Annotated in this window: 104 protein-coding genes, 1 tRNA gene and 4 pseudogenes (1 of these 109 running past the window's edge); 53 read left to right on the top strand and 56 right to left on the bottom strand. The window is 60.7% G+C overall.

Going from position 1 to position 112849, the window contains the following annotated elements:
- Positions 1-8 precede the first annotated feature (8 nt).
- A complete protein-coding gene (locus tag HCF10_RS16970; RefSeq protein WP_167655940.1) occupies positions 9-245 on the bottom strand; it encodes a hypothetical protein in 237 nt (78 codons plus the stop codon).
- A 92-nt stretch (positions 246-337) separates the two neighbouring features.
- Here HCF10_RS16970 and HCF10_RS16965 point away from each other — a divergent pair, with 92 nt between their 5' ends.
- From HCF10_RS16965 to HCF10_RS16935, 7 genes are all read left to right on the top strand, one after another.
- Positions 338-919, top strand: a complete 582-nt coding sequence (locus HCF10_RS16965; protein ID WP_167656008.1) for a hypothetical protein — start codon at positions 338-340, stop codon at positions 917-919.
- A gap of 39 nt (positions 920-958) precedes the next feature.
- Positions 959-1639 (top strand): CsgG/HfaB family protein, encoded by a 681-nt coding sequence (locus tag HCF10_RS16960; protein ID WP_027608087.1) that lies wholly within the window; start codon positions 959-961, stop codon positions 1637-1639.
- 29 nt (positions 1640-1668) lie between these two features.
- Entirely contained in the window at positions 1669-2031 is a 363-nt protein-coding gene (locus tag HCF10_RS16955) for a DUF4810 domain-containing protein (protein ID WP_145335732.1), read from the top strand.
- Positions 2028-2678, top strand: coding sequence for a DUF799 domain-containing protein (locus tag HCF10_RS16950; RefSeq protein WP_027608085.1), 651 nt, complete (start codon positions 2028-2030; stop codon positions 2676-2678). Before HCF10_RS16955 ends, HCF10_RS16950 begins: the two co-directional genes overlap by 4 nt.
- A 217-nt stretch (positions 2679-2895) precedes the next feature.
- On the top strand, positions 2896-4518 hold the full coding sequence (locus HCF10_RS16945; RefSeq protein WP_167656007.1) for a vWA domain-containing protein: 1623 nt from the start codon (positions 2896-2898) through the stop codon (positions 4516-4518).
- Between the two features lie 153 nt (positions 4519-4671).
- Positions 4672-5244, top strand: coding sequence for an RNA polymerase sigma factor (locus HCF10_RS16940; RefSeq protein ID WP_131697030.1), 573 nt, complete (start codon positions 4672-4674; stop codon positions 5242-5244).
- Entirely contained in the window at positions 5241-5846 is a 606-nt protein-coding gene (locus tag HCF10_RS16935; RefSeq protein WP_145335739.1) for a hypothetical protein, read from the top strand. The genes HCF10_RS16940 and HCF10_RS16935 overlap by 4 nt, the downstream gene beginning before the upstream one ends.
- Positions 5847-5890: 44 nt before the next feature.
- On the opposite strand, the gene HCF10_RS16930 is transcribed toward HCF10_RS16935, so the two are convergent.
- Positions 5891-6526 carry a LysE family translocator gene (locus HCF10_RS16930; protein ID WP_167656006.1) on the bottom strand — a complete coding sequence of 212 codons (636 nt, stop codon included), beginning with the start codon at positions 6524-6526 and terminating at the stop codon, positions 5891-5893.
- 562 nt (positions 6527-7088) lie between these two features.
- On the opposite strand from HCF10_RS16930, the gene HCF10_RS16925 reads away from it, so the two are divergent.
- On the top strand, positions 7089-8153 hold the full coding sequence (locus tag HCF10_RS16925) for a 2,3-butanediol dehydrogenase (RefSeq protein WP_237683137.1): 1065 nt from the start codon (positions 7089-7091) through the stop codon (positions 8151-8153).
- A gap of 109 nt (positions 8154-8262) precedes the next feature.
- Here the strand turns inward: HCF10_RS16925 and yddG are convergent, their stop codons facing one another.
- A complete protein-coding gene (gene yddG, locus HCF10_RS16920; protein WP_167656005.1) occupies positions 8263-9168 on the bottom strand; it encodes an aromatic amino acid exporter YddG in 906 nt (301 codons plus the stop codon).
- A 103-nt stretch (positions 9169-9271) separates the two neighbouring features.
- On the bottom strand, positions 9272-10048 hold the full coding sequence (locus tag HCF10_RS16915) for a helix-turn-helix domain-containing protein (RefSeq protein ID WP_167656004.1): 777 nt from the start codon (positions 10046-10048) through the stop codon (positions 9272-9274).
- Between the two features lie 159 nt (positions 10049-10207).
- Between HCF10_RS16915 and HCF10_RS31455 the strand changes: the two genes are divergently transcribed.
- The 7 genes from HCF10_RS31455 to HCF10_RS16880 all read left to right on the top strand — a co-directional run bounded on the left by HCF10_RS31455 (position 10208) and on the right by HCF10_RS16880 (position 17345).
- Complete coding sequence (locus tag HCF10_RS31455) at positions 10208-12565, top strand: hypothetical protein (protein ID WP_237683131.1); 2358 nt, start codon at positions 10208-10210, stop codon at positions 12563-12565.
- A 308-nt stretch (positions 12566-12873) separates the two neighbouring features.
- Positions 12874-13539, top strand: a complete 666-nt coding sequence (locus HCF10_RS16905; protein ID WP_167656035.1) for a hypothetical protein — start codon at positions 12874-12876, stop codon at positions 13537-13539.
- A 150-nt stretch (positions 13540-13689) separates the two neighbouring features.
- A complete protein-coding gene (locus HCF10_RS16900) occupies positions 13690-14079 on the top strand; it encodes a hypothetical protein (protein ID WP_337782128.1) in 390 nt (129 codons plus the stop codon).
- Between the two features lie 308 nt (positions 14080-14387).
- Positions 14388-15062 carry a hypothetical protein gene (locus HCF10_RS16895; RefSeq protein WP_167656034.1) on the top strand — a complete coding sequence of 225 codons (675 nt, stop codon included), beginning with the start codon at positions 14388-14390 and terminating at the stop codon, positions 15060-15062.
- Between the two features lie 115 nt (positions 15063-15177).
- On the top strand, positions 15178-15489 hold the full coding sequence (locus HCF10_RS16890) for a hypothetical protein (RefSeq protein WP_167656002.1): 312 nt from the start codon (positions 15178-15180) through the stop codon (positions 15487-15489).
- Between the two features lies 1 nt (position 15490).
- Positions 15491-15943, top strand: coding sequence for a hypothetical protein (locus tag HCF10_RS16885; protein WP_167656001.1), 453 nt, complete (start codon positions 15491-15493; stop codon positions 15941-15943).
- An 853-nt stretch (positions 15944-16796) separates the two neighbouring features.
- On the top strand, positions 16797-17345 hold the full coding sequence (locus HCF10_RS16880; protein ID WP_337782127.1) for a hypothetical protein: 549 nt from the start codon (positions 16797-16799) through the stop codon (positions 17343-17345).
- Positions 17346-17361: 16 nt separating this feature from the next.
- Here HCF10_RS16880 and HCF10_RS16875 read toward each other — a convergent pair.
- A pseudogene (locus HCF10_RS16875) lies at positions 17362-17451 on the bottom strand (IS5/IS1182 family transposase); the annotation flags it as partial.
- Between the two features lie 908 nt (positions 17452-18359).
- Positions 18360-18436: transfer RNA gene (locus tag HCF10_RS16870), tRNA-Arg, on the bottom strand.
- A 370-nt stretch (positions 18437-18806) separates the two neighbouring features.
- Here HCF10_RS16870 and gabD point away from each other — a divergent pair.
- Both gabD and gabT read left to right on the top strand, forming a co-directional pair.
- Positions 18807-20249 (top strand): NADP-dependent succinate-semialdehyde dehydrogenase, encoded by a 1443-nt coding sequence (gene gabD, locus HCF10_RS16865; protein ID WP_027607874.1) that lies wholly within the window; start codon positions 18807-18809, stop codon positions 20247-20249.
- A gap of 181 nt (positions 20250-20430) precedes the next feature.
- Positions 20431-21708 (top strand): 4-aminobutyrate--2-oxoglutarate transaminase, encoded by a 1278-nt coding sequence (gabT, locus tag HCF10_RS16860; protein WP_131697013.1) that lies wholly within the window; start codon positions 20431-20433, stop codon positions 21706-21708.
- A 106-nt stretch (positions 21709-21814) separates the two neighbouring features.
- Here the strand turns inward: gabT and HCF10_RS16855 are convergent, their stop codons facing one another.
- Both HCF10_RS16855 and desA read right to left on the bottom strand, forming a co-directional pair.
- Positions 21815-22816, bottom strand: a complete 1002-nt coding sequence (locus HCF10_RS16855) for a sensor domain-containing diguanylate cyclase (protein WP_131697012.1) — start codon at positions 22814-22816, stop codon at positions 21815-21817.
- Positions 22817-23004: 188 nt separating this feature from the next.
- Positions 23005-24189, bottom strand: coding sequence for a delta-9 fatty acid desaturase DesA (gene desA / locus HCF10_RS16850; RefSeq protein ID WP_131697011.1), 1185 nt, complete (start codon positions 24187-24189; stop codon positions 23005-23007).
- Between the two features lie 166 nt (positions 24190-24355).
- Between desA and dibA the strand changes: the two genes are divergently transcribed.
- From dibA to HCF10_RS16835, 3 genes are all read left to right on the top strand, one after another.
- Positions 24356-26269 (top strand): phosphodiesterase DibA, encoded by a 1914-nt coding sequence (gene dibA, locus HCF10_RS16845; protein ID WP_167656000.1) that lies wholly within the window; start codon positions 24356-24358, stop codon positions 26267-26269.
- Between the two features lie 240 nt (positions 26270-26509).
- On the top strand, positions 26510-26692 hold the full coding sequence (gene oscA, locus HCF10_RS16840) for a sulfur starvation response protein OscA (RefSeq protein WP_003170956.1): 183 nt from the start codon (positions 26510-26512) through the stop codon (positions 26690-26692).
- 65 nt (positions 26693-26757) lie between these two features.
- On the top strand, positions 26758-27768 hold the full coding sequence (locus tag HCF10_RS16835) for a sulfate ABC transporter substrate-binding protein (RefSeq protein ID WP_131697009.1): 1011 nt from the start codon (positions 26758-26760) through the stop codon (positions 27766-27768).
- Positions 27769-27779: 11 nt separating this feature from the next.
- Here HCF10_RS16835 and HCF10_RS31795 read toward each other — a convergent pair.
- A pseudogene (locus HCF10_RS31795) lies at positions 27780-27866 on the bottom strand (outer membrane lipoprotein carrier protein LolA); the annotation flags it as partial.
- Between the two features lie 42 nt (positions 27867-27908).
- On the opposite strand from HCF10_RS31795, the gene cysT reads away from it, so the two are divergent.
- The 3 genes from cysT to HCF10_RS16820 are packed head-to-tail and all read left to right on the top strand — an operon-like array spanning position 27909 to position 30597.
- Positions 27909-28727 carry a sulfate ABC transporter permease subunit CysT gene (cysT, locus tag HCF10_RS16830; protein ID WP_064450147.1) on the top strand — a complete coding sequence of 273 codons (819 nt, stop codon included), beginning with the start codon at positions 27909-27911 and terminating at the stop codon, positions 28725-28727.
- Positions 28728-28740: 13 nt separating this feature from the next.
- The gene (gene cysW, locus HCF10_RS16825) at positions 28741-29613 is read left to right on the top strand and encodes a sulfate ABC transporter permease subunit CysW (RefSeq protein WP_131697008.1); all 873 of its coding nucleotides are present in this window, start codon (positions 28741-28743) and stop codon (positions 29611-29613) included.
- A 3-nt stretch (positions 29614-29616) separates the two neighbouring features.
- The gene (locus tag HCF10_RS16820) at positions 29617-30597 is read left to right on the top strand and encodes a sulfate/molybdate ABC transporter ATP-binding protein (RefSeq protein WP_131697007.1); all 981 of its coding nucleotides are present in this window, start codon (positions 29617-29619) and stop codon (positions 30595-30597) included.
- 126 nt (positions 30598-30723) lie between these two features.
- Here HCF10_RS16820 and HCF10_RS16815 read toward each other — a convergent pair whose 3' ends face one another.
- Complete coding sequence (locus HCF10_RS16815) at positions 30724-31251, bottom strand: Mpo1 family 2-hydroxy fatty acid dioxygenase (protein ID WP_167655999.1); 528 nt, start codon at positions 31249-31251, stop codon at positions 30724-30726.
- Positions 31252-31334: 83 nt separating this feature from the next.
- On the opposite strand from HCF10_RS16815, the gene HCF10_RS16810 reads away from it, so the two are divergent.
- Positions 31335-32021 (top strand): Crp/Fnr family transcriptional regulator, encoded by a 687-nt coding sequence (locus HCF10_RS16810; protein WP_167655998.1) that lies wholly within the window; start codon positions 31335-31337, stop codon positions 32019-32021.
- A 38-nt stretch (positions 32022-32059) separates the two neighbouring features.
- A complete protein-coding gene (locus tag HCF10_RS16805; RefSeq protein WP_131697004.1) occupies positions 32060-32425 on the top strand; it encodes a response regulator in 366 nt (121 codons plus the stop codon).
- 127 nt (positions 32426-32552) lie between these two features.
- Here HCF10_RS16805 and HCF10_RS16800 read toward each other — a convergent pair whose 3' ends face one another.
- A complete protein-coding gene (locus HCF10_RS16800; protein ID WP_167655997.1) occupies positions 32553-33557 on the bottom strand; it encodes an AraC family transcriptional regulator in 1005 nt (334 codons plus the stop codon).
- Between the two features lie 101 nt (positions 33558-33658).
- Here HCF10_RS16800 and HCF10_RS16795 point away from each other — a divergent pair, with 101 nt between their 5' ends.
- Positions 33659-34753: a fatty acid desaturase gene (locus HCF10_RS16795; protein ID WP_167655996.1), complete on the top strand. Its 1095-nt coding sequence runs from the start codon at positions 33659-33661 to the stop codon at positions 34751-34753.
- Here the strand turns inward: HCF10_RS16795 and HCF10_RS31450 are convergent.
- A pseudogene (locus HCF10_RS31450) lies at positions 34671-34889 on the bottom strand (LysR family transcriptional regulator); the annotation flags it as partial. The gene HCF10_RS16795 and the pseudogene HCF10_RS31450 sit on opposite strands and share 83 nt — an antisense overlap.
- A 138-nt stretch (positions 34890-35027) precedes the next feature.
- Positions 35028-36197, bottom strand: coding sequence for a CynX/NimT family MFS transporter (locus tag HCF10_RS16790; RefSeq protein ID WP_167655995.1), 1170 nt, complete (start codon positions 36195-36197; stop codon positions 35028-35030).
- A gap of 108 nt (positions 36198-36305) precedes the next feature.
- Here HCF10_RS16790 and HCF10_RS16785 point away from each other — a divergent pair, with 108 nt between their 5' ends.
- The 5 genes and pseudogenes from HCF10_RS16785 (at position 36306) to HCF10_RS16765 (ending at position 40102) form a co-directional block, all read left to right on the top strand.
- The gene (locus HCF10_RS16785) at positions 36306-37172 is read left to right on the top strand and encodes a LysR family transcriptional regulator (RefSeq protein ID WP_167655994.1); all 867 of its coding nucleotides are present in this window, start codon (positions 36306-36308) and stop codon (positions 37170-37172) included.
- Between the two features lie 131 nt (positions 37173-37303).
- Positions 37304-37406: pseudogene (locus HCF10_RS16780) on the top strand (ExbD/TolR family protein); the annotation flags it as partial.
- 212 nt (positions 37407-37618) lie between these two features.
- On the top strand, positions 37619-38200 hold the full coding sequence (locus HCF10_RS16775) for an alpha/beta hydrolase (protein ID WP_131696999.1): 582 nt from the start codon (positions 37619-37621) through the stop codon (positions 38198-38200).
- 49 nt (positions 38201-38249) lie between these two features.
- Complete coding sequence (locus tag HCF10_RS16770) at positions 38250-39170, top strand: sigma 54-interacting transcriptional regulator (RefSeq protein ID WP_167655993.1); 921 nt, start codon at positions 38250-38252, stop codon at positions 39168-39170.
- A gap of 149 nt (positions 39171-39319) precedes the next feature.
- Positions 39320-40102 carry a MetQ/NlpA family ABC transporter substrate-binding protein gene (locus tag HCF10_RS16765; RefSeq protein ID WP_145335766.1) on the top strand — a complete coding sequence of 261 codons (783 nt, stop codon included), beginning with the start codon at positions 39320-39322 and terminating at the stop codon, positions 40100-40102.
- A 446-nt stretch (positions 40103-40548) separates the two neighbouring features.
- On the opposite strand, the gene HCF10_RS16760 is transcribed toward HCF10_RS16765, so the two are convergent.
- Positions 40549-40905: a hypothetical protein gene (locus tag HCF10_RS16760; protein ID WP_131696996.1), complete on the bottom strand. Its 357-nt coding sequence runs from the start codon at positions 40903-40905 to the stop codon at positions 40549-40551.
- A 205-nt stretch (positions 40906-41110) separates the two neighbouring features.
- On the opposite strand from HCF10_RS16760, the gene HCF10_RS16755 reads away from it, so the two are divergent.
- The 3 genes from HCF10_RS16755 to HCF10_RS16745 are packed head-to-tail and all read left to right on the top strand — an operon-like array spanning position 41111 to position 46301.
- Positions 41111-42193, top strand: a complete 1083-nt coding sequence (locus HCF10_RS16755) for an efflux RND transporter periplasmic adaptor subunit (RefSeq protein WP_167655992.1) — start codon at positions 41111-41113, stop codon at positions 42191-42193.
- On the top strand, positions 42190-43260 hold the full coding sequence (locus HCF10_RS16750; RefSeq protein WP_167655991.1) for an efflux RND transporter periplasmic adaptor subunit: 1071 nt from the start codon (positions 42190-42192) through the stop codon (positions 43258-43260). Before HCF10_RS16755 ends, HCF10_RS16750 begins: the two co-directional genes overlap by 4 nt.
- A complete protein-coding gene (locus tag HCF10_RS16745; protein WP_167655990.1) occupies positions 43257-46301 on the top strand; it encodes an efflux RND transporter permease subunit in 3045 nt (1014 codons plus the stop codon). Before HCF10_RS16750 ends, HCF10_RS16745 begins: the two co-directional genes overlap by 4 nt.
- Before the next feature lie 109 nt (positions 46302-46410).
- Here HCF10_RS16745 and HCF10_RS16740 read toward each other — a convergent pair whose 3' ends face one another.
- The 12 genes from HCF10_RS16740 to HCF10_RS16685 form a co-directional block, all read right to left on the bottom strand.
- Positions 46411-47037, bottom strand: a complete 627-nt coding sequence (locus HCF10_RS16740; protein ID WP_167655989.1) for a class I SAM-dependent methyltransferase — start codon at positions 47035-47037, stop codon at positions 46411-46413.
- 89 nt (positions 47038-47126) lie between these two features.
- Positions 47127-47771: a methionine ABC transporter permease gene (locus HCF10_RS16735; RefSeq protein WP_016974994.1), complete on the bottom strand. Its 645-nt coding sequence runs from the start codon at positions 47769-47771 to the stop codon at positions 47127-47129.
- The gene (locus tag HCF10_RS16730) at positions 47761-48876 is read right to left on the bottom strand and encodes a methionine ABC transporter ATP-binding protein (protein WP_167655988.1); all 1116 of its coding nucleotides are present in this window, start codon (positions 48874-48876) and stop codon (positions 47761-47763) included. The genes HCF10_RS16735 and HCF10_RS16730 overlap by 11 nt, the downstream gene beginning before the upstream one ends.
- On the bottom strand, positions 48873-49688 hold the full coding sequence (locus HCF10_RS16725) for a MetQ/NlpA family ABC transporter substrate-binding protein (RefSeq protein WP_167655987.1): 816 nt from the start codon (positions 49686-49688) through the stop codon (positions 48873-48875). Before HCF10_RS16725 ends, HCF10_RS16730 begins: the two co-directional genes overlap by 4 nt.
- Before the next feature lie 145 nt (positions 49689-49833).
- Positions 49834-51186, bottom strand: a complete 1353-nt coding sequence (locus HCF10_RS16720) for an LLM class flavin-dependent oxidoreductase (RefSeq protein WP_167655986.1) — start codon at positions 51184-51186, stop codon at positions 49834-49836.
- Complete coding sequence (locus tag HCF10_RS16715; RefSeq protein ID WP_167655985.1) at positions 51186-52379, bottom strand: SfnB family sulfur acquisition oxidoreductase; 1194 nt, start codon at positions 52377-52379, stop codon at positions 51186-51188. The genes HCF10_RS16720 and HCF10_RS16715 overlap by 1 nt, the downstream gene beginning before the upstream one ends.
- A 24-nt stretch (positions 52380-52403) precedes the next feature.
- A complete protein-coding gene (locus HCF10_RS16710; protein ID WP_167655984.1) occupies positions 52404-53645 on the bottom strand; it encodes an SfnB family sulfur acquisition oxidoreductase in 1242 nt (413 codons plus the stop codon).
- 187 nt (positions 53646-53832) lie between these two features.
- Positions 53833-54597, bottom strand: a complete 765-nt coding sequence (locus HCF10_RS16705; RefSeq protein WP_167655983.1) for a hypothetical protein — start codon at positions 54595-54597, stop codon at positions 53833-53835.
- Positions 54598-54965: 368 nt separating this feature from the next.
- Positions 54966-55712, bottom strand: a complete 747-nt coding sequence (gene tcyN, locus HCF10_RS16700; RefSeq protein ID WP_053140245.1) for an L-cystine ABC transporter ATP-binding protein TcyN — start codon at positions 55710-55712, stop codon at positions 54966-54968.
- A gap of 3 nt (positions 55713-55715) precedes the next feature.
- The gene (gene tcyL / locus HCF10_RS16695; RefSeq protein WP_032884921.1) at positions 55716-56381 is read right to left on the bottom strand and encodes a cystine ABC transporter permease; all 666 of its coding nucleotides are present in this window, start codon (positions 56379-56381) and stop codon (positions 55716-55718) included.
- Positions 56381-57175 (bottom strand): cystine ABC transporter substrate-binding protein, encoded by a 795-nt coding sequence (tcyJ, locus tag HCF10_RS16690; protein WP_108573701.1) that lies wholly within the window; start codon positions 57173-57175, stop codon positions 56381-56383. Before tcyJ ends, tcyL begins: the two co-directional genes overlap by 1 nt.
- A gap of 278 nt (positions 57176-57453) precedes the next feature.
- Positions 57454-58449, bottom strand: coding sequence for a D-cysteine desulfhydrase (locus tag HCF10_RS16685; protein ID WP_167655982.1), 996 nt, complete (start codon positions 58447-58449; stop codon positions 57454-57456).
- Between the two features lie 166 nt (positions 58450-58615).
- Between HCF10_RS16685 and epsC the strand changes: the two genes are divergently transcribed.
- The 4 genes from epsC (at position 58616) to mgrA (ending at position 64541) form a co-directional block, all read left to right on the top strand.
- Positions 58616-59542 carry a serine O-acetyltransferase EpsC gene (gene epsC, locus HCF10_RS16680; protein WP_145335788.1) on the top strand — a complete coding sequence of 309 codons (927 nt, stop codon included), beginning with the start codon at positions 58616-58618 and terminating at the stop codon, positions 59540-59542.
- Positions 59543-59925: 383 nt separating this feature from the next.
- Complete coding sequence (gene betT / locus HCF10_RS16675) at positions 59926-61887, top strand: choline transporter BetT (protein WP_167656032.1); 1962 nt, start codon at positions 59926-59928, stop codon at positions 61885-61887.
- Between the two features lie 158 nt (positions 61888-62045).
- Positions 62046-63395, top strand: coding sequence for an OprD family outer membrane porin (locus tag HCF10_RS16670; RefSeq protein WP_167655981.1), 1350 nt, complete (start codon positions 62046-62048; stop codon positions 63393-63395).
- Positions 63396-63503: 108 nt separating this feature from the next.
- Positions 63504-64541: an L-glyceraldehyde 3-phosphate reductase gene (gene mgrA, locus HCF10_RS16665; RefSeq protein WP_167655980.1), complete on the top strand. Its 1038-nt coding sequence runs from the start codon at positions 63504-63506 to the stop codon at positions 64539-64541.
- Between the two features lie 65 nt (positions 64542-64606).
- On the opposite strand, the gene tauD is transcribed toward mgrA, so the two are convergent.
- The 7 genes from tauD to HCF10_RS16630 all read right to left on the bottom strand — a co-directional run bounded on the left by tauD (position 64607) and on the right by HCF10_RS16630 (position 72825).
- Positions 64607-65443: a taurine dioxygenase gene (tauD, locus tag HCF10_RS16660; RefSeq protein WP_145335792.1), complete on the bottom strand. Its 837-nt coding sequence runs from the start codon at positions 65441-65443 to the stop codon at positions 64607-64609.
- 11 nt (positions 65444-65454) lie between these two features.
- Positions 65455-66291, bottom strand: a complete 837-nt coding sequence (gene tauC / locus HCF10_RS16655) for a taurine ABC transporter permease TauC (RefSeq protein ID WP_167655979.1) — start codon at positions 66289-66291, stop codon at positions 65455-65457.
- Entirely contained in the window at positions 66288-67067 is a 780-nt protein-coding gene (gene tauB, locus HCF10_RS16650) for a taurine ABC transporter ATP-binding subunit (RefSeq protein WP_167655978.1), read from the bottom strand. The genes tauC and tauB overlap by 4 nt, the downstream gene beginning before the upstream one ends.
- 17 nt (positions 67068-67084) lie before the next feature.
- The gene (gene tauA, locus HCF10_RS16645) at positions 67085-68062 is read right to left on the bottom strand and encodes a taurine ABC transporter substrate-binding protein (RefSeq protein ID WP_145335798.1); all 978 of its coding nucleotides are present in this window, start codon (positions 68060-68062) and stop codon (positions 67085-67087) included.
- 245 nt (positions 68063-68307) lie between these two features.
- Positions 68308-69891, bottom strand: coding sequence for a glutamate--cysteine ligase (gene gshA, locus HCF10_RS16640; protein ID WP_131696978.1), 1584 nt, complete (start codon positions 69889-69891; stop codon positions 68308-68310).
- A gap of 214 nt (positions 69892-70105) precedes the next feature.
- Entirely contained in the window at positions 70106-70489 is a 384-nt protein-coding gene (locus tag HCF10_RS16635) for a PaaI family thioesterase (RefSeq protein WP_065925818.1), read from the bottom strand.
- The gene (locus HCF10_RS16630; RefSeq protein WP_145335804.1) at positions 70489-72825 is read right to left on the bottom strand and encodes a Tex family protein; all 2337 of its coding nucleotides are present in this window, start codon (positions 72823-72825) and stop codon (positions 70489-70491) included. The genes HCF10_RS16635 and HCF10_RS16630 overlap by 1 nt, the downstream gene beginning before the upstream one ends.
- Positions 72826-73181: 356 nt before the next feature.
- Between HCF10_RS16630 and ompR the strand changes: the two genes are divergently transcribed.
- Both ompR and HCF10_RS16620 read left to right on the top strand, forming a co-directional pair.
- Positions 73182-73922 (top strand): osmolarity response regulator transcription factor OmpR, encoded by a 741-nt coding sequence (ompR, locus tag HCF10_RS16625; protein WP_015373500.1) that lies wholly within the window; start codon positions 73182-73184, stop codon positions 73920-73922.
- Positions 73923-74038: 116 nt separating this feature from the next.
- Positions 74039-75352 carry an ATP-binding protein gene (locus tag HCF10_RS16620; RefSeq protein ID WP_115487864.1) on the top strand — a complete coding sequence of 438 codons (1314 nt, stop codon included), beginning with the start codon at positions 74039-74041 and terminating at the stop codon, positions 75350-75352.
- A gap of 95 nt (positions 75353-75447) precedes the next feature.
- Here the strand turns inward: HCF10_RS16620 and rimK are convergent, their stop codons facing one another.
- The 3 genes from rimK to rimA are packed head-to-tail and all read right to left on the bottom strand — an operon-like array spanning position 75448 to position 77626.
- On the bottom strand, positions 75448-76353 hold the full coding sequence (rimK, locus tag HCF10_RS16615) for a 30S ribosomal protein S6--L-glutamate ligase (protein WP_003171022.1): 906 nt from the start codon (positions 76351-76353) through the stop codon (positions 75448-75450).
- Complete coding sequence (gene rimB / locus HCF10_RS16610; protein ID WP_017526050.1) at positions 76350-76832, bottom strand: retropepsin-like aspartic endopeptidase RimB; 483 nt, start codon at positions 76830-76832, stop codon at positions 76350-76352. Before rimB ends, rimK begins: the two co-directional genes overlap by 4 nt.
- A gap of 14 nt (positions 76833-76846) precedes the next feature.
- Complete coding sequence (rimA, locus tag HCF10_RS16605) at positions 76847-77626, bottom strand: S6 modification regulatory phosphodiesterase RimA (protein ID WP_145335807.1); 780 nt, start codon at positions 77624-77626, stop codon at positions 76847-76849.
- Between the two features lie 116 nt (positions 77627-77742).
- Between rimA and HCF10_RS16600 the strand changes: the two genes are divergently transcribed.
- Positions 77743-78150 (top strand): RNA-binding S4 domain-containing protein, encoded by a 408-nt coding sequence (locus tag HCF10_RS16600; RefSeq protein ID WP_131696975.1) that lies wholly within the window; start codon positions 77743-77745, stop codon positions 78148-78150.
- A gap of 63 nt (positions 78151-78213) precedes the next feature.
- On the opposite strand, the gene HCF10_RS16595 is transcribed toward HCF10_RS16600, so the two are convergent.
- The gene (locus tag HCF10_RS16595) at positions 78214-79017 is read right to left on the bottom strand and encodes a phosphatase PAP2 family protein (RefSeq protein WP_131696974.1); all 804 of its coding nucleotides are present in this window, start codon (positions 79015-79017) and stop codon (positions 78214-78216) included.
- Positions 79018-79143: 126 nt separating this feature from the next.
- On the opposite strand from HCF10_RS16595, the gene hslO reads away from it, so the two are divergent.
- Together hslO and HCF10_RS16585 are read left to right on the top strand one after the other, a co-directional pair.
- Positions 79144-80046, top strand: a complete 903-nt coding sequence (gene hslO, locus HCF10_RS16590; protein WP_167655977.1) for an Hsp33 family molecular chaperone HslO — start codon at positions 79144-79146, stop codon at positions 80044-80046.
- A 179-nt stretch (positions 80047-80225) separates the two neighbouring features.
- A complete protein-coding gene (locus HCF10_RS16585; RefSeq protein WP_131696972.1) occupies positions 80226-81767 on the top strand; it encodes a phosphoenolpyruvate carboxykinase in 1542 nt (513 codons plus the stop codon).
- Positions 81768-81824: 57 nt separating this feature from the next.
- Here HCF10_RS16585 and HCF10_RS16580 read toward each other — a convergent pair whose 3' ends face one another.
- From HCF10_RS16580 to HCF10_RS16560, 5 genes are all read right to left on the bottom strand, one after another.
- Positions 81825-82676, bottom strand: a complete 852-nt coding sequence (locus tag HCF10_RS16580; protein ID WP_167656031.1) for a DMT family transporter — start codon at positions 82674-82676, stop codon at positions 81825-81827.
- A gap of 185 nt (positions 82677-82861) precedes the next feature.
- Positions 82862-83218, bottom strand: coding sequence for a DUF1493 family protein (locus HCF10_RS16575; protein ID WP_131696971.1), 357 nt, complete (start codon positions 83216-83218; stop codon positions 82862-82864).
- A 277-nt stretch (positions 83219-83495) separates the two neighbouring features.
- Positions 83496-83966: a hypothetical protein gene (locus tag HCF10_RS16570; RefSeq protein ID WP_167655976.1), complete on the bottom strand. Its 471-nt coding sequence runs from the start codon at positions 83964-83966 to the stop codon at positions 83496-83498.
- A gap of 332 nt (positions 83967-84298) precedes the next feature.
- Positions 84299-84898 carry a putative adenosine monophosphate-protein transferase Fic gene (locus HCF10_RS16565; RefSeq protein ID WP_131696968.1) on the bottom strand — a complete coding sequence of 200 codons (600 nt, stop codon included), beginning with the start codon at positions 84896-84898 and terminating at the stop codon, positions 84299-84301.
- Entirely contained in the window at positions 84898-85068 is a 171-nt protein-coding gene (locus HCF10_RS16560) for a YhfG family protein (protein ID WP_131696967.1), read from the bottom strand. The genes HCF10_RS16565 and HCF10_RS16560 overlap by 1 nt, the downstream gene beginning before the upstream one ends.
- 176 nt (positions 85069-85244) lie before the next feature.
- Between HCF10_RS16560 and HCF10_RS16555 the strand changes: the two genes are divergently transcribed.
- The 3 genes from HCF10_RS16555 to HCF10_RS16545 all read left to right on the top strand — a co-directional run bounded on the left by HCF10_RS16555 (position 85245) and on the right by HCF10_RS16545 (position 89039).
- A complete protein-coding gene (locus HCF10_RS16555; protein WP_167655975.1) occupies positions 85245-86420 on the top strand; it encodes a tetratricopeptide repeat protein in 1176 nt (391 codons plus the stop codon).
- Between the two features lie 226 nt (positions 86421-86646).
- Complete coding sequence (locus tag HCF10_RS16550) at positions 86647-88584, top strand: RecQ family ATP-dependent DNA helicase (protein ID WP_167655974.1); 1938 nt, start codon at positions 86647-86649, stop codon at positions 88582-88584.
- Positions 88585-88607: 23 nt separating this feature from the next.
- Positions 88608-89039: an acyl-CoA thioesterase gene (locus HCF10_RS16545; protein WP_167655973.1), complete on the top strand. Its 432-nt coding sequence runs from the start codon at positions 88608-88610 to the stop codon at positions 89037-89039.
- Positions 89040-89183: 144 nt separating this feature from the next.
- Here the strand turns inward: HCF10_RS16545 and HCF10_RS16540 are convergent, their stop codons facing one another.
- The 4 genes from HCF10_RS16540 to HCF10_RS16525 form a co-directional block, all read right to left on the bottom strand.
- Entirely contained in the window at positions 89184-89657 is a 474-nt protein-coding gene (locus tag HCF10_RS16540) for a glycine zipper domain-containing protein (protein ID WP_167655972.1), read from the bottom strand.
- Between the two features lie 205 nt (positions 89658-89862).
- On the bottom strand, positions 89863-92211 hold the full coding sequence (locus HCF10_RS16535; protein WP_131696963.1) for an FdhF/YdeP family oxidoreductase: 2349 nt from the start codon (positions 92209-92211) through the stop codon (positions 89863-89865).
- On the bottom strand, positions 92208-93047 hold the full coding sequence (gene fdhD / locus HCF10_RS16530; RefSeq protein WP_167655971.1) for a formate dehydrogenase accessory sulfurtransferase FdhD: 840 nt from the start codon (positions 93045-93047) through the stop codon (positions 92208-92210). Before fdhD ends, HCF10_RS16535 begins: the two co-directional genes overlap by 4 nt.
- Before the next feature lie 97 nt (positions 93048-93144).
- Complete coding sequence (locus tag HCF10_RS16525; RefSeq protein ID WP_048725293.1) at positions 93145-94032, bottom strand: LysR family transcriptional regulator; 888 nt, start codon at positions 94030-94032, stop codon at positions 93145-93147.
- 132 nt (positions 94033-94164) lie between these two features.
- On the opposite strand from HCF10_RS16525, the gene lysM reads away from it, so the two are divergent.
- Complete coding sequence (gene lysM / locus HCF10_RS16520; RefSeq protein WP_053140321.1) at positions 94165-94605, top strand: peptidoglycan-binding protein LysM; 441 nt, start codon at positions 94165-94167, stop codon at positions 94603-94605.
- Positions 94606-94714: 109 nt separating this feature from the next.
- On the opposite strand, the gene yrfG is transcribed toward lysM, so the two are convergent.
- A complete protein-coding gene (yrfG, locus tag HCF10_RS16515; protein WP_167655970.1) occupies positions 94715-95377 on the bottom strand; it encodes a GMP/IMP nucleotidase in 663 nt (220 codons plus the stop codon).
- Positions 95378-95464: 87 nt separating this feature from the next.
- Here yrfG and nudE point away from each other — a divergent pair, with 87 nt between their 5' ends.
- Positions 95465-96031, top strand: coding sequence for an ADP compounds hydrolase NudE (gene nudE / locus HCF10_RS16510; protein ID WP_131696960.1), 567 nt, complete (start codon positions 95465-95467; stop codon positions 96029-96031).
- Complete coding sequence (gene cysQ, locus HCF10_RS16505; protein WP_167655969.1) at positions 96028-96864, top strand: 3'(2'),5'-bisphosphate nucleotidase CysQ; 837 nt, start codon at positions 96028-96030, stop codon at positions 96862-96864. Before nudE ends, cysQ begins: the two co-directional genes overlap by 4 nt.
- Positions 96865-96929: 65 nt before the next feature.
- On the opposite strand, the gene HCF10_RS16500 is transcribed toward cysQ, so the two are convergent.
- Genes HCF10_RS16500 through rfbB form a run of 7 tightly spaced genes read right to left on the bottom strand, consistent with a single transcriptional unit; the run spans position 96930 to position 103992 of the window.
- Positions 96930-97385 (bottom strand): YiiD C-terminal domain-containing protein, encoded by a 456-nt coding sequence (locus HCF10_RS16500; RefSeq protein ID WP_167655968.1) that lies wholly within the window; start codon positions 97383-97385, stop codon positions 96930-96932.
- 26 nt (positions 97386-97411) lie between these two features.
- Positions 97412-98788, bottom strand: coding sequence for a sigma-54-dependent transcriptional regulator (locus HCF10_RS16495; protein ID WP_167655967.1), 1377 nt, complete (start codon positions 98786-98788; stop codon positions 97412-97414).
- Complete coding sequence (locus HCF10_RS16490) at positions 98785-100593, bottom strand: sensor histidine kinase (RefSeq protein ID WP_131696956.1); 1809 nt, start codon at positions 100591-100593, stop codon at positions 98785-98787. Before HCF10_RS16490 ends, HCF10_RS16495 begins: the two co-directional genes overlap by 4 nt.
- Positions 100594-100629: 36 nt before the next feature.
- The gene (rfbD, locus tag HCF10_RS16485; RefSeq protein WP_167655966.1) at positions 100630-101499 is read right to left on the bottom strand and encodes a dTDP-4-dehydrorhamnose reductase; all 870 of its coding nucleotides are present in this window, start codon (positions 101497-101499) and stop codon (positions 100630-100632) included.
- Positions 101496-102041, bottom strand: coding sequence for a dTDP-4-dehydrorhamnose 3,5-epimerase (gene rfbC, locus HCF10_RS16480; protein ID WP_167655965.1), 546 nt, complete (start codon positions 102039-102041; stop codon positions 101496-101498). Before rfbC ends, rfbD begins: the two co-directional genes overlap by 4 nt.
- A complete protein-coding gene (gene rfbA / locus HCF10_RS16475) occupies positions 102038-102913 on the bottom strand; it encodes a glucose-1-phosphate thymidylyltransferase RfbA (protein ID WP_131696953.1) in 876 nt (291 codons plus the stop codon). Before rfbA ends, rfbC begins: the two co-directional genes overlap by 4 nt.
- Positions 102910-103992 (bottom strand): dTDP-glucose 4,6-dehydratase, encoded by a 1083-nt coding sequence (gene rfbB, locus HCF10_RS16470; RefSeq protein ID WP_167655964.1) that lies wholly within the window; start codon positions 103990-103992, stop codon positions 102910-102912. The genes rfbA and rfbB overlap by 4 nt, the downstream gene beginning before the upstream one ends.
- 147 nt (positions 103993-104139) lie before the next feature.
- Here rfbB and HCF10_RS16465 point away from each other — a divergent pair, with 147 nt between their 5' ends.
- The 3 genes from HCF10_RS16465 to HCF10_RS16455 all read left to right on the top strand — a co-directional run bounded on the left by HCF10_RS16465 (position 104140) and on the right by HCF10_RS16455 (position 108718).
- Positions 104140-107040, top strand: a complete 2901-nt coding sequence (locus HCF10_RS16465; RefSeq protein WP_167655963.1) for an aminotransferase — start codon at positions 104140-104142, stop codon at positions 107038-107040.
- A 121-nt stretch (positions 107041-107161) separates the two neighbouring features.
- Complete coding sequence (aguA, locus tag HCF10_RS16460) at positions 107162-108268, top strand: agmatine deiminase (RefSeq protein WP_131696950.1); 1107 nt, start codon at positions 107162-107164, stop codon at positions 108266-108268.
- A 234-nt stretch (positions 108269-108502) separates the two neighbouring features.
- The gene (locus tag HCF10_RS16455) at positions 108503-108718 is read left to right on the top strand and encodes a hypothetical protein (protein ID WP_131696949.1); all 216 of its coding nucleotides are present in this window, start codon (positions 108503-108505) and stop codon (positions 108716-108718) included.
- 77 nt (positions 108719-108795) lie between these two features.
- On the opposite strand, the gene HCF10_RS16450 is transcribed toward HCF10_RS16455, so the two are convergent.
- Positions 108796-110868, bottom strand: coding sequence for a TonB-dependent receptor (locus tag HCF10_RS16450; protein WP_145335841.1), 2073 nt, complete (start codon positions 110866-110868; stop codon positions 108796-108798).
- Between the two features lie 409 nt (positions 110869-111277).
- Here HCF10_RS16450 and HCF10_RS16445 point away from each other — a divergent pair, with 409 nt between their 5' ends.
- Entirely contained in the window at positions 111278-112594 is a 1317-nt protein-coding gene (locus HCF10_RS16445; protein WP_167655962.1) for an OprD family porin, read from the top strand.
- A 73-nt stretch (positions 112595-112667) separates the two neighbouring features.
- Here the strand turns inward: HCF10_RS16445 and HCF10_RS16440 are convergent, their stop codons facing one another.
- Positions 112668-112849, bottom strand: the final stretch of a protein-coding gene (locus HCF10_RS16440) for a M48 family metallopeptidase (protein ID WP_167655961.1). The gene runs 1948 nt beyond the window's last position; only the last 182 of its 2130 coding nucleotides appear in the window; its start codon lies beyond the right edge, outside the window; the stop codon is at positions 112668-112670.

Raw genomic sequence — 112849 nt, 5'->3', positions numbered from 1 at the left:
GGGCGGGGTTACAGCAACTTGCGCTGCACCGCTTCATCCAGCGTACTGCGCGTCAGCGCCTCGACCACTTCCCGCGTGTCCGCCTGGAACGGGATGCCCACGATCAGTACCAGGTGCGTCAGCGTCAGCAGCGCGCAAGGCACGTACGCCGGGTGCAGCGCGCGATGGCCCTTGAGGGCGGTCATGTTGAATTTGAGCGTGACGTCCTGCTCGCCCATAGCTTGAGGGAATGTGCGCCACCGCACGGCAACCGACGAAACACCTTGAGAACCGCTCTCAACCCCGTAAAATGCCGCGATTGTTTAAAGCACGATACTTTTCAGGGACGAATCCAGACATGCGCATGTTTGCCGTATTCCTCGTCGCCTGCCTGATGGCGGGCTGCGCCTCCAAGCCGGAGTACTACATCTCGCCGGCACCGGTCACCATTCCCAAAAACGCCACGTACTGGCTCGACACGTTTGATGTTGAGGTGGTGGGCAAGAACGAGCGTTTCTTGCCGGATGACAAGGTTCGCCAGCAACTCGGTGTCGATCTGGTCGACCGCCTGCTCAGCGCCAAGCGTTATGCAACCAGTAAGGAAAAGGCCGATTACCTGCTGGATGTCAGCATCGTCTATACGCGCCATATCCCGGACTCCAAAGGCGGCCTCTCGACGTTGATCGTTGATGACAACACCATTCTGGCCGCTGTCGATTTCAGTTATCGGGTCAAGGTCAGGAAGGGGGCTGGCGAGGTCCTGCATTTTGCCAAGACGCGTAACAACCTCGTGCCTGCCGGTGTGATGGGTGAAGCGCAAAAATGGAAGACCATGGGCGGCATCATCACCAACTCCGGTAACTCGAGCGTCGAGCGTTTTTATACCGGCGTGTTGAGCCGCGACATCGTCGATGATCTGCGCGATATCCCGTCTCGCTAACGTTGCCCACTACCGATTTATCACCCCCAGGAGCACTACGTGAACACACTGTCCAAAATCCTGCTGTCGGGCCTCACCGCCGCAGCGCTGTTGACCGTGGCCGGTTGCGCCACGGAGAGCAACCGCGCCATGCCGGTGGAACAAGTCGCCAGCGCCAACGTCGCCTATTCCGGCGTGCGTGTGCCCATCGCCGTGGGCAAGTTCGACAACCGCTCCAGCTACATGCGCGGCATCTTCTCCGACGGCGTCGACCGCCTCGGTGGCCAGGCCAAGACCATCTTGATCACCCACCTGCAGCAGACCAACCGCTTCAGCGTGCTGGACCGCGACAACATGGGTGAAATCTCCCAGGAAGCCGCGATCAAAGGCACCGCGCAGAAGCTCAAGGGCGCGGACTACGTAGTGACCGGCGACGTGACCGAGTTCGGTCGCAAAGAGACCGGCGACCGCCAGTTGTTCGGCATCCTCGGCCGTGGCAAAACCCAGGTGGCCTACGCCAAAGTCGCACTGAACATCGTCAACATCAGCACCTCCGAAGTGGTGTATTCCACCCAGGGCGCCGGTGAATACGCGCTGTCCAACCGTGAAGTGGTCGGCTTCGGCGGCACCGCCAGCTACGACTCCACCCTCAATGGCAAGGTCTTGGACCTGGCCATGCGCGAAGCCATCAACCGCTTGGTCGACGGCATCAACGCCGGTGCCTGGAACCCACGCAACTGATCAGCAACCTCTCAAGGAGCAGTACACGGATGAGCAAGGCAGTGAAGTTGGCGCTGATGCTGACAGCAATCGCGGCGGTCGCCGGGTGCCAGACGGCGCCCCAGCCCCTGTATCAATGGGAAAGCTACCAGCCGCAGGTTTACGAGTACTTCAAGGGCGAGCCCAAGGAAGCGCAGGTCGAGGCGCTGGAGCGTGATCTGCAAAAGATCAACGCCAGCGGCCGCAAGGCGCCGCCGGGTTACCACGCGCACCTGGGCATGCTGTACCTGAGCATGGGCAAGGACGACCAGATGGTGCAGGAATTCCGCACCGAGAAGGCGCTGTTTCCCGAGTCTGCTTCGTACATGGACTTCCTGCTGAAAAACGCCAAGACCGGAGTGGCCACTAAATGAGCCTGTTAAAACTCACCGGCGCCTTGCTGGCCCTGGCTTTGCTCGGCGGTTGCGCAGCCCCCAAGACCATTGACTACACGGCGTACAAGCAGGCGCGGCCCAAGTCGATCCTGGTACTGCCGCCGATCAATGAGTCGCCGGAAGTGCAGGCCTCGTACAGCCTGGTCTCGCAAGTGACCTACCCGCTGGCCGAAGCCGGCTACTACGTGCTGCCGATTGCCCTGGTGGACGAAACCTTCCGCCAGAACGGCCTGACCACCGCCAACGATATCCAGGGCGTGCCACCGGCCAAGCTGCATGACATTTTCGGCGCGGACGCGGCGCTGTACATCACCGTTAGCGAGTACGGCACCAAGTACATGCTGATCTCCAGCGACACCGCGGTGACGGCCTCGGCCAAACTGGTGGACCTGCGCACCGGCACCACCCTGTGGACCGGTTCGGCGCGTGCCTCCAGCGAGGAAGGCAACAACAACAGCGGCGGCCTGGTGGGCATGCTGATCACCGCGGCGGTCAAGCAAGTGATCAACAGCTCCACCGATGCGGCGCACCCGATTGCCGGCATCACCAGTGCACGCCTGCTGTCGCCGGGCCAACGCGCGGGGATCCTGTACGGCCCGCGTAACCCGAAGTACGGCACGGATTGATATCCGGGTTCTGAGAACACCACGGTCCAAATGTGGGAGGGGGCTTGCCCCCGATAGCGGTAGATCAGTCAGTACATGTTTGACTGACCCACCGCCATCGGGGGCAAGCCCCCTCCCACAGTTGGACTGTGGTGTTATTTGAATCAGGGTTAACCCGAACACCCCGCACCTTGCGTCTGACCTTGTGAACGGATCATTCATTCACGAGGTTCAGCCCATGTCCCACCCTCTGTTTTTCCTGCGTCCTGCCGCCCAAGGCTTTGCCGTCACCATGGTGGTGGCGCTGGCCGGTTGCGGGCTGTCTTCGTCCCCCGAGTTGGCCAAACCGGCCGAGCCCGTCGCCGAGTTGCAACGCGCGTCACCCCAGGGTGCCTTGGTCAAACGCATGGCAATGCCCGCGCCAATGCGCATGCAGGAATCAGCGGCGATGGACTACCGCAGCGAACCCCGCGAGCAATACGCCAACCTGCCGGACAACCCGGTGCATCGCGTGGCCGAAACGCCGGTTTCCACCTTCAGTGTGGATGTCGACACGGGCAGCTACGCCAACGTCAGACGCTTCCTCAACCAAGGCAGCCTGCCGCCCGAGGGTGCTGTGCGACTGGAGGAAATGGTCAACTACTTCCCCTACCACTACGCCTTGCCCACCGACGGCTCACCGTTTGGCGTGACCACCGAAGTCGCCGCCACACCGTGGAACCCGCACACCCAACTGCTGCGCATCGGCATCAAGGCGTCCGACCGCGCCGTGGCGGACCTGGCGCCGGCCAACCTGGTGTTCCTGGTGGACGTGTCCGGCTCCATGGATCGCCGCGAAGGCTTGCCGTTGGTGCAAAGCACCCTGAAATTGCTGGTGGACCAGTTGCGTGATCAGGACCGGGTTGCGTTGGTGGTGTATGCCGGTGAGTCCCGCGTGGTGCTCAAGCCTACGTCGGGTCGCGACAAGGCCAAGATCCGCAATGCCATTGATCAACTCACCGCCGGCGGGTCCACGGCAGGCGCATCCGGCATCGAACTGGCCTACCAGATGGCCCGCGAAGGCTTTATCGACAAGGGCATCAACCGCATCCTGCTGGCCACCGACGGTGACTTCAATGTGGGCGTCAGCGACTTCGACAGCCTCAAGCAAATGGCCGCCCGGCAGCGTAAAAGCGGCGTGTCTCTGACCACCCTCGGCTTCGGTGTGGATAACTACAACGAACACCTGATGGAGCAACTGGCGGATGCCGGCGATGGCAATTACGCCTATATCGACAACCTGCGCGAAGCCCGCAAGGTGCTGGTGGATCAGCTCAGTTCAACCCTGGCGGTGGTCGCGCGGGATGTGAAGTTGCAGGTGGAATTCAATCCGGCACAGGTCAGCGAGTATCGACTGCTGGGCTATGAAAATCGCGCCCTCAAGCGTGAGGATTTCAACAACGACAAAGTCGATGCCGGCGAGATTGGCGCAGGGCATACCGTGACCGCGCTGTATGAAATTGTGCCGAAGGGCCAGAAGGGCTGGTTGGAACCATTGCGCTACACCCGCGTGCCCGCCGCTGAAGGCGGTGCCAATGAGCTGGCGATGTTACGTGTGCGCTACAAGCCTGCCACGGGCGGTGATAGCCGCTTGATCGAACGGCCCATCAGCAAGGAAGTCACCCAGGCCAGCGACGACCTGCGCTTCTCGGCGGCGGTGGCCGCCTTCGCCCAACAGCTCAAGGGCGATGGCCGCTACACTGGCAGCATGAGTTTGAAGGACACCGCCGCACTGGCCCGTTCGGCCCGGGGCGATGACCCCTTTGGTTTGCGCAACGAGTTCGTGCAACTGGTAGAGCTGACCCAAAGCCTCAAACCTTGATCTCGACCACGACACGGATCAAATGTGGGAGGGGGCTTGCCCCCGATGGCAGTGGGCCAGTCAATACATCTGTTACTGATACACCGCCATCGGGAGCAGGCCCCCTCCCACACATGAACAGCGTTAAATTTATAAAAGGAGTTCGCCCCCTACATGGCTGTTCCAGATGACCCACCCAGCGACGAATCGCTGCTGGCCCGTTACCGCGCCGGTGATGCCGCCGCGTTCGAAGCCTTGTACGCGCGGCATCGCCAAGGCCTCTACCGCTTCCTCGTGTCCCTGAGCAACAAGGCTGAACTGGCCGAGGAAATCTACCAGGAGACCTGGCTCAGCCTGATCCGCAGCAGCACCCAGCCGCAAGGCCGGGCGAGCTTTCGTACATGGCTGTTCCAGATTGCTCGCAACCGCCTGATCGACCATTGGCGCAAGCACGGCATCCACAACCCGCTGCACGACAGCTACGATGAGCAACTGCACGCCCAGGCCGACGACAGCGCCGGCCCTGAGCAACAACTGAGCCTGAGCCGCGACCAGGCGCGTCTCGACGCCGCCCTGCAAGACTTGCCCGAAGACCAGCGCGAAGTCTTCCTGCTGCGCCTGCACGGCGACCTCGAAGTGCCGCAAATCGCCGCCCTCACCGGCGCCCCGCTGGAAACCGTAAAAAGCCGCCTGCGTTACGCCCAGCAGAAACTGCGCCGCCTGCTGGCCGAGGAGATACTCGCATGACCGACTCCCGACACACTCCCGACTCCGACGACGTGCTGATCCAGCATTACCGTCAACACAGCACCGGCGAGCCGCCCGCGTCCCTCGATGCCTTCATCCTCAACGCCGCCCGCCGCGAAGCCCCGGCGCCGCCACCGAGCCTGTGGCAACGCTGGCTGCAAGCCTGCCAACGTCCGCGCTGGCAAATGGCATTCGCCACCGTGGCCGGCTTGGCGCTGATGATCGGCGTGGTCACGCGCTCGCCAGTGCCGCAACCCGAAATCTCCACCGCGACCTTCTCCGCTATGCACGAAGAAGCCGCCCGCCCGGCGCCGCAAGCGTTGTCCGCACCGGCGCCGATGGCGCGCATCGCCGCCGCGCCCAAGGCTGAAAGTGCGCCGGTTCAGGCTGAAATTGCAGGTGCGATGGCAGATGAATCCAGCGCCAGACTCAGCAAGCGCGCGCCGTCAGCGTTGCCGTCGCTGGAGCAAGAGCTACAGGCGATAGTGCGCTTGCGTGAAGCGGGTCAAAGCAAAGCCGCGGATGAAAAACTGCTGGCGTTACACGCGCGTTTCCCTGAAGAAGACCTGCCGGCGCGGCTGGAGGCGTTGCGCAAGCATTGACCACAAAAGACAGAACGGGCCACCGGTAACCTGTGGCCCCGCGTTCAACGCCGCGCATCAAAAGCCATGCGCACCGCCAGACCTGCCAGCACCGTCCCCATCAACCAGCGCTGCACCAACTGCCATACCGGCTTGGCCGCCAGAAACGTCGCGATGGAACCGGCCATGATGGCGATCACCGCATTGACGCTCACACTGATCATGATTTGGGTAAAGCCCAGCACGATGGATTGCGTCAGCACGCTGCCGTGGCCGGTGGGGGTGATGAATTGGGGCAGCAATGACAGGTACATCACCGCCACTTTCGGGTTCAACAGGTTGGTCACAAAACCCATCATGAACAGCTTGCGGGGACCGTCCCTGGGCAAGTCGCGCACATGAAACGCCGAGCGCCTGCCGGGCTTGACCGCTTGCCAGGCCAGGTACAACAGGTAGAGCGCACCGCCGAGCCTGAGCGCGTCATACGCATACGGCACCGCCATCAGCAACGCGGTAATACCCAGCGCCGCGCACAGCATATACACGACGAAACCCAGTGCCACGCCGCCCAGGGAAATCAACCCGGCCAGCGGCCCCTGGCAGATCGACCGCGAAATCAGGTAGATCATGTTCGGGCCGGGCGTCAGCACCATGCCAAGGGAAATCAGACCATACGCCAGCAGGCTCGACAGTTCGGGCATGGGTTAACTCCTGTAGGTTGAGCGCGTCGTTGCGCAGGTTGAATGCGCTTGATGGTAGGGCGGGAGAAAGGCGCGCGTTAGATACAGATCGGCTGACAAAACGTCATACAGGGGGCTTGCACTCATACCAACCTGTGGCGAGCGGGCTTGCCCCGCGTTGGGTTGCGCAGCAGCCCCAAGACCAGGCGCAGAGGAGTGCCTGATACACCGCATTCGTCTTCATCAGGGGCGCTTCGCACCCCAACGCGGGGCAAGCCCGCTCGCCACAGGTTACTGTTTACCCTTTCTACTTCTTAACTGACTGACATTAGGGCTTGCGCTGAGACGCAACGTCTCACGGTCTCGTCGCTACCGCACACGATCTGGCATGGCGCGTCTCGTTTGACCTCGATGCCGGCCATCCTTGAGGTTCCATTCGGCGGCTCTAAGAAAGGGGTATCCAGACGTTTTTGCGCAACTGGCACCGGCCTTGCTCTTGCCCCTTGCAACCCACCCGGTGCGCCAGTGCCAACCGTTTCAAGGAGACTTCGCTATGAGCCTTTCGAGCAACTCGCAACGCAGCATGCGTGCCGCTGTCTGGCACGGTCGCAACGACATCCGCGTCGAAGACGTGCCGCTGCCCGTCTCGCCGCCTGCCGGTTGGGTGCAGATCCGCGTGCAATGGTGCGGCATTTGCGGCTCCGATCTGCATGAGTACGTGGCCGGCCCGGTGTTCATTCCGGTCGACGCCCCGCACCCGCTGACCGGGATAAAGGGCCAGTGCATTCTCGGTCATGAGTTTTGTGGCGAGATCGTCGAACTCGGTGCCGGCGTGGAGGGTTTCAGCGTCGGCGAGCCGGTGGCGGCCGATGCCTGCCAGCATTGCGGCACGTGCTACTACTGCACCCACGGGCTCTACAACATTTGCGAGAACCTGGCCTTCACCGGCCTGATGAACAACGGCGCCTTCGCCGAACTGGTCAACGTGCCCGCCAACCTGCTGTACAAGCTACCGGCGAACTTCCCCGCTGAAGCCGGTGCACTGATCGAGCCTCTGGCCGTCGGCATGCACGCGGTGAAAAAAGCCGGAAGCCTGCTCGGGCAAAACGTCGTGGTGGTCGGTGCCGGCACCATCGGCCTGTGCACCATCATGTGCGCCAAGGCGGCGGGCGCGGCGCAGGTGATCGCGCTGGAAATGTCCGGCGCGCGCAAGGCCAAGGCCAGGGAAGTGGGGGCGACCCATGTGCTCGATCCCAACGAATGCGATGCCCTGGCCGAAGTACGCCGCCTCACCGGCGGGCTCGGCGCGGATGTCAGTTTCGAATGCATCGGCAACAAACACACGGCCAAACTCGCCATCGACCTGATCCGCAAGGCCGGCAAGTGCGTACTGGTGGGCATCTTCGAAGAGCCCAGTGAATTCAACTTCTTCGAGCTGGTGGCCACGGAAAAACAGGTGCTCGGCGCACTGGCCTATAACGGGGAATTCGCCGACGTGATCGCGTTTATCGCGGATGGGCGGCTGGACATCTCGCCACTGGTGACGGGGCGTATTCAGTTGGAGGAGATCGTGGGGCAGGGCTTTGAGGAGCTGGTTAAAAACAAGGAACACAATGTGAAGATCATTGTGTCGCCTGCCAGGGTCTGACGCGCACGCTCACCGCCGCAGTCTTTGCCCCACTCCTGACTCCCCAAGCAAGACAGAGGAGGGGAGTGGGGCCCGTGTGGGCGCGACTGAAAAACTCGGCCCGTCGAGATCACCGTGAGGTCGTGCGTGAGCGTGAAGTGGCGATGACCGCCCCCGTAATGATCAACACCGCGGGGATCATCAGGATCGGCTTGGCCTCGCTTTGCCCCACGGCAATCAGCAGCAGCGTGGAGAACAGCGGCGCCAGGTAAGACAGGGCGCCCAGCATCGATAGGTTTCCGTGCTTGGTCGCGTGGTCCCAGGCGAAAAAAGCCAGGCCTACCGGGCCCAGCCCCAGGGCAATGATCGCCGCCCACTGGCCCGGCTCAGGCCGCACCGTGGTTTCGAAAGCCAGGTGGCAGAGCCCTCCGGCCACTGCCACCAGCCCGCAGATTCCCCCGATGATGCTGCTCGGAACATGGCTGAACCGCCGGTTGAACACCGAATAAATCGCCCAGACCCAGGCACACGCAAAGGCTGCGGCGTAACCGATAACCGGCATCGACGCACCGTCACTCCGGGCCCGCAGTTGCATGATGAAGGCCGTCCCGGCAAGGCCGAGCAAGGCGCCCAACAGCTGGCGCTTGCGCAGCGACTCGCCGGTGGCAAAGCCCGACAGCAGCACGATCAGCAGCGGCCACAGGTAGGCAATCAGGCTGGCTTCAGCCGCAGGCGCGGCCTTCAGGGCAAAGAAATACAACGCGTGATAGACAAAGATGCCAGCAAAACCCGTGGCCCACACAGGCCAGGGCTGGCGCCAACTGCTGAACCCTGCTGCGCCACGCAGCCCCAGCACGCACAGGCTGGCCACGAACGCGACCGCGAAGCTCGACGCCAGCAACTGAAAGGCCGGGATCCCGGCGGTCAACGTGGTCAGAAGCGCCAGGCACGCCCACAAAAACACGGCGATCACCCCGATCAGCGTCGCACTGGCGGCGCCCTTGGCAAGGGTGATGGATGGGTTGGAAGTGCTCATGCAAGCCCCGTCTGCGGAAAATCCTCAAGCGCGAACAATAGAAAGGTCGAGAGACCGAGTATTGATCAGGCCCGCCAAAGAATTGTTCGGGACTGCTGTTTTTTCAGGGGGTGCGCCCTTGTTTACGCACCACGGCCGGCGTCAGATGGCGGGCTTTCTTCAGGGCATGGGTTAACGCACTCTGGTCGGCGTACCCGGCGCGATGCGCAATATCAATGATCGACAAAGACGTTTGGCGCAGCAGGTCAATGGCCAGATTCAGACGCAAGTTCGCGATATGCGAGAACGGCGTCGTGTTCAGGTGCTGCCCAAACAGCACATACAAACGCCGCTCACTCGTGCCCGCATAACGCGCAATATCATGCACCGTCAGGGCGCTGCCCAAGTGCTGCTCAATGTAGGCCAACGCGCGAGCAAGAATGAACTGGCCGGGATCACTCCGCGCAACCTCGGGCTGCAATAACGAACACAACAGCAACCGACTCCAGGACTCGGCCATCGCGAGCGAGCCGACCAACCGTGGCCCGTTGCTGCTGGCGTAATCGAGTAAATGCCGTATATCGGACCTGACCGCAAAAAAGCGCTTGTCGTTGAGTGGGTCAATTGACGCAACCGCGCCCTCCTGCGCTTCGCCACCGTCGGTCGAAACGTCCAGCACCAGGAAACGGTTATGGGGGTTGGCCAGAAACGTATGCCGGGCCCCAGCAGAAATCACCACCCCCTGACTCGCATCGACCTTGCCACCTCGTCCGTCGACCTCAATCTCCATCGACCCGGATTGGGGGAGCACGACTTGAGGAAAGTCATGCTGGTGAAGCTCAACCTGGCCGGAGTAAGAGCGCAATGACAGGGAGAGCAATTGGGGGGTGGTGGTGCTCATCCGTGAGTCTCCGGGGGTGAGGGGGATACGGATCGACTGATCGTCAGCGACATCAAGAACAAGAGCGAGATCAAAAGCCAGTCGGTCGGTCTCAGCGCGTCCTATACCGCCCTGGAAAATGGCGGCATCGAAACAGGGGTAGGCGGCAGTATTCCGTTGATGTTGCGCGAGTCGGAACAGAGCCGCACACGCAGCGCGGTCAGTGAAGGCACGATTATTGTGCGTAACCCGCTCGGTGCCAGCGACCTGGTCGGCCTCAATCGCGATACGGCCAATGCCAACGAGCAATTGGATCGCCCCGACGAAAAAGCCCTGCAGGAGCGCATGGACCTGATCCAGAGCTCGGCGAAACTGGGGCAAAGCATCGTCCAGACGGTCGTCACAGCGAAGCAGGCCGAGGCCGAGGCGCAAAGCGAAAGTGTCCGTAACAACCCTGACAGTACCCCGGAACAACAGGCTCGCGCGGCGCGTGCCGTCGAAGACGCCAACAGCTGGGCCATAGGCGGCAACAAGCGGCTCATGGCCGACATCGCCACCGGCCTGGTCGCGGCAGGGTTGGGTGGGGCAGGCGGCACCACCGGCGTCGGCATTCTCGCCAACACCACGGCAGCCCATACCTACAAAGCCATTGGCGACTACGCCGATCAGCGCGAATTCGAAGCCACTGACAGCTTGGTCAAAAAGGCCTGGGGCGAAGGCGGCGCGGCGCGAATCCTGCTGCATACCCTGGCAGGCGCTACGCAGGGGCTGTCCAGTGGCAATGCGCTTGCCGGCGCACAGGGTGCGGCAGCGTCGGCGACGTTTATGCCGATGGTGGACAAGGCGCTCAAAGACAGCGGCGTCAAGGAAAGCGAGCGCAACTCACTGGCTACCTTGATCTCGGCGGGGGTTGGTGCGGTCGCCGCCTCGGGAGGCAATGTGGGCGGGCAAGTGACGGCGGCGAACACCGGCAACGCCGTCGATGCTTACAACCGCCAGTTGCACCCGAAAGAAATCCCTCTGCTTATAAGCGAAGCGCCTGCGTTGGCGCTGGCGGCAGGTATCAGTGTGGAAGAAGCGCAGGCCCGTTTGGGAAGGGCGTTGGCGTACTACACCGACGCCGGGTGGCAGAGTCTGTTGGGCAGTAAAGGCCTGCCACCGGACGATCTCACCCTGACCCACCTTGGCCAGGCTTTGGCACCGCTGGGCAATATGTACGACCCAGGTCCGACGAGCGACGTGCCGACGCTTACACCAACCATTAAAAACTACACGCCTGAAGAAACCCTGCGGCTGGTGCAAAACTACCAGTTCACCCACGCGGCGGCGTTTGCCGACAAAACCATCAACCTCGACTACCTGACGCCCATCGCCAGGTTCGACTCGGATCAAACCGAGGCGCTGGACTTCTACAACCGAAACCTGAACTTTGCAGAAGGGGCAAACACAGGGCAGCCTTACGGCCCTGTGAGCTACACCAGCCCCGAGGGTACGTTTAAAGGTCAGCGCGAGGCGCTCGTGGGTACTGCAGAAGGTATCTTTACCCTCGGCAAGAACTTGCTGACCCATCCGGTGGACACCTCGGAACAGATCGCTTTTGGGCTGATCAACACGGCTTCCCACCCTGTCGACCTGGTCGGTGGGCTCTGGGCTGAAGGCCAAACAGCTTACGGGTTGGGCAAGCTGTACGAGTTGCAGGGTGACCCGGTCAACAGTGCCGCGGTGATCGAAAAGTACAAGACAGAGTGGGCGCTGGCCTTCTTGCCCATCAACCGCGCGGAAAAAGCGGCGAAATTGGGCGGTATGGTCAAGACGAGCGAAGAGCTGGGGGCGACCGAGCGGGTGCTGGATAAAGTCGACGGTGGCAGCCCGGGCCGACTGGTGGTAGATGAGCCGAACTTCAAACTCGAGGGTGGCTCGCAGTTTTTGGAAAGTCTTGTTATTCAGCCCAATACCACGGCTAAACTCTCCGGCGATGTTACGTTGACGTCAGGCACTGTTGGTGCAAAAGGGCCGGGGCAGGTTATCCCTGATGCAATCAGCCCACCCAAGTTCAGCCGGGTTGAAGACCTGTTTGGGCAGACATTTGAAAGTATCCCGCTGTCGCACCTTCCCAATTGGAAGACCGGTTCGCTTGCAAATGATGGGGTGTTGGGCGAGCAACTGTCCCTTCAAACCCTTAACGAAAAAACCGGCCTCAATTTCAAACCTCTGCAAAACAGTAGCAACCACGGCTGTGATGGCTGCGCGGTGGCGATCAATGGCGATACGATTACCGTGGTGGTGATGGATGCGAAGTCTTCTGTGAACGGTGTGAATGCGGCACGCACGCCGCATGGGGATCCGGAGACAAGATTGAGAGGGTGGTTGCAAAAAAGCTCGATAACCCAATCCGATCCTGCGTTGGCTGAAGCCTTGGTATCCGCGCTGGGAAGCGATGGAGTCAAAGTCCAAGGCGTTACCGTTAAAATTGGTTTGCCAGCACCCGGTAAAACAGGTCAAGCAGAAATTAAGGTGGAACCATGGCCCAAAAAATAAATCAATGTGAACGCGTGGGGGTGAACCCAAGGTGGCCCTCCTACAAATCAGTACTCGCTCGCATCGCCAGAGGGCCGCATGTTGATGATGCGTTTTATGTCAACGCGATAGGCAGATACGTCACCAGGGAGGATGCAAGGCCCACTGGTCCAATGATGGTTCCAAATAAAAACAATGCGACAAATAGCACCCCAGAGCGAATGGCGCGGGTTAGACTTTATAAAGTACTTGCCACTGCCCCAGACAACCCGCAATGGTTGCAAGAATTGGCTCGCTGGATGCGTTACTGCCAGGTAGGTATTTGGCAATTGTACTTTTGGGCACACCAGTACGATCAACGCCCCGGTAACTATATTCGCCAACAAAACTACAGCATCCAAACCGGTGCCAACATGATGGCCACGATGGCAATCCTGGGCTGGAAGGATGCTGTCCTCCATCAGGGCTATCTCACTCATGCGGCGCTTAATCGCGAACATCAGTTGGTGATCGAGTACGAAGAGCAGCACCGCCGCGCCCAGGCTTTTATGCTTCGCGTGTTTGCCGATTGGGTGGGGGATGTATCGCACCTGTGGCCTGCCTATGCATATGATGAACCTATCTACGAAGCTCTACTGGCCAACTGGCGCACCGCCAACCCCGACGACTTGTTGCCCTGCCTGCTGGCCGCATGTGACCGCCACACCTGGCAAACCGGCAAAGACAGCCAAAAGAATTCGTACGATTTCGATCAGGAATGCCACATGGAGCGCGTGCCGTTGGAAATCCTCTACATACTGCGTCTACGCCAATGGGAAGGCTTGCCCAATCCTCAGCAGATTGATCATCCGCTGATGGCCGCGCCCTTTGACCAATTGCCGCCCGAGCAGCCAGTGCCTGAGTTGGACGAGTTGATGCAAGGTGTGCTCAAACGCGCAAGGGAAGACTGGCCACAGTACGATGAAGTGCTGTCTTTGCCAGCATTGAAGAGTTGAATAGGTGCAAAAGGACCAGGGCAGGTTATCCCTGATGCAATCAGCCCACCTAAGTTCAGCCGGGTTGAAGACCTGTTTGGGCAGACATTTGAAAGTATCCCGCTGTCGCACCTTCCCAATTGGAAGACCGGTTCGCTTGTAAATGATGGGGTGTTGGGCGGGCAACTTGCCCTTCAAACCCTCAACGGAAAAACCGGCCTCAATTTCAAGCCATTGCAGAACGGTAGCAACCACGGCTGTGATGGCTGCGCGGTGGCGATCAATGGCGATACGATTACCGTGGTGGTAATGGATGCGAAGTCTTCGGTGAATGGCGTGAGTAAGGCCGGTACGCCGCATGGGGACCCGAGGACGCGGTTGGAGGGGTGGCTGGGTAATACATCAATTGCCGACTCTGATCCTGCTTTACGCGATGCTTTGCAAGCGGCGTTGGATTCAGGAAAAGCCAAGGTTCAAGGTGTAACAGTCAAAGTCGGTGTTCCCATCCCCAGTAAAACAGGTGTAGCAGAATTTAAGGTGGAACCATGGGCCAAGAAGTAATTCAGTGCGAGCGCTCGGGCGTAAACCCGAAATGGCCCTCCTACAAAAGTGTGCTGGGGCGCATAGCCAAGGGGCCACACGTCTCAGATGAATACGAGTTGAATGGCATCCGTGAATATGTTGAGCGCGGCGATGCATTTGCGAAGCCATCAATGCCTGTACCGAATAGTGACAACGTTACGCGTAGTAGCTCCGAATGGATGGCCGTCACACGAGCCCACAAGGTATTGGCAACCGCACCAGATAATCCTCAATGTATTCTGGAATTGGCCCATTGGCTGCGCTATTACCAAGTAGGAATTTGGCAGTTGTTCTTCTGGGCGGGCCAGTTCGACATTATTGCCAAAGCGGCAGGCAATGATCGACGCCGCCAAAACTACAGCATCCAAACCGCCACCAATATGATGGCCGCCATGGCGATCCTAGGCTGGAAGGATGCCGCCATCCATCAGGGCTATCTCACCCATGCGGCTCTCAACCGTGGGCATCAATTAGTGATTGAGTACGAAGAGCAACACCGCCGCGCCCAAGCCTTTATGCTGCGTGTGTTTGCCGATTGGGTGGGCGATGTCTCGCATCAATGGCCTGCTTATGCTTACGACGAACCCATCTACGAAGCCTTGTTGGCCAAGTGGCGCACTCCCAGCCCCGACGACCTGATGCCCTGCCTGTTGGCCGCGTGTGACCGCCACACTTGGCAAACCGGCAAAGAGAGCCAGAAGAATTCCTACGACTTCAATCAGGACTGGCACTTGGAGCGCGTGCCGGTGGAAATTCTCTATATCCTGCGCCTGCGCCAGTGGGAAGGTTTAGCCAATCCGCAGAAGATTGATCATCCGCTGATGGCCGCGCCCTTTGACCAATTGCCGCCCGAGCAGCCAGTGCCTGAGTTGGACGAGTTGATGCAAGGTGTGCTCAAGCGCGCAAGGGAAGACTGGCCACAGTACGATGAAGTGCTGTCTTTGCCAGCATTGAAGAGTTGAATAGGCTACTCAACGCAAATGTTGGTTTTGGGTACTTTGCAGTGTGTGAAAACTGCTGTGATCAGAGTTCCGGATATAAAGTTGATACTATTGTTAGTGCTAGGGTTAGAGTCCCATGATTACTGAAGATATCGAAGTCGTTAAAAAGATTTTTTCAATCATCGATGCCGGTATTGTCGAGGGTTATGATTATTTTTGTTATGACGTAGAAGTGGGAGACTGCTTCATCGATACAGGGTTGGCCGTCGAGAGAGAGGGCATTGAGGTCACTGATGCCAGAACTGATTTCGATGATACGGCCCTGTATAAGCTTGCCAAGCAGCTCAATAAAAATGCCAAGGAACGCGGTGAGTGCTGGCGTTCTTTTGTTATGTCCTATCGCCGTGGTGGCCAGGTTAAAACAAGCTTTAACTATGATGAAAAATAGTATGAATAATTTTGAAGGGGCAGACGAGCAATTGCTGGCGCGTCGCAAGGCTGGCTTTGCAGCATTCAAGTCCGAGCGCTTGCCGGTGCTCCATGAATTCTGCACCAGCCTTGGGTTTGAACGACCTCACGAGGTCCTTAACACTCCCGGTAAATTTTTGGCCCAATTGGACAGCGGTTTTCGAAGTGCAGTGATCAGTGAGGCCAACCGTGTATGGTTCATTACCCGTATCGGTTATTACATCGGCGAGTACCTGGCGACACGGTATGACGGGTATTGGCAGGTCGACGAAGACCCGGCGTCGCCTACCTTCGCACGTTATGTGGTCGGCGGTTTCTCCTTCGACGGGGTAACCACGCCAATGGTCGACCCAATGCAGATGGCTCAGGAGTACGCCGATACGCCCGCACCAAGGTCCCTGGTTCAGGAAATCGATAAAGTGTTGGTCAAGTAAACGTGATGACTGATGATTGGATCCTGAAACACGCAGCCGACGCACGTGCGCTAGCATCTGGAACTTCGGTCCACTTGATCGAGTAGCGGACTGCTCAAGTGATCCGCGCCGCCTCATTGCAATAGGCTAGTCGCGGGTCCTGTGCTCGATTAGTTAGATGCTGATTGGCAGATGATTGCGCGGGTCCAGCCGGTCGAGCAACCGTTCGCAGTCGCGGCGAAGGGGGGGGGGCTTCGCTCGTCAGGCGACAGACCAACCGCGAGACCCGACGCTTTAAGGCCAGTACCAACAGCATATGCCGTTTCGACCCGCCTTCGCTCAGTACCACACGCCGTTGGCCACACATACCAGCGGGGCAAGGGGGGGCGCCAGTTTTTGCTGTTCTGCCGGTGCCAATTGGTGGGGGCTGCATTGAAGCCGGGCAGCAGGTCTATTAACGCCAACGCTCAATTGACCCACGTGCTGACGTGGGATGAACCCACCCTCAAGTCAACACAAATCCAGTAAAAGTAGTGGTTCGCGAGGAGTCTGCCCGGATCAGTGATATCTCGGCACCTGGGTCAATTCGGCGCCGGCGCCAACACCCAGGCTGCTGCCTTTGCGTCTGGGATAGGGTAGGAATGCGTGTGGCGAACCCTCTGCTGCTCGCTGAAGGCGCCCAATGCGATGGGGTGATGGGGGTTAAAAACCGATACCCCTCAAAAAACGGTGTTCCAGGTGTTCCAGCGGCAAAAGGTGTTCCACGTTGATAGTCTGTTGATTCAGTCCGAGAGCCGCTCCTCAACAGTCGGCAAGGTTGCGTCAGGAGTGATTTGTGTGAGGACAGATGTAGTAGATTCGGTCTGGCATGTGCGTGGCAAACCCCGCTGCTGCCTACGTTGTATACGGCAATACTTTTCGTACAAAACCTAGAGAATATTGGCAGTGGCGTGTAAAAAACAGTGAGGTTGGTATGTCAAGCTTAGAGATGGTAAAGAGTCGATTTGAGTCGTTGAATGGTATTCGCGCAGTGGCCCCGGATTTTATTGAAAAGCTGGAGCATGAGTTGAAAGTATCACTTCCCAGTAGCTTCAAATTGGTGGGGGAGTTTTTTGACGGAAGTGGTATTTACGTTTTACCGCTGCACCAGATCGGTTGGGAATCTCCAACTAATGTTCTTGGTGAAACGAAGCGCTTGAGAAGCAGTGGCCAACTTTTATCAAATTATCTTGTGTTGGGGGAGCCTGCCGAAGGTCTAATCGTGATGGACTGTAACTCCCAATTGGGGCAGGTGCTCTGGTGTGATGCGATTGATGTTAATCGGATTGGTAAAGAAGCATTGATGACAGCACCTGAAGTATGGGGTTCCTACTTGGATTTTGTTGAGTATTTGGTGTCGGAGGAAGAGTCTGATCGGCTGTAAGCAGCGCGTTAAGGCGTGTTCGACGTCGACCCATCCTCTGCTCGGGAGAAACCAGATCCTTGATCAATTCCCAAGATGCATCGGAGAGTTCGTAACGCTTTGCCATGCGGGCCTCCAGTCAATCATGGCGGCGATTCTAACCATACCGACCTTTCGTACAAAACCTAGCTGACGGAGCCGAATGAGGCGGGGTGATGGAGGTTAAAAACCAATACCCCTCAAAAAACGGTGTTCCAAGTGTTCCACGTTGTTGGTCTGTTGAATCAGGCCGCAAGCAATTCCTCAACTGTCGGTTTCGTTGCGCCTGGACTGATTGTGTGAACACCGACGTATTTAATACGGTCTTGCTGATGGGTAGGAGGTAAGGGGATTTGAATGCTTTGCAAGCAGATGGGAATGCCCAGAGCTTGAATGACCTTCTGATACCGTTTGGCAGCCCTCACCAGTTCATCGGCGTTACTTCTTAGCTGCTCCGCTCGCTTGTACAGGACCGCTGTCAGGAGCTCTTTATGTGTCGCGTCCAATGCTTGGCCGCACTGTCCGAATCGCCAAGGATTGATTGCAGGGCTGTGTTTGCTTCGGATTCGGCAGCGGTGTCACTGGAAGCAATGACCGTAATGTATGCCTTGAGCGCCTTGTCATGAGCAGATGCTCTTGCTTCCTTGTCGAGAGCAGAATTGGGGACAGATTTATTTACACCGCCCAGCTCCTCATTTTCGCTATTGGGCGAAGAGCAGAGTATTTGCGCACATTACGAGAACTTAGTCGTCTGGCTCAACCTAACGCTGGTGGCGGAACTGTTAGCGATAGATGTGGGCACCTTATGTCTGTGAGGCTGGGTCAGCTAGGGGGAGCTATCCGGAAACTTCGGATAGTTCAAGCCGAATGCTCGCGACGGGTTGTCCACACCGTTAATCTCACAGTCCCGGTGCGATTATCTCTCTGGGTTAACGCATTAACAGCGTCCACAAAAAAGCCCCAGGCCTTTCGACCTGGGGCTTTTTCATCTGTATCTGGTGCACCCGGCGGGATTCGAACCCACGACCCCTGCCTTCGGAGGGCAGTACTCTATCCAGCTGAGCTACGGATGCTTGTGCGGGCGACATCATACCCATGTCGACCTTGGGCGTCCATGCCGGTCTTTGGCCGTTTCCCAGTAGGAATTTGCCGCTGGAAGGCCCTGCGCCGGGCGCCGTTGGTCAATGCGGCGGAACGCGCTCAAATCACGCTGATCTGAAAGTTCCGGCAAATGCGCCGTTTTCGTTCTTTTTTTCGAACAGACTATTGCCCTGTACCCCCATTGATCCTAGGATTCGTTTGAGATTTCAAACGCTCTGTCTCTCGTGCGCTATTCGTTGATCGCGCGCGCGGGGGCTGATTTCCCTGACGGCAGCCCACAAGGCGCCTTTCAACAACTCTAATTCGCTCCGCGTGCGCGCGGTGCTGTTAAGGAAAGCCGACATGCAGCTCAAAGATTCCCAGTTGTTCCGCCAGCAGGCCTTTATCGATGGCGCTTGGGTGGATGCGGACAACGGTCAGACCATCAAGGTCAATAACCCTGCCACGGGCGAGATTATCGGCACCGTGCCAAAGATGGGCGCCGCGGAAACCCGCCGTGCCATCGAAGCTGCCGACAAGGCGCTGCCGGCCTGGCGTGCGCTGACCGCCAAGGAGCGCGCCAACAAGCTGCGCCGTTGGTTCGAGCTGCTGATCGAAAACCAGGACGACCTCGGTCGCCTGATGACCCTGGAACAAGGCAAGCCATTGGCTGAGGCCAAGGGTGAAATCGTCTATGCCGCGTCCTTTATCGAGTGGTTCGCCGAAGAAGCCAAGCGCATCTATGGCGACGTGATTCCCGGCCACCAGCCCGACAAGCGCCTGATCGTGATCAAGCAGCCTATCGGCGTGACCGCCGCCATCACCCCGTGGAACTTCCCGGCCGCGATGATCACCCGTAAAGCCGGCCCGGCCCTGGCCGCCGGTTGCACCATGGTGATCAAGCCTGCTTCGCAAACCCCGTTCTCGGCCCTGGCCCTGGTTGAGCTGGCGCACCGTGCCGGTATCCCGAAAGGCGTGCTGAGCGTGGTCACCGGCAGCGCTGGCGACATCGGCGGTGAGCTGACCAGCAACCCGATCGTGCGTAAATTGTCCTTCACCGGCTCGACCGAAATCGGTCGCCAGTTGATGGCCGAATGCGCCAAGGACATCAAGAAAGTTTCCCTGGAGCTGGGCGGCAACGCGCCATTCATCGTGTTCGACGACGCGGACCTGGATAAGGCCGTCGAAGGCGCGATCATCTCCAAGTACCGCAACAACGGCCAGACCTGCGTCTGCGCCAACCGCCTGTACATCCAGGATTCGGTGTACGACGCGTTTGCGGAAAAACTGAAAGTCGCGGTGGCCAAATTGAAGATCGGCAACGGTCTGGAAGAAGGCACCACCACCGGCCCGCTGATCGACGAAAAAGCCGTGGCCAAGGTCCAGGAACACATCGCCGACGCCCTGAGCAAAGGCGCCAAGCTGTTGGCCGGTGGCAAGGTCATGGAAGGCAACTTCTTTGAACCGACCATCCTGGTCGACGTGCCGAAAAACGCCGCCGTTGCCAAGGAAGAAACCTTCGGCCCGCTGGCGCCGCTGTTCCGCTTTAAAGACGAAGCCGAAGTGATCGCGATGTCCAACGACACCGAGTTCGGCCTGGCTTCCTACTTCTACGCCCGCGATCTGGGCCGTGTGTTCCGTGTGGCCGAAGCCCTGGAATACGGCATGGTCGGGGTCAACACCGGGTTGATCTCCAACGAAGTGGCGCCGTTCGGCGGCATCAAGGCCTCGGGCCTGGGCCGTGAAGGCTCCAAGTACGGGATCGAGGACTACCTGGAAATCAAATACCTCTGCCTGGGCATCTAAGCCGGGAAGGGATTGCAGTAAACGCAAAGGGCACGAGAGCGCTGACCCTTTGCGTGTTTCACACCGTTATTCGTAGTGGCCGGGAAAGCTGTGGCAGTCGATCATCGCATGCTGCCGTAGTTGCCTCCCCGCCACGTATTCCTTGAGCAACGCCACCCGATGAGTGGCGAATGAGGACTTTATGAGCAAGACCAACGCTTCCCTGATGAAACGCCGCGAAGCCGCTGTACCGCGCGGTGTTGGCCAGATTCACCCGATCTTCGCCGAATCCGCGAAGAACGCTACCGTGACCGACGTTGAAGGTCGCGAGTTCATCGACTTCGCCGGCGGTATCGCCGTGCTGAACACCGGCCACGTGCATCCGAAAATCATCGCCGCCGTGACCGAACAGCTGAACAAGCTGACCCACACCTGCTTCCAGGTACTGGCCTACGAGCCGTACGTCGAAGTGTGCGAAAAAGTGAACGCCAAGGTTCCAGGCGATTTCGCCAAGAAAACCCTGTTGGTCACCACCGGTTCCGAAGCCGTTGAAAACGCCGTGAAAATCGCCCGTGCCGCGACTGGCCGTGCCGGCGTGATCGCGTTCACCGGCGCCTACCACGGCCGCACCATGATGACCCTGGGTCTCACCGGTAAAGTCGTGCCTTACTCGGCCGGCATGGGCCTGATGCCAGGCGGTGTGTTCCGCGCGCTGTACCCGAACGAACTGCACGGTGTCAGCGACGACGACTCCATCGCCAGCATCGAACGCATCTTCAAGAACGATGCCGAGCCGCGTGATATTGCCGCCATCATCATCGAGCCGGTACAAGGCGAAGGCGGTTTCTACGTCGCGCCGAAGCCGTTCATGAAGCGCCTGCGTGAACTGTGCGACAAGCACGGCATCCTGCTGATCGCCGACGAAGTGCAAACCGGCGCCGGCCGTACCGGTACCTTCTTCGCCATGGAACAGATGGGCGTTGCCGCCGACCTGACCACCTTCGCCAAATCCATCGCAGGCGGCTTCCCGCTGGCCGGTGTGTGCGGCAAGGCCGAATACATGGACGCCATTGCCCCAGGTGGCCTGGGCGGCACCTACGCCGGTAGCCCGATCGCTTGCGCCGCTGCGCTGGCAGTGATGGAAGTGTTCGAAGAAGAGCACCTGCTGGACCGCTGCAAGGCTGTCGGCGAGCGCCTGGTGACTGGCCTCAAGGCGATTCAAGCCAAGTACCCGGTGATCGGTGACGTGCGTGCCCTGGGCGCGATGATCGCGGTTGAGTTGTTTGAAGACGGCGACAGCCACAAGCCAAACGCTGCGGCCGTTGCCGCTGTAGTGGCCAAGGCGCGTGACAAGGGCTTGATCCTGCTGTCCTGCGGCACCTACGGCAACGTGTTGCGCGTACTGGTGCCGCTGACCTCGCCGGACGAGCAGTTGGACAAAGGCTTGGCGATCATCGAAGAGTGCTTCTCCGAGCTGTAAGCGGAAGTTGGCCTGATCGATAGAAAAACCCGCTTCGGCGGGTTTTTTTGTGCGCTTGCAGCACCTTCAGACCTCGTCGCACCGCTCCTCCCACGGTGATCGGCATTCAGCCTGCGATCACGCGATTCTTGCCCAGGCGCTTGGCCTCATACATGGCGGCATCGGCGCGGGCGAACAGGCTGTCCAGGGTGGAGTCCTCCTCGGTCAGGCTGGCCAGGCCCTGGCTGATGGTCACGCTGAACGCCTGGCCTTCATAGCTGAAGCTCAACTCCTGGATCTCTTTGCCCAGGCGTTCAGCCACCTGCAACGCCATCTCCGGCGCGCAACCCGGCAGGACGGCGGCGAACTCTTCGCCGCCAATGCGCCCGAACAGATCGCCACGGCGCAGTACCCCGCGACCGCTCTCGGCGATACGCCGCAGCACCTGGTCGCCCTCCAGATGGCCGTAGGTGTCGTTGACGTCCTTGAAGTCATCGATGTCCAACAGCAGGAAGGCCAGCGGCGCGCCTTGGGCGCAGGCGCTGTCGAAGGCCTGGTTGGCGCATTCGAAGAAGTGTCGGCGGTTGCTGCTTTGGGTCAGCACGTCGGTGGTGGCGAGACGGTGCAGCTCCAGTTCCAACTGTTTTTTTTCAGTGATGTCTTCGGCCATGCCGACCACGATCACCGGCTCGCCAGGTTCGACCTGCTGGTTGATGTAGCACTTGTCGCTCAGCCAGCGGATCTGCCCGTCGGCGGTGATGATGCGGTACTCGCGATCCTCCACGGCACCCTGCTCCAGCACGCGCGCCAGGCTGTGTTCGGCGTAATCGAGGTCTTCGGGGTGAATGCTGTTGCGCCATTCGCGGTGGTCGGCCAGCAACAGGCCGGCGGAACGTCCAAAAATCCGTTCGTATGCCGGGCTTACGTAGAGCACGCGGCGGGTTTGCCAATCGATGGCCCAGAGCACGGCATTCACACTGACCAGCAGCGAACTCAGTAATTGTTCGCGTTCGCTCAGTCGTTCGACTTCGCCCTGGGCATGTACCAGTGCCAGCAGGGTTGCTGCCGCAGCCGGACGCGGAGGGTCAGCGGTAGGGCTGTCGGTGGTGAAGGGCTTTTCGAGAACCATCGGCACAACTCTCTCTGGGCGCGCCGCAAGATCAAGCAGCGGTCACTACAAGGGGTCACCATGATGGCGAAGTGTTCATTGAGAGAGGCGAATTGCAGTGAAGTTCCGTCAATAGTATCGATTGACGGTGTCCGAGAAATGGCGCCAAAAAGCTGATGGACGGGAGGGAAGGCCCTCCCGCCATGTTGTCATACAGATGCAGGTCGCAGCGAATAGGTCTTCAATTGGTGGGCAAAATCCCGCAGGGACTGGATGCCGCTGGCTTCGGCCTCGTGTACCCATTCCTTGATGGCCGCCAGCATATCGTGGCCGTTGGAGCTGGTCTTGAGCCAGATCTGCTGCAGCGCCAGGCGTTTTTCGTAGATCACTTTCAGCGCCTGGCTGTGTTCCAGCATGCTCTGGATACGCAGGTGGTGGCGGTCATCCAGCAGGCTGGTTTCCCGCGACAGCAGGCGTTTGGCGCGGTGGAACTGGTGGCGCACCGAGTGATCGACCTTCTCCAGCTCCTGCTTGACCAGCGGGCCAATCACCAACTTGCGGTACTGGGCCATGATCTGGAAGCGGTTGTTGAGGATCGCCATGGCGGTGTCCATGTCCAGGTGGCCCTTGCCTTCCACGCGGTGGGCAATCGGTGCCACACGCTGCACCTTGGCCAGGCGCAGGAAGCTGAACACTTTGATCCATGCCCAACCCAGGTCGAACTCCCACTTCTTCACCGACAGCTTGGCCGAGTTGGGGTAGGTGTGGTGATTGTTGTGCAGCTCTTCGCCGCCGACGATGATGCCCCACGGCACCAGGTTGGTGGCGGCGTCACGGCATTCGAAGTTGCGATAGCCGACGGCATGGCCCAGGCCATTGATCACACCGGCGGCCCAGAACGGAATCCACATCATCTGGATTGCCCAGATCGTGATGCCGATGGTGCCGAACAGCAGCAGGTCGATTACGCCCATGATCGCCACACCCAGCAGCGGGTAAGGGGTGTAGATCTTGCGCTCGATCCAGTCGTCCGGGCAGTTCTTGCCGTAAATGCGCAGGGTCTCGGGGTTTTCGGCCTCGGCGCGGTACAGCTCGGCGCCTTTGCGCAATACGGTGGACAGGCCCTTGATTACCGGGCTGTGCGGGTCGTCGACGGTCTCGCATTTGGCGTGGTGCTTGCGGTGGATGGCGGTCCACTCGCGGGTGTTCTGCGCCGTGGTCAGCCACAGCCAGAAGCGGAAGAAGTGTTTCAGGCCGGCATTGAGCTCCAGGGAGCGATGGGCTGAATAGCGGTGCAGATAGACCGTGACCCCAACGATGGTCACGTGGGTCATCAACAGAGTGACTGCCACCAGTTGCCAGGCCGACAAGTCAAGAAAACCGTTGTACCACATAGGCTGTATGGCCCTCAGATAAAGAAAAGAACAGCTCACGCATTATCACTAAGCCTACAGAGAAAACCAGCGGCCCTTTCAGATAAGACTTACCAGATGTTACATATCCTATAATCCCCATTCTTTGTAGGATGATTCTTGGCTTTTAGTAAGGATTACTAGGCATATGCTGTTTTCATACCGAGGTGCCCTGAGTGCGGGGCTGGTATATCTGCTGGCTTCAAGCGCCTGGATAGGCGTTACTCAACGGGTATTGATCGAGTTTCTCGATAATCCGACCGAGCTGAGCCATTGGTTGCAGGTGCGCGGCTATGTGTGGGTAGCGCTCAGCGCCCTGCTGATCTACCTGATTTGTGCCCGATCTGCCCAGGCCCACCAGCAGCGGCAACCGTTGAAAGAGAACCGCGAGCGCCTGCGCCAGGCTGCTGCCGTGTTCGATTGCACCCGCGAAGGGGTGTTGGTTACCGACGCCAAGGGCCTGATCGTGCATGTAAACCGGGCCTTCATGGAAATCACCGGCTACCAGCGCGAAGACGTCATGGGCCAGCAGCCGAGCCTGTTCAAGTCCGGTCGCCATTCGTCGAATTTCTATCAACAGATGTTCCAGACCCTGGAACACACCGGTGAATGGAGCGGTGAAATCTGGAATCGGCGCAAAAGCGGTGAGATTTATCCACAGTGGCAAACCATTCGCGTGATTCACGATGACCTGGGTCATCTCAGCCATTACGTTGCGGTGTTTTCCGACATCAGCGCCATCAAGGATTCCGAGCACGAGTTGGCCCACCTGGCTCACCACGACCCGCTGACCGACCTGCCCAACCGCCTGCTGTTCACCGACCGCGCCGAGCAGGCGCTGGCCTCGGCGCAACTGCACAAACGCGGTTGCGCCCTGCTGTTGCTGGACCTGGACCACTTCAAGATCATCAACGACAGCCTTGGCCATAACGTGGGCGACCAGTTGCTCAAGCTGCTGGGCGAGCGGCTCAAGGTGTTGTTCGGCCCCGGCGTCACCCTGGCGCGCCTGGGCGGGGATGAGTTCGCGGTGCTCGCGGAAAATTGCTCACAGGTGGTGCAGGCGGCGGCGTTGGCGCAGCGCATGCTGGATGAGATGAAACAGCCGTTCATCTTTGACGGCCATCAACTGTTTATCAGCGCCAGCATCGGCATCAGCCTGTTCCCCAATGACGCCCTGAGCGCCGAGCAGTTGCTGCGCAACGCCGATTCTGCACTCTTCAAGGCCAAAAGCGTGGGCCGCGAAGGCTACGCCTTGTACACCGAAGAACTCACCGCCCACGCGCAGAACCGGGTGGAAATCGCCAGCGAGCTGCGCCGCGCCCTCGAACGGCAGGAACTGCGCGTCTACTACCAGCCTGTGCACGATTTGCACACCAGCCGCCTGATCGGCGTCGAAGCGCTGGTGCGCTGGCAACACCCCGAGCGTGGCCTGGTGCCGCCGGGCGATTTCATCCCCATCGCCGAACGCACCGGGCTGATTGCCGATATCGATGGGTGGGTGATGGACCAGGCCTGCCGACAGATGTGCCAATGGCTGGCCGACGGTTTGCCGTTGAGCTTTATCGCCATCAATGTGTCGAGCCGCCTGTTTGCCCGACGCGAACTTTACGATCAGGTCGCTCAGGTGCTGCACGACACCGGCCTGGACCCGGCTTTCCTTGAGCTTGAAGTCACCGAAAGCGCAGTGATGGATGACCCTGAAGTGGCCCTGGAACAGCTGCACCGCTTGCGCGAACTGGGCTTGCGCCTGGCCATTGATGACTTCGGCACCGGCTATTCCTCCTTGCTGCGCCTCAAGCGCCTGCCGGTGCAGAAGCTCAAGATCGACCAGGGCTTCGTCGCCGGGCTACCGTGGGACGAAGACGATGCCGCCATCGTGCGGGTGGTGATCGCCCTGGCGAAAAGCATGGGCATGCAGGTGCATGCCGAGGGGATCGAACAGGTGGAGCAGGCGCGGTTCTTGTTGGAGCAGAACTGCGATATGGGCCAGGGGTACTGGTTTGGACGGCCGATGCCGGCGCTGGAAATTGACTGGGACCGCGCACCCGCCATTCAGACTTGAAATGCATTCAAATGTGGGAGGGGGCTTGTGCCCCCTCCCACATTTGGATATTCACAAGGCCTAATTTCTCCGCTCAGACACAAAACTCTCTCGCAACCCCATGCCTTACCAGAAAATTCTTTTTGGTTATATAAACATTCTCAAATAGTCTTTTTAAGAATATCCGCGCTTATCTACTATCGCCCTACGCCGCAAGCAGTGCCGCCACTGCGAGGCACTATTCATTTCAGGAGCGAGACCATGAGCGCATCTCTACGTAGCGTCGACGGCCAGGACGAAGCAGCCATTTTGCGTGAGATCCAGAGCGCCTTGCGCGATCTGCGGTTTGGCGCGGTGGAAATCACTGTGCACAACGCCCAAGTGGTACAGATCGAACGCAAGGAAAAATTCCGTTTGCAGAACCCGGGTAACAAACCGAGCTAAGCAAGAACGGCGATAGACCCGCAACTATAAGAAAAAGCCAACACCCCAGAATTTCAGGAGCTTCTATGTCGTCGATTCGCCGTTATGCCCTGGCCGCCCTGGCCAGTGCCGTGTTTGCCGGTTCCGCGGTTGCCAAGGACTACGAGTTGCTCAACGTTTCGTACGATCCTACCCGTGAGCTGTACCAGGACTACAACGCTGAGTTCACCAACTTCTGGAAACAGTCTCACCCCGGCGACAACGTCAAGATCCAGCAATCCCACGGTGGTTCGGGCAAGCAAGGCCGGGCAGTGATCGACGGCCTGCGCGCCGACGTGGTGACCCTGGCCCTGGCCGGTGACATCGACGAAATCGCCAAGCTGGGCAAGACCCTGCCGGAGAACTGGCAGACCCGCCTGCCGGACGCCAGCACCCCATACACCTCGACCATCGTGTTCCTGGTGCGCAAGGGCAACCCTAAAGGCATCAAGGATTGGGGCGACCTGATCAAGAAAGACGTGTCGGTGATCACACCTAACCCGAAAACCTCCGGCGGCGCGCGCTGGAACTTCCTTGCCGCCTGGGCCTACGGCCTGAAATCCGGTGGCAGCGAAGCCAAGGCCCAGGAATACGTGAAAGAGCTGTTCAAGCACGTGCCGATCCTCGACACCGGCGCGCGCGGTTCGACCATTACCTTCGTCAACAACGGTCAGGGCGACGTGTTGCTGGCCTGGGAAAACGAAGCCTTCCTGGCCCTGAAAGAAGACGGCGGCGCCGACAAGTTCGACATCGTCGTACCGTCCCTGTCGATCCTTGCGGAGCCGCCGGTGGCCGTGGTCGACAAGAACGCCGAGAAAAAGGGCAACACCGAGATCGCCACTGAATACCTCAAGCACCTGTACAGCCCGGCTGGCCAGGAGATTGCGGCGAAGAACTTCTACCGCCCACGCGATGAAAAAGTCGCCGCCAAATACGCCCAACAGTTCCCGAAACTGGACCTGGTGACTATCGACAAAGACTTCGGCGGCTGGAAAACTGCCCAACCGAAATTCTTTAACGACGGTGGCGTGTTCGACCAGATCTACACGGCGCAGTAAGCCAAAGTACCTGTAGGAGCGAGCTTGCTCGCGAAGAACTCAAGGGCACCGCGTTCATTCAGAATGCCCGCGTCATCGTTGACGATCTTCGCGAGCAAGCTCGCTCCTACAGTGGTTTCTACCTTTAACCAAGGACTCTTATGTCGCGTCGTATTTCCCCCGTCATACCCGGCTTCGGGCTGACGCTGGGCTACACCGTGGTGTACCTCAGCCTGATCGTACTCATCCCGCTGGCGGCGATGTTTGTACACGCCGCTCAACTCACCTGGGATCAGTTTTGGGCCATCATCTCCGCACCCCGTGTGCTGGCGGCGTTGAAACTGAGCTTCAGCACCGCGCTGTACGCCGCCCTGATCAATGGCGTGATCGGCACGCTGCTGGCCTGGGTGCTGGTGCGCTACACCTTCCCCGGCCGCAAGATCATCGATGCGATGATCGACCTGCCGTTCGCGCTGCCCACCGCCGTGGCCGGTATTGCCCTGACGGCGCTGTACACGCCGACCGGCCTGGTGGGCCAGTTCGCCGCTGACCTGGGCTTCAAGATCGCCTACAGCCCATTGGGCATCACCCTGGCGCTGACCTTCGTAACCCTGCCGTTCGTTGTGCGCACGGTGCAGCCGGTACTCGCCGATATCCCCCGGGAAATCGAAGAAGCCGCCGCCTGCCTGGGCGCCAAGCCGTTGCAGGTGTTCCGCTACATCCTCGTCCCCGCGCTGCTACCCGCCTGGCTGACCGGTTTCGCCCTGGCGTTTGCCCGTGGCGTCGGTGAGTACGGCTCGGTGATTTTCATCGCCGGCAACATGCCGATGAAAACCGAGATTCTGCCGCTGCTGATCATGGTCAAGCTCGACCAGTACGACTACCGCGGCGCCACCTCCATTGGCGTGCTGATGCTGGTGGTTTCCTTTGTCCTGCTGCTGCTGATCAACTTGTTGCAGCGGCGCATCGAACGTCCATAAGGAGGCGCGGAACATGTCCCAATCGTCTATTTCCGCGGCATCCTCGGCCAACGCAGCCCGCCGTGGCAGCGCTGTTTCCCGGCGCATTCTGATCAGCCTGGGGTGGCTGGTGTTCTTCCTGTTCCTGCTGCTGCCGCTGTTTATCGTGGTGTCTCAGGGCTTGAAGAACGGCCTCGGTACGTTTTTCACCGCGATCCTTGAACCGGACGCGTTGTCCGCACTGAAACTCACGGTGATCGCCGTGCTGATTTCGGTGCCACTCAACCTGGTGTTCGGCGTCAGCGCCGCCTGGTGCGTGAGCAAGTACTCGTTCCGTGGCAAGAGCATCCTGGTGACGCTGATCGACCTGCCGTTCTCGGTCTCCCCGGTGATCGCAGGCCTGGTCTACGTGCTGATGTTCGGCGCCCAGGGCTTGTTCGGCCCATGGCTGCAGGAGCACGACATCCAGATCGTGTTCGCCCTGCCGGGCATCGTGCTGGCGACCATCTTCGTGACCGTGCCATTCGTCGCCCGTGAACTGATCCCGCTGATGCAGGAGCAGGGCACCCAGGAAGAAGAGGCCGCGCGCCTGCTCGGAGCCAATGGCTGGCAGATGTTCTGGCATGTCACCGTGCCGAACATCAAATGGGGCCTGATCTACGGCGTGGTGCTGTGTACCGCACGGGCCATGGGTGAGTTCGGCGCGGTGTCGGTGGTGTCCGGCCACATTCGCGGCGTGACCAACACCTTGCCGCTGCACGTCGAGATTCTCTACAACGAATACAACCACGTTGCCGCCTTTGCGGTGGCGAGTCTGCTGCTGATCCTGGCGCTCTTCATCCTGCTGCTCAAGCAGTGGAGCGAGAACCGTATTAATCGCCTGCGCGCCGCTGCGGCTGAGGAATAAGTCATGTCGATCGAAGTCCGTAATGTCAGCAAGAACTTCAACGCCTTCAAGGCCCTGGACAGCATCAACCTGGATATCCAGAGTGGCGAGCTGGTGGCCTTGCTTGGGCCTTCCGGCTGCGGCAAGACCACCTTGCTGCGCATCATCGCCGGCCTGGAAACCCCGGATGACGGTAGCATCGTGTTCCACGGTGAAGACGTCTCCGGCCACGACGTGCGCGATCGCAACGTCGGTTTTGTGTTCCAGCACTACGCGCTGTTTCGCCACATGACCGTGTTCGACAACGTCGCCTTCGGCCTGCGCATGAAACCGAAAAAACAGCGCCCGAGCGAAAGCCAGATTGCGGCCAAGGTTCACGAACTGCTGAACATGGTGCAACTGGACTGGCTGGCCGACCGTTACCCGGAACAACTCTCCGGTGGCCAGCGCCAGCGTATCGCCCTGGCCCGCGCCCTGGCGGTGGAGCCGAAAGTGCTGCTGCTGGACGAACCTTTCGGCGCCCTCGACGCCAAGGTGCGTAAAGAACTGCGCCGCTGGCTGGCGCGCCTGCACGAAGACATCAACCTGACGTCGGTGTTCGTGACCCACGACCAGGAAGAGGCCATGGAAGTCGCCGACCGCATCGTGGTGATGAACAAAGGCGTGATCGAGCAGATCGGCTCACCGGGCGACGTCTACGAAAACCCGGCCAGCGATTTCGTCTACCACTTCCTCGGCGACTCCAACCGCCTGCACCTGGGTGAAGACAAGCACGTGCTGTTCCGCCCCCACGAAGTGTCGCTGTCGCGGCATGAGCTGGAAGACCACCACGCGGCTGAAGTGCGTGATATTCGTCCATTGGGCGCGACCACGCGGGTAACCTTGAAGGTCGAAGGCCAGACAGACCTGATCGAAGCCGAAGTGGTGAAAGACCACGACAGCCTGACCGGTTTGGCTCGCGGCGAGACCTTGTTCTTCAAACCCAAGGTCTGGCAGAAAGCCTGAGCCCCAAACAGAAATCCCAATGTGAAACAGGTTCAAGGTGGGAGGGGGCTTGCTCCCGATAGCGGTGTTTCAGCCAGCTTATCTGCTGCTGACCCACTGCAATCGGGAGCAAGCCCCCTCCCACATTCAGACCTGTCTCGGCTTCAGATCGCGGCGAACCACCGGTCCCGAGCGCTTCTCAATCTGTTGCTTGAGGCCCTGGCGAAACCCCAGCAAAAACGCCACCTCCGCCACCACAAACAACGGCCCCACAATCAGCCCCGATACGTCATCCACAAACGCGGGCTTCTTGCCTTCGTAGTAATGCCCGACAAACTGAATCACCCAACCCACCACAAACAGGCCGACGCCGCTGCTGAGCCACACCATCGTGCTCTGCGCCGCCAACGCATGCCCGGCCCATACCGACAAGCCCATCAACACCGTCATCAGCACCCCCAGGGCCAGTTCAAGCCGCAGGTAAAACCACGCCGAAAACAGCGCGACGATCACCGCCGGGGAAAGCCACAGCCCGCCCACCGCCCATTCGGGGCGTGACAGCAGCACGGCCACCGCGACCACAATCATCGGGATGCCAATGAAGTGGCTGGCGATATTGCGCGGGTCGCGGTGGTAGGCGGCGTATTGACTGAGATGATCGACGAGGCTTTTCATTGTTGTTCCTCCTGTAGGATGTTTGATCATGCCCTGTCAGCCTGGGACTAACTGTCAGCTGGGCGACAATCTTCGGAGTTCTCATGGATGCGACGCAATGGCACTCCCGGTTGGCCGTCGGTCACTGGTTCAGTCACCTGCCCGTACCGTTCCAGCATAGTCTGCTGGCCCATGCGCGGCTGCGGCAGCTGACGGCGGGACAGTACCTGTTCAAGCGCGGCGACCCGCCCTGTGGCTTGTATGCGGTGCTCGACGGCACCCTGCGTGTCAGTGCGGTGAATGAGCACGGCAAGGAAGCGCTGTTGAGCCTGGTGGGGGCGCCCTACTGGTTCGGCGAGATCTGCCTGTTCGACGGTTTGCCGCGCACCCATGACGCCTGCGCCACGGGGCCGTGCACGCTGGTGCAGGTGCCGCAGCAGGCGCTGTTGAAGATTCTTGATGAATCCCCTCGGTACTGGCGCGACCTGGCGTTGCTGATGAGCCAGAAGCTGCGCCTGAGTTTTATCGGCCTCGAACAGCTCAGCCTGATGCCCGCCTCGGTTCGCCTGGCCCATCGACTGTTGATGATCGTTGAGGGTTACGGCGACATGGAACCGTCAAAGCGCGTGCTGCAACTGCCCCAGGAAGACCTGGCGGCGATGCTGAGCCTGTCGCGCCAGACCACCAATGCCTTGCTCAAGGACCTGCAAACCCAGGGCATCGTGCGCCTGGGCTACGGCGAGATCGAAATCCTCGATGCACAGCGGCTACGAGAGGCGGCGCACACCTGAGGGTGTTAGCCTGCAAACCTGATCAATCGAGGTGTGTTATGCGTGTCCTGTTAGTGGAACATGAATCCGAAGAGGCGCAGCGGATGGCCCAGGGCTTGAACGAGGCCGGTTACACCGTGGAAGTTGCGGCCAACGGCATGGCGGCGCAGCGCTTTGTCGAAAGCGCTGAGTACGACCTGGTGATCCTGGATGTGATGCTGCCTGGCCTGAATGCCTGGAAGCTGCAGCAGGCGATCCGGCAGAAGGGCGAAACGCCGGTGTTGTTCCTGACCACGCCGGGCGGGATTGAGGATCGCCTGCGTGGCTTGGAGCTGCATGAGGATGATTACCTGCTCAAGCCGTTTGAGGCCAAGGGGTTGGTGATGCGGGTGAAGAAACTGTTGCGGCGGGATCGGGGTCGCTGATTGATCCCGTCACTGTAGTGCCTGAAAGATTGCCATCGGGAGCAAGCCCCCTCCCACAGGAGAACGCATTTCAAATGTGGGAGGGGGCTTGCTCCCGATGAGGCCTTCAGCCTCCCCACAAATCCCCCTACCGCAACCCATCCCGAAACTGCCCCGGCGTCATCCCCGTCCAGCGCTTGAACGCCCGGTTAAAGCTGCTGGTATCAGCAAACCCCAACAGGTGACTGATCTCCGCCAACGAGCACTGTGGATCACGCAGATGCAACAACGCCAGATTCTCCCGGCACTCATTGAGCAGCGCATCAAACCGACACCCCTCATCCGCCAGATGCCGCTGCAAACTGCGCAAACTCAAGTGCAGCGCCTGGGCAATCCGCTCGGCACTCGGTTCGCCATCGGGCAGTTGCGCCTCGATGGCCGCGCGCACCTTGCGTTCCCAGGTCAGCGGTTGCAGTTGGGCCAGAGTGCGTTTGAGCACGGTTTCGTTGTGTTCGGCCAGTTCCGGGTTGGCGTCGTCCAGGTGGCTGTCGAAATCGCGGGCGGCAAATTCGAGGCGGTCTTCTTCGGCGCCGAAAAACACCGGTGCGCGGAACACCGCGTGCCAGGGCTTGGGGTCGGCAGGTTGCGGGCGCCGCAGGTACACCGCCAACGGCGCGTAGTCGCGGCCCAGGCGGTTGCGGCACGTGCGCACATAGATCGCGGCAAACGCATCGATGGCTTCCAGCGCCGGCGCCGGGCTGCCCGGCGGTTGCAGCAGGCGAAAGCGGTAGCGCTCGCCATCGCCGCTGAGCTCCAGGGTCAGGGCATCGCTGACTACCTGGTGATACCGCACGATGCGCTCGAACACCTCGCGCAGGCTGCCACTCGCCACCAGCGCATAACCCAGCGCATGAAAGGTGGTCGGGCTGACAAACCGCGACACCCGCAACCCGATGGCCGGATCGCCGCTGGCCTGCACCGCCAGTTCCCACAAACGCGTGGTGGCCGACAGCGGGTAGCGCGCGTTGGGGTCGTCCATCTGCTGCGGATCGAGCCCGGCCTGGGCGCATAGCGCGGCGCTGTCGAGACCGAGGGCATCGAGCTGCTTGCGCAGGGCGCGGGTCCAGCTGGCGAGGGAAGTCGGTTCGGTCATGGCGATTGGCGCTTGCGGTCAACAGGTTGGCGTGTGGGGCTAGCGTCCTGCAAGAAGCCCTGGTGCAGGATGTAACCATCAATGAATAAGAGGATGGGAGCATGGACGGTACTTCTGCAAGTCCCCAGCAGATGAACGCGCAACAGCGTTCGGCGCATATCCGCGAGGTGGTGCTCGCCGAAGGCGTGCGCTTGCGTCGCCGGCACCCGTGGTTGCAGCATCAGGACGCCCTGGGCGCGGGCATCCTGGCCTTTGCCTTGCTGGGCATGATCGGCTCGGCGGCGCTCTATATCAGCGGTCATATGGCCTGGTGGGCCTGCCTGCTGCTCAATGCGTTCCTCGCCTCACTGACCCACGAGCTGGAACACGACCTGATCCACAGCATGTACTTTCGCAAACAGCGCGTGCCGCACAACCTGATGATGGGCCTGGTGTGGCTGGCGCGGCCGAGCACCATCAACCCGTGGATCCGTCGCCACCTGCACCTCAATCACCACAAGGTCTCCGGCACTGAGACCGATATGGAAGAGCGTGCGATCACCAACGGCGAGCCCTGGGGCTTCGCGCGGTTGCTGATGGTGGGCGATAACGTGATGTCGGCGTTTATCCGCATGCTGCGCGCCAAGACCTGGGGCCACAAACTCAAGATCCTCAAGCGCTCGCTGCTGGTCTACGCACCGCTGGCGCTGCTGCATTGGGGCGCGTGGTACGTCTTCCTCGGTTTCCATGCCGCCAACGGCATCGCCAGCCTGCTGGGCACGCCGATCGACTGGTCCACCGGCACCTTGCAGATGATGCAGGTGATCGACATCGCCGCCGTGGTGATCATCGGCCCCAACGTGCTGCGCACCTTTTGCCTGCACTTTGTCAGCTCCAACATGCACTACTACGGCGATGTGGAACTGGGCAATGTGATCCAGCAAACCCAAGTGCTGAACCCGTGGTGGATGTGGCCGTTGCAGGCGTTCTGCTTCAACTTCGGCAGCACCCACGGGATTCACCATTTTGTGGTGAAGGAGCCGTTCTACATCCGCCAGATGACGGCCAAGGTGGCGCATAAGGTCATGGCCGAGATGGGCGTGCGCTTCAATGATTTCGGCACGTTTGCGCGGGCTAATCGGCTTGGCTTTCCACCGCCAGCAGCGTCTCGATCAACGCTTTCGCCGCAGGCGACAAGCGCACCCCAGCGCGGCTGATCACACCACAGCGGTTGTTCAAGCTGTCGAGGGCGTGGGGCAGGTTGCGCCAGTGCAGCACCTGCAACTCGCCCCGGGCGAATGCCTCGACGAAGGCTTCTTCAGCCCCCAGTCCGATGGCGTCCGCCGCGCGTACGAAGCTGCGGTTTCGTTGTAGCGCAGTTGGCGAAGGTCCATGGTGTGCCCGGCATCCTGTGGGAGAACCGGGATTTTAAGAGGGTTACTTATTCCGTCAACGAAGCACTGTTGGTTTATGTAGATCTTAAATGCATGTCTATAGAGCAGGCGCAGTCCGGTACGTGGCCGGGCTGAACACTCGCGTCACCACCAGCATCGCCACCGCCGTGACCGTCAGCACCACCCAGGCGCTGACAAAGTTGCCGGTCAGCTCGCGCAGCCAGCCGGTCATCCACGGCGACACCGCGTTGATCAAGAAACCCACGCCTTGCACAAAGGCCGCCAGTTGCCCTGCTTGGCGTGGGTCGCGGTGGTGGTCGAGGGTCAGCAGCAGGCTCAAGGCGAAACACGCGCCCAAGCCGAAGCCACACAACGCCACCCATAGGTGCGCAGACGCCTGCGGCGCGACGATCAGGCCGAGGTAACCCACGGTCTGGGCCAGCAGGGCAATGCCCAGCAGCGGCCGACGGTCGATACCGCGTTGCGCCAGCACCGGCATCAACAGCGCGGCGATCACCTGGAAAATGGTCATGAACGCCAGCAGCGAACCACTGGGCAACACACCCCAGCCCAGTTGCTGATAGTAGGCCGGCAACCACGCCACCAGGCTCATGTAGCCGCAATTGACCAGGCCGAAATACAGCGCCAGCAACCAGGCGCGGCGATTGCGCAGGTCCTTGAAGGCCGGCACCACCTGTGGATTTCTGGCCGCGCCCAGGGGCAGCCAGGCCCACAGCAGCAAGGCGCCCAGCGCCGGCAGCAGCCACACCCCCAACCCCGCCTGCCACTCCTGGAAATGCGTGGCCACCAGCGGGCTGAGCAGCGCTGCCAGCCCGCCGCCGGCCATCAGCGAGGCTGAGTACACACCCATCGCCACCGGCACGCGATGACGGAATTCGCGCTTGATCATCGCCGGCACCAAGGCCTGGATCAGCGCCACCCCCGCGCCGCCGAGCAGCGCCGTGACCAGCAGCGCCGACGCCTGGCCCATCAACCAGCGTGCCAGGCACGCCAGCAGGATCATCATCAAGCCCAGGGCGACGCCGCGCCGCTCGCCCAGACGGGCTTCCACGCGCACGCCCACCAGCGCCACCAACCCCATGCACACCACCGGCAGGCTGGTCAGCAGGGCGCTGCTCTGGAAACTCAGGCCGGTGGCTTGGCGAATCTCGCCGAGCAACGGGCTGATGGAACTGAGGATCGGCCGCAGGTTCAGGCCGAGCACCACCAGCAGGCCCCAGCCGGCGAGGGATTTATTCAGGGTCATGCAACGCTCTTGCAGTCGGTAAATGAGGCGTGAGTATGGTCAGCGCCAAAGGTATTCTGAAATTAAATATAACCATGACAATCAGTGGCTAATGGAATGGTGACGCCCATGTTCGATCCCGTGTTGTTGCGCAGTTTTGTCGCTGTGGTGGACTGCGGCAATTTCACCCGCGCCGCCGAGCGCCTGCACTTGACCCAGTCCACCGTGAGCCAGCAGATCCGCCGCCTGGAAGAGGCGGTGGCGTGCCAGTTGCTGGACCGCGACCAGCGCCGCGTGGTCGCCACCGCTGAGGGCGAGCGCTTACTGGCCTATGCACGGCGCATCCTCGCGCTGCATGAAGAAGCCGCCGATGTGTTGATCAACCAACAGAGCGACGGCGTGCTGCGCCTCGGCGTACCGGAAGACTTTGCCGCCGAGCGCCTGATGCCGTTGCTGTCGGCGTTTGTGCTGGCGTATCCACGGGTGCGGCTGGAGGTCACCAGCGGCCTGGGGCCCGAGTTGCAGCGTCAGTACCGCAGTGGTGAATTCGACGTGTTGCTGGTCAAGCAGATGGGCAGCAGCGATGACTGCCTGGCGTCGTGGCCCGAGCCGCTGTGTTGGGTAGACAGCCACAGCACGCCGTGCCTGGGGCGCGACCCTCTGCCGTTGGTGGCATTCCCGGTGGGCGGCCTGTACCGCAATGAAATGCTGCACCACCTGGAAGTGGGCGGCTGGCGCTGGCGTATCGGTTATTCCAGCGCAAGCCTGGCCAGCGTGTGTTCGGCGGTGGCGGCGGGATTGGGTGTGAGTCTGTTGCCGCGACGGGTCGTGCAGCCAGGGCATGTGGAACTGGGGCCGGACAGTGGTTTGCCCGTGGTGCAAGGCGTGCGTCTGGCGTTGTATGCCCGTCATGGCCTGAGTGCCGCAGGGCAGTGCTTACAGGCTGAACTGTTCGATTTGTGCGCAAACAGCCCCGTTGAGCCATGCCTTAACTGAATATTTTGTATGCCTGAAAAACATCAAAAAAAACCACCTCGGCGCCAAGCACCGAGTGGTGAGTTGGTCGACCTTGGGCGGCCGCACCGCGCGCCGTTGGGGCAATTGCGAACGCAGCAAACCCCGAAGCGCTTTTGCAAGCTGACGATGGAGTGAACTACGGCGAAGTGGCGCGAGCCATGGCGTCTATCGAGCGCGGGCATTACCAAGCTGTCGGTGATTACCGCACGTTAGTGGCAAAAGCCTCGACAAGTTTTTGGCCGTCTCCTTGGCAGGGTGCGGCCTTTTTTTTGCCTGAAATTCAAGCCACGCCGCCAATTCCCACATTTGAACCTCATGCAGGTTTGAGTTTTTGGTTATTAATAAATAGCTTCTTATTCCTTAACGAATATAACCCTCGTCCCTATACTGTCCTGCAACGTTAAACGCTGCAGGAGGGCACACCCATGCACAGCGAGTCGATTCGTTACCTGATCGTGCCTGGCTGGCAAGGATCGCCAGAAGATCATTGGCAAACTCATTGGCAGAACAGCCTGCCCAACAGCGCGCGTGTGGAGCAGGCCGATTGGCTGACGCCGCGCCGCGAAGACTGGGTAGCCGCGCTGGCCGAGGCGATCGCCGCCGACAGCACCCCGGTGATTCTGATCGCCCATAGCCTGGGCTGCATCACCGTGGCCCATTGGGCTGCCACTGCACCCGTGCAGTTCCTGCGGCAGGTGCGCGGGGCCTTGCTGGTGGCTCCTGCGGACGTCGAACGTCCGGCGTGCTCGCCCGCCCTGCGCAACTTTGCGCCGATCCCGACCGACCTGCTGCCCTTTCCCAGCCAGGTGGTCAGTTCCGATAACGACAGCGCCGTCAGCGCCCCCCGTGCCCTGGAGCTGGCGCGTCACTGGGGCGCCGAAGCCGGCATCCTGTCCGGGGCCGGGCATATCAATGTGAAGTCCGGTCACCAGCGCTGGGAGCAGGGGTTCGCCTACCTGTATCGCCTGCAAAGCCGCCTCGAGCATCACGCCCGGCGCACCGCCTGATATTTTTTCAACGCCCCGTCCCTGAGTGGATTGGGGGCGGGAGCCTGCCATGAGTCTGCATGAAACCTTCGGTCAGCCACTGCTGACCTTTCCCGACGCCGAAAAAAGCCCGCTGAGCATCCGCGCCAAGGCGTTGGTGTTTGTTGACCCACGCTCGCGGCAACTGCGCGAAGACTTGGAAAATCTCGCCCCGCGCGCCTTGCCTGTATTGATTCGGGGCGAGACCGGCAGCGGTAAAGAGTTGCTGGCGCGGCATATTCACCGGGGCAGCGACCGCTCCGGTTTGTTTGTCTCGGTCAATTGCGGCGCCATCAGCCCAACCTACGCCGACGCCGAGTTGTTCGGCTATGCCGCCGGCGCCCACAGTGGCTCGGCCAGCAGCCGGGCCGGGTGGTTTGGCTCGGCGAATGGCGGCACCTTGTACCTGGATGAGATCGGCGACCTGCCGCTGCCGATCCAGGTGAAACTGCTGGCGGCCCTGGAAAACCATGAAGTCACCCGCGTTGGCGCCCACCAGCCGAGCCCGGTGGACGTGCGCCTGGTGGCCGCCACCAGTATCGACCTGGCCCAGGCCGTGGCCGCCGGCAAGTTTCATGAGCGGCTGTTCCATTATCTCAGCGAAGGTCAGTTGGATTTGCCGGCATTGCGTGAGCGGGTGGGCGATATCCTGTCGTTGGCCGAATACTTTCTGGGTATCTACAGCCAGCGCCTGGACCTGCCGGTGCCCCTGATCAGCGATGCGGCCCAGCATGTGCTGGAACACCACAGTTGGCCGGGCAATACCCGTGAGTTGGAGAACGTCATCCACTTCGCCTTGCTGGTGAGCAGTGGCGACGAAATTCTGCCCGAGCATCTGAACCTGCCGGTGGCGGGCTCGCCGTTGGAACAAGTGCAGCGGATTTTCGCCAATGCGAGCCCGGCTGAGCAGGAAGACTTGCGCCGCTTTCTACGCGAACAAGCCGCTACATGAGCAAAATGGAATATCAACGTGAATAAAAGATATTGTTCGGGAATAAAAAATATAGGTATTGTCCCTCCCACGCCGCGATAGCACTTCGCTGGCACACCACATAAAAAACGGTCGTCAGAGACGCCCCGGAATTTCGATAAGGACACTGCATGAAAAAGGTTCTGTTGTTTACCGCACTGGCGGCTGCCCTGACTGCAAGCTTCGCCCAGGCCAACGAGAAACTGGTGGTTGCCGCGACCCCGGTCCCGCACGCCGAGATCCTCGAACTGGTCAAGCCAGCCCTGAAAAAAGAAGGCGTGGACCTGGAAATCAAAGTCTTCACCGACTACGTCCAGCCAAACGTGCAGGTTGCCGAGAAGCGCCTGGACGCCAACTACTTCCAGACCCTGCCGTACCTGGAAAACTTCAACAAGGGCAAGGGCACCAACCTGGTCACCGTGGTTGGCGTGCACGTTGAGCCCTTCGGCGGTTACTCGAAAAAGATCAAGAATATTTCCGAGCTCAAGGATGGCGCCACCGTGGCCATCCCGAACGAAGGCTCCAACAGCGGCCGCGCCCTGTTGCTGCTGCAGAAAGCCGGTGTGATTACCCTGAAAGACCCGACCAACGCCCTGGCCACGCCGAAAGACATCGCCAGCAACCCGAAGAACCTGAAGTTCAAAGAGCTGGAATCGGCCCTGCTGCCACGTGTGCTGGACCAGGTTGACCTGGATATGATCAACACCAACTACGCGCTGGAAGCGGGTCTTAACCCGGCCAAGGACGCGCTGATCATCGAAAGTGCCGACTCGCCGTACGTGAACTTCCTGGTGGCTCGTCCGGACAACAAGGACAGCGACGCTATCCAGAAACTGTCCAAGGCCCTGACCAGCCCGGAAGTCAAAGCCTTCATCGAGAAGAAGTACAACGGTGCAGTCGTGCCCGCGTTCTGATGTAAGCCAAAACCCCCTTCAAGGTTTCAACGCCGGCGGCTACTACAGCGTCGGCGTTTTTTATGCCTGGAATTTGGAATGCAATCGAAATGTGGGAGGGGGCTTGCTCCCGATAGCGGTGTGTCAGTCAAAGATGTACTGACTAAACCACCGCTATCGGGAGCAAGCCCCCTCCCACAATTGATCTTCATCTCACTTTGGATTGTTAGTGGTTTTAGAGCGCTCGGCTGTTAATCGCCCTGCGCAACGCCACCAACCATTTCACCAGCTCCTGCGGATCAATCGGTTTCGCTTTGTTCATTGTTCATTCCCTCGAAAACAGACCCCCCAACCATAGCTGTCACCTGCCAAACCCGCGAATCGGGGCTGAATGTTACGGTTTCTACCGCCACGCTCGTGCTACGCGACGTTGGCCCTGTCGAGACGGAAGATGAGCCTGCCCCTGTTCAATGGGTAATCCGATAGTTTTCCGAGGCGCCCATCTCGCCATTTCCTTGGCCGATTCGAATCATGTAATGGATGGGATGGACGCCCAGGTGTTGCAGCAATACAGCTCGGGGAATATGTGTGCGAATTTGCTGCGGTGGGTTGTTGTTGAATTCGATATCCACCACCGGCCGCCGGCTGATGAAGATCTGGAGACGGTCCTTGCTCGTACCTATATCGGTCGGCTGGATGATGACCGTCGCTCCTTGGTCGGGGACATTCTTCAAGGACAGTTCATAGTGGTCGGAAGGCGGCGTCGGCGGCGTGGCTTCGGTAATCTGCAGGGGTGGAAGCATTTTTTTATCTTGGCTGCTCATTGGGTCTACCTCAGTACAGGGGGCGTGATTTGCTTGCACTGCAGCACGCGCGAATGACCGTGCAGCAAGACCGGGGTCAATGTTTACGAGGGTTGTCGAGGGCTGTCTACTGTTAGAACTCACAGGTCGCGCCGGCTTGGGAACCCTGATCTAAGCTCACAGTCGCATACACACTGGCACATCGCATCGCGCACAAGGAGTCCGCATGGGCGGTCGTATTTCCACCTGTATCGTCGGTTTGGGTTTAGTGGTGTTGCTGAGCGCTTGCGGCCAGGAAAACGCCGAACCCAAGCAGCATTCCCGAGTATTTGTGCAAACCGTGCAACCCGCGGATTTCGCCGCGGCCGTCACGTTGACCGGGGATGTGCAGGCGCGCGTGCAGACCGACTTGTCCTTCCGCGTCGGCGGCAAGATCATCCAGCGCATGGTGGATGTGGGTGACCGCGTGACCGCCAGGCAAGTGCTGGCCAAGCTTGATCCCAAGGATTTGCAGACCAACGTCGATTCCGCCCAGGCCCAGGTCGTGGCCGAACAGGCGCGGGTCAAGCAGACCGCCGCCGCGTTTGTGCGCCAGGAAAAACTCCTGCCCAAGGGCTACACCAGCCGCAGCGAATACGATTCCGCCCAGGCCGCGCTGCGCAGCAGCCAAAGTGCCCTGGCCGCCGCGCAGGCGCAGTTGGCCAACGCCCGTGAACAACTCGGCTATACCGCGCTGATTGCGGATGCGCCGGGAGTGATCACCGCGCGCCAGGCCGAAGTCGGTCAGGTGGTACAGGCCACCGTGCCGATTTTCAGCCTGGCCACCGATGGCGAGCGCGATGCGGTGTTCAACGTTTATGAGTCACTGCTGGTTGAGCCGCCGCCCGATGCGCCGATCACCGTCAGCCTGCTGGATAACCCGAGCATCAAGGCCGTGGGTAAAGTGCGTGAAGTCACACCGACCGTGGCCGCCAATACCGGCACGGTGCAAGTGAAGATCGCCCTGCAATCGTTGCCCGAAGGCATGCGGCTTGGTTCGGTGGTCAGCGCCACCGCCAATGGCCCGGCCAAATCGAGCATCGAGCTGCCCTGGTCGGCGTTGACCAAAGACCTCAGCGAGCCCGCCGTATGGCTGGTGGACGGCGAGGGCAAGGCGCAACTGCACAAGGTCAGTGTGGCGCGTTACCTCACGGGCAAAGTGATTATTGGCGACGGCCTCAAGGGCGGCGAAAAAGTCGTGGTGGCTGGTGGGCAACTACTGCACCCCGGCATGCTGGTCGAGATCGCCCAGCCAGGAGCCCAGCCATGAAGCGCCTGACGGTTGTACTCGCCGCCAGCCTGTTGCTGATGGCCTGCTCCAAGGAAGAACCGGCGCCTGAGCCCGTGCGCCCGGTGCTGTCCATGGAGGTGAAGTCCGAAGACCAGGAGACCCTCGGCCGCTTCGCCGGCACCATCCAGGCTCGCTACGAAAGCAACCTGGGCTTCCGCGTCCCCGGTCGCATCGCCCGGCGTGCCGTGGATGTGGGCGCCGAAGTGGAGAAGGGCGCCTTGCTCGCCGTGCTCGACCCTACCGACCAACAGAACCAGTTGCGCGCCGCCCAAGGCGATTTGGCGCGGGTGCAGGCGCAGTTCATCAATGCCCAGGCCAATGCCCGTCGCCAGCAGGAGCTGTTCAACCGTGGTGTCGGCGCCCAGGCCCAACTGGATGTGGCCCAGACCGACCTGAAAACCACCCAGGCTTCCCTCGACCAGGCCCGGGCTTCGGTCAATCAAGCCAAAGACCAGCTCAACTACGCCGAACTGCGCACCGACCACGCCGGCATCGTCACCGCCTGGAATGCCGAGGCCGGCCAGGTGGTCAGCGCCGGTCAGCAAGTGGTGACCCTGGCGCGCCCGGACATCAAGGAGGCGGTCATCGACCTGCCCGCCGGCCTCGCCGAGCGCCTGCCGCCGGATGGGGTGTTCCTCGTCGCCGGGCAACTCGACCCCAGCGTCAACACCACCGCCACCGTGCGCGAGATCGAACCCCAGGCCCAAAGCGCCACGCGCACCCGTCGCGCGCGCCTGACCCTGGCCGAAACGCCGCCCGCGTTCCGCCTTGGCACGGCGGTCAGCGTGACCTTGAGTTCGGCCATCGCCCCACGCATCGAGTTGCCCCTGAGCGCCTTGCAGGAAGTCGACGGCAAGACCCGCATCTGGTTGCTCGATACCCAAAGCCAGACCGTACAACCGCGCGACATCACGGTGCTTAGCCGTGACGCTGACAGCGCCTTGCTCAACGGCGGCGTCAAACCCGGCGAACGTATCGTTACCGCCGGCGTGAACAGCCTGAAGCCCGGGCAGAAAGTCAAAATCGACGAGGACAGCCCGCGATGAAAGGCAGCTTCAACTTATCCGAGTGGGCCCTCAAGCATCAGTCCTTCGTCTGGTACCTGATGTTCGTCGCGTTGCTGATGGGCGTGTTCTCCTACATGAACCTGGGCCGCGAGGAAGACCCCTCGTTCACCATCAAGACCATGGTGATCCAGACCCGCTGGCCGGGCGCGACCCAGGAAGAAACCCTCAGGCAGGTCACCGACCGCATCGAGAAAAAGCTCGAGGAACTCGACTCCCTCGACTACGTGAAAAGCTACACGCGACCGGGTGAATCCACGGTGTTCGTGTTCCTCAAGGACACCACCAGCGCCAAGGCGATTCCGGAGATCTGGTACCAGGTCCGCAAGAAGATCGACGACATTCGCGGCACCTTCCCCCAGGGCTTGCAGGGGCCGTCGTTCAACGACGAATTCGGCGATGTGTTCGGCTCGGTGTATGCCTTTACCGGCGACGGCCTGTCGATGCGCCAGTTGCGCGACTACGTGGAGCAGGTGCGCGCCGAGATCCGTTCGGTGCCGGGGCTGGGCAAGGTCGAGATGATCGGCCAGCAGGACGAAGTGATTTACCTGAATTTCTCCACGCGCAAACTGGCGGCCCTGGGCATTGACCAGCGCCAGGTGGTGCAAAGCCTGCAATCGCAGAACGCGGTGACCCCCGCCGGGGTGATCGAGGCCGGGCCGGAGCGCATCTCGGTGCGTACTTCGGGGCAGTTCGCCTCGGAAAAAGACCTGGCCAACGTCAACCTGCGCCTCAATGACCGCTTCTATCGCCTGGCCGATATCGCCGAGATCAGCCGTGGCTATGTTGACCCTGCGCGACCGATGTTCCGCTTCAACGGCAAGCCGGCGATTGGCTTGGCCATCGCCATGCAGAAGGGCGGCAACATCCAGTCGTTCGGCAAGGCACTGCACACGCGCATGGACGAACTGACCGCCGACCTGCCGGTGGGCGTCGGTGTGCATAAGGTCTCCGACCAGGCCGAAGTGGTGGAAGAGGCGGTCGGCGGCTTTACCAGCGCGCTGTTCGAAGCGGTGATCATCGTGCTGGTGGTGAGCTTTATCAGCCTCGGCATGCGCGCCGGGCTGGTGGTGGCGTGCTCGATTCCACTGGTGCTGGCGCTGGTGTTCGTGTTCATGGAATACAGCGGCATCACCATGCAGCGCGTGTCGCTGGGTGCGTTGATCATCGCCCTCGGCCTGTTGGTGGACGACGCGATGATCACCGTGGAGATGATGATCACACGTCTGGAAAAAGGCGAAACCAAGGAGCAGGCGGCCACCTATGCCTACACCTCCACGGCATTCCCGATGCTCACCGGTACCTTGGTGACCGTCGCCGGTTTCGTGCCGATTGGCCTCAACGCCAGTTCGGCGGGGGAGTACACCTTCACCCTGTTCGCGGTGATTGCCGTGGCGATGCTGGTGTCATGGGTGGTGGCGGTATTGTTTGCGCCGGTGATCGGCGTGCATATCCTCAGTGCCAAGGTGAAACCCCACAGCGCCGAGCCGGGGCGCATCGGCCGCGCGTTCAATGGCGGCATGCTGTGGGCCATGCGCAACCGTTGGTGGGCCATCGGCATCACCGTGGGCCTGTTCGTGGCGTCGGTGTTCTCCATGCAGTTTGTGCAGAACCAGTTCTTCCCGTCGTCGGACCGCCCGGAAATTCTCGTCGACCTCAACCTGCCGCAAAACGCCTCGATCAACGAGACGCGCAAGACGGTCGACCGTCTGGAAGCGATCATCAAGGACGACCCGGACATTACGCGCTGGAGCACCTATATCGGCCAGGGTGCGATCCGTTTCTACCTGCCCCTCGACCAGCAACTGGAAAACCCCTACTACGCGCAGTTGGTGATCGTCAGCAAAGGCCTGGAAGAGCGCGGTGCCTTGATTGCGCGCCTGCAAAAGCGCCTGCGTGACGACTTCGTGGGGATCGGCAGTTTTGTGCAACCGCTGGAAATGGGCCCGCCGGTGGGGCGTCCGATCCAGTATCGCGTGTCCGGTAAAGACACCGACCAGGTGCGCAAGCACGCCATCGAACTGGCGACCCTGCTGGATAAAAACACCCACCTGGGCGAGATCATCTACGACTGGAACGAGCCGGGCAAAGTGCTGCGCATCGACATTGCCCAGGACAAGGCGCGCCAGCTCGGGCTGTCATCCGAAGACGTGGCGCAGTTGATGAACAGCGTGGTCAGTGGTGCGTCGGTAACCCAGGTGCACGACGACATCTACCTGATCAACGTGGTCGGCCGTGCCGAGGACGCCGAGCGCGGTACGCCGGAAACCTTGCAGAACCTGCAGATCGTCACGCCCAACGGCACCTCGATCCCGCTGCTGGCCTTCGCCACCGTGCGCTATGAACTGGAACAGCCGCTGGTGTGGCGTCGCGACCGCAAGCCGACGATCACCATTAAAGCGTCGGTGCGCGATGAGATGCAGCCGACCGACCTGGTCAAGCAGCTCAAGCCGGAGATCGACGCATTCAGCGCCGGCCTGCCGGTGGGTTACAAGGTCGCCACGGGCGGCACCGTGGAAGAAAGCGGCAAGGCTCAGGGCCCGATTGCCAGCGTGGTGCCGCTGATGCTGTTCCTCATGGCGACCTTCCTGATGATCCAACTGCACAGCGTGCAGAAGATGTTCCTGGTGGCCAGTGTCGCGCCGCTGGGGCTGATCGGCGTGGTGCTGGCGTTGATCCCCACGGGCACGCCCATGGGCTTTGTGGCGATCCTCGGTATCCTGGCGCTGATCGGCATCATCATCCGTAACTCGGTGATCCTGGTGACGCAGATCCACGAATATGAAGTGGCCGGCTACACGCCGTGGGACGCGGTGGTGGAAGCCACCGAGCACCGGCGTCGGCCGATCCTGCTCACGGCGGCTGCGGCGAGCCTGGGCATGATCCCGATTGCTCGGGAAGTGTTCTGGGGGCCGATGGCCTACGCGATGATTGGCGGCATCATCATCGCCACCTTGCTGACGCTGTTGTTCCTGCCGGCGCTGTATGTGGCCTGGTACAAGATCCGCGAACCCCAACGTTAAAAATGTGGGAGGGGGCTTGCCCCCGATGGCGGTGGGTCAGTCAAAGATGCTCCAACTGATCCACTGCTATCGGGAGCAAGCCCCCTCCCACATTTGGAATGCGTTGCCTCTAAGGTTTGCGCCAGACACTGGCCAACCAAGGCTGCTGCTCTCGAGGCAATCCCTGCGGCCGGTAGTAATGCTCCAACTCCACAAAGCCGGCGGCGGTGAGCAGTGTTTGCCACGCCTCCAGGTCGTGATAAGCGCCATAGCGCGGCCCATTCCAGCCTTCCTGGTTCTCACCCCGCGGGTTGGAGCTGAACAGCACACCCCCAGGTTTCAACGCCCCATGCAGTTGTTTGAGCACACGCGGCAGTTCCTGCTTGGGGATATGAAACAGCACCGCATTGGCAAAGATCCCGTCAAAGCGTTCAGCCGGTAAATCCAGCTTGAGGAAGTCCTGCTGCAACACCTCACAGCCGCTGTCTTCGCGCGCCATCTGCGCAAACCGCTCGGAGCCGTCCAGGCCGACGGCGATATGCCCCATGCGCGTAAAGGTCTGCAAATCCCGCCCCGGCCCGCAGCCGAAGTCCAGCACGGTAAAGGGCGCAGTGCATTGGATATGCCGCAGCAGCGCGTCGATGTTCTGGCTCACATCGTGATCGCGGGTGCCTTCACGGAAGTCCTCGGCCACCTTGTTGTAGTGGCCGAGGGTGGTGGACGTGATCTGGTCGAGGTCGTCGGGCTTGAGGGGCATGGTGGGCAATACCGGGTGTTGAGATGACCCGACTATACCTTGTGGCGAGCGGGCATGCCCCGCGTTGGGCTGCGCAGCCGCCCCAGCTTTCAGCGCTTGTTCAGCACCCGCGCCAACCGATCGCCACCCAACTGGATCACCGCCACCAGGATCACCAGCAGCACAATCACCGTGAGCATGATCTGCGTATCAAAGCGCTGGTAGCCGTAGCGATAGGCAATGTCGCCCAAGCCGCCCGCACCAATGGCCCCGGCCATGGCGGACGAGTTGATCATGGTCACCAGAGTGATGGTGAACCCGCCGACAATCCCCGGCAGCGCTTCGGGCAGCAGTACATGCCAGATGATGTGCCAGCGCCGGCACCCCATGGCCTGGGCGGCTTCAATCAGGCCGTGGTCGACCTCGCGCAGACTCACTTCGGCAATGCGCGCGAAGAACGGTGTGGCGGCGATGGTCAGCGGCACAACCGCCGCCCACACGCCGTAGGTGGTGCCGACGATCAGCCGCGTGAAGGGGATCAGCGCCACCATCAGGATCAAAAACGGAATCGAGCGGAACAGATTGACGAATGCCCCCAGCACCCGGTTCAGCGCCGGTGCCTGGTAGATGCCGCCCTTGTCGCTGGTCACCAGAAACACCGCCAGCGGAATCCCCACCAGCAAGGCGATCAACGATGACACGCCGACCATCAACAAGGTGTCGATGGCACCCTGCACTAAACGATCAAACCACATAGCCCAGCACCTCCACCTGTTGTGCCCAGTTCGCGGCGCGGTTGCGCAGTTCTTCGGTGTTATGGGGTGACCCGTTCACCGCCAGCAGCAGTTGCCCCAAGGCATGCCCCTGAATCCGTTCGACACCGCCTTGCAGCAGACGCACGCGCCCGCCGAGGGCGCTGAACAGCGCGGCCAGGTCCGGTTCATCGCTGGCACTGCCGGTGAACTGCAAGCGCAGCACCACGGCGGCGTCCGGTGATTCAGGCTGGGTGTGCAAACGGTTTTGCAGTTCTTCCGGCAGCCCATGTTGCAGCGGCGCCAGCAGGGTCTTGCTGACTTCATGTTGCGGGTTGCCGAACACTTGCCACACCGGGCCTTGTTCGACGATGCGCCCGTGTTCGAGCACCACCACGCGGTCGCAGATGTCGCGGATCACCGCCATCTCATGGGTGATCAACACGATGGTCAGGCCCAGGCGCCGGTTGATCTCGCGCAGCAGGCCGAGGATCGATTGGGTGGTCTCCGGGTCAAGGGCCGAGGTGGCTTCGTCGCACAGCAGGATCTGCGGGTCGTGCACCAGCGAACGGGCAATGCCCACGCGCTGTTTCTGCCCGCCGGACAGCTGCGCCGGGTAGGCCTTGTGCTTGTCCTGCAAGCCGACCAATTCCAGCAGCTCGCGCACTTTTTGCTCACGCTGGGGCTTGGGCACGCCGGCGACTTTCAGCGGCAATTCGACGTTCTGCCACACGGTCTTGGCCGACATCAGGTTGAAGTGCTGGAAGATCATGCCGATACGCCGACGCAGCGCTACCAGGTGGTCTTCGTCGAACTCGCCGATGTCGACCTGATCGATCAACACGCGCCCGCTGCTGGGTTGTTCCAGGCGGTTGATGGTGCGGATCAGCGACGATTTGCCGGCGCCGCTGCGGCCGATAATGCCGAACACTTCACCGCGCTGGATCGCCAGGTCGATGCCTTGCAAGGCATGCACGCCGCCGTCGTAGGTTTTGCCCAGGTTGATAAAACGCACGTGCGCGCGGTTCAGGTCCGGATGCAGTTCTGTCTGTTCGGCGTCCCTGGGCGGTAAACCCAGGTCGCGCAGTTGAGAGTGGGCGGCGGTCATTTTTTATCGTCCCAACCGACTTGGTACAACTTGCCGAGGGATTTATCCAGCGCCGCGCGCACCACTGGCGAGTGCTGGTAGATGTCGACGAACTTGATCACGCGCGGGTCGGTTTTGCTCTTGGGCTGGATCACGAACTGGATCACGTATTCCGGGTGGTCGAGGCCGTCTAACAGCAGCGCCGACTCGGCATCGAAGGTCTTGGACAGGCGGATGTACGCCGGGTAGCCCTGCACCAGGTCCGCATCGTCATAGGCGCGCACCAGCTGCACGGCTTCGACTTGCAGGATCTTGATCTTCTTCGGGTTGGTGACGATGTCTTCTTCGGTGGCCTTGTAGCCCACGCCCGGCTTGAGGGTGATCAAGCCGGCCTTGGCCAGCAGTTGCAAGCCGCGACCGCTGTTGATCGGATCGTTGGCAATTGCCACGCTGGCGCCTTGGGGCAGGTCGTTGATGCTTTTGTATTTCTTCGAGTACAGGCCGACGTTGTTGATGATGCCCGGCGCGTACGGCACCAGGTCAAAACCGGCGGCGGCCTTGGCGTTTTCCAGGAACGGGATGTGCTGGAAGTAGTTCACGTCAATATCGCCGGCGGCCAGGCTGACGTTGGGCGCGATCCAGTCGGTGAATTCCACCAGCTCGACGTTCAGGCCTTGCTTGCCGGCTTCGGCGACTGCGGCTTCCAGGGGAATCGCGAAGGCGGCAGTGGTGCCGATTTTCAACGGTGCATCGGCGGCGAACACCGCCGAGCTGAACAACCCGAAGGCCAAGGCCAGTGCTTTGACTGGGTTATTGAGGAATGTCTTTTTCATAGTGGGTTTCCAGTCATAAGGTATTAGGACAAACAATGCAGATCCAATGTGGGAGGGGGCTTGCTCCCGATAGCAGTGGTTCAGTTGGCAAATGTGGTGACTGATACACCGCTATCGGGAGCAAGCCCCCTCCCACATTTTTCAATCAGTGGCGGTAGGTCGAGCCGGTGTGTTGTTCAGGTAGGCGAGCACTGGCGTGGAAGACTTTTTCCCGTAGCGTGCCGCTCTCATATTCGGTCTTGTACGACCCCCGCTTCTGCAACTCCGGCACCACCAGGTCGATAAAGTCCACATAGCTTTCCGGCGTGACAATGCGCGTCAGGTTGAAGCCATCCAGCCCGGTTTCGCTGATCCAGGATTCCAGCTCGTCAGCGACCTGTTCGGGCGAGCCGACCAGGGTGATATAGCGTCCGCCGAGGGCGTGCTGCTCAAGCAATTTGCGCCGGGTCCAGTCGTTGTTTTGCAGGTTCTTGGTGGCCGACTGGATCGCGTTGCTCTTCACGTACTGGATCGGTTCGTCGAGTTCGTATTGGGAAAAATCAATCGCGGTGGACGCCGAAAAGTGCGCCACGCCGGCCTCCGCGCTGGCATAGCTCAGGTACTCGGCATGCTTGGCCCAGGCCAGTTCTTCGGTGGCGCCGACGATCACGTTCAGCCCCATGAACACCTTGATGTCTTGCGGGTTGCGCCCGGCCTCGACCGCGCTGGTGCGTACCTTGTCCACCTGCACCTTAGTCGCGGCCTTGTTCTGCCCGCTGATAAACACGCACTCGGCATGGCGCCCGGCAAACACCAAGCCACGGTCCGAACTGCCGGCCTGGAACAGCACCGGCGTACGCTGCGGCGACGGTTCGCACAGGTGGTAACCCTCCACCTGATAGAACTCGCCATGGTGCTCGACCTTGTGCACCTTGCCCGGCTGCGCGTAGACCCGCGCCTGCGGATCGTTGAGCACCGCGTCGTCTTCCCAGCTGCCTTCCCAGAGTTTGTAGAGCACCTCCAGGTATTCATCGGCCTGGTCGTAGCGCCGGTCATGCTCGACCTGTTCGGTGAGGCCCATGGCCTTGGCGGCGCTGTCGAGGTAGCCGGTGACGATGTTCCAGCCCACCCGGCCACGGCTCAGGTGGTCGAGCGTGGACATGCGCCGGGCGAACAGATACGGCGGCTCATAGGTGAGGTTGGCGGTCAGGCCGAAACCGAGGTTGTTGGTTACGGCGGCCATCGCCGAGACCAGCAGCAGCGGGTCGTTGACCGGCAGTTGGATCGACTCCTTGAGCGGCACATCGATGGAGTTCTGGTACACGTCATACACGCCGACGATATCGGCGATGAACAAACCGTCGAACAGCCCGCGCTCCAGGGTTTGTGCCAGGTCGGTCCAGTACTCGATGCTTTTGTACTGGGTGGACGTGTCCCGTGGATGGGTCCACATGCCGTGGTTGATATGCCCGATGCAGTTCATGTTTAAGGCATTGAGCAGGATCTTTTTCTTTGCCATCAAATGGTCCCCCGCAGTGGCGGGTTTTCAGCGTTGAGGTAGTAATTGCCTACAGCAAAGTACTTCCAGCGCACCGGGTCGTGCAGGGTGTGCACGCGGGCGTTGCGCCAGTGGCGGTCGAGGCCGTGCTCGGCCAGGGTGGCCTGGCTGCCGGCGAGTTCGAACAGGGTGCTGCCGGCGGCCAGGGAAATCTCGGTGCTCAAGGCGCGGACTTCAGCGACGGCGATGGACGCCGCCGCCACGGTGTCGGCATTGCTGTCGGCCTGGGTGCGGTCGAGGTGTTCGCCTGCGCGTTCCAGCAATGCCTCGGCGGCGTGCAGGCGAATGCTCAGGTGGCCGAAGCTCTTCAGGGTCAGCGGGTCTTCGGTGGCTTTGTCGTTGCCGGAATCGATCCACGGGCGGGTCTTGGTGCGCACAAAGTGCAGCGCATCTTCAAAGGCCGCGCGGGCGATGCCGGTGTCGATGGCGGCGTGAAGAATCTGCGCCAGCGGGCCGACGTTGGTCGGGCGCTCAAACGCACTCTGGAACGGGATCACGTCTTGCGCCGCAACCCACACGTTATCGAACACCACCGAGCCGCTGCCGGTGGTGCGCTGGCCAAAGCCGCTCCAGTCGTCGATAACCGTCAGCCCCTCGCTGTCGCGGGGCACGAAGGCCAGTTGCTGGATGCCGTGTTCATCCACCACCGAGGTGGGGATGCGCTGGGCATAGATCGCGCCGGTGGCGTAGAACTTGCGGCCGGTGATGCGGAAGCCGTCGCCGTCGCGGGTGATGGACGTAACACGGTCGTGGGCGGTCTTGGTGCCCAGTTCCGCCAGGGCGTTGCCGAAACGCTGGCCGGCGAGCACTTCGGCATACAGGCGTTGTTGCTGTTCAGGGCTGCCATTCACGCGCAGCACTTCGAGGGCGTAGAAATGGTTTTGCGGAATCTGGCCCAGGGAGGCATCAGCCTGGGCGATGAGGGCAATGACCTTGGCCAGGGTGACGTTGGACACACCGGCACCGCCGTATGCCTTGGGCACGCTGATGCCCCACAGGCCGGAGCGCGAGAACACGTCCAGCTCGGGCAGCGGCAGGCGGCGTTCGCGGTCGCGCTGGGCGCTGTCGCGACGGAAGTCTTCGGCCAGGTCGCTGGCGACAATAAGGGCTTGTTCGTCGCTGGTGATAACCGCGACACGGTGAGAAAGGGTCATGAGTTTCTCCAGAGGTCTGGTCGGTTAAATCCAGGAATGGCGAGCCGGCAACGTGCCGTTCAAGCGATAGGCACCGACGGCGTGATACTTCCAGCGCACCGGGTCGTGCAGGGTGTGCACCCGGGCGTTGCGCCAGTGACGGTCGAGGTTGAACTCCGCGAGGGTGGCGCGGCTGCCGGCCAGTTCGAAGAGCTTTTCGCTGACCAGCAACGACACTTCAGTGGTGAGCACCTTCGCCTCGGCCACGGCGATTGACGCACGCGCGGCGGACTGTGCGGTGATCGGCGCGGCGCTGACCTGGTCCAGCACTTGCCCGGCCTTGCGCAACAGCGCTTCGGCGGCGTGCAGTTCGATCTTCAGCTTGCCGATATCGGCGATCACGTAGAGGTCATCGCTGGCCCGCTCGACCTTGGCGTCGATCCACGGGCGCGAACGCTCACGCACAAAGGCGATGGTGTCATCCAGCGCGCCACGGGCGATGCCGGCGTCAATGGCGGCCTGGATCAGTTGCGAAACGGCGCCCTGGATAGTCGGGCTTTCACCGATACGCCAGTTTTCAACGACCAGTTCGGCCTCCACTGGCACGCGGTCCAGCAGCACGGTGCCGCTGGCGGTGGTGCGTTGGCCGAAGCCCGACCAGTCATCCACGATGCGCAGCCCTTCGGTGCCACGGCGCACAAACGCCATGACCTGCCTGCCGTCATCGTTCAGCGCCTTCACCGCCACCCAGTGGGCAAACAGCGCGCCGGTTGAATAGAACTTCTGGCCGCTGATCACGTAGCCGTCGCCCTGGGCAGTGATGCGCGCCTTGAGCTCCAGGGTGTTCTTGGTGCCGCGCTCCGGGCCGCCATTGCCGATGCGCCAGCCGTCGAGGACGCTCTGGAACAGTTGCTCTTTCTGGCGCCCGGTGGCGGCGCCCTGCAATACCTGCAGGATGCCGAAATGATTCTGCGGGATCTGCCCCAGGGCCGGGTCGGCTGCGCTGATGATCGCGAAGACTTCGGCCAGGGTCACGAATGAGACTTGTGGGCCGCCGTATTCGCGAGGAATGGAAATACTGCCCAGCCCACTGCGGGTGAATTGTTCGATCTGCGCCCACGGCAGCTTACGTTGCTGGTCACGCTGGGCGGCTTGCAGGCGCGCGGCCTGGGCCAGCTCGTGGGCAGCCTTCAGCGCCTCTGCATCGTTGCGCAGCACGGTGGCCGGCAACAGCAGGGGAGCAACGTCCAGATGATTCTGGGGGGGTGTTAGAGCCAAGTTAGACATCAGCGCCGCTCCTTGGCTGCACGTAATGCCCTGGCGTTATGCACCGGGGTAATTCTGACCATACCGACCTCGCATTCAATGAAATAAAAACAGAAAAATCAGAGATGTCCGGTGGTCCGGTGCATATACCCTAAGCGTGTTAAATATTTAAATAAACTAACTTTTGGGAATATGCATAGAAGGTCTGCTACCCAGGTTCGCAGGGTGAGCCAGGGGGGCGCGGTTGATAGATCCGCGCTCTCCCGACCGGCTGGCTCGGCGCGCAGGCGGCAATGCGTAAGGTGCGGGTCGGAGCCCAGCGCGAATTGTTGCCGACACGATCGAGAATGCAGTACGTCACCTCCAGGCGGCTGTCGTCACCTGCCTCGACAATTACCGTCGAAGGCACCCACACCTGCACGACCACCCCGACGCCTTTGGCCTGGATCTTGGGCAGGTCCATGCGTACATCTCCCCAGCGCAGGGTGATGGCATCGCCCGTGGCCATATTCAGGTAAGGCGCGATGGTCAGCGGAATACCACGTCGTACCTGGCGACCGTTGACGCCGTAGCGGCGGATGGTCTCGGGCAGGCCTACAGGGGCAAGGTTCTGGTTTTCGTCGCTGCAAAGCGGGGAGGGCCGGCCTCCCGGACAGTTGGTTTTTACCCGCACGTGGGCCCTGGCCGAGCAGGCGGGTGTGTGGCCGATTTGCATGACCCGGTAGTGAACTTCAGCGGGGCCATCCTGCACAAAACTTTCCGGCACCCGCAGATGGGTTGGCAGGCCGACCTTGCCTGCGGTCACCCGCCGTGAGGCCGCAAAGCAGTTGTTCCAGAACAGCTCGATCAGATCGCCTTCATCCATGCCGGGGTAGGGCTCGATATCGATCTGCAGGTGTGCGGCCGCCAGGGCGTTGATGCCATTTCGAAGGGCCTGGGGCAGCGTCGGGGCGGTGAGCAGGGGGCGTGTCATAAGTAATCTCCTTGATGCAGCCAGCAGCAACCGTTCCGGGCCCTTGGCGCGGGTGCGCGCTGGGTCCGAAAAGAACGATTCGGTGAATAGCCGGGATAGGATCCAATCCTCTGGACGCTAGATAAGAGGGTTGGCCAAGGAGCGTCAATGGAGGCAAAAGGCTAAACGGCGGGTTGGCGCAGATTCAGAAGGGTCTGACTGGGCGGGGGATTTTAAGGGGGGAGTGGTGGGGAGATTTACTCGGTGGAACGAGGCGTTCCTGTAGGAGCTGGCTTGCCAGCGAAGAACGTCCAGACGACACGGTTAATTCGGCTAAACACGTTATCGTTGACGATTTTCGTTGGTAAGCCAGCGCCTGCTGGTGGATCTCAGTGGGCCAGGAATTTGCTCAGGAACTGCCGGGTGCGTTCCTCCTTGGGGTTGGCGAACAACGCCTTGGCTTCGCCTTGCTCCACGATCACACCCTTGTCGAAGAAGATCACCCGGTTGGCGACATCGCGGGCAAAGCTCATTTCGTGGGTGACGATGACCATGGTGCGGTTTTCTTCGGCGAGGCTGCGGATGGTTGCCAGCACTTCGCCGACCAGCTCCGGGTCCAGCGCCGAGGTGGGCTCATCGAAGAGGATCACCTCCGGCTCCATGGCCAGCGCGCGGGCAATCGCCACGCGCTGTTGCTGGCCGCCGGAAAGACGCCGTGGGTAGGCGTCTTCCTTGCCCGCCAGGCCGACCCTGGCCAGCAACTTGCGCCCCAAGGCGATAGCCTCTTCACGCGGCATCTTCTTGACCACGGTCGGCCCTTCGATGACGTTTTCCAACGCCGTGCGGTGGGGGAACAGGTTGAAGTTCTGGAACACAAAACCCACGTGCTGGCGCAGGCGCCGCACCAAGCCTTGTTGCTGGTTGAGCGGTTTGCTCCCGTCGATCTGGATGTCGCCCACCTTGATACGGCCGCTGGTGGGTTCTTCGAGGAAATTCAGGCAGCGCAGGAAGGTGGTCTTGCCGGAACCGCTGGGGCCGATGATGGCGACGACTTCGCCTTCCTTGACCTCCAGGTCGATGCCGTTGAGTACCACCTGACCGTTGAATTGCTTGGTCAGTTTTTCAACCACGATCATGCTTCAAGACTCCAGGTCATGCCGGTTGACCCGGTCTTCCAGGCGGTTTTGGAAATGCGCCAGGATGCTGGCCAGTACCCAGTAGATCAGGGCAGCGGACAGATACATGGTGAAAATTTCGAAGGTGCGCGCAGACACCAGTTGAGCCTGGCGGAACAGCTCTGGCACCTGGATGGTGGCGGCCAGCGCGGTGTCCTTGACCAGCGAAATAAAGCTGTTGCCCAAAGGTGGCAGGGCGGTGCGCATCGCCTGCGGCAGGATGGCCCGGCGTAGAGTCTGCGCACGGGTCATGCCGATACTGGCGGCGGCCTCCCACTGGCCACGCTCGATGGAAGCGATGGCGGCCCGCAGGATTTCACAGGCGTAGGCGGCCATGTTCAGCGAAAAGCCGATCATGGCGGCCGGGATCGGATCCAGCTCGATGCCCACTTGCGGCAAGCCGTAGTAGATCAGGAACAGCTGTACCAGCAAGGGCGTGCCGCGAAAGAACGACACGTAGACGCGGGCTGTCCAGCTCAGCAGCTTGAAGCGCGACAGCCGCATCAAGGCCAGACCGAAGCCCAGCAGCAAGCCGAAAAACATCCCGCCAAGGCTGAGAATCACCGTGTAATACGCGCCCTTGAGCAAAAAGGGCGCGGAGTCCAGCGCGAGTTGGAAACCTGCTTCCATTATTGAGTGACGTCAGCGTTGAAGTACTTCTCGGACAGCTTCTTCAAGGTGCCGTCGGCGCGCAGCTTGTCGAGGGCCTTGTTCACCGCTTCAAGCAGCTCGGGCTCGCCTTTGCGCAGGGCGATACCGGCTTCCTGGCGGGAGAAGGCGTCGCCGGCAGCGGCGGTGTCCGGGGCTTTCTTGGCGTATTCCAGCGCAGCCAGGCGGTCGATCAGGATGGCGTCGATACGGCCGATGCGCAGGTCCTGGAACTTGGTCGGGTCATCGTTATAGGTCTTGATAATGGCTTTGGGTTGGTTGTCCTTGAGCCATTGTTCGTAGTTGGTGCCCAGGCCTACCCCGACTTTCTTGCCGGCCAGGTCGTCGGCGGTCTTGATGGTGTCGACGTTCTTTTTCAGCACCAGCGCCTGAATACCGGACACGGTGTAGGGCGTGGAGAAGTCGTACTTCTTCTTGCGCTCTTCAGAGATGGTGACTTGGTTGACCACCGCGTCCAGGCGCTTGGATTCCAGGGCCGCGAGGATGCCGTCCCATGGTGTGGCCTGGAGCTTGACCTTCACGCCCAGCTCTTTGGCCAGGGCTTCGGACAGCTCGACTTCGAAACCGCTGAGCTTGCCGCTTTCATCGACGAAGCTGAACGGCGGGTAGGTGCCTTCCAGGCCGATTTTGATCTCGCCGGCCTTTTTGATGTTGCCCAGTTGCTCGCCGGCAACCGCCTGGCCCAGCCAACCGGCGCCGAGAGCCAGACCCAAAGTGCCAACCAGCAACGTGCGACGGAATACAGAAATAGTCATGAAGAGCCCCTGTGTTTTTTATGTTGAGCGAAGCAGGTGACGCAGTAGTCGTATCCTGCCTTAAAGCGCGTAGCGCGTCTTCGTCTACGGCGCGATGATAAAGCCGGGGTTTAAGACTTGAAAACAATATAAATCTTAATTGATATTCTATTTTTGAATATGTGTTGAGTCTAATGTGGGAGGGGGCTTGCCCCCGATAGCGGTGTATCAGTAACAGGTGAGCTGGCTGACACTCTGCTATCGGGGGCAAGCCCCTCCCACATTTAGCCCGCGTTTATTCAGTTGAAAACCGAGTCATAGGCAAACAACGCCGGTGCCCCACCGGTATGCAGGAAAATAATCGGGCCATCTTCAAAGCGCTGGCGGCCGATACCGTCGAGCAAGCCGGCCATGGCCTTGCCAGTGTAGACCGGGTCCAGCAGCAGGCCTTCCTGGCTCGCCAATAGCTTGACCGCTGAAAGGGTGCCGGCGTTCGGTTCGCCATAACGGGGGCCGAAATATTCGTCCCACAGGATCACCTTGAACGCCTCGGGGATGTTCACACCCAGCAACTCGGCCGTGCGTTCGGCCAGGCCCTGTACTTTCGGAAACTGCGCTTCTTCGGTGCGCGATACGGTGATGCCGATCACGGGCAGTTGCGGCAGCACTTCACTCAATGCCAACGCCAGGCCGCTGTGGGTACCGGCGCTGCCGGAGGCCAGCACCACGGCGGCGAATTCGATGCCGCTGTCTTCGATCTGCCCGGCCAGCTCCAGCCCGGCGCGCACATAACCGAGGGCGCCGAGGGCATTGGAGCCGCCGATGGGCACAAGGTACGGCTTCTTGCCGTTGCTGCGCAGGCGATCGGCGAGGGCGTTGAGTTGGTCGTCGACGTTGTCGAGGTTTTCCACCAACTCTACCTTGGCGTCGAACAGCTCCAGCAGCAGGCGGTTGCCGTTGCCCAGGTAGTTGGGGTCTTCGGTGTCGGTGGGGTTTTCCAGCAGGGCGACGCAGCCCAGGCCGAGCTTGGCGGCGAGGGCGGCGGTCTGGCGTACGTGGTTGGATTGGATCGCGCCGGCGGTCACCAGGGTATCGGCGCCCTGAGCGATGGCATCGGCCGCCAGGTATTCGAGTTTGCGCAGCTTGTTGCCGCCCATGGCCAGCGGCGTGGTGTCGTCGCGCTTGACGTAGATGTCGCGTCCCAACCAGGTCGACAGCCGTTCGAGTTTTTCCAGGGCGGTGGCACCGCCAAGCAGTTCCAGGCGGTTAAAACGGTCGAGCTGTTGCTTGATCATGGCTACGCACGGTGGCTAAGGGATGGAGGGACTATAGGCAGGCACTTTTCATCGGGCAACCGTCAATCGCTTATGCCCGATGGTTCTTAGCATCACACCATTGGTTCTTAAGGGCGGTCAGGGTGCATACCGTAAAGTGATGGCCATTACGTCAGGAGTGAATACCGTGAGTGAGCGTTCCAGCCATTGGCAATTACAGACCATCGTCAGCCAACTGCGCGACGCCCGTGACCAGTGGCGAACGCGCAATGGCCGTTTGAGCGGCGAGCATGGCGGCCGCGAATTGCCGTCCCGTGAAGCCGTTGCGCAGATTCTCGAAGCCCTGTGTGGTGCGCTGTTTCCGATGCGCCTGGGGCCGGCGGACTTGCGTGAAGAGAGTGAAGATTTCTACGTCGGCCATACCCTCGACGTCGCGCTGAATGCCTTGCTGGCCCAGGCGCGTCTGGAGTTGCGTTATGCCGCGCGCCAGGGCGGCCAGGATGACAGCCAGATCGACGCCCATGCCATCCGGCTGATCCAGGATTTCGCCCTGGCCTTGCCATCCCTGCGCAGCCTGCTGGATACCGACGTACTCGCCGCCTACCACGGCGACCCGGCCGCACGCAGTGTGGATGAAGTGCTGCTGTGCTACCCGGGGATTCTCGCGGTGATTCACCATCGCCTGGCCCACCACCTGTACCGCGCCGGCTTGCCGCTGCTGGCGCGGATCAGCGCAGAAATCGCCCACTCGGCCACTGGTATCGATATCCACCCCGGCGCGCAGATCGGCCCGAGCTTCTTTATCGACCACGGAACGGGCGTGGTGATCGGCGAAACCGCGATCATCGGCGAGCGGGTGCGCATCTATCAGGCGGTCACGTTGGGGGCCAAGCGCTTCCCGGCGGATGAGGATGGGCAACTGCAGAAGGGCCATGCGCGCCATCCGATTGTCGAGGATGACGTGGTGATCTATGCCGGGGCGACGATCCTCGGGCGCATCACCATCGGCAAGGGGTCGACCATTGGCGGCAATGTATGGCTGACGCGCAGTGTGCCGGCGGGGGCGAATATTACGCAGGCGAATTTGCAGCATGATGATGGGGCGCAGAAGTAGACAACCTGCACCGGTCACCTGTGGGAGGGGGCTTGCTCCCGATGGCGGTGGTTCAGCCAGTGCATCTGTGACTGACAGACCGCTATCGGGAGCAAGCCCCCTCCCACAGTTTGACGGCATTCCACGCGGAGGCCGTATTTCATTCAGCAGTCGCTGAACGATTTCCTTTGCTCACCCGTCATACCACTCAGCCCTGCGATTAGTCCCAAACCGCCTATTTATGTTTAACTTGAACGCTTGTTCAAGTTAAACCCGGTGGTTCGCTGCCCGCTCACAACAGGAGGCTTACCTTTGCTGAGTCCGTTTTATACAGCCACATCCCTCACCCTCGGGGTGCACCGTTCATGAGTGCATCGTCTACCCCATCCAGCGGCCTGGTGCGCATGAATGCGCCGGTTTTCTACTTCGCCGCAACCTTCATTTTGCTGTTCGGCATCATTGTCATCGCTATTCCGCAACAGGCCGGTGCCTGGCTGCTGGCGGCGCAAAACTGGGCGGCCAACACGGTCGGCTGGTACTACATGCTGGCGATGACCCTGTATCTGGTCTTCGTGGTGGTCACCGCGCTATCGGGCTACGGCAAGATAAAACTCGGTGCCGACCACGACGAGCCCGAATTCAGTTACCTGTCCTGGGCCGGCATGCTGTTCGCCGCCGGGATCAGCATCACACTGTTCTTCTTCTGTGTGTCCGAGCCGCTGACGCACCTGGTGCAACCGCCCCAGGGCGAGGCCATGAATGCCGACGCTGCACGCCAGGCCATGCAGGTGCTGTTCCTGCACTGGGGCCTGCACGGCTGGGGCGTGTTTGCCTTTGTCGGCATGGCGCTGGCGTATTTCGCCTACCGGCATAACCTGCCGCTGGCGTTGCGCTCGGCGCTGTACCCGCTGATCGGCAAGCGCATCAACGGCCCTATCGGCTATGCGGTGGATGGCTTCGGCATCATTGCCACGGTGTTCGGCCTCGGTGCCGACATGGGCTTCGGCGTGCTGCACCTCAATTCCGGCCTCGACTACCTGTTCGGCATTGCCCACACCCAGTGGATCCAGGTCGGCTTGATCACCTTGATGATGGGCGCGGCGATTCTGGTCGCCGTCGCCGGCGTCGACAAGGGCGTGCGGGTGATGTCCGACATCAACATGCTGCTGGCCTGCGCGCTGCTGCTGTTCGTGTTGTTCGCCGGGCCCACCCAGCACTTGCTCAACACCCTGATCCAGAACATCGGTGACTACCTGGGTGCGTTGCCGACCAAGAGTTTCGATGTGTACGCCTACGACAAACCGAGCGACTGGCTGGGCGGCTGGACGGTGTTCTACTGGGCCTGGTGGATCGCATGGTCGCCGTTCGTGGGCCTGTTCATTGCACGCATTTCCCGTGGCCGGACCATCCGCGAATTCGTGTTCGGCGTGCTGCTGATCCCGCTGGGCTTCACCCTGGCGTGGATGTCGATTTTCGGCAACAGCGCCATCGACCAGGTGCTCAACCACGGCATGACCGCACTCGGTCAGTCGGCCATCGATGACCCATCGATGAGCCTTTACCTGCTGCTGGAAACCTACCCGTGGAGCAAAACCGTGATCGCGGTCACGGTGTTTATCAGCTTCGTGTTCTTCGTCACGTCGGCCGACTCCGGCACCGTGGTGCTCTCTACCCTGTCGTCCAAGGGCGGCAACGCCGACGAAGACGGACCGAAATGGCTGCGGGTATTCTGGGGCGCGATGACGGCACTGGTCACCAGTGCGTTGCTGTTTGCCGGCAGCATCGATTCGCTGAAATCGGCGGTGGTGCTGACGTCGCTGCCGTTCTCGCTGATCCTGCTGCTGATGATGTGGGGGCTGCACAAGGCTTTCTACCTCGAGTCGCAAAAGCAGATCGCCCAGTTGCATTCGCTGGCGCCGGTGTCGGGCTCACGCAAAGGCACCGGCGGTTGGCGCCAGCGTTTGAGCCAGGCCGTGCATTTCCCGTCGCGGGATGAGGTGTACCGGTTCCTTGAGACCACGGTGCGTCCGGCGATTGAAGAAGTGACGGCGGTGTTTGTCGAAAAAGGCCTCAACGTCGTGACCCAGCCCGACCCGTCCAACGACAGCGTCAGCCTGGAAATCGGTCACGGCGAAGAGCATCCGTTCGTGTACCAGGTGCAGATGCGCGGCTATTTCACGCCCTCATTTGCACGCGGCGGCATGGGTTCCAAACAGCTCAACAATCGTCGCTACTACCGGGCGGAAGTGCACTTGAGCGAGGGCAGCCAGGACTACGACCTGGTGGGCTACACCAAGGAGCAGATCATCAATGACATCCTCGACCAGTACGAGCGCCACCTGCAGTTCCTGCACTTGGTGCGCTGACGCTTAACTCCCCGAAAAGCCCCGTTCTACGGGGCTTTCTTAAACTTAATTTCATCCGTCAAGGCGCTGTTTTGACGCGTAACTGTCATCTGGTCACTGCGTAATTGTGTGAAGCGTTTGACGCTTTCATTTCAGAACAGTGACGGAGACCGGTATCCATGAAGACGTTTTTAAGCCCTGTGGTGGGAGCCGCCATGGCGAGCTTTATGCTGTCCGCCCATGCGGATTTTATCGATGACAGCCACGCCGACGTGACCCTGCTCAACCGCTATCTCAACCAGCAGGGACGTGACGTGGTCGGCAGCAATGCCAAGGCCCATAGCGTTCGGGATTGGGGCCAGGGTTTCGAGTTCAACTTCAAGTCCGGCTACACCGAGGGGCCGGTGGGCTTCGGTCTGGACCTGCAGGCGTTCTACGGCTTGAAACTGGATTCCGGTGGCGACCTCAACGACAAGGATCACCAGGGCCGCTATCCCGGCAGCATGTTCCCGCTTGATAACGGCAAATCCGCCGACCAGTTCGGCGTGCTCAGCCCGACCTTCAAGATGCGCTTTGCCAAGGATGAGCTGCGCGTCGGCACGCTGTACGGCAACAACCCGGTGCTGGCCAACACCGACGGGCGCCTGTACCAGCAGACCAACACCGGTGTGCAACTGGTGTCCAAGGACCTCAGCGACTTCACCTTCACCGGCGGTGATATTTTCAAGACCAAGATCCGCAACGAAACCGGCGACCAGGGCATGATCACCGCCGGTGGGACCAAAGAAAGTGACCGCTTCCTGTTTGGCGGTGCGGACTACACCGGCATACAGAACACCACTGTCAGCCTGTGGTACTCCAACCTTGAGGATTACTACCAGCAGTTCTTCCTCGGCGCCAAGCGCCATGACGCCTTGTCGGTCGGTGCGATCGATACCGACGTACGCGTGTTCCGCAGCCTGGGTGTGGGCGGCAACGCCGACGGCGACAAGGACTTTGCCGCCGCGGGCCTGTACGGCGACGGCGTAAACAAGGGCCGCATCAACCAGTCCACCGTCAGTCTGCTGGAAAGCTACAGCCTGGACGGCCATACCGTCGGCCTGGGCCTCCAGAAAAACAGCGGCGACAGCGACTTCCCGTACCTGGATTCCGGCCTCAACAGCGGTGACGCTCGACAAGGCCCAGGCTCGGGTGCCGACACCCCGGCACTGACCAACATGCAGCTGAACAAATTCCAGCATGCCGGCGAACGTACCTGGCTGGCGCAGTACAAATATGATTTGGGCAAACTCGGTCTCAACGGCCTGACGTTCTCCGCTGCCTACGCCCACGGCGATGACATCCGCACCGCCCAGGGCACCACCAGCGAATGGGAGCGAAACGTGGCCGTGGCGTATCAAGTGCCCACTGGTACCCTCAAAGGCCTTGGCGTGACCTGGAAAAATGCCCACGCCAGCCCGGACATTACCGGCGCCACCGTGCAGGATGAAAACCGCTTCTATGTCAGCTATGTCGTTCCACTCTGGTAGGAAATTGCTGTAAAACGGAAGGGCAGACTTAAGCGATTCAGCTGGTTAAAAGGCCTTGGAATATCGTTATTCCCAGGCCTTATTTGCCTACGTCCAAGAGAGGATTCGATGACTTACATTGCTGCCGAAAACCGCTATGAATCTATCCCGTATCGCCGCGTAGGCCGCAGTGGATTGGTGCTGCCGGCACTGTCCCTGGGGCTGTGGCACAACTTTGGCGACAGCACCCCGATCGACACCCAGCGCGCCCTGCTGCGTACCGCGTTCGACCTGGGGATCAACCACTTCGACCTGGCCAACAACTACGGCCCACCCTACGGCAGCGCCGAGATCAACTTCGGTCGCCTGCTGCGCGAAGACTTCAAGCACTACCGCGACGAACTGATCATCTCCAGCAAGGCCGGCTGGGACATGTGGCCGGGCCCTTACGGCCAGGGCGGCGGCTCGCGCAAATATGTGCTGGCAAGCCTGGACCAGAGCCTGCAACGCCTGGGCGTCGACTACGTGGATATTTTCTACTCCCACCGTTTTGATGCCGACACGCCCCTGGAAGAAACCGCCAGCGCCCTCGCCACCGCCGTGCAACAAGGCAAGGCGTTGTACATCGGTATCTCGTCTTATTCCGGGGTGAAAACCCGCGAAATCGCCGCGCTGCTCAAAGAGTGGAAAGTGCCGCTGCTGATCCACCAACCGGCCTACAACCTGCTTAACCGCTGGGTAGAAAAAGACCTGCTGGACACCACCGAAGAACTCGGCGCCGGAGTGATTGCCTTCACGCCGCTGGCCCAGGGCTTGCTCACCGACAAGTACCTCAACGGCGTGCCGGCCGACGCACGGGTCAACCGTCCGGGGGGTGGTTCGTTGCAGGCCAAGCACCTGTCTGAAGCCAACCTTGCCCACGTACGTGCGCTGAACGAAATCGCCCAGCGCCGTGGTCAGAGCCTGGCGCAATTGGCGCTCGCCTGGACCTTGCGCGACCCACGGGTGACCAGCGCGCTGATCGGCGCCAGCCGGCCGGAGCAGATCATCGAAAACGTCGGCGCGTTGAAGAACTTGAGCTTCAATGCGGAAGAACTGGCGGAGATCGATCGGTTTGCGCAGGAAGGTGGAATCAACTTGTGGGAAAAGCCATCCAGCGCTGAATAACCTGACACCACTGGGTCAATGTGAGAGGGGGCAAGCCCCCTCTCACATTTGATTTGCAGTGTGGTTTAGAACGGCACATCCCCAAGAATCGTCGCCCGATGCATCACCCGCCGCTGCGGCCGGTAGTCATCCACCGCGTAATGCTGGGTCACGCGGTTATCCCAGAAGGCCACGTCGTTCTCCTGCCAGCGCCAGCGGAGGGTGAATTCCGGCCGTGTCGCGTGGGCGAACAGCAGCTTCAGGATCGCTTCGCTCTCCGCTGGCTCCAGCTCATTGATCCTGGTGGTGAACCCATCACTGACAAACAGCGACTTACGCCCGCTGACCGGATGCGTGCGCACTACCGGGTGCGACAGCGGTGGGTTTTTCCTGCGGGTTTCTTCCCAGCGCGCCAGGTCTTCGGCGGTGTTGCCAAAGCGTTCCAGCGGAAAGGATTTGGTGAAGTCGTGGGTAGCCGTCAGCCCATCGAGCAACCGCTTCAACGGCGCGGACAACGCCTCATACGCCGCGATGCCACTGGCCCACAGCGTATCGCCACCAAACGCCGGCAACAGCTTGGCGCTGAGTACCGCGCCGAGCGCCGGGGTGGGCAGGAAGGTCACGTCGGTGTGCCACACGGCGTTGTCGCGCACGTCGGTGACGGCGGTGTCGAGGATCAGCACTTCGGGCTGTTCCGGCACGTTGGGGTAGATCGGGTGGATGTGCAGGTCGCCGAAGTTCGCCGCGAACCGCGCCTGCTGCTGCGGGGTGATCGGCTGGCCACGGAAGAACAGCACCGAGTGGGTGAGTAATGCCTGCTCGATGGCATCGCGGTGTTCGGCGCTCAGCGGCTGGGTGATATCGACGCCACTGATCTGGGCGCCCAAGGCGGTGCTCAAGGGGGTAACGGTCAGGCTGCTCATGGGGTTCTCACTCAATGTGCCTGGCCATGCCAAGGCACTAACTTACGCTGCAGGGCGCGCAGGCCCATTTCCATGGCGAAGGCGATCAGGGCGATCACCAGGATCCCCAGCACCACCACATCGGTGACCAGGAACTGCGCCGCCGACTGCACCATGAAACCCAGGCCGCTGGTGGCCGCGATCAGTTCGGCGGCGACCAGGGTCGACCAGCCCACACCCAGGCCGATGCGCACACCGGTGAGGATGTCGGGCAGGGCGCTTGGCAGGATCACATGGCGAATCAGTTGGGTACGGGTGGCGCCCAGCGACTGCGCCGCACGCAGCTTGGCCGGGTCGACAGTGCGCACGCCGGTCGCGGTCGCGATGGCGATGGGCGCAAAGATCGCGAGGTAAATCAGCAGCACCTTGGACAGCTCGCCGATACCGCACCAGATCACGATCAACGGCAGATAAGCCAGGGGCGGAATTGGCCGGTAAAACTCGATCAGCGGGTCGAGAATGCCGCGGGCGATGCGGTTGGAACCGATGGCAATCCCCACCGGCACGGCGGTCAGCACCGCGAAGCCCAGGCCCAGGCCGATCCGGCTGAGGCTCGCGCCCAGGTGCTGCCACAAGGTGGAATCCATATAGCCCGCAGTCGCCAGCAGCCAGCCTTTTTGCAGCACGGCGGAGGGCGGTGGCAGGAACAACGGTTCGACCAGGCCCGTGGCGGTGACGGCCCACCAGAGGGCCAGCAAGGCGATCAGGGTCAACAGGCTGATCCAGCGTGTGCTCAGGCTGCGCCGCAACGGGATAACCGCGTGCGCCACCGGATTGGCAGCGGTGGCGGTGAGTTCGTAGCTGCTCATGCGGACACCTGCCGTTGCGAGAACACTTTGCCCAGCACGTGCTCACGGGTTTCGATAAAGCGCGGGTCGGACTTGATCGCCCGCGCCGACTCGCCGGCCGCGTAGCGCTGGCCGAAGTCCAGGTGCAGACGCTCGACGATCTGCCCCGGGTTGGGCGCCAACAGGATCAGGTCGGTGGCGAGGAACACCGCTTCTTCGATGTCATGGGTAATCAGGAACACCGGCTTGGCCGTGCGTCGCCAGACTTGCAGCAACAGTTCCTGCATCTGTTCGCGGGTGAAGGCATCGAGGGCGCCGAAGGGTTCGTCCATCAGCAGCACGCGCGGGTCGGCGGCCAAGGCGCGAGCCAGGCCGACGCGTTGCTTCTGGCCGCCGGAGAGTTGCCAGATGCGGCGATTGTCGAAGCCGGCGAGGTCCACCAGCGCGAGCATTTCCCTGGCACGCACTTCACGCTGCGCCTTGGGCACGCCGGCCAGTTCCAGGCCGAAACCGACATTGGCCAACACGTCCTGCCAGGGCAGCAGCGCGTCGTCCTGGAACACCACGCCGCGTTCGGCGCTGGGGCCTTTGACCGGTACGCCATCGAGGGTGATGCGCCCGGCAGAAGGCTCGACAAAGCCGGCAATCAGGTTCAACAGTGAAGTCTTACCACTGCCGGACGGACCGAGGGCCACCAGCAATTGCTGGGGCCCCAGGTCGAGTGAAATGTCGGACAGCACCGGTTCTGTGACGCCTGGGTACTGTGCGCTGATGCGCTCCAGCTGTAGCAAGGCCATCGCGATGAACTCCTGGATCAGTGGGTGATGAACTTGGCGCTGACGTAAGGGGCGTAGTCCGGCAGCACGGCGTCGACCTTGCCTTGTTCCTTGAGGAACGCAGCGGTATCGGTCACGGCCTTGGTGGTCGGTGCGCCCAGGAGGGTCACCTGGTCAGCGGCCAGCGGGTAGACGTTGCCTTGCAGCAACAGCGGGATGTCACTGGCTTTGGCGCCGGAGAGCTTCACCAGTTTGTCGACGTTGCCTTTTTCGGCGAGCCAGGCTTGTGGGTCTTTGCGGTACGCGGCGTAGGCATCCAGAGTGACTTTGGCGAAGGCTGTGACGATTTCCGGGTGCTTCTCGGCGAATTCCTTGCGCACGATCCAGGCATCGAAGGTCGGCGCGCCGAACTTGGCCAGCTCGCCGGAGGTGATCAGCACCTTGCCGTTTTCCTTGGCCACGCCCAGTGCTGGGTCCCATACGTAAGTGGCGTCGATGTCACCGCGCTTCCAGGCCGCGATGATCGCCGGCGGGGCGAGGTTGAGGATGGTCACTTTCGACGGGTCAATGTTCCAGTGCTTCAGCGCGGCCAACAGGCTGTAGTGGCCGGTGGAAACGAAGGGCACGGCGACCTTCTTGCCGATCAGGTCCTGAGGGCCGTTGATCCCGGAACCGTTGCGCGCCACCAGGGCTTCGGCACCGCCGATCTGAGTGGCAACCAGGAAGGTTTCCACCGGCACTTTACGGGTGATCGCAGCGGTCAGCGGGCTGGAACCGAGGTAGCCGATCTGCACGTCGCCGGAGGCAATGGCGGCGATGATGTCGGCGCCATTGTCGAATTTGCGCCAGTCGATCTTGGCGTTAGTGGCTTTTTCGTACGCACCGTCGGCCTGGGCAACTTTGGCCGGGTCTACGGTGGTCTGGTAAGCGATGGTTACATCCGCCGCCTGGGCAAACAGGCTGGCACCGGCCAGGGACAACGCGGCCAGGAGGCGCAGAGGGGTTAACAGTTTCAAGGGGAAGCTCCTCAATCAGGCGGCCGAGGGTCGGCGTGTGAGGAGACTAAATGATCTAAGAATTCGAAAATAAATAACATTTTCGAATTAGCTTATGGGCGGAAGGTTGAAGCGAATTTTGAGCTTGATTGCGGGCAAATGTGGGAGGGGGCTTGCCCCCGATGGCGGTAGATCAGTCAGTGATGGGTTGACTGACCCAGTGCAATCGGGGGCAAGCCCCCTCCCACAATGGACCGAGTTCGGTCTTAGTTACTGATCGCCAGAATGCTCGCCTGGTACGACCCGACAAACACATCAAAGTCGCCCACTTCGTTCTGCTCCAGCTCCGCCTGCTGTGCCAGCGATGTGCGCGCCCGCTCTTCAAAGCGTGCTTGTTCCTCAGCCGGCAACGGCTCGCGGCGGAAATACTCGGCATGCACCTCGCTCTGGTGCAGGGAGAACTGCGCAAAACTTTCTTTGCGCTCGGCCATCGCCGCCAATACCTGCGCCGAAGGGGTCAGGGACGGGTCCTTGACCTTGGCCAACTGGGCGTCCAGTGCCTGGCTGTGTTCGGTGATGCCGTGGCTTTCATCCAGCAGCGCAGCCAGCGGGGCAATCTTCTCCAGCAGCTCCGTAGCCCATTCCTTCATGTCCACGGCCTGGCCCTTGCGCTGCAATTGCAGGCCCGGGCGCCGGCCTTCCTTGACCACGCTGAGGAAGTTGGACGTGGCGTTGCCGCACTCGTTGTCGGCGAACAGCGGGCTGTCGTTCAGCGCGCAGTACAGCAGGAATGCGTCGAGGAAACGCGACTCTGGCAGGTCGATGCCCATCGGCAGGAACGGGTTGATGTCCAGGCAGCGCACTTCGATGTACTGGATGCCACGGGCCATCAGCGCCTGGATCGGCCGCTCGCCGGTATAGGTCACGCGCTTGGGGCGGATGTTGGAGTAGTACTCGTTTTCGATCTGCAGGATGTTGGTGTTGAGCTGTACCCACTCACCGTCCTTGTGGGTACCGATTTCGACATAGGGCGCGTAGGGCGTTGCCACTGCTTCGCGCAGGCTGTCGGTGTAGCTGGCCAGGTCGTTGTAGCACGGCGTCAGGCCGGCCTGGGCGTTGCTCTGGTAACCCAGGTCGCTCATGCGCAGGCTGGTGGCGTACGGAAGGTACAGGGTGTCGGCGTCGAGTACTTCCAGTTGGTGCGAGCGACCACGCAGGAAACCCGCGTCCAGGGCCGGCGAGGCACCGAACAGGTACATCAGCAGCCAGCTGTAGCGGCGGAAGTTGCGGATCAGCGCGATATAGGCGGTGGACTGATAGTCGCGGTCGGTACCGACGAAGCCTTCAGTCTCCTTGAGCAGCGGCCACAACGGTTCCGGCAGGGAAAAGTTGTAGTGGATGCCGGCGATGCACTGCATGGTCTTGCCGTAACGCAGGGCCAGGCCCTTGCGGTACACGTACTTGAGCTGTCCGATATTGGAGGTGCCGTAGTAGGCAATCGGAATGTCTTCCTCGGCCGGCAACGGGCACGGCATCGAGGGGCTCCACAGGTACTCACTGCCGAGCTTGGTGTAGGCAAAGCGATGGATCTTGTCCAGGCTGCTCAGGGTATCGGCCGGGTTGGGCAGGGCCGGAGTAATGAACTCCAGCAGCGATTCCGAGTAGTCGGTGGTGATCTGTTCATGGGTCAACGCGGCGCCCAGGGCTTCGGGGTGCGGCGTTTGCGCCAGGCGACCGTCACCGGTGACACGTAGGCATTCACGCTCGATGCCGTGCAGGCACTGCTCTAGCAGGGAGAGGTGTTCGCGCTTGCCGAGCAGGGCCAGGCGGCGGTTGAGAAGTTCGCTCAAGTTGGATTCCTTCACGCGTCAGTCGCCCCAATATGGGGGTGGGCAGGACGGTCTACAAGGGTGAAGTTGAAACTGGCGTGATCGCCTGGTTTTGAGTCGATTTGACCCGCGTTAAAAAAGCCTACTTCACTCCATGAATTGGGCTATAGCGCAGCAAGAAAATTCCGACGCCGTTATCGCAGCGCCGAAATTAACTCAAATCGAGGGCTTGGAGCTATAGGACAGCGAACGTGCCCTGTGCTTTTGCGACAAGTCTTTCGTCCTGATACACATCGGCTTCGACCACCAGTGTGCGCCGACCGGCGTGAATCACGCGGCTGGTGCACAGCACGTCACCGTCTTCCACGGCGCGGATGTAGTTGATCTTGCATTCGATGGTGGCGCTCTGCTGGTCAAACCCATGGGCGCTGGAACAGGCCAGCCCCATGGTGATGTCCACCAGGCTGAATATCGCCCCGCCATGAAGCTTGCCCGCGCGGTTGCGCAGGTGCGGCTCCAGGGTCAGGGCCACTTCGGCAACGCCTTCTTCGAGGCGTTGCAGGCGGCAGCCGATCAGTTCGCTGAACGCGCTCTGGGTCAAGCCGGCGGGGATTTCCATCAGCGTTTCTTCAACTGCTTGGCGTTGGCGAACAGCGAGGCCATGGCGTTGTTGCTTGGCGCTGCGGTAGCGGTTTCCTTGCGCGGTTGACTGTTTTCAGAGCGGTTCTGCGACTGGCGCGGTGCCGAGCCAGGACGTGCACCACGGGCGCCGTCGATTTTTTCGCCTGGGGTGTCGCCCATGCGCATCGATAGGCCAACGCGTTTGCGCGGGATGTCGACTTCCATGACCTTGACCTTGACCACATCACCGGCTTTCACCGCTTCGCGCGGATCTTTGATGAACTTCTCCGAAAGCGCAGAAATGTGCACCAAACCGTCCTGATGCACGCCGATGTCCACAAACGCGCCGAAGTTGGTCACGTTGGTGACCACACCTTCGAGGATCATGCCCAGTTGCAGGTCCTTGAGGTCTTCCACGCCGTCTTGGAACTCAGCGGTCTTGAACTCGGGACGCGGATCGCGGCCAGGTTTTTCCAGCTCTTGCAGGATGTCGGTGATGGTCGGTACGCCGAAGGTTTCGTCAGTGTACTTCTTCGGATCCAGGCGCTTGAGGAACGCGGCGTCGCCGATCAGCGAACGAATGTCGCGACCGGTTTCGGCGGCGATGCGTTGCACCAACGGATAGGCTTCCGGGTGAACGGCTGACGAATCCAGCGGGTTGTCGCCGTTCATCACGCGTAGGAAGCCGGCGGCTTGCTCGAAGGTTTTTTCACCCAGGCGTGCGACTTTTTTCAGCGCGGCACGGGTTTTGAACGCACCGTTTTCGTCGCGATGAGTGACGATATTCTGCGCCAGGGTGGCATTGAGGCCGGAGATGCGCGCCAGCAACGCCACGGAGGCAGTGTTCACGTCCACGCCCACGGCGTTTACGCAGTCTTCCACCACCGCATCCAGGCCGCGCGCCAGTTTCAGCTGCGACACGTCGTGCTGGTACTGGCCGACACCGATGGATTTAGGGTCGATCTTCACCAGTTCGGCCAGCGGGTCCTGCAGGCGACGGGCAATGGACACCGCGCCACGGATCGACACGTCGAGGTCCGGGAATTCCTTGGAGGCCAGTTCCGATGCCGAGTACACCGAAGCACCGGCTTCGGAGACCATCACCTTGGTCATCTTCATGGCTGGGTATTTTTTGATCAGTTCGGCGGCCAACTTGTCGGTTTCACGGCTGGCGGTGCCGTTGCCGATGGCGATCAGGTCCACCGCATGCTTGGCGCACAGGGCGGCCAGGATGGCGAGGGTCTGGTCCCACTTGTTGTGCGGCACGTGTGGGTACACGGTGGCGTGGTCCAGCAGCTTGCCGGTGGCATCCACCACGGCGACCTTGCAGCCGGTGCGCAGGCCGGGGTCGAGGCCCAGGGTGGCGCGCGGGCCGGCCGGGGCGGCCAGCAACAGGTCGTGCAGGTTGTGGGCGAATACGTTGATCGCTTCGGTTTCGGCGCCGTCGCGCAACTCGCCGAGCAGGTCTGTTTCCAGGTGGGTGTAGAGCTTGACCTTCCAGGTCCAGCGCACGACTTCACCGAGCCACTTGTCCGCAGGACGATTCTGATTCTGGATACCGAATTGTTGCCCGATCATGCCTTCGCACGGGTGCATGGTGCCCGGCAGTTCGTCGCCGACTTTGAGTGCGGAGCTGAGGATGCCTTCGTTGCGACCGCGGAAAATCGCCAGCGCACGGTGGGACGGCATGCTTTTCAGCGGTTCGTCGTGTTCGAAGTAGTCGCGGAACTTGGCGCCTTCTTCCTCTTTGCCGACGATGACGCGGGCGCTGAGGGTGGCTTCCTGTTTCAGATAGTTGCGCAGTTTTTCCAGCAGGTTGGCGTCTTCGGCGAAGCGCTCCATCAGGATGTACTTGGCGCCTTCGAGGGCGGCCTTGACGTCGGCAACGCCTTTTTCAGCGTTGACGAAGCGTGCGGCTTCGGTGTCCGGGGTCAGCGACGGGTCGTTGAACAGGCCGTCGGCCAGTTCGCCCAGGCCGGCTTCCAGGGCGATCTGGCCCTTGGTGCGGCGCTTCTGTTTGTACGGCAGGTAAAGGTCTTCGAGGCGGGTCTTGGTGTCGGCGAGCTTGATGTCGCGTTCCAGCTGCGGGGTCAACTTGCCCTGTTCCTCGATGCTGGCGAGGATGCTGATACGCCGTTCGTCGAGTTCTCGCAGGTAGCGCAGGCGTTCTTCCAGGTGCCGCAGTTGGATGTCGTCGAGGCTGCCGGTCACTTCTTTCCGGTAACGGGCGATGAAGGGCACCGTGGAGCCTTCATCCAGTAGAGCGACGGCCGCTTCGACCTGTTGTGGGCGTACACCGAGCTCTTCGGCGATGCGGCTGTTGATGCTGTCCATAAAACCACCTGAAATTCTGAAAAGCAGCCCGCTGGCCCAAAAAACAAGGCCTTGCGCGGCTGGTTGAGCGGCCCGACTGGCGCCGCTACCTGGGTCAAGAGGCAGCCTATTGACCCTCGAAATCGAAAAAATCACGACAAGCGGGTGAAAAAAGCCCGGTATTAAACGGCAACGATCTGACGTTGCCCTGCACGAAGGCGCCGCATTATAACCAGCGTTCTGCCCTTGGGGGGTACTGCGCCAATGGTTGGAAGGGGCGGGTTCGCTGGCAGCAGAGGAAAAATCTGCTAACAATGCACACGGTGCGTATAACGGCAGCTACGCCATAATGCGCGCCGAGATAAGAGGAGCATCCAATGAGCAGCACTGCACAAACTGCTGAAGGCGAAAAAATTCTCATCGTTGATGACGATCCGGGGCTGAGCAGCCTGCTGGAGCGTTTCTTCAACTCCAAGGGCTATCGTGCCCGCGCGGTGCCGAACACCGAGCAGATGGACCGTCTCCTGGGGCGCGAAGTATTCAACCTGGTCGTACTCGACCTGATGCTGCCCGGCGAAGACGGCCTAACCGCCTGCAAGCGCCTGCGCGGCGCGAACAACCAGATTCCAATCATCATGCTTACCGCCAAGGGCGATGAGCTGAGCCGCATCAAGGGCCTCGAGCTGGGCGCTGATGACTACCTGGCCAAGCCCTTCAACCCTGACGAGTTGATGGCGCGGGTCAAAGCCGTGTTGCGTCGTCAGGCACCGCCGGTACCGGGCGCGCCAGGCAGCGAAGACGAAAGCGTTACCTTTGGCGACTACGAACTGTCGCTGGCGACCCGCGAACTCAAGCGTGGCGACGAAGTGCACATGCTCACCACCGGTGAATTCGCCGTGCTCAAGGCCCTGGTGATGAACGCGCGTCAGCCGCTGACCCGCGACAAACTGATGAACCTGGCCCGCGGTCGCGAATGGGACGCCCTGGAGCGCTCCATCGACGTGCAGATTTCCCGTCTGCGCCGGATGATCGAGCCGGACCCGTCGAAGCCTCGGTATATCCAGACGGTATGGGGTGTGGGTTATGTGTTTGTGCCGGATGGCACCGCCACGAAGTGACCGATGATTTGCAGGGCGGGCATCCTGGCGTTTGACTCCATGAGGGTCGACGGGATGCCCGGCGTCTGCAATTCTGCGAGCGCCGCTCGTTCCTGCAAGGTGTCCAGCTGTCTTCTATGAAAACCCCTCTGTGGTTCCCGCAAAGTTTTTTCTCCCGCACCCTTTGGCTGGTGCTGATCGTCGTGCTGTTTTCCAAGGCGTTGACACTGGTTTATCTGCTGATGAACGAAGACGTGCTGGTGGACCGGCAGTACAGCCATGGTGTCGCCCTGACGCTGCGTGGTTACTGGGCTGTAGACCCTGAGAACCGGGAAAAAGTAGCCAAGGCGTCGACGTTGACCCGCGTTGACGGGGCGGGTGTGCCCGAGGGTGAGCAGCATTGGCCCTACAGCGAGATCTACCAGCGCCAGATGCAGGCCGAGCTGGGCGAGGACACCGAGGTGCGCTTGCGCATGCATGTTTCACCTGCGCTGTGGGTGAGGGCGCCGAGCCTTGGCGATGCTTGGATCAAGGTTCCGCTGTATCCGCATCCTTTGCGGGGGCAGAAGATCTGGAACGTGTTGGGCTGGTTCCTGGCTATCGGCTTGCTTTCCACCGCGTCCGCGTGGATTTTCGTTCGTCAGCTTAACCAACCGCTTAAACGCCTGGTGTTTGCCGCCCGCCAACTGGGCCAGGGGCGCAGCGTGCGCCTGCCGGTCAGCGATACGCCCAGTGAAATGACCGAGGTGTATGGTGCCTTCAACCAGATGGCGGAGGATGTCGAACAGGCCGGGCGCGAACGCGAGCTGATGCTGGCGGGGGTGTCCCATGACTTGCGCACGCCATTGACGCGATTGCGCCTGTCCCTGGAGCTGATGGGCAACCATAGCGACCTCACCGACGACATGGTTCGCGACATCGAAGACATGGACGCGATTCTCGACCAGTTCCTGGCGTTTATCCGCGATGGACGTGACGAGGTGGTGGAGGAAGTCGATCTCACGGACCTGGTGCGTGAGGTTGTCGCGCCCTACAACCAGAATGGCGAGCAAGTGCGCATGCGCCTTGAACCGATCCAGCCGTTTGCGTTGCGTCGGGTGTCGATGAAGCGCCTTCTCAACAATCTGATCGGCAACGCTTTGCACCATGCCGGTTCGGATGTGGAAGTGGCTGCGTATGTGTCCGGCGACAGTGCCGCGCCGTACGTGGTGCTGAGTGTGATGGACCGGGGGGCGGGCATCGATCCGGACGAGCTGGAGGGTATCTTCAACCCCTTCACCCGTGGCGACCGTGCCCGGGGTGGCAAGGGGACCGGTCTGGGGCTGGCGATCGTGCGGCGGATTGCTTCGATGCACGGCGGAAATGTCGAGTTGCGTAACCGCGAAGACGGTGGCCTGGAAGCGCGGGTGCGCTTGCCGCTTGGGCTGATGCTGCCAAGAGATGCGGTATAGAAACAGCTGCAAGTTTCAAGCTTAAAGCCGCAAGAGAAAGGCAGGCAGCTTTTGCCCTTTCTTGCAGCTTATAGCTTGAAGCTAACGCCGCGTCTCTAACCCTTGCCTTTGGTCCTGGTCATATTCGGTCCACCATTCTTCTCCAGATGCTGAATGATGATCCCCGCCACATCCTTCCCTGTGGTGGTCTCGATCCCTTCCAGGCCCGGCGACGAGTTCACCTCCATCACCAGCGGGCCGTGATTGGAGCGCAGGATATCCACACCCGCCACGGCCAACCCCATGACCTTGGCCGCTCGCAACGCGGTCATGCGTTCTTCAGGTGTGATCTTGATCAGGCTGGCGCTGCCGCCGCGGTGCAGGTTGGAGCGGAACTCTCCGGGCTTGGCCTGGCGCTTCATGGCTGCGATCACCTTGTCGCCCACCACGAAGCAGCGAATATCCGCACCGCCGGCTTCCTTGATGTACTCCTGGACCATGATGTTCTGCTTGAGGCCCATGAACGCCTCGATCACGGATTCCGCTGCGGTCGCGGTTTCACACAGTACTACACCGATGCCCTGGGTGCCTTCCAGCACCTTGATCACCAGCGGCGCGCCGTTGACCATTTCGATCAGGTCGGGAATGTCGTCGGGGGAGTGTGCAAAGCCAGTGACCGGCAGGCCGATGCCCCGCCGCGAGAGCAGTTGCAATGAGCGTAATTTATCCCGCGAACGTGCAATGGCCACGGATTCATTGAGGGGGAAAACCCCCATCATTTCGAACTGGCGCAACACGGCGCAGCCATAGAACGTCACCGAGGCGCCAATACGCGGGATCACCGCATCAAACCCTTCGAGGGGCTTGCCGCGATAGTGGATCTGCGGCTTGTGGCTGGCAATGTTCATATAGGCACGCAACGTGTCGATCACTACCATTTCATGGCCACGTTCGGTGCCGGCCTCGACCAGGCGGCGGGTGGAATACAGACGCGGGTTTCGCGACAGCACAGCAATCTTCATGCAGCACCTGGGGCAGAAATAGTAGAGACCGGGAACACCGGCTTGTCTTGAACGTACTTGACGCCGGGATTGACCACCAGATGGCCGTCAATCAGCGCCTTGGAACCCAGTAACAGGCGGTAACGCATGGCTTTGCGACAGGCCAGGGTGAACTCCACTCGCCATACCCGATCACCCAGCGCCAGGGTGGTGCTGATCACGTAGCGCACCTGCGCATGGCCATTGGAGCTCTTGATGGTTTTCATCGTCACCAGGGGCGCCTCGCAGCGGCGGTGACGCAGTTGCACAACGCTGCCCAGGTGCGCGGTAAAGCGCACCCATTTCTCACCGTCGCGCTCAAAAGGCTCGATATCGGTGGCATGCAGGCTGGAGGTGCTGGCACCTGTGTCGATCTTGGCGCGCAGGCCCGCCACTCCCAAGTCGGGAAGTGCCACCCACTCACGCAGACCTACAACGGTCAAATGGTCAAATGTCTTCAATTATGGGTAACCGATCAATTCGCCCAGGCTTTCGGTGAAACCTCGGCCAGGGCTTTGAATGCAGGCTTGGCGAACCAGTAGCCTTGCATCAGAAATATTCCACAGTCAGACAGAAAGTCGCGCTCGCCGGCACTTTCGATGCCTTCGGCGATGACAGTAACGTTCAACTGCTCACAGATTGTGACAATTCCCTGGACGATCACCTGACGGACACGATCCTGGTCGACATCGCGGATCAGTGCCATGTCGAGTTTGATCAGGTCAGGTTGGAAATCGGCCAGCAGATTCAGCCCCGAATAGCCCGCGCCGAAGTCGTCGATGGCGGTCTTGAAGCCGAACTCGCGGTATTCACGCAGAATATTCGTCAAATGGCGATAGTTATCTACATGCTCGCTTTCCAGCGTCTCGAAAATCAGTTGGTCCAGCGGAAAATTGTGCGCGCGAGCCGCCTCAAGGGTGCTTCGGATGCACAACTCCGGACGGTACACGGCATTGGGCATGAAGTTGATGGATAGGCGGGTTTGCATCCCCAAGGCTGCAGCACCGGCGATCGCCTGGGTGCGGCAGCGCTGGTCGAAGCGGTAGCGGTTGCTGTTATTGACCTTCTCCAGCACCGATATCGCCCCTTCGCCCTGTGTACCGCGCACCAAGGCTTCGTGGGCATAAATCGAATGGTCCCGAAGGTCTACGATAGGCTGGTAGGCGAAAGCAAAATCGAAACCCAGGGGTTCGCTTTGCTGGCAGCCTGCGCAACGCTGGTCAGGCGAGGTGAGTGAAGTGGGAAAGTCGGTCACGGCGTATCCTCGCGAAAACAGGGTGCTACCTGGCGTATCTTAGGTGAGCCTTGAGGTTTATGCGTCGAAGGGTTTCAACGTTACAGTTGCGACATTTGTCAGAGCGAGGAATTCAAGTGGCTCAAAAGCAGGAAGAGGAAGAAAAGGTCCGTCTGGACAAGTGGCTGTGGGCGGCGCGTTTCTTTAAAACCCGTGCCTTGGCCAAGGCCGCGATTGAGAGTGGCAAAGTGCATCATCGAGGCGAGCGCTGTAAACCGGGCAAAGAGCCACGTGTCGGTGATGAGTTGCAGATTCGGATAGGTTTTGACGAAAAGACTGTCGTGGTGCAGGCACTTTCCATCGTGCGCCGTGGCGCCCCCGAAGCACAGGCGCTGTACACCGAAACCGAAGCGAGCATTGCCAGGCGCGAAAATGCGGCAGCCATGCGCAAGGCGGGCGCCACGGGGATGACCACCGATGGCAAGCCGAGCAAGAAACAGCGCCGCGACCTGTTCAAGTTTCGCGGTAGTGGCAATGATGACTGATTGCGCAGCGGCCCATTCAAGTGTTGGAGGGGGCAAGCCCCCTCCAACATTTGGCCTGCAGCGTTAAGGGGATGTGCGCACGACGCTCAATCCACCGATCACCGGCAGCTTGCCGAGTAGCCCGAAGATCGGCATCGTCACTTGTAACAAAGCGCCCGACACCTTCGCCGCAAACGGCGTGTAATACCCCCAGCCCAACGCCAACAGCGCCAGCAACACACCGCCGATGTAATCGTCCTGCCCCCAATGTGCGCCCGCCACCAGCCGCGGCATCATGAACAACAGCGCCAGGCCCCAGATCACCAGCACCTGGCCGAGGCGCTTGGCGAACACCGTCATGAACATCCCCCAGATCAACAGCACCGAGGCGTGATCCCCTGGGAAGCTTTGGCTTGAGCGGTCCTTCAGTTCCCAGGTCCTCTCCAACCCCGGGAAATAGTCACTCATCTGGATAGCCCCGGCGATGACCATCGACGGGCTACTGTGTTGCCAACCCATCTGCGCCGCGAGTTTGGAAAACAGCATGCGGATAAACAGCAGGAGCAACAAAATGCCGACAAAACCTAACAGTGCCTGGCGGACCTGCACGGCCTCGAACACCCAGTCGCCACGAATCAGCAGCATCAGCAGGATCACCCCGACCACTGCATCAAACGGCCGCAAACTGGCCACGGCCCATACGTGCAGCCATGTTGCGTTGCTCGCCAGCGGGTCGTTGAGAAGGTGAAACAGCCACTCGTCGAAAATCACACACAGCATCTGTCCCGTGGGCCACAGCCAAAAACACAGCAGCCCGATAGCGAGTAGATTGCACAGAGCCCATCGCCGGAGGTTCCACTTGGCTTGGAACAAACCCGGATTGTTCATAAACTGTCCCTCTTCGCTCTATATAAGCTCTCTGTTTCCAGGAGAAAGCCGCACCAAGATGGTGCTAAAGCGTTTAATTTTATAAACCTTGTAACCAATTTGTCATCAATTCAGATACCCAGACCTATGACTGATCTACCGGATACCGACTTCACCCAACGCTTCATCTTCGACGAGAGCGACGCCCGCGGCGAAATGGTTTCGTTGGAGCGCAGCTACGCCGAAGTCCTCGCCAAGCACCCCTATCCGGAGCCGGTCGCACAACTGCTCGGTGAGCTGATGGCAGCTGCTGCGTTGCTGGTAGGCACCATGAAGTTCGACGGTTTGCTGATCCTGCAGGCCCGATCCGAAGGGCCGATTCCGCTGTTGATGATCGAGTGCTCAAGCGAGCGCGAAATCCGTGGGCTGGCCCGTTATGAACCCGACCAGATTGCCCCGGACGCCACCCTGGCCGAGCTGATGCCTAACGGCGTCCTGGCGCTCACCGTCGACCCGACCGTAGGCCAGCGTTACCAGGGCATCGTCGACCTCGACGGCAAAACGCTGTCGGAATGCTTCACCAACTATTTCGTGATGTCCCAGCAAGTGGGTACCAAGTTCTGGCTCAACGCCGACGGCAAGCGCGCCCGTGGCATGTTGCTGCAACAACTGCCGGCCGACCGTATCAAGGACGACGAAGATCGCGCTGAAAGCTGGCGGCACTGCATTGCCTTGGCCGATACCCTGAAAGCCGAAGAACTGCTGGGCCTGGACAACGAAACCATCCTGCACCGCCTTTACCACGAAGACCCCGTGCGCCTGTTTGACGCGCAGACTCTGCACTTCCACTGCAGCTGCTCCCGTGAGCGTTCAGGGAACGCCCTGGTCAGCCTGGGCCTGGAAGATGCGCAGAACCTGGTGGTGGAACACGGTGGAAATATCGAGATCGACTGCCAGTTCTGCAACGAGCGCTACCTGTTCGACGCTGCCGATGTAGCGCAATTGTTCGCTGGCGCAGGTATCGACACGCCTTCCGACACCCGCCACTAAAACGTTTAAGCACAGGTAAATCACCTGTCAAATGCCGGATTAGAGGCGTTCTGACGGGAGGGCCCTACTCTTTTTGGGCTTTTCTGGCATAATCCGGCCCACTTTTTTCGCGGTAGTAGTGCGCAACTTTCTACTACAAAACGTTTGGAGCACTCGGCCACAGGCCGACGGGGAACCTCATGACGCAAGCCAATAACGCCGTATACACCGATCTGAGTGTTGACGATCTGGTCAAAGAAGCCCTGCAGCGCGGTGAAGGCGTGCTTGCCGATACCGGCGCGCTGGTCGTCGAAACCGGTCACCGTACCGGCCGTTCGCCAGTCGACCGTTTCATCGTTGAAGAGCCTTCCACCCAGGATTCCATCGCCTGGGGCCCGATCAACCGCAAGTTCCCGGCCGACAAGTTCGATGCCCTGTGGGCACGCGTCGAGGCGTTCAATAACGCGCAAGAGCATTTCGTTTCCCACGTTCACGTAGGGGCTTCCGAAGACCACTACCTGGCCGTGAAAATGACCACCCAGACTGCCTGGCAGAACCTGTTCGGTCGTTGCCTGTTCATCAACCCTGCCCAGTACAACCCGGCCGGTCGTGACGAGTGGCAAGTGCTCAACGTAGCCAACTTCGAGTGCGTGCCGGAGCGTGACGGCACCAACTCCGACGGTTGCGTGATCCTCAACTTCGCGCAGAAAAAAGTGCTGATCGCCGGCATGCGCTACGCCGGTGAAATGAAGAAAGCCATGTTTTCGGTGCAGAACTACCTGCTGCCGGCTTCCGACGTACTGCCGATGCACTGCGCCGCCAACATTGGCGAAGCAGGCGACGTGACCCTGTTCTTCGGTCTGTCGGGCACCGGCAAGACCACCCTGTCCGCCGACGAAAGCCGTTACCTGATCGGTGACGACGAACACGGCTGGGGCGAAGGCGTGGTGTTCAACATCGAAGGCGGTTGCTATGCCAAGTGCATCGACCTGTCCGAGAAGAACGAACCGGTTATCTGGAAAGCCATCAAGCACGGCGCCGTGCTGGAAAACGTCGTGATCGACGACGCCAAGCACGCCGACTATGCCGACGTCAGCCTGACCCAGAACAGCCGCGCCGCCTACCCGCTGGAGCACGTTGCCAAGCGTTCCGAGAAGAACCTGGGTGGCGAGCCAAACGCGGTGATCTTCCTGACCTGCGACTTGACCGGCGTACTGCCGCCCGTGTCCATCCTCAGCGAAGAACAAGCGGCCTACCACTTCCTGTCCGGCTACACCGCACTGGTGGGCTCGACCGAAATGGGTTCGGGCAGCGGCATCAAGTCGACCTTCTCCACCTGCTTCGGCGCACCGTTCTTCCCACGCCCGGCTGGTGAATACGCAGAGCTGCTGATCAAGCGCATCCGCGGCTTCGGTTCCAAGGTCTACCTGGTCAACACCGGCTGGACCGGCGGCGGCTACGGCGTTGGCAAGCGCTTCAACATCCCGACCACTCGCGGCGTGATCGCAGCGATCCAGAGCGGCGCGTTGATCGGTGCTGAAACCGAACACCTCGACACCATCAACCTCGACGTGCCATTGGCCGTACCGGGCGTTGAGACCGGCCTGTTGAACCCACGTAACACCTGGGCTGACAAGGCGGCTTACGATGAAGCGGCGAAGGCGCTGGCTGGCCTGTTCATCGAGAACTTCAAGAAGTTTGAAGTGAGTGATGCGATCAAGGCTGCGGGTCCGAAGTTGTAAGATTCGGTCGCTGTTAAAAAGCCGCCCCTTGTGGGCGGCTTTTTTGTGCGTGAAAGGTTAGTCGACGATATGCAGGACCACCGCCCCGACCAGCACCAGCACAACTCCCAGCACTTGCACCGCCGACAACCGTTCCTTGAAAAACACAAACCCCAGAATCGCCGCAATCCCCCCTGATAACGTACTGATCACCGTCACCACCGACACCGACCCCGCCATCGCTCCCCACGAAAACGCCGAAAATCCACCCAGGTTCATCAGGCTTGCCCCTGTCAGAGTGGCGCAGTTTTTCAGCGGCGGAATCTTCAGGCCGTCCTTGATCTTCAGCACCATCAACACCAGCACGCACAGCCCTACCAGATAGCCGAGCCAGAGCATGGTGATCGGCCCCAGCGCAGGTAGCGTGTAGCGACCTTGCAGCCAGAAACTGGTGCCGTATAGCAAGGCGGCAAGCATGGCGTAGACGATGGAGCGGTTTGAACTGTTGTGCGGGATGCCATTGTCCTTGTGGAGGCTGGAAAGGATCACGCCGATGACGCACAGGGCGATGCAGGCGAGTTGGATCAGGCTCATGTGTTCGCCGCTGGCCCAGGACAGCAGGGTGGTGACGACGCCGTAGGACGTCACCAGTGGCGCCACGATGGCGGCTTTGCCCAGGGCGAAGGCCTTGGACAGGGCAAGGGCGCCGGAGACGGTGAACAGTGCGGCGGCAATGCCCAGCAGCCAGACGCTCAGCGAGGCGTTAAGGGACTTGAACAGCAGGGCCGGGAAGATGGCCAGCAGCAGGGTCATGATCACGAAGCCGAGGGCCTGGCCGAAATACACCGCGCGCTTGACGCCCACGGCTCGGGCGTTGAGACCCACGAGGAAATCCGTACCACCCCAGAGCAGGGCGGCCAGCAGGCCCATTGTTACGTCCATGTAAGGTCCTTGTTGTTTTGAGCGCGGCTTGCCAGGTTAGCGCAGATCCAATGTGGGAGGGGCTTGCTCGCTATAGCCGGGTGTCAGTCATCGATCGGCTGGCTGATACACCGCTATCGGGAGCAAGCCCCCTCCCACATGGGATCTGCGGTGTGCCTCGGGCCGGTGTTCGCTCAGCTGAGGTTCTCCAGCGTTTGTGTGTCCCAGCTGTGAGTCTTGATGGCCAGGTAGAGCATGCCGATGGTCAGCGGGACCTTGTCGGCATGCCCCTTGGCCCGACGTTTAAGGAACACGTCAAAGACCGGTGGGTTGAAGTAACGATAAGTGTCGTAGTCGCCCAGGTCGAGGGCGAATTCCTGCTCCAGCGCTTCCATTAGTTGCTTGGCTTCACTGCCGTCACAGCCCAGGTCGAAATTGAGTGAGGTTTGCAGGCGGATGGTCTTGTGTTTCGGCAGGCCGATTTCTTCGTGCAGCAGTTGCAGAAGTTGCTGCATCACGGGGTCTTCGGGGAAGTTGGGGGCGAGGTTCATGGTGGGGGCACGCAGGAGTGGATGAAGGGGCTGGTTGCGTTGGAAGCGGTATTTGTTTCGAGTGATGAAGAGCGCCAAGCCTATCAAGAATACAAAGACAGGTAGGAGGGGCATTCTGAGGATCACCGCTACATAGGGTAGTAGGAACGTCAAAATAAGGCCTGTTGTAAGAAATGTGACTGCGAAGTGCTTTCTGAGCATTGGGTCTGTGATTTGGTAGTGCAGCACCAAATAGATAATGAGAAAGGAAACGGATTGAAGGTAAGGGACCATGTCACTAAGACTCGTCCGGGTAGACATGCATTGAGAGTGTTGACCGCTGAGGCCCTATGCCTCCTCTCACACTGGCATCCAGACCGATGATGATGTCTCCAGCGTGATATCTACGAAGCTTGCCGGAAATCGTATCTCCAACGAAGCCCGCGGTTACGGTTGAAATGGCAATCCCCGGTGCTTTAACCGCTCCGGAGATTATGTGTTTGATGAGCACGTTTTGGTCGTTTAACCGATCGGCCTGATTCCGTCTCAAAGGATGGGAAATCGCGACCGCCATTTCGCATGGCAAGTCTCTGGCCAGCATTTTTTCGTACAGCCTACGTATCTGATCGCGCACTTGTCGCGCTGCCGTTTTTGTTTCAAGCAGGCATAGATTGGCCAAAGCATGCCGATTGTCAGGCACAACAGTGAAGCGATTCACTGTGAAGATGACGCCATAGTGGCCGATGTGTTGAGCCCTTTCGATGTTCACAGGTTTCTGCCGAGAAAGTTGAGACCGCGCTATTTTCATTCAGCTACGGGTAACTTCTGTAGAGGGTCAAGCGGGTGTTTGGAGCAGTTTGGGAAGGGGATGTCGCTGTGTTTGGAGGTTTCCTACGGCCGTTTCCGGCATTTGTGGCTTGGCAGTGACTTAACAAGCAAAGCTGGTCAATTGTAGGAGCGAACTTGTTCGCGAAAAACTTAAGGACGCCGCGTTTCTTCTGGTTTACCGCGTCGTCGTTGATGATTTTCGCGAGCAAGCTCGCTCCTACAAAGGGTGTTGCTTAGATTTCAGAGCATTCCCACGCAGGGCGTGAGCAATGATCACTGCCCTGCAGGCCTGCTGATACACCGCTCAAAAATCGCCTCCAACCCCCGATAATCACACGCCACCGCGTCAATATTCGCCGGTATCCATGCCGCGTGTTTCACCAGCCACCAGTTCACTGAAAACCCCGCGTTCACGATGATCTGTTCAAACAAAATCCGCTGCGCCCGGCCATTGCCCTCGCGGAAGGGGTGGATGACGTTGAGGTCGCCATAGGCTTCGGCAATCTTGCTTATCAACTCGGTTTGGCTGGCACCAACAAACCAGTTTGCCTCTTCCATCTGCCGGATAATCTTCGCGGCTTCCGGAGGGATGCGCTCCGGGGTGCAGAACAGGGTGTCGCCTTTCTGGATGTTCACGCTGCGCAACTCACCGGCCCAGTCGTAGATGTCACCGAACAGCGTGCGGTGGATGTGTTGCAGGCGGTCGAGGTCGTAGGGCGGGGGGAAGAGCGGGAGGCTGCCTACGGCGATTTCGGATAATTCCCGCTCGGCCTGGTGCAGGCGGGCTTCGTCGAGCAAATCGAGGCGGTTGCGCAGGACGCTGCTATCGGGATAGCAGTACGGATCCTGGCCCACCCCGTATTTGTCGAGCATCAGCGTGGGGTATTGCGGTACTTGGCAAGCACGGATTCGCGGGTCGGCAGGGGTTTGTCGACGTCGGCCGGCTGGGTGTCGAACCCTTCCAGGCGCAGGCTGGCCAGGTAATTGGAACGGCGGATCTTGTGGTAATGATCCTGTTTTTGCTCAAACGTCAGTTCGCTCATCGCAGCGCACTCCTGGGTAGCAAGGTTTGATTGTAGCGCAATGCTTCAACGGGAAGGCGGGATAAAAACCACGTCACATTCTGTACAAAAAATCCGCCGACACCCGGAATTCAGCGTATGTTTCACCGCAAAATCTTGTAGGGCGATTTCCGCCCGCTACTTAAAGGGAGTTAAGCATGGGTTTGCTTCGTGTTGCTTCGGCGGTGTCATTGTGTGCGGTGGCTTTTTCGGTCCAGGCCGGACAGTTGCCGATCGAAGTGCTCAGTGCGGTGGTCAAGGACCAGAAAATCGCCGATGCCGAAGTGCTGCTGCAACGTAACGGCGCACAGAATGTGGTGGGCCGCACCAACGCGCAGGGCCAAGTGACGCTGACCAGTGAGGCCGCCGATGATGCGAGCAACCTGCTGATCATCAAGAAGCCCGGCTACTCCAACCTGGTGGTGAAGTGCCCATGCGCGGGCATGACCTACGCCATCAGCCCGGTGATGGAAAACCTCGATGGCCTGCGTGTGGTGCTGACGTGGGGCAAGACGCCGAGTGACCTCGACTCCCACATGATTTTCCCCGGCAATAACATCTATTTCGAGAACCAGAAGGGGACCGACGCCGAGTTGGATGTGGATGACACCGACAGCTACGGCCCGGAAACCATCACCCTGCAGAAAAAACACTACGGCGAAAGCTACGTCTATGCCGTGCACGACTACAGCAATGGCGGCAACCCAGGCTCGCGCCAGTTGTCCGACAGCGAAGCCAAGGTGTTCGTGTACATGGGCCAATCGCTGGTGCGTACCTACTACGTGCCTAAGAACCGCAGCGGCAACCTGTGGACGGTGTTCCGCATGACCGGCAGCGGCGACTTCCAGGACATCAACACCTTCAGTGGCGTGACAGTGAATGCCGCCAACGTGCTGAACGAAGTCAAGCCGCTGCTGGATGACAGCGTCGCGGTCACCGCAGTCACCGTCAGCTCTTCCGTACAAACCGATGCGAAGCGTCTGAACCTGCAGGGTGAAGCGGCCTACCAGGCCGGCCAGCTGGACCAGGCCATTGACCTGTTCCGCCAGGCCATCGAACTGGACAATGGCTTCGGCAAGGCCTACGGCAACCTCGGCCTGGCTTATCAGAAAGCCGGTAACACTGCCGAGTCGATCTGGGCCAACCGCAAGGCTATCGCCCTTGCCACCGGCGCCAATGCTGCCACCGTGCGTGCAGGTGCCTACTACAACATTGCGCGGATCTACGAAGCGGCGGGGCAGTTCCCGGATGCGTTGCGTCACTACCAGTTGGCCAAGGAGCAGAAGGCCAACCCGGTGTATGACACGGCGATTGAGCGGGTACAGAATCGCTGATTCAGCTGTAGCGCAGTTCTGAAATGTGGGAGGGGGGCAATCCCCCTCCCACATTTGGTTTGTGGTGTTCCTACAGCCACAGTCGAACTTGTCGAATTTGGCCCAAGGCCATTGCTGCACCCTGTGTATCATCCTGTCTCTTTTTTCCATGCGACCTTTCTCGATTCGCTGAGCTCAGTGGGCTACGTTTTTAGGCCACCTTCAGCGGTCAATGGAGTGACAGCTTATGCACGACACCCTCCAGCAGGTCTTTGGTTATCCACAGTTTCGTTTGGGCCAGGAAGAAACGGTCAGCGCCGTACTGGCGGGTCGTTCGGCTGCGGCCATTTTTCCTACGGGGTCGGGCAAGTCCCTGTGTTACCAACTGTCGGCGGTGTTGCTGCCGCACCTGACACTGGTGGTGTCGCCGCTGCTGGCGTTGATGCAGGACCAGTTGGGCTTCCTGCAACGGCACGGTATTTCGGCGGGCAGTATCGATTCGGCGCAAAGCCGCGAAGACGCCAATGACGTGATGGCCCGCGCACGTTCCGGCGAGCTGAAAATCCTGATGATCTCGGTGGAGCGCTTGAAAAACGAGCGTTTTCGCCACTTCCTGCAAAGTGTGCAGATCTCGCTGCTGGTGGTGGATGAGGCGCACTGTATTTCCGAGTGGGGCCACAACTTCCGCCCGGATTATTTGAAGCTGCCGGACTACCAGCGCCAGTTCAAGATCCCACAAGCGCTGCTGCTGACGGCGACGGCCACGCCCAAGGTGATTGCCGACATGCAGGCCAAGTTCGCCATTGCGCCCGACGACGTGGTCACCACGGGCTTCTACCGGCCCAACCTCAACCTGTTGGTGGAGCCGGTCGCCGGTGCGGACAAACGTCGTCGCCTGGTGCAGTGGATGAGCGCGCGGGCCAACCAGCCCAGCATCGTCTACGTCACCTTGCAGAAAACCGCCGAGCAGATTGCCGAGCACCTGAACCGCAACGGCATCCAGGCCGAGGCGTATCACGCCGGCTTGCCCCACGACAGGCGTGAGGGCATCCAGCAGCGCTTCATGGGTGGGCGCTCCAATTGCATCGTCGCTACCATCGCGTTTGGCATGGGTATCGACAAGAGCGATATCCGCAATGTCGTGCATTTTGACCTGCCCAAATCCATCGAGAACTACAGCCAGGAAATCGGCCGCGCGGGGCGGGATGGGCAGCCCTCGGACTGCCTGGTGCTGGCCAACCGCGACAGCCTCAATGTGCTGGAAAACTTCGTGTATGGCGATACGCCGGAGCAGGACGGTATTCGGCGGGTGCTGGAAGAGTTGCAGGCAGCGCGCAGTGAGGGGCAATGGGAGTTCCTGCTGAGGTCGCTGTCGGACCACAGCAATATCCGCGAATTGCCGCTGAAGACGTTGCTGGTGCAACTGGAACTCAAGGGCGTTATCGCGCCGCGCTACGCGTTTTATGCCGAGTACCGCTTTAAGTACCTGGTCGAGCCCGAGGCCCTGCTGGCGCGTTTTTCCGGCGAGCGCCAGCAGTTTGTCGCGGCGATCATCCAGGTGTGCAAACGCGCAAAAACCTGGGCGACCGTGGATTTCGACGCGCTTTACCAGCAACACAATGCCGAGCGCAGCCGGGTGGTGAAGGCCCTGGATTACTTCCAGGAACAAGGCCTGATCGAGTTGGAAAGCAAGCAGATGACCGAAGTCTACAGCCTGCTGGATACCGACTTTGATCCACAGGTGTTGAGCGCCGAGTTATACACAGGCTTCAAGCAGCACGAGGTGACGGAAGTGGCGCGGATTCACGCCATGCTCGATCTGTTCGCCACCGAACATTGCCTGGGGCAGCGGCTGGCGCATTACTTTGGTGATGAAAACGCACCGCTGCGCTGCGGGCACTGCTCCGTATGCCACGGCCACGTCGCGCATCTGCCGGCGCCGCCGAGCCTGCCGCCGCTTGTGGATAAAAACTTCATGGGGCTGTGCGGTGATTTTATCCACAGGCATCATGAGCACACCGGCCAACTGCCAGGCCCTGAGCGGCTGACACGTTTCCTGGGCGGTATCAGCGTGCCGTTGTTTACCAAGTTGAAGGCGCGCGGCATTCCTGGTTTTGCTGCGCTGGAGGACTATCCCTACGCCGATGTGCGTGAGTGGGCCCAAGTCCATTTGAATGACCTGTAACCCTACTTTCATGAGACGTGCCCATGCCTGACTCAATGCCGCAACGCGCCGATTACCGTCACTTCCAGTCGATCATCACGCGCTGGCACGACAACGATGTGTACGGCCATGTGAACAATGTCACCTACTACAGCTTCTTCGACACGGCGGTGAATACTTACCTGATCGAACAGGGTGGGTTGGATATTCATGACGGTGAGGTGGTGGGGTTTGTGGTGAGTTCGGCGTGCGATTACTTCGCGTCGATTGCCTTTCCCGACCGCCTGGAAATCGGCCTGCGGGTGGGCAAGTTGGGCAACAGCTCAGTGCAGTACGAATTGGCGGTATTCAAGGCAGGCGAAGAGGAGGCCTGTGCGGCGGGGCGTTTTGTGCATGTGTTCGTGGATCGGGGGACGAACCAGCCGGTGACGATTCCGGGGATGTTGCGCGAGGCGTTGCAGCGGTTGATGGTCTGACTTCGGCGTTGCAGGCACCACGGAACTCAATGTGGGAGGGGGCTTGCTCCCGATAGCGGTGGGTCAGCCAGTACACGGGTGGCTGATACTCTGCTATCGGGAGCAAGCCCCCTCCCACATTGGTTTTGCGCTGTTTTTTAGCGCTTAGCGGTGACGGTAGTGATGCTTGTTCTTGCGATGCCCGTAGGCATGGCCACGGCCGCGATGGTCATCGCGGTCATAACGGCGGTTATCACGACTACGACGATCATCATCATCGCTCTTGTTGCCCATGTAGTTGCCCAGCGCACCGCCCGCGCCACCGCCGGCCGCTGAACCGATCAGTGCACCGGTGCCGCCGCCGACACTGCGGCCCACCACGTTGCCGCCGGCTGCGCCCAGTGCGCCGCCAATGGCTGCTTCGCCGCGGCTGCGCTTATCGGCGCCGACTGCGCTACCGCCTGCGCCACCCAGGGCCGCGCCGATGGTCGAACCGGTGTTGCCGCCCAACTGCTGGCCGACAACCGAGCCAAGAACCCCGCCCAATGCGCCGCCCACACCGGCTTCGGTGGTGCCACCGGCCATGGCTGCGCCACTGACCAGGCCAAGGGACAACAAGAGAATCGAGGAGAACTTCATAGAGAGACCTCAAGAGGATGACGGCGCGATCCTGAGGCCGTATTGACATGGTTACAATAGAAATCCGACCAGTAACACGAGTTGTACACAATTCTCTAAGTTACTGTTTTAACTCGGGAACTTAAGTGATTTTTGCGAGTCTTTAGCTACTTCGGAACGGCCGCTTTTATGCAAAAGCGGCCTTTTTTGTGCCCGAAATGATCAGTCAGGCCGAACGCGCCATGATCAGCCCATTGTCACTCGCAGCTTCCAAACGTATCGCCACGAACTTCGACGTCGGTGTATGGCTGCCATCCCCAGTGCTTTCCAGTGGCACCAGCGGGTTCACTTCTGGGTAGTAAGCCGCAGCCTGCCCCGCCGGAATATCAAACGCCAACAAGGTGAAGCCCTTCACTCGACGTTCACGACCGTCTTCCCACAACGACACGATGTCGGCTTTCTGCCCCGGCTTGAAGCCCAGGCGGATGATGTCGGCTTCGTTGACGAACAGCACGTCACGCTGGCCTTTGACCCCGCGATAACGGTCGTCCAGGCCATAAATGGTGGTGTTGTACTGATCGTGGGAGCGCATCGACTGCATGATCAGGTCCGGTACGCGGCCCGTGGCGTGGGTACGCTCGTGGATCAGGTCCTTGGGCAGGATGTTCGGGCGGAAGTTGGCACGGCCCGAAGGGGTGTTCCAACGCCGTGCACCAGCGGAGTTGCCCAGGTAGAAACCACCAGGGTGTTTGAGGCGTTCGTTGAAGTCCTTGAAGCCTGGGATGGTATCGGCGATCAGGTCGCGAATGCGGCTGTAATCGGCCACCAACCAGTTCCAGTCCACCGGTGTGCTGCCCAAGGTCGCGGCGGCGATGCCGGCGAGGATGGCCGGTTCCGATTTCATCAACTTCGACAGCGGCTGCAGTTGGCCGTTGGAGTCGTGGACCATGCTGAACGAGTCTTCCACCGTCACGGCTTGCGGGCCTTCGGCCTGGATGTCGATGTCGGTGCGGCCCAGGCACGGCAGGATCAGCGCGTCTTTGCCGTGCATCAAGTGGCTGCGGTTGAGCTTGGTGCTGATCTGCACGGTCAGGTCGCAATTGCGCAGCGCTTCGAAGGTGCGCGGGCTGTCCGGCGTGGCTTGGGCGAAGTTGCCGCCCAGGCCGATAAACACCTTGGAGCGGCCTTCAAGCATGGCGTGGATCGCTTCCACCACGTTGTGCCCGTTGGTGCGCGGTACCTGGAACTGGAAGCGCCGCTCCAGAGCGTCGAGGAACGCCACCGGTGGGCGCTCGTTGATACCCATGGTGCGGTCGCCCTGCACGTTACTGTGGCCACGCACCGGGCATAGGCCAGCGCCGGGGCGGCCGATGTTGCCGCGCAGCAGCATCAGGTTGGCGATTTCCTGGATAGTCGGCACCGAGTGGCGGTGCTGGGTGATACCCATCGCCCAGCACATGATCACGTTCTTGCCCTTGGCGTACATGCGCGCCGCTTGCTCGATCTCGACCAGGGGCAGGCCGGACTGCGCGACGATTTCATCCCAGGAGGTATCGTCGATCTGGCCCAGGTAATCGAGCACGTTGGCGGTGTGTTCATTGAGGAAATCGTGGTCGAACACGGCCTCCTTGCCTTCGGCCTGAGCCTGGCGCTCCCACAGCAGCAGGAACTTGGCCATGCCACGCAGGATCGCCATGTCGCCACCCAGGGCTGGGCGGAAGTACGCGGTGTTGGTCGGCTTGTCGCCGTTGGTGAGCATTTCCAGCGGGTGCTGCGGATGCTGGAAGCGTTCCAGGCCGCGCTCCTTGAGGGGGTTGATGCACACCACCTGGGCGCCACGTTTCACCGCTTCGCGCAGCGGTTCAAGCATACGAGGATGGTTGGTGCCGGGGTTCTGGCCCCAGACGAAAATCGCATCGGCATGTTCGAAGTCATCAAAGGTCACGGTGCCTTTGCCGACGCCCACGCTCTGCGCCAGGGCCACGCCGCTGGCCTCGTGGCACATGTTCGAGCAATCCGGGAAGTTGTTGGTGCCGTAGGCGCGCACGAACAGTTGGTACAGGTACGCCGCTTCGTTACTGGCACGGCCCGAGGTGTAGAACTCAGCCATGTCCGGGCTGGGCAGGGCGTTGAGGTGTTTGCCGACCAAGTCGAAGGCCGCTTCCCAGCTGATGGGGGTATAGCGGTCGGTTTCAGCGTCGTAGCGCATTGGCTCGGTCAGGCGGCCTTGGTACTCAAGCCAATAATCGCTTTGCTCCAGCAGGGCGGTGACGCTGTGCTTGGCGAAGAATGCCGCATCGACGCGGCGCTTGGTGGCTTCCCAGTTGACCGCCTTGGCGCCGTTTTCGCAGAACTTGACCATGCCGCTTTCCGGCGAGTCGCCCCAGGCGCAGCCCGGGCAGTCGAAGCCGCCGTTCTGGTTGGTCTTGAGCATCATGCGCAGGTTTTTCAGCGCGTTGTCGCTGGTCAACCACGCCTGTGCCACGCTGATCAGCGCCCCCCAGCCGCCAGCCGGGCCCTTGTAGGGCTTGTAGCGCGGGGTTGGGGTTTGGTCGGCTTGATGATGATTGCTCACGGCTGGTTCTCCATCGCAGGGCTGTAGACCCGCGGCGCACTTTTCTGCGGCAGGTGGATGAGATTGAGGTTATGTCGGCGGGCCCATTGCAGGGCCAGGCCGGTGGGCGACGACAGGCTGACCAGGGTCTGGATGCCCGCGCGCAGGACTTTCTGGATCAATTCGAGGCTGCAACGGCTGGTGACAATCGCCAGCCCGCCGTCGGTCGGGATCTGTTGGCGGATAAGTGCGCCGATCAACTTGTCGAGAGCGTTGTGCCGGCCGATGTCTTCACGGCCCATGAGCAATTCGCCCTGGTTATTCATGAACACGGCCGCATGCACCGCACCGCTGTACTGGCCCAGGGGCTGGAACGCACTGATGCGCTGGCGCAGGCCGTCGAGCCACTCGGCAGGCGGCAAGGGCGCGCCGGGCAGCACTTGAAGGTCCGGCAGGGCCTGTTCCACTGCTTCCACTCCACACAGGCCGCAGCCGCTGGTGCCTGCCAGCTGGCGGCGCTGCTGCTTGAGGTTCCAGAACGCACGGCTGGAAATCTGCACCTGGGCGTATTGGGTCGAGCCCGAACCGCTGAGTTTCAGATCATAAATATCGCTGACGTCGGCGATAATGCCGCTGCCGATGCTGAACCCGACAATAAAGTCTTCCAGGTCCGTCGGCGTGACCAGCATGACCGCTTGGCTGATGTCGTTGTAGGCAATCGCCAACGCCACTTCTTCCGCCAAGGCTGTGCTGGCGACTTCGGTGTGCTCAAGGTTGCAAAACTGGTAGCTCTGGCTGGCGACGGGCGCGGACGTTTCCGGAGCAGGCGCCGCGCAGGCTGGGCGCTTGGCGTTCATGGGGCAGTACCACCGGCGGATTGATCAGTGTTTAGACTAGGCGCGACAAAGCGTCGCGTCTAATTGCCAGTACTGATCTACCGATAGATGACGTCGATCAAGACTCTGTTTGCGATTTCTGAAACAGCGCGAAACACGCCTCCGCCAGCGCCGAGCGAGGCGCGCTGCGCCGCATGATCAGGCCCAGGCGCGCCAGGGTGTGGGCGTCTTCGATAGGTTGCAGGCGCAAATGTTCGGTGAGGGCGTCCAGGCCGCCGTCCAGCGGCATGACTGCGCAGCAGAGTCCGCCATGCACAGCTTGTAACAACTGATGCACGGCGTCGGTTTGTAACAGCGGCTGCGGGTGCAGGCCCCGGCTGTGGAAGTTGTGGTCGATGGACTGACGGAAGTGCATGCCACTGGTGAGCATGCCCAGGGGCAATTCGATCAATGCCTCCCAGCTCAGCGGCTTGTCGCCAAAACTGAAATAGCGCTGGTCGTAAAGCAGGCCCATGCGGGTTTCGCCGAGGGCCAGGGAGTCGAAGCGCTCGTTGTCCAGGCGGTCGAGGTAGGACACGCCCAGGTCCAGGCGATTGCTCGCCAACTGTTCGAGGATCTGCTCGGAACTGAGGGCCGAGAGCTCAAAGCGCAGGCTCGGATGCTCCTTGTGCAGTTGTTGCATCAACGCCAGTGGATCAAAGCTCGACAACGGCACCACCCCCAGGCGCAACGTACCCACCAGGTTGCCACGACAGGCGGCTGCTTCGGCCTGCAAACCGTCATAGGCCGCCAGCACCGTGCGTGCCCAGGCCAGTACCCGTTCGCCAGGGGCGGTAAAACCTTCGAAACGCTGGCCGCGATTGACCAGCGGCAAGTCCAGCTCTTCTTCAAGGCTGCGCAGACGCATCGACAGGGTGGGCTGGGTGATGTGGCAACGCGCCGCGGCCTGGCCGAAGTGACGGGTCTCGTCGAGGGCGATGAGGAATTTCAGCTGCTTGATGTCCATCTTCGCTCCAGGGCTTATTCCAATGGCGGGGGGATTCTAGCGCGTTTGGGTCTTTGGTCGGGCTGGAACCCAAGCGTTTAGGGTTGGTCTAGTCTTTGGCATCTGGAAATCAAACATCAAGGAGAGCACACCATGAGTCTTTTGAGCTTTGTAAAGGAAGCCGGCGAGAAGTTGATCGATCTGTTGACGCCGGGTAATGCAAACGCCAGTGAGCAGTTGAAGGAACACGTGGCGAAGGTGGGTCTGGGTAATCCGAATGTGCAGACCACGGTGGATGGCGACAAAGTGACCGTAACCGGCGAAGTCGCGACCCAGGAAGAGAAAGAGAAGATTCTGCTGGCGCTGGGCAATATTGCCGGTGTGGCCAGTGTGGATGACCAGATCACCGTATCCGGCCCGGCGGTTGCCGCCGCCCGCTTCGTCGTGGTGAAAAAGGGCGACACCCTCAGCGCAATTTCCCTGACGGTGTATGGCAACGCCAACCTGTACAACAAGATCTTCGAGGCCAACAAGCCGCTGTTGTCCCATCCAGACAAGATTTACCCAGGGCAGACGTTGCGTATTCCTGAGTAATACACAAAGTAAAAATGTGGGAGGGGGCTTGCTCCCGATAGCGGAATGTCAGTCGACATCAAGGTGACTGATGCACCGCTATCGGGAGCAAGCTCCCTCCCACATTTGATCAGAGCCCGACAATGAGATCGCGGTAGTCACCAACTGCTGCAAACTCGCCCGTGTCCTTCGGCCCTTTTTTGCTGTCCGGCTCTTTCACCGCCAACAAGTGCCCCACACCAAACGCCCGGGCACTGCGCAGGATCGGCAAGGTATCGTCGATAAACAGGCTGCGCGCCGGGTCGAACTGGATGTCGGCTTGCAGGGCATCCCAGAACTGTGGGTTTTCCTTGGCGAAACCATAGTCGTGGGAGCTGATCAATCGCTCGAAATACGGCGCCAGTTCAATGCGTTCCAACTTCAACGACAGCGAATCACGATGGGCGTTGGTGATCAGGATCACGCGCTTGCCGGCCTGTTTGATCGCCGTCAGGAAGGTGTCGGCATCCGGGCGCAGGGCGATCAGGTGGGCGGTTTCCAGTTTGAGTTCGCGCACCGGGATGTTCAGTTCCGCACTCCAGAAGTCCAGGCAATACCATTGCAACTGTCCGGCGTTACGCTCGAACAGAGGCTGCAACTCCATCTCGGCCATGGCCCGGCTCACCCCGTGCAACTCGGCGTAACGCTGGGGCAGGTGCTCCATCCAGAAGTGGTTGTCGTAATGCAGGTCGAGCAGGGTGCCGTCCATGTCCAGCAGGACAGTGTCGATGGCGTGCCAGGGCAAAGAGGGCATGGTGCGGTCTCATGTAAGTAAAGATATCCGACACAGACAATCGGAAAAGCCACGGTATAGTAACCCGATCACGCCAAGGAGCCGCTTATGCGCCAGAAACCCACCGTCCTCGCCCGCGAAATAGTCGCCAGTAGCCGTTTGTTTCGCGTGGAGGAAGTGCAATTGCGCTTTTCCAATGGCGTTGAACGGACCTACGAGCGCCTGGTAGGCCGCGGTGCCGGTTACGGCGCGGTGATGATTGTGGCGATGATCGACGAGGATCATGCGTTGCTGGTTGAGGAGTACTGCGGCGGCACTGATGAATATGAGCTGTCCTTGCCCAAGGGCCTGATCGAGCCGGGTGAAGACGTGCTGGCGGCGGCTGACCGTGAGCTCAAGGAAGAAGCCGGCTACGGCGCACGGCAGCTGGAGCACATTACCGAACTGTCGTTGTCCCCTGGCTACATGAGCCAGAAAATCCAGGTGGTGCTCGCCACCGAACTCTATGAAGAACGCCTGGAAGGCGATGAGCCCGAGCCGATGCGCGTGGAGCGGGTCAACCTGCGCGAGCTGTCGCAGCTTGCGCAAAACGAGCAATTCAGCGAAGGCCGCGCCCTGGCCGCGCTGTACCTGGTACGAGATTTGTTGATTCAGCGTGGAGCGTTTACCCCATGAGCGAACTGTTTTTAGGCCACCCGTATATCGCCCCTGTGATCGAGCTGGCTCGCCAGGCGGGTGAAGTGATCCTGCCGTATTGGCGCGCCGATGTGGCGGTGACCTCCAAGGCCGATGATTCGCCGGTCACGGCGGCCGACCTGGCCGCCCACCATCTGATTCTCGCAGGCCTTACCGCACTGGACCCGAGTATCCCGGTGCTGTCTGAAGAAGACGCCGACATCGACCAGAGCGTACGTGCCGGCTGGCAGCGTTGGTGGCTGGTGGACCCGCTGGATGGCACCAAGGAATTTATCGCCGGCAGCGAAGAGTTCACCGTCAATATTGCCCTGGTCGAACAGGGCCGCGTGGTGTTCGGTGTGGTATCCATGCCCACCAGTGGCCGTTGCTACTTCGGGGGGGCCGGCCTGGGGGCGTGGCGCTCCGATGTGAACGAAGCGCCCAGGCAGATCCAGGTGCGCGAGGCACCGGCAATGGGTGAGGCGTTTACCGTGGTTGCCAGCCGCCGGCATACCAGCCCCGAGCAAGAGCGTTTGCTGGACGGGTTGAGCGAAGGATTGGGTAAGTTGAAGCTGGCGAATATCGGCAGTTCGTTGAAGTTCTGCCTGTTGGCTGAGGGCAGTGCCGATTGCTACCCGCGCCTGGCGCCGACTTCGCAGTGGGATACGGCGGCGGCGCAGGGCGTATTGGAAGGGGCGGGCGGCGAGGTGCTGGAGTTGAGTGGCGAGCCGTTCAGCTATCCGGCGCGGGCATCGTTGTTGAATCCGTTTTTCCTGGCGTTGCCGGCGAAGGCGGCGTGGCGTGAGCGCTTGCTGACCTTGGCCCGCTCTTAATACCTCAGCCGATCTAAATGTGGGAGGGGGCTTGCCCCCTCCCACATTTTTTTGTGTATTGGCTTCTAGCGGTGCAGGACGTATTGGCCAGTGAAGGCTACCGCTTTTTCGTCACTGCCCTCATTCACGATCCACGTGTCCAACGTCAGCCGCGCCCGGCCATAGCGCTTGTAGGTCGCTAAAAAGCGCTTCCACACCTTCTCCTCCGGCGCCGCGCAAAGGGCGGTCGCATCTTGCGTCACCGGCAGTGGATAGCTGATCTGCCCTTCCTGAATCACGATATGCCCGTCTTCAATCCCTTCCACGCGCAGTTGCAGGTGCATCCAGCCCCAACCCGCCAGCACCGCACCGCAATAGAGGCTGCCGCCGAACATGGTGCTCTTGTGGTTGATATTGGCTTGCAGGGGCAGGTGCAGCCGCAGTTGCCCGTCTTGCCAGTCGAGCACCTTGAGGCCCATTTCGCGGGTCAGGGGGATGTCGTGGTGGAGGATGGATTCCAGGTAACGGCTGTCGCGGCTCATGGGGGCCTCTTGATGGGTGGGCAGGGTCATTCGTCGTCAGCGCTTTGGTTGGCGAAGTTCAGGCCGTGTTTGCGCAGTTTGTCGTGCAGGGTCTTGCGCGGTACGCCGAGTGCTTCGGCGAGGCTGCGCATGGAGCTGTGGGGGCGGGTCAGTTCGGCGGCGATCAGGCTTTTTTCGAACTGCTCGACCTGCTCGCTCAAGCCGCCCGGCGTGGAAGTCAGCACGCTGCTGGCGGGACTGTCCGGCGTGTTGTCCAGCGCCAACTCCAGGCCCAAGGCAAAGCGCTCGGCGGCGTTCTGCAATTCGCGCACATTGCCCGGCCAATTGTGGCGTAACAGCAGCGCGCGTTGGCCCGGTTGCAACTCGTGCAACGGTAGGCCGTGGCGGCTGCTGGCTTCGTCGGCGAAGTGCTGGAACAGCATCAGCGCGTCTTCACCGCGCTCGCGCAGTGGCGGAATGCGCAATGGCGCGACGTTGAGGCGGTAATACAAGTCGGCACGGAAGCGGCCCTGGTCGGCGGCCTGGCGCAGGTCTTCCTTGGTGGCGGCGATGATGCGGATATCCAGCGGGATCAGCTGATTACCGCCGAGGCGCTCCACCACACGCTCCTGTAACAGGCGCAGCAGCTTGACCTGCACGTCCAGGCTCATGCTTTCGATTTCATCGAGGAACAACGTGCCGCCATTGGCGAATTCGAACTTGCCGATGCGGCGTTTTTGCGCGCCGGTAAAGGCGCCGGGCTCATGGCCGAACAGTTCACTTTCCACCACCGATTCGGCCAACGCCCCGGCGTTTATCGCCACAAACGGCCCGCTGCGCCGGCTCGACAGGTCGTGCAGCGCGCGGGCCACCACTTCCTTGCCAGCGCCGGTTTCACCGAGGATCAGCACATCGGCACGGGTCGCGGCCAGGGCGCCGATCTGCTCGCGCAGGCGCAGCATTTGCGGGGAGTGCCCGACAAGGCGCGTGCTCAACTGCTGGCGGTCACTGAGGGCCAGGCGCAGGCTGCGGTTGTCGAGTACCAATCGGCGCAGGGCCAGGGCGCGGCGCACGCTGTCGAGCAGGGCGTCGCTGGAGAAGGGTTTCTCGAGGAAGTCATAGGCACCCGCGCGCATGGCCTGCACCGCCAACGGCACGTCGCCGTGGCCGGTGATCAGCAGCACCGGCAGGTCCGGATCCTGGGCGTGCAGATCGGCCAGCAGCTCCAGGCCGTCCATGCCGGGCATGCGGATATCGCTGACCACCACGCCCGGCCAATCCCGCGACAGGCGCGCGGTGAGGCCGTTGGCTTCGCCCAGGGTCAGGACTTTCAGCCCGGCCAGGTCCAGGGTCTGGCACAGGGCCTGACGCAAGTGTGGATCGTCGTCGATCAACACCACCTGAATCTGGTTATCGATACTCATACACTGCGGTCCTCGGACGGTTGCAGACTGACGCCCGGCGAGCCGGCGCGTAATTTCAAGGTTAACAGCGCGCCGCCTTCCTTGTGGTTGGCAAACAGCAGTTCGCCACCAAAGGCACGCATCAGGGTTTCACAGATCGCCAGGCCCAGGCCCAAGCCTTGGGTGCGCGTCTTGGTGGTGTAGAACGGTTCGCTGGCGCGGCCTAACGCTTCCATGCAAAAGCCTGGGCCATTGTCGCGAATGTACAGGTTGACGCCCTGGGCGGTGGTTTCGGCACTCAGCCACAGTTTGCGCGGCGGGCCTTTTTCGGTGAGGGCGTCGAGGGCGTTGGCCAGCAGGTTGCCCAGCACCTGGCGCAAGCGGGTTTCGCCGGCCTGCACCCACAGGGTCGCTTCCGGCAAATCGCGGATCAACTCGACTTCCATCGACCGCCGCCGCTTGGCCAGCAGCGCCAGCGCATCGTCCAGCGCCGGTTGCAGGGCCACGCTTTCCGGGGCATGGCGGTCGCGCCGGGCGAAGGCGCGCAGGTGCGCGATGATCGAGGCCATGCGCCCGGTCAGTTCGCTGATCAGCTTGAGATTGCCCCGGGCATCGCTGGTGCGCTCATGGTCGAGCAGGATCTCGGCGTTTTCCGCATAGCTGCGGATCGCCGCCAGGGGTTGATTGAGTTCGTGGCTGATACTCGCCGACATGGTGCCCAGCGCCGACAGCTTGCCGGCCTGCACCAGGTCATCCTGGGCGCGCACCAGTTCCTGCTGGGCGTGTTCGCGCTCCAGCACTTCCTGTTTGAGGCGTCGGTTCAGGCCTTCCAGATCGCTGGTCCGTTCGACCACACGCATTTCCAGCTCGCGGCGGGCCTTGGCTTCGAAGGCGATACGTTCCAGGTAGTGGCGACGGCGTTGCATCAACAGGCCCAGCAGCAGCATCAACACCAGCAATGTGGCGCCGCCCACGGCGACCACCGTGCGCACCGGGCGGCTGATCAAGGATTGTGGTGCAAGGATCTCCACATTCCAGCCGGTCTCGGCAATGGCGGTGGATTGGCGCAGCCATGCGCTGTTGCTCAGGGTCAGCGGCTGCGGGTCACGTGTGGGGTAGGGCTGGATGGCAATGATGGCCTGGCGCTCTTCGGCGGTCAGCGGCCGCGTGGCACGGAAGCGCCATTGTGGACGCGACGTGAGGATCACCACGCCGTTATGGTCGGTGACCAGCAGTTGCTCGGGCGTGTTGCCCCACAGGCTTTCGGTGTGGTCCAGGTCGACCTTGACCACCAGGACGCCGATTATTTTGTCGCCATCGCGCACGGCGGCGGCGAAGAAATAGCCGCGCTTGGCCGAAGTGGTGCCCAGACCGAAAAACCGCCCCAGGCGCCCGGCCATGGCTTCGCTGAAATAGGGCCGGAACGAGAAGTTGCGCCCGACGAAACTGTCCTGCTTGTCCCAATTGGACGCGGCGAGGGTCTTGCCGGTGGTGTCCATCAAATACATCACTTCCACCCCGGCCTGGGCGGCGACGTCCTTGAGCAGCAGGTTGGCGTTGACCAGATTGGTGCTTACCTGTGGTGCATCCAGCGCCGTGCGCAAGGCCGGCAAGTCGCCGAGAATCTGCGGCAGCACTTCATAGCGATGCAGGGTGCCCAGCAGGTTGGCGACGTACAGGTCGAGGGTCTGGCGGTTTTGCCCGGCCAGTTCGCTGCGATAGTAGCGCTCGGCCAAATGCTCCAGCGGCCACAGCAGCGGTGCCAGGCACAGGGCCAACAGGGCGAGGCTGCGCCAGCGGGGTCTTCGCGGAAGGGGTGGGGTCATGGGAGTCGTGCGCCTGTGGGTACAGGCGCATTATGCCTAGTGCTGCCCGGCAAGACACTCGCGCAGTGCGTCTTGCCACAGCGGCTGAGTGACGTGCCATTGCTGGCGCAGGTGGCTGCAATCGAGGCGTGAGTTAAGCGGGCGCCGCGCGGGCGTCGGGTAGGCGCTGGACGGGATCGCCTCCAGTTCGGCACAGGCACGGCCGCTGGCGCGCAGATGCTCGCCAATCGCTTGGGCAAAACCGAACCACGAGGTTTCACCCTCGGCGGTCAGGTGATAGATGCCCCATTCCCCGGCCTTGCCAGCTTGCCAACGCTCGATCAGGGCGAGCGTACTGTCGGCAATGGTCCCGGCCCACGTCGGCGCGCCGATCTGGTCGGCGACGATGCGCAGGTGGGGTTTCTCCTGCAGCAGGCGCTGCATGGTCAGCAGGAAGTTCTTGCCGTGGTTGGAGTAGACCCAACTGGTGCGCAGGATCAGGTGTGCGCCGCCTACTGCGGCAATCGCCCGCTCACCGGCCAGTTTGCTCTGGCCGTAGACGCCCAGGGGGTTGGGCGTGTCAGCTTCGGCGTAGGGCGCCGGCTTGCTGCCGTCGAACACGTAGTCGGTGGAGTAGTGGATCAACGGGCTGTCCAGGGCCTTGGCTTCCTCGGCGAGAACACCGGGGGCGATGGCGTTGAGGGCGAAGGCGAGGTCCGCTTCGCTTTCAGCTTGATCCACAGCCGTGTGGGCGGCGGCGTTGATGATCAGGTCGGGGCGATGGGCGCGCACCTGCTGGCGAATGTGTTCGGCGTCGGTCAGATCGAGTTGCTCGCGGCCAAGCACAATCAGTTTGCCCAGGCCCTGAAGCTGCGTTTGCAGCGCCTGGGAGACTTGGCCGTGTTGGCCGGTGATCAGGATTTTCATGGGAATAGATCGGCGTCCATCAGCAGTTTTCCAGCCTGGTCCTTGGCGGACAGTTGCGGCGGATCGGTCAGTTCCCAGTCGATTGCGAGTGTCGGGTCGTTCCACAGGATGCTGCGTTCCGCGCTCGGCTGGTAGTAGTCGGTGGTCTTGTACAGGAACTCGGCGGAGTCGCTCAGCACCACAAACCCATGGGCAAACCCTTCCGGCACCCACAGCTGGCGATGGTTCTGCGCCGACAAACGCACGCTGACCCATCGCCCGAAGTTCGGCGAGCTGCGGCGAATGTCCACGGCGACGTCCAGCACTTCACCGGCGGTAACCCGCACCAGTTTGCCCTGGGTGTGCTCCAGTTGGTAATGCAGGCCCCGCAGCACGCCTTTTTGCGAGCGCGAGTGGTTGTCCTGGACAAACTCGCGCTTGAGCCCGGTGGCCGCTGCAAAGGCGCGAGCATTGAAGCTTTCGTAGAAAAAACCACGCTCGTCACCGAACACCTTGGGCTCGATGATCATTACGCCGGGGAGTGAGGTGTCAACGACGTTCACCGGTTGTCTCCCGCCAGGGTGTGCAGGTATTGGCCATAGCCGGTTTTGCCGAAGTATTGGGCGCGTTCGAGCAGATGGTCGCGGTCGATCCAGCCGTTGCTGTAGGCGATTTCTTCGAGGCACGCCACTTTGAGGCCCTGACGGTGTTCGATGGTCTGCACGTACTGTGATGCTTCCAGCAAACTGTCGTGGGTGCCGGTATCCAGCCAGGCGAAACCTCGACCGAAGCGCTCCACCTGCAAGTCACCGCGCTTCAAGTAAGCGTTGTTGACGTCGGTGATTTCCAATTCGCCACGGGCGGAGGGTGTGACGGATTTGGCGATGCTGACCACGTCATTGTCGTAGAAATACAGGCCGGTGACGGCATAGCTTGATTTGGGGGTGATGGGTTTTTCTTCGATGGACAGGGCGCGGCCTTCGCTGTCGAAGTCGATCACGCCGAAGCGCTGCGGATCCTTGACCCAATAACCAAATACCGTGGCACCTTTGCCGCGCTTGACCGCTGCATGTAATTGCTCGCTGAAACGCTGGCCGTGGAAAATGTTATCGCCCAGGATCAGGCACACGGGGTCGTCACCGATGAACTGTTCGCCAATCAGAAAGGCCTGTGCCAAGCCGTCCGGCTGCGGTTGTTCGGCGTAGCTGAAGCTGACGCCAAACTGGCTGCCATCGCCCAGCAGGTTGCGGTATTGCGGTAAGTCCGCCGGGGTGGAAATCACCAGGATTTCTTTGATGCCTGCCAGCATCAGCACCGAGATCGGGTAGTAGATCATCGGCTTGTCATACACCGGTAGCAGTTGCTTGGACACGCCCAGGGTGATGGGGTGCAAGCGGGTGCCGGAGCCACCGGCCAATACGATTCCTTTCATCATGCAATCAGATCCCTCGTGTCGGTATTGCCTAAGCGTTCACCCTGATAACTGCCGTCCTGAACCCTGCGGCACCATTCCAGGTTATCGAGGTACCACTGCACGGTTTTGCGCAGCCCGGTTTCAAAGGTCTCTTTGGGTACCCAGCCCAGTTCGCGTTCGATCTTGCCGGCATCGATTGCGTAGCGTTGGTCGTGCCCTGGACGGTCCTTCACGAACGTGATCAGGTCGGTGTATGTCTCCACCCCGTGGGGATGCTGCGGGGCCAATTCCTCCAGCAGGGTGCAGATGCTGCGGACCACATCGATATTCTTCTGCTCGTTGTGGCCGCCGATGTTGTAGGTCTCGCCGACCACGCCTTGTGTCACGACGGTGAGCAATGCCCTGGCATGGTCTTCGACAAACAACCAGTCGCGCACCTGCAAACCATCACCATAGACCGGCAATGGCTTGCCTGCGAGGGCGTTGAGGATGACCAGCGGGATCAACTTCTCGGGGAAATGGAAGGGGCCGTAGTTGTTGGAGCAGTTGGTCAGCAGCACGGGCAGGCCGTACGTGCGTTGCCAGGCGCGGACCAAGTGGTCGGACGCGGCTTTGCTGGCCGAGTAGGGCGAGCTGGGCGCGTAAGGCGTGGTTTCGCTGAACAAGTCGTCCACGCCGTGGAGGTCGCCGTAGACTTCGTCGGTGGAAATATGGTGGAAGCGAAACGCACGTTTTTCTGGCTCGGCGAGTGTTTGCCAATAGCCACGGGCGGCCTCCAGCAGGCTGTAAGTGCCGACGATATTGGTCTGGATAAAATCCGACGGGCCGTCAATCGAACGGTCTACATGGGATTCGGCGGCCAGGTGCATGATCGCGTGGGGTTCGAAGCGTGCGAGCACGGCGCTGACGGCGGCCTGGTCGATAATATCGGCCTTAACGAACTCATACCGGCTATTGGACGCGATGCTGGTCAGCGATTCCAGGTTGCCGGCGTAGGTGAGCTTGTCGAGGTTGAGCACCTCGTGCTCGGTGTGCTGAATCAAGTGACGTATCAAGGCAGAACCAATAAAACCGGCGCCACCGGTAATGAGAATGCGCATGTCGGGGGCCCTTTCCTTAGACGGACGTTTAGCGAGTGCAGCATAGCCTGTGTTGTGGTGCTGGGCAGGACGGCATGTGTGTGGGGGTTGCGTAAACCCCCTGAAAAATGGCGATATACACCTCTAAAAATTCGAGGTCATCCCCCCATGCTGCTCGCCACGTTGATCCATCGCGCCAGTCTGCCCTGCCCCCAAGTAGGTGCCGATCAGGCGGCTCAACTTCTCATGCAGCATTACGGGCTTGCTGGCACGTTGCAGTCACTGGGCAGCCAGCAAGACCTCAATTACAAAGTCGACAGCACCCGCGGCCGGTTTGTTCTGAAAATCTGCCGGGGCGACTACGCCGCGGTTGAGCTGCAGGCCCAGCACGCGGCCCTCAACACCCTGCAGGCCGTGCGTGTGCCCAAGGTCATCAAGGCCCTGAGCGGTGAAGAGCTTTTGAGCGTGACGGTCGATGGCCAGCCCCTGCACCTGCGGCTGCTGGATTATATCGACGGCCAGCCGTTGACCCATCTGCCGCATTTGGGGCGCGACGTGATCGCAGGCTTTGGCGACCTGTGCGGGCGCATGAGCCTCGCGCTGGCTGATTTCTCGCACGCTGGACTGGACCGTACCCTGCAATGGGACCCGCGCCATGCTCGGGAACTGATCCCCCATCTGTTGGCCACCCTGGAAAACCTGCCCCACCGCGCCGTACTGGAACAGGTGGCCGAGCAGGTTGAACAGCGCATTCGCCCCCTGGCCGACCGCCTGCCCAGGCAAGCGGTGCACATGGACATCACCGATGACAACGTGGTCTGGCAGCGCGATGCGCAACGGCGCTGGCAACTGCAAGGCGTCATCGATTTCGGCGACCTGGTGAACACCTGGCGGGTTGCCGACCTGTCGGTGACCTGCGCGGCCCTGTTGCACCATGCCGAGGGCGACCCTTTTGCCATCCTGCCGGCGGTCCAGGCCTGCCACGCCGTGACCCCGCTGCAGCGCGAGGAATTGCAGGCATTGTGGCCGCTGATCGTCGCCCGTGCGGCAGTGTTGGTATTAAGCAGCGAACAGCAGCAACGCCTGGAACCGGACAACACTTATCTATTGAAAAACGCCGAGCACGAGTGGGAAATTTTCCATGTGGCGACGTCGGTGCCGTTTGAACTGATGGAGGCTGCGATTCTCAGTAGTGTCGGTGAGACGCTGCCGTCGGTTGCCAGCCAGGACTTCGCGCCGTTGCTGCCGGGCCTGGTGGGGCGTGAGTTCGCGCTGATCGACCTGGGCGTGCTCAGCCCGCATTTCGAAGCCGGCAACTGGGAACTGCCGGGCATTGATCGGCATCTGCTGGATCAGGCGGCAACCGTACATGGGCTGGCGGCAAGTCGTTATGGCCAATATCGGCTGTCGCGTACCTGCCCGGACAGTGCCGCCGAACCGCACACTTTTCCCCTCCACGTAGAGCTGCATTTGCCCCATGGCACGGTGTTGGAGGCGCCTTTCGCCGGAACGCTGCATCAGGACGCCGACGGCCTTGTGAGCGTGCAAGGGGTTGAGCTGAGCGTGCGGTTGTGGGGCGTGAACACGAGGTTGAAGCCCGGTTCATTGCTGGTGAAGGGGCAGGTCCTCGGTGAGGTCCATGGGCCGCTGACCGTGCAACTGTGTCGTGCCGACCTCGAACCGCCGCTGTTTTGCACACCGTCCCGTGCCTTGGCCTGGCAAGCGTTGTGTCCATCACCTGCGGCATTACTGGGACTGGCCTGCGATGCCGAGCCGGAGCTCGACCCCCACGCGCTGCTGGCCCGTCGGGACGCCAGTTTCGCCCGTTCGCAGAAACACTATTACGTCGACCCGCCACGCATCGAGCGCGGCTGGCGCAACCACCTGATCGATATGCAAGGCCGTTCCTACCTGGACATGCTCAATAATGTCGCCGTGCTGGGTCACGGCCACCCGCGCATGGCGGCGGTGGCGGCGCGGCAATGGTCGCTGCTCAATACCAACTCGCGGTTTCACTATGCGGCCATTGCCGAGTTTTCCGAGCGCTTGCTGGCGCTGGCGCCGGAGGGTATGGATCGGGTGTTCCTGGTCAACAGCGGCACCGAGGCCAACGACCTGGCCATCCGCCTGGCCTGGGCCTACAGCGGTGGGCGCGACATGCTCAGTGTGCTGGAGGCCTATCACGGCTGGTCGGTGGCGGCGGATGCGGTGTCCACCTCGATTGCCGACAACCCCCAGGCCCTGAGCAGCCGCCCGGAGTGGGTCCACCCGGTCACCGCGCCGAACACCTATCGCGGTGAATTCCGCGGGCAGGACAGTGCGCCGGACTACGTACGAAGCGTGGAACATAACCTGGCGAAAATCGCTGCGAGCAAGCGCCAATTGGCCGGGTTTATCTGTGAGCCGGTGTATGGCAACGCCGGCGGCATCTCCCTGCCGCCGGGTTACTTGCAGCAGGTGTACGGGTTGGTGCGTGCCCAGGGCGGCGTGTGCATCGCCGATGAAGTGCAGGTCGGCTACGGCCGCATGGGGCATTTCTTCTGGGGCTTCGAAGAGCAGGGCGTGGTGCCCGACATCATCACCATGGCCAAAGGCATGGGCAACGGCCAGCCACTCGGCGCGGTGATCACCCGTCGCGAGATCGCCGAGGCATTGGAGGCCGAGGGGTATTTCTTCTCATCGTCGGGGGGCAGCCCGGTGAGTTGCCGGATCGGCATGGCGGTGCTGGATGTGATGGAAGAAGAAAAATTGTGGGAAAACGCCCAAGTGGTTGGCGGGCATTTCAAGGCGCGGTTGGAAGCACTGATCGACCGTCATCCTCTGGTGGGCGCGGTTCACGGTTCCGGTTTCTATCTGGGCCTGGAGTTGGTGCGTGACCGGCAAACCCTGGAGCCCGCCACCGAAGAGACCACCCTGTTGTGTGATCGATTGCGGGAATTGGGGATTTTCATGCAGCCGACTGGCGATTATTTGAACATCCTCAAGATCAAGCCGCCGATGGTGACGTCCAGGCGCAGCGTGGACTTCTTTGTCGACATGCTGTCGAAGGTGCTGGATGAGCAATTGTAAATAATCGATTGTTATCGGCAATTGACTGTCACATTTATCAGTTAGCCTGTTTGTTCGCTTTTAAAGCCGATTTTTATCCGTTATAAAGTCGGCCTTTACCCCATTCGGAGTCCTGATCGCCATGACCACCCTGCACAGCACGCCCCGCGCCGATGGCTTCCACATGCCCGCCGAATGGGCGCCACAAACCCAAACCTGGATGGTGTGGCCCGAGCGCCCGGACAACTGGCGCCTGGGCGGCAAGCCCGCGCAGGCCGCTCACGTGGCCGTGGCTAAGGCCATCGCCCGTTTTGAGCCGGTGACCGTGGCGGTTTCTGCCGGCCAGTACGAAAATGCCCGTGCCCGTCTGGACGTGCCGAATATTCGGGTGGTGGAAATGTCCAGCGATGACGCCTGGGTGCGTGATACCGGGCCGACGTTCGTGATCAACGACCGTGGCGAAGTGCGCGGCGTGAACTGGGATTTCAACGCGTGGGGCGGCTTTGACGGTGGCCTGTACTCGCCGTGGAACCGCGACTCGCAGGTGGGCGGCAAGATCCTCGAAATCGAGCGCGCGCCGCGTTACCGCACAGAGGGCTTCGTGCTGGAAGGCGGCTCGATCCACGTCGACGGCGAAGGCACCCTGATCACCACCGAGGAATGCCTGCTCAACCGCAACCGTAATCCGCACCTCGACCGTGCCGAGATCGAAGCGGTACTCAGCGCCAACCTGGCTGTGGATAAGATCATCTGGCTGCCAGACGGCCTCTTCAACGACGAAACCGATGGCCATGTGGATAACTTCTGCTGCTACGTGCGCCCGGGCGAAGTGTTACTGGCCTGGACCGACGACCCGCAAGACCCGAACTACGCGCGTTGCCACGCCGCCATGGCCGTCCTGCAAAGCAGCACCGACGCCCAGGGGCGCTCGTTCACAGTGCATAAAATGCCGATCCCGGGGCCGTTGTATGCCACTGAGGAAGAGTGCGCCGGGGTCGACCCGGTGGACGGCACACAGGAACGTAATCCGACCGTGCGGTTGGCGGGTTCCTACGTCAACTTCCTGATCGTCAACGGCGGCATCATCGCGCCAAGTTTCGACGACCCGCTGGACAGTGAAGCCAAGGCCATCTTGCAGAACCTGTTCCCGCAGCACGAAGTGGTGATGGTGCCGGGCCGTGAACTGTTACTGGGTGGCGGGAATATCCACTGCCTGACCCAACAACAGCCGGCTCCGCATAAAAACTGAGTGCAGTTGTAACAACGCCTTTTCTGCGAACGGGCGCTACTCAGTCTGAGCATTTACAGCGAGCCCACGGCCCAACACGGTCGTGGGCTTTTTTGTGTCCGACCACCTATAAATACGCGACATTGGCATAGCTCTTGTATCGGTGTTGCCCCAGTGGCCCAGGGTGATGACCGCATAGTTCTGTCATAAACCTTGAGTAAGTTAGCCGCTCACGCAGTAGGAGAGAGCGCTGAAATGAATGCCAATATCAACCCGATGTACACGCGCACCTTCCACCCTTCGCGGGTCGACAGTGACGCGATCCATTCGCTGGGGCTCTGGTTGAAGGAAAACGGCTCGCGACAGGTCAGGCAGCAGCCGGATTTGCGCAGTGTGATGAATGAGCGCTACCCGGTGGGGTTGTTCAGCGAGGATGAAATGCACGCGTTGTGCGAGTTGATGAGTAACTGAAAAAATATCGTTGACCCCGTAGCAGTTGCCTCGCTTGCGCTCGACAGCTGTTACGGGATTGGTGTTTTTGTATCGGGTTAGAAACTGTAGGTCCCCGTCACCACCAGATTACGCGGCTCGCCCGGCTGAATTTGCGCCACGCTGGTCGCCGATTCGTAGTAGTTTTTGTCGGCAATGTTGTTCAGCGCCGCGCGTACGTCCCATTCTTTCTGCCGGAACCCGACCAACGCGTCCCAACGGCCATAACCCGGCAGCACCACGGTGTTGAGGCTGTCGGCGTAACGGTCGCCGACCAACGTCAAACCGGTCTCCGCGTACCAGCCCATCTCCGGTTTCCAGGTGAGGAACAGGCTGCCGTTGCGCTTGGCCACGTCGCTGACGCGCTTGCCTTCAAAGCCATTGTTGTCCTTCTCGACCTTGGCATCCTGCAGGCCGATGCCGCCGCGTACATACCAGTTGCCGACGATCTTACCGGTGGCCGTCAGCTCCACGCCGCGTGAACGCTGCAGGCCGCTGAGCAGGGTGATGGTGCGGTCCAGCGGGTCGCTTGTGCGGCGGTTGTAGAGTTCCAGTTCGTACACCGCCAGGGTGGTGCTCAGGCGGTCGTCGAGCCAGTCGCTTTTCACGCCGATTTCTTTTTGCTTGGTCAGTTCGGGGCTTAGGTCGTTGACGCTGCCGGCGGCGTTCGGGGTAATACCGATCAGGCCGCCACCGGCCGGGGAGAAGGTCTTGCTCCACGAGGCATAGAACGAGTGGTGTTCCAGGGGCGTCCACACCAGGCCAAAGCGCGGGCTGGTGCTGTGGCTTTTGACGTCTTGCCGGGTATTGAGCAGTTTGTTTTTGGTGTCCACTTCGAAACGGTCGTAACGCAAGCCGGCCAGCACTTGCCACTGATCGTTCAGGCGCAGTTGGTCTTGCACATACAGGGCGCGGCTTTCGACTTCGGTGTGGTTGTTACTCGATACGCTCATGCGCCCGGTGTGGCTCAGATTACGGTTGGGCTGGTTGAGGTCCAGAGTTGGCACGGCCGAGACGGGGGCGGTGTACAGTTTTGGATCGCGGCGCTGGCTGCCCAGCTCAAGGCCGGTGAGCAGGCGGTGTTCGAGGCCGAAGGTGCTGAAACCTCCCTCCAACTCGACGTTGTTGAAGACGTTGAGGGTAGTCAGGTCTTGTTGCCAGCGTTGGCGCGTCACCCGATTGGTCGAGGCAACGTAGGCGGTCTGGTAGGTATTGTCGAAATCGCTGTCGAGCTTGAACACGCCCAAGGTCTGGCGCAGTTGCCAGTTGTCGTTGAGTTCGTAGGCCAGCTTGGAGCGCAGGGACTGGGACTTGTCGTCGATGTAATCGCGGTTGTCACCGTAGGTGGTGCTGCGACTGACGTCGGCGGGGCGGCCGTTGACGCCGGGGATGCCGCGATCGGGCGTGCGGTTGTAGCGGCTGTATTCGTATTGCACCAGCCAGTTCAGATCCGGTGTGAGCTGCCAGCTCATGGACGGCGCGAACAGTTGGCGGTTGCCACTGACGCCGTCGCGGAAGCTGTTGTTGTCCTGGTTGCCCATGTTCAGGCGCAGGCTGATGTTATCGCTGGGGTCGGTGCTCAGGTCGGCATACACACTGCGCAAATCATTGCTGCCGCCCTGGGCTTCGATGCTCGACTTATGCCCGGCCGTTGGCAGTTTGCTCACGCGATTGACGATCCCTCCCTGGCCGCCTCGCCCGTAAAGCACCGCTGCCGGGCCTTTGAGCACTTCGATACGCTCGATGTTGTGCAGGTCGCGTACGTACTGGCTGTCGTCGCGAATGCCATCCAGGTAGAAGTCGTTGCTCGCGTCGAAGCCACGGATGCGCAAACTGTCGAAGCGCGTATCGGCACCGCTGCTCACATTGGGGATGCCGCTCAAGGCCTGGCCCAGGTCGTTGGTGCCGTAGGAGCGCAGGCTTTCGGTCTTCACCGAGTCGATGGCCTGGGGCACATAACGCACGGGGGTAGCGGTGCGAGTAGCGGTGCTGGTTTCCTTGACGCGCGGGTCGTCTTCGTCAGCTTCGGCGCTGATCGAGGTTTCGGGCAAGGTTGTGGCCGCACAGGCAAAACCGGCAGACAGCAGAACAGAAAGCCCAAGGGTCATGGGCGTCAGGCGAAGGGCAGGCATGGTGAAATGCATCCAAAGTGTTTGGCAGGAAAAGCGCGCTAATGGTAATGCTTTGCATTTGCGCGCGTTATCTATTACCAAACGTATCGACTTTGAAATGTGTTACTAGATGTGTTTTCGGGGTCGCTGAAGACAGAATTTGGTCGTTTTCAGAAAGGCCGTAGGCCGTTGCTTAGAATTATTTCGCCTAAATACAGACGATTCACGAAATTGACACATAGTTCAACGCGCGACTAGGATTGCGTCCAACGCCTGTGGCTAACCGCCATGACTCATCCAATAAGAAAAGGCCCGCGGCATGTTCACTCGTCCGCGGGCCTTCTTTTTTCGGAAAAAGTCGATACCAGAAAAGCGACATGGAGCCTGGTGTCATAGCGCGTACTCAACCCGTAATAAGGAATACAAAAAAATGTTGAAGCAACGGATGAGTCTGATCGCTCTGGGGATTTTGAGCGCATCGACCGCAATGGCAAACGACCAGGAGCAATCCAAAGGTTTCGTTGAAGACAGCCACCTGAACATCGCAGCCCGTAACGCCTACATCAGCCGTGACTACAAAAACGGTCAGCAAGACAAAGCCGAATGGGGCCAAGGCTTCATCGGCAAGTTCGAGTCCGGCTTCACCCAAGGCACCGTCGGTGTGGGTGTGGACGTGATCGGCCAATATGCTATCCGTCTGGACGGTGGCCAAGGTCGCGCCGGCGCGGGCGGTATCGACTTCTTCAAACAAGGTAATGGCACTACTAACCCCGATGGCACGGCAAACCCAGGCTCAGCACCACACGACCTTGCCAAAGGTGGCGCAGCCGTCAAGTTCCGCGTCTCCAACACTGTGCTCAAGTACGGTGATCAGTTCCCTAACGTTCCGGTCCTGGCCTACGACAACTCCCGTCTGCTGTCCGAAACGTTCACGGGTACGTCGATCGTCTCCAAAGAGATCGCCGGCCTGCAACTCGACGCCGGTCACTTCACCAAGGAAGCTCGCAAGAGCGCCGAAGGCACCGACAGCGGCCGTCTGAAAAGCATCGACTACGTCGGTGGTAGCTACAAATTTACTGAAAGCCTGTCGGCCGCGCTGTACGCCTCCGACATGCAAGACGTGCTGAAGAAGCAATACGTCAACGTCAACTACGTACTGGCCCTGCCAGAGAAACAGTCGCTGACCTTTGACTTCAACGGCTACAAAACCAAGCTGGACAAGAGCTTCGCCCTGGAAAACCAACGCAGCGAAGACGCTCGCGACAACAAGATCTGGAGCCTGGGCGCCACATGGGCTGTGGGCCCGCACAGCTTCACCGTCGCTCACCAGCGCAGTACTGGCGACACCGGCTACCTGTACGGCGGCTACCGCAACGCTGGTAGCATCGGCGACGGCGGCAACACCATCCTGCTGGCCAACTCCTACTGGTCCGACTTCAACGGCAAGGACGAGCGCTCCTGGCAAGCCGGCTACGGTCTGGACTTCAGCACCTTCGGTGTACCTGGCCTGACCTACAACGTGGCCTACGTGCGCGGTACCAACATTGACGACGGCAGTGGCCGTGGCAATGGCACCGAGCGTGAAATCTTCAACCAGTTCAAATACGTCGTGCAGAGCGGCCCGGCCAAAGACCTGAGCCTGCGTGCGCGTGCATCCTGGTTGCGCGTTTCCAGCAATGCCGACAAGTACAACGTAGGCGGTAACGAAATCCGTCTGTTCGCCGACTACCCGATCAACGTTTTCTAACTGATCGCACGTCGCGCCTGATTCCAGGCGATAAAAAACCCCGACTGGTTCGGGGTTTTTTTATGGGCGCGCATCAGTCCTGGCGGCTCTGCAAAATCTTGCGCGCCAACGCTGCATTCTTGTAGTCGAGCATCAAGGACAACCCCTCATAGGGTTCGATCTTTTTATTGTCGATACACAGCTGTGCCATCAGCAGCAGCACCTGGCGTTTCTTCTTGTTGATCCGCACGCAGGGTACGCCGAACGCCGTCTTGC

The sequence above is a fragment of the Pseudomonas sp. B14(2022) genome, assembly GCF_012030485.1.
Classification (GTDB): Bacteria; Pseudomonadota; Gammaproteobacteria; order Pseudomonadales; family Pseudomonadaceae; genus Aquipseudomonas.
This window is presented reverse-complemented; position numbering and strand designations above follow the sequence as displayed.

Coding starts and splice junctions, on each gene's coding strand:
- HCF10_RS16965 (WP_167656008.1), top strand. CDS start 338: ATGCGCATGTTTGCCGTATTCCTCGTCGCCTGCCTGATGGCGGGCTGC.
- HCF10_RS16955 (WP_145335732.1), top strand. CDS start 1,669: ATGAGCAAGGCAGTGAAGTTGGCGCTGATGCTGACAGCAATCGCGGCG.
- HCF10_RS16950 (WP_027608085.1), top strand. CDS start 2,028: ATGAGCCTGTTAAAACTCACCGGCGCCTTGCTGGCCCTGGCTTTGCTC.
- HCF10_RS16945 (WP_167656007.1), top strand. CDS start 2,896: ATGTCCCACCCTCTGTTTTTCCTGCGTCCTGCCGCCCAAGGCTTTGCC.
- HCF10_RS16940 (WP_131697030.1), top strand. CDS start 4,672: ATGGCTGTTCCAGATGACCCACCCAGCGACGAATCGCTGCTGGCCCGT.
- HCF10_RS16935 (WP_145335739.1), top strand. CDS start 5,241: ATGACCGACTCCCGACACACTCCCGACTCCGACGACGTGCTGATCCAG.
- HCF10_RS16930 (WP_167656006.1), bottom strand. CDS start 6,526: ATGCCCGAACTGTCGAGCCTGCTGGCGTATGGTCTGATTTCCCTTGGC.
- HCF10_RS16925 (WP_237683137.1), top strand. CDS start 7,089: ATGCGTGCCGCTGTCTGGCACGGTCGCAACGACATCCGCGTCGAAGAC.
- yddG (WP_167656005.1), bottom strand. CDS start 9,168: ATGAGCACTTCCAACCCATCCATCACCCTTGCCAAGGGCGCCGCCAGT.
- HCF10_RS16915 (WP_167656004.1), bottom strand. CDS start 10,048: ATGAGCACCACCACCCCCCAATTGCTCTCCCTGTCATTGCGCTCTTAC.
- HCF10_RS31455 (WP_237683131.1), top strand. CDS start 10,208: ATGTTGCGCGAGTCGGAACAGAGCCGCACACGCAGCGCGGTCAGTGAA.
- HCF10_RS16890 (WP_167656002.1), top strand. CDS start 15,178: ATGATTACTGAAGATATCGAAGTCGTTAAAAAGATTTTTTCAATCATC.
- HCF10_RS16885 (WP_167656001.1), top strand. CDS start 15,491: ATGAATAATTTTGAAGGGGCAGACGAGCAATTGCTGGCGCGTCGCAAG.
- gabD (WP_027607874.1), top strand. CDS start 18,807: ATGCAGCTCAAAGATTCCCAGTTGTTCCGCCAGCAGGCCTTTATCGAT.
- gabT (WP_131697013.1), top strand. CDS start 20,431: ATGAGCAAGACCAACGCTTCCCTGATGAAACGCCGCGAAGCCGCTGTA.
- HCF10_RS16855 (WP_131697012.1), bottom strand. CDS start 22,816: ATGGTTCTCGAAAAGCCCTTCACCACCGACAGCCCTACCGCTGACCCT.
- desA (WP_131697011.1), bottom strand. CDS start 24,189: ATGTGGTACAACGGTTTTCTTGACTTGTCGGCCTGGCAACTGGTGGCA.
- dibA (WP_167656000.1), top strand. CDS start 24,356: ATGCTGTTTTCATACCGAGGTGCCCTGAGTGCGGGGCTGGTATATCTG.
- oscA (WP_003170956.1), top strand. CDS start 26,510: ATGAGCGCATCTCTACGTAGCGTCGACGGCCAGGACGAAGCAGCCATT.
- HCF10_RS16835 (WP_131697009.1), top strand. CDS start 26,758: ATGTCGTCGATTCGCCGTTATGCCCTGGCCGCCCTGGCCAGTGCCGTG.
- cysT (WP_064450147.1), top strand. CDS start 27,909: ATGTCGCGTCGTATTTCCCCCGTCATACCCGGCTTCGGGCTGACGCTG.
- cysW (WP_131697008.1), top strand. CDS start 28,741: ATGTCCCAATCGTCTATTTCCGCGGCATCCTCGGCCAACGCAGCCCGC.
- HCF10_RS16820 (WP_131697007.1), top strand. CDS start 29,617: ATGTCGATCGAAGTCCGTAATGTCAGCAAGAACTTCAACGCCTTCAAG.
- HCF10_RS16815 (WP_167655999.1), bottom strand. CDS start 31,251: ATGAAAAGCCTCGTCGATCATCTCAGTCAATACGCCGCCTACCACCGC.
- HCF10_RS16810 (WP_167655998.1), top strand. CDS start 31,335: ATGGATGCGACGCAATGGCACTCCCGGTTGGCCGTCGGTCACTGGTTC.
- HCF10_RS16805 (WP_131697004.1), top strand. CDS start 32,060: ATGCGTGTCCTGTTAGTGGAACATGAATCCGAAGAGGCGCAGCGGATG.
- HCF10_RS16800 (WP_167655997.1), bottom strand. CDS start 33,557: ATGACCGAACCGACTTCCCTCGCCAGCTGGACCCGCGCCCTGCGCAAG.
- HCF10_RS16795 (WP_167655996.1), top strand. CDS start 33,659: ATGGACGGTACTTCTGCAAGTCCCCAGCAGATGAACGCGCAACAGCGT.
- HCF10_RS16790 (WP_167655995.1), bottom strand. CDS start 36,197: ATGACCCTGAATAAATCCCTCGCCGGCTGGGGCCTGCTGGTGGTGCTC.
- HCF10_RS16785 (WP_167655994.1), top strand. CDS start 36,306: ATGTTCGATCCCGTGTTGTTGCGCAGTTTTGTCGCTGTGGTGGACTGC.
- HCF10_RS16775 (WP_131696999.1), top strand. CDS start 37,619: ATGCACAGCGAGTCGATTCGTTACCTGATCGTGCCTGGCTGGCAAGGA.
- HCF10_RS16770 (WP_167655993.1), top strand. CDS start 38,250: ATGAGTCTGCATGAAACCTTCGGTCAGCCACTGCTGACCTTTCCCGAC.
- HCF10_RS16765 (WP_145335766.1), top strand. CDS start 39,320: ATGAAAAAGGTTCTGTTGTTTACCGCACTGGCGGCTGCCCTGACTGCA.
- HCF10_RS16760 (WP_131696996.1), bottom strand. CDS start 40,905: ATGAGCAGCCAAGATAAAAAAATGCTTCCACCCCTGCAGATTACCGAA.
- HCF10_RS16755 (WP_167655992.1), top strand. CDS start 41,111: ATGGGCGGTCGTATTTCCACCTGTATCGTCGGTTTGGGTTTAGTGGTG.
- HCF10_RS16750 (WP_167655991.1), top strand. CDS start 42,190: ATGAAGCGCCTGACGGTTGTACTCGCCGCCAGCCTGTTGCTGATGGCC.
- HCF10_RS16745 (WP_167655990.1), top strand. CDS start 43,257: ATGAAAGGCAGCTTCAACTTATCCGAGTGGGCCCTCAAGCATCAGTCC.
- HCF10_RS16740 (WP_167655989.1), bottom strand. CDS start 47,037: ATGCCCCTCAAGCCCGACGACCTCGACCAGATCACGTCCACCACCCTC.
- HCF10_RS16735 (WP_016974994.1), bottom strand. CDS start 47,771: ATGTGGTTTGATCGTTTAGTGCAGGGTGCCATCGACACCTTGTTGATG.
- HCF10_RS16730 (WP_167655988.1), bottom strand. CDS start 48,876: ATGACCGCCGCCCACTCTCAACTGCGCGACCTGGGTTTACCGCCCAGG.
- HCF10_RS16725 (WP_167655987.1), bottom strand. CDS start 49,688: ATGAAAAAGACATTCCTCAATAACCCAGTCAAAGCACTGGCCTTGGCC.
- HCF10_RS16720 (WP_167655986.1), bottom strand. CDS start 51,186: ATGGCAAAGAAAAAGATCCTGCTCAATGCCTTAAACATGAACTGCATC.
- HCF10_RS16715 (WP_167655985.1), bottom strand. CDS start 52,379: ATGACCCTTTCTCACCGTGTCGCGGTTATCACCAGCGACGAACAAGCC.
- HCF10_RS16710 (WP_167655984.1), bottom strand. CDS start 53,645: ATGTCTAACTTGGCTCTAACACCCCCCCAGAATCATCTGGACGTTGCT.
- HCF10_RS16705 (WP_167655983.1), bottom strand. CDS start 54,597: ATGACACGCCCCCTGCTCACCGCCCCGACGCTGCCCCAGGCCCTTCGA.
- tcyN (WP_053140245.1), bottom strand. CDS start 55,712: ATGATCGTGGTTGAAAAACTGACCAAGCAATTCAACGGTCAGGTGGTA.
- tcyL (WP_032884921.1), bottom strand. CDS start 56,381: ATGGAAGCAGGTTTCCAACTCGCGCTGGACTCCGCGCCCTTTTTGCTC.
- tcyJ (WP_108573701.1), bottom strand. CDS start 57,175: ATGACTATTTCTGTATTCCGTCGCACGTTGCTGGTTGGCACTTTGGGT.
- HCF10_RS16685 (WP_167655982.1), bottom strand. CDS start 58,449: ATGATCAAGCAACAGCTCGACCGTTTTAACCGCCTGGAACTGCTTGGC.
- betT (WP_167656032.1), top strand. CDS start 59,926: ATGAATGCGCCGGTTTTCTACTTCGCCGCAACCTTCATTTTGCTGTTC.
- HCF10_RS16670 (WP_167655981.1), top strand. CDS start 62,046: ATGAAGACGTTTTTAAGCCCTGTGGTGGGAGCCGCCATGGCGAGCTTT.
- mgrA (WP_167655980.1), top strand. CDS start 63,504: ATGACTTACATTGCTGCCGAAAACCGCTATGAATCTATCCCGTATCGC.
- tauD (WP_145335792.1), bottom strand. CDS start 65,443: ATGAGCAGCCTGACCGTTACCCCCTTGAGCACCGCCTTGGGCGCCCAG.
- tauC (WP_167655979.1), bottom strand. CDS start 66,291: ATGAGCAGCTACGAACTCACCGCCACCGCTGCCAATCCGGTGGCGCAC.
- tauB (WP_167655978.1), bottom strand. CDS start 67,067: ATGGCCTTGCTACAGCTGGAGCGCATCAGCGCACAGTACCCAGGCGTC.
- HCF10_RS16635 (WP_065925818.1), bottom strand. CDS start 70,489: ATGGAAATCCCCGCCGGCTTGACCCAGAGCGCGTTCAGCGAACTGATC.
- HCF10_RS16630 (WP_145335804.1), bottom strand. CDS start 72,825: ATGGACAGCATCAACAGCCGCATCGCCGAAGAGCTCGGTGTACGCCCA.
- ompR (WP_015373500.1), top strand. CDS start 73,182: ATGAGCAGCACTGCACAAACTGCTGAAGGCGAAAAAATTCTCATCGTT.
- HCF10_RS16620 (WP_115487864.1), top strand. CDS start 74,039: ATGAAAACCCCTCTGTGGTTCCCGCAAAGTTTTTTCTCCCGCACCCTT.
- rimK (WP_003171022.1), bottom strand. CDS start 76,353: ATGAAGATTGCTGTGCTGTCGCGAAACCCGCGTCTGTATTCCACCCGC.
- HCF10_RS16595 (WP_131696974.1), bottom strand. CDS start 79,017: ATGAACAATCCGGGTTTGTTCCAAGCCAAGTGGAACCTCCGGCGATGG.
- hslO (WP_167655977.1), top strand. CDS start 79,144: ATGACTGATCTACCGGATACCGACTTCACCCAACGCTTCATCTTCGAC.
- HCF10_RS16585 (WP_131696972.1), top strand. CDS start 80,226: ATGACGCAAGCCAATAACGCCGTATACACCGATCTGAGTGTTGACGAT.
- HCF10_RS16580 (WP_167656031.1), bottom strand. CDS start 82,676: ATGGGCCTGCTGGCCGCCCTGCTCTGGGGTGGTACGGATTTCCTCGTG.
- HCF10_RS16575 (WP_131696971.1), bottom strand. CDS start 83,218: ATGAACCTCGCCCCCAACTTCCCCGAAGACCCCGTGATGCAGCAACTT.
- HCF10_RS16565 (WP_131696968.1), bottom strand. CDS start 84,898: ATGCTCGACAAATACGGGGTGGGCCAGGATCCGTACTGCTATCCCGAT.
- HCF10_RS16560 (WP_131696967.1), bottom strand. CDS start 85,068: ATGAGCGAACTGACGTTTGAGCAAAAACAGGATCATTACCACAAGATC.
- HCF10_RS16555 (WP_167655975.1), top strand. CDS start 85,245: ATGGGTTTGCTTCGTGTTGCTTCGGCGGTGTCATTGTGTGCGGTGGCT.
- HCF10_RS16550 (WP_167655974.1), top strand. CDS start 86,647: ATGCACGACACCCTCCAGCAGGTCTTTGGTTATCCACAGTTTCGTTTG.
- HCF10_RS16545 (WP_167655973.1), top strand. CDS start 88,608: ATGCCTGACTCAATGCCGCAACGCGCCGATTACCGTCACTTCCAGTCG.
- HCF10_RS16540 (WP_167655972.1), bottom strand. CDS start 89,657: ATGAAGTTCTCCTCGATTCTCTTGTTGTCCCTTGGCCTGGTCAGTGGC.
- fdhD (WP_167655971.1), bottom strand. CDS start 93,047: ATGAACGCCAAGCGCCCAGCCTGCGCGGCGCCTGCTCCGGAAACGTCC.
- HCF10_RS16525 (WP_048725293.1), bottom strand. CDS start 94,032: ATGGACATCAAGCAGCTGAAATTCCTCATCGCCCTCGACGAGACCCGT.
- lysM (WP_053140321.1), top strand. CDS start 94,165: ATGAGTCTTTTGAGCTTTGTAAAGGAAGCCGGCGAGAAGTTGATCGAT.
- yrfG (WP_167655970.1), bottom strand. CDS start 95,377: ATGCCCTCTTTGCCCTGGCACGCCATCGACACTGTCCTGCTGGACATG.
- nudE (WP_131696960.1), top strand. CDS start 95,465: ATGCGCCAGAAACCCACCGTCCTCGCCCGCGAAATAGTCGCCAGTAGC.
- cysQ (WP_167655969.1), top strand. CDS start 96,028: ATGAGCGAACTGTTTTTAGGCCACCCGTATATCGCCCCTGTGATCGAG.
- HCF10_RS16500 (WP_167655968.1), bottom strand. CDS start 97,385: ATGAGCCGCGACAGCCGTTACCTGGAATCCATCCTCCACCACGACATC.
- HCF10_RS16495 (WP_167655967.1), bottom strand. CDS start 98,788: ATGAGTATCGATAACCAGATTCAGGTGGTGTTGATCGACGACGATCCA.
- HCF10_RS16490 (WP_131696956.1), bottom strand. CDS start 100,593: ATGACCCCACCCCTTCCGCGAAGACCCCGCTGGCGCAGCCTCGCCCTG.
- rfbD (WP_167655966.1), bottom strand. CDS start 101,499: ATGAAAATCCTGATCACCGGCCAACACGGCCAAGTCTCCCAGGCGCTG.
- rfbA (WP_131696953.1), bottom strand. CDS start 102,913: ATGATGAAAGGAATCGTATTGGCCGGTGGCTCCGGCACCCGCTTGCAC.
- rfbB (WP_167655964.1), bottom strand. CDS start 103,992: ATGCGCATTCTCATTACCGGTGGCGCCGGTTTTATTGGTTCTGCCTTG.
- HCF10_RS16465 (WP_167655963.1), top strand. CDS start 104,140: ATGCTGCTCGCCACGTTGATCCATCGCGCCAGTCTGCCCTGCCCCCAA.
- aguA (WP_131696950.1), top strand. CDS start 107,162: ATGACCACCCTGCACAGCACGCCCCGCGCCGATGGCTTCCACATGCCC.
- HCF10_RS16455 (WP_131696949.1), top strand. CDS start 108,503: ATGAATGCCAATATCAACCCGATGTACACGCGCACCTTCCACCCTTCG.
- HCF10_RS16450 (WP_145335841.1), bottom strand. CDS start 110,868: ATGCCTGCCCTTCGCCTGACGCCCATGACCCTTGGGCTTTCTGTTCTG.
- HCF10_RS16445 (WP_167655962.1), top strand. CDS start 111,278: ATGTTGAAGCAACGGATGAGTCTGATCGCTCTGGGGATTTTGAGCGCA.